Genomic DNA, 88,150 nt, shown 5'->3' with positions numbered 1-88,150 from the left:
CAAAATTTGTCGAGTTTTTGCCCTTTTCACCATCCCTAGGTCCAGGGTCTTACTGATTGGCCAGAAATGGAGGCAAGATTATTAAATTCGAATATGCGGATCACTATGATTCTTAAATTGATAGGAGGCTATGAGGGGTGGGGAAAGAGGTCAGACGACGGAGTAACGAGCATATGCTCCAAACTTTCCTTTGAGGATGAGAAAAAATGAAGGGAAATGAAATTGCAATTTGTCAATGAAGCAATTTCAAGCCATAAAAACATACAAAATTTGTGATTTCATCAGTGAAATCTTGAATTCTGCAGTTAAAAAGCGAAAAAACAGCCCGTCCCTTTTGCAAGAACAGGGAGAGAGGCTGTTTCTTTTTTTCTAAAAACCATAGCGAAATTTATCTTTTTTTCGTCGATGCTAACATTTTTTTAATGTCTCCCAATGTGTGGATCCGCTTCGAAAAATCCAGGTTGAATGTCGTTCCGACATTCTCCATTACCTCATCATAAAAGTCAAACAGGAAGTAGTTTTGTTTCAGCGGCGTACACTCGGTTTTCGCCAGACTTTCCAGTAGACGTCGAATACTGTACTGCCGATCCAACTTTCGTTCCAGTAACCGCGCCATGACCAGCGCCACAAAACACGTTAAAAAATGAGCCTCAATATGATCCTCCCGAGAAACATAAACCGGTCTTGCTTCCAGATCGCTTTTCGTAACCCGGAAAGATTCCTCAATACGCCATAGCCCACGGTACATATCAATAATCTGATCCGGCGACTCCTGATATTCACTGGTGACTAAAGCATAATACCCGTCCAGCATTTCCTCCGCTGCAACCTTTTCCATATTCAACTCCAACTGATGATCCCTTTCCAATACTTCCCCCGTCTTCTTATCAAATTGCAGGTGCTTCACATATCCAGCGGCGCCCTTTGACGTAGCCCGGGAATACCTGCCCGGGTGCTGAATCAGATCCATGGCCTTTGCAACAGCCTTTTCCCGTTCCCGCTTTGCCTTTTTCGCATACTTTTCACTGTAAAAAACCACTTGACGTTCATGCACTGTCGTCTGCACCTTTTTCCCCTGCGTGTTTGTGATCCAAATCTTACGCGGAGATAACCTGGATTTTCGTTTGTACTTATCCCCATACCATTCGTAGCCACTTTGATCTAAAACATACTTCTGAAAGGCCTCGTCCGCCCTGCGAATCGAAAAGCTAAACACATACCCATGCTTCCCGGACAAAGTATACATAATGTTATCCCCGGTGATAATCCCTTTATCTGCTACGACCACCACCTTCCCCAGGCCAAATTCCCGATGAACCCGGGACAGACAGGGACGATACGTTAAAGAATCATTCCAATTACCAGGGAACAATTCATAAGTGATGGGAATCCCCATGGAATCCATAAAAAGCCCCATCTGCACAATCGGATTGGGCCGACGCTCCTTCAAAAACCCCTTTTGTCGGAGCTCCTCCGACGGATCCGATTCAAAATAATAATTCGTCACATCATAATAAACCAACCGTGTATCTCGGCCATAATATTGCTGAATCCGCTCATGAATCCATAATTGTAGCGCCTTTCGATGCTGATGAAAAAAAGAAAGACTCCGGTACACATCATCCAAAGAATAATTCGTCTTTTCAAAAAACCAATGACGGTCCTCGAAAGCCCTCCGTTTAGATCCCGGTCGAAGCAAACGAGAAAACACCAGCAACTTCATCACATCATTCGTATTAAATCCCAGTTTGGTCGTCTTTTGTCGATTGATTAAAAACTGATCAATGCCCAATTCATGATAAAGTTGACTGAGCACCAAATACCCGACATTTTTACGTTGACCCTGACCCTTCTCCAGTACTTCTTCAGGAGAAAATTCCACCACCACAGGCCGTTTCTTTTCCGCCTTTTCCTTTTTTAACTGCGCCACCCGCTCCTCAAACACCGCAATAGGATCCTCATACACCTTTTCCAGTTCATCCAAATACCCGACCTTTTCAATGGTAACCGTACGGGGATGACCACGCTCCTTATCATAATAACCATCCACAATGGATAAATAAACACGACCACTTTTTTGACGTGATTTTTTTAAGTACATGAGCCAACCCCTTTCGACACCAGGATATAGCTCTATTATATCACAATACGCTACATTTCGCTATACAAATAATAATAAAAAACAAAATAAAAAAAGCCTGAAGCAAAGTAGTTATCTTTACTTCAGACCATGGGTTGGCTATGGTGACTGCAAAACTCCGGAGGCAAGATTATTAAATTCGAATATCCAAATCCACTATCGTTCTTAAATTGATAGGAGCAACGGTGAAAAATATGGTACAATATAATCGATGATAAAGATGGGGTATAGGATTATGTTGCGGAAAGAGGATGGTCGGTAAGAAAAGGGGCGACCAACATTACTGATGAAAAAACAAAGGAAATGCCAAAATAAGAACATTATGAAAACAAAAACATCATTATAAAGAAAGAAACAGGTGAGATAATAACGATGAATGAAGAAGTGGTAACGGAAAAGAAAACATCTCGTTGGATGAAAGAACTGATTGAATGGGTTAAAACCATTGCTTTTGCTATGATTCTAGCGTTTCTTATTACACGGGTAATTACTCCGGCTTTCGTGGTTGGTCCATCGATGGAGCCTACCTTTCATGATCGGGATATGGTCATAGCCTTTCGTTTAGCCTATTGGAAGGATTTGCCAAAGCAGGATGATATTATTCTTTTTCAGTCAAGTTTAGCGGATGATCGGATCCTTATTAAGAGGGTTATTGCTCGGGAAGGGGACGAACTCCTGATTAATGGAAGCCAGCTCTTTGTAAATGGAGAAGAAATTGATGAGTCTTACATTTTGGAAGAAGACTTTTATGGTAACACGAATATAACGATTCCAGATGGATCCGTTTTTGTTATGGGTGACAACCGTAATCGAAGTTTAGACAGTCGAAACGAAGAAATAGGTCTGATTGATCAGGAAGAAGTTATTGGAAGGGTTGTTTTTCGCATTTTTCCCTTTAATCAGATTGGAACGATATAACCTGTCTACCATAAGTTCTGGAAAAATGCCTGCGAGATGATAGCTGTCATATACGGAAACGATTAAGGAAGGGACCAATAGAAAGGATCCGATGCCATGTTAATCAAAACCTTGGTGGAAAACACTTGTGTCTCAGAAGATTTTCGGGGAGAACACGGACTTTCCTTATACATTGAATCGGGAAATCACCGTCTTTTATTTGATTTGGGAGATAGTGAACTTTATTCCGAAAATGCAGAAAAAATGGGAGTGGATATTAGCAAAATAGATACGGTGATTATTTCTCATGCTCATTATGATCATGGAGGCGGATTGAAGCATTTCTTAGGACAGAACCAGCAGGCAACGGTGTATATCAGCGCTTATGGCTTTGATAATTACTATGCCAGAAAGACGAAGGATGAAGCTGTTTTTATCGGATTGGATAAAAGTATCGAGGATCATCCTCAGGTTAGATTGACAAAAGAGCATGAAATACTTAGCGACCGGCTGGAAATATTTTCTGGCGTGACAGGGAGAAAGTTTTTTCCAAAGGGGAATTCTGTGTTATTGAGGGAAAGAAATGGATTTATGGTCCCGGATGAATTTTTGCACGAACAAAATCTGGTGATCAGAGAAAAAGGGAAACATGTTTTACTGGCTGGTTGTGCGCATAACGGCATTGTTAATATTGTTGATCAGTATCTAAGTCGCTATGGCAATTTTCCGGATATGGTGATAGGAGGATTGCACTTAAAAAATCATTCCACTGGAGAAGAAGAAAAACCGGAAACAGTGCGTCGCTTGGGAGAAGCTCTGCTAAGAACCAATGCCCTTTACTATACAGGTCATTGTACCGGAGTCGGTTCTTTCCAGATTCTAAAGGAAGTAATGGGTGATAAAATTCGTTACCTGGCAACAGGCTCAGTGATAGAAGGATAAAGTGTGTTCCTTTAACCAGTACAAGCATAAGATCCGTAGGGAAGCGGGTCTTTTTTTGTTTCACGTGAAACGAAAGAGAACATGGTAAAATATTCATATTCTCTGTTTTTTGTGGATTTTAATTCCAAGCTGGTGTAAAAAATGATAGAATAGACAAGAACGCTTAAGCGGCGGTTTTTATTTCAACAAGAAGGGGATATCCAAAGCTTAAGCCATAAGCGTTATACTCTTATCTGAAGAAAATGAACAAAGCGCACGGCGTTGTTGTTCCAATAGGGAGGCGTTGTAATGGGCATTTCCATAGCGATTTTTAATCAAAAAGGAGGCGTGGGGAAAACAACCACCAATGTAAATCTTAGCGCTACATTGGCTTCTAAAGGCAAAAAGATTTGCGTGGTCGATATTGATCCTCAGGGAAACTCCACCAGTGGCTTTGGTGTTGATAAAAAGAGCCTGGAATATACCGTTTACGACGTACTGATTAATGAAATGGACATTCGGGAAGTCATTATTCCCACGGAGTACGAAAACCTTGACTTACTGCCTTCCAGCACACAGTTGGCAGGAGCTGAGGTGGAACTGACGGGAATGAAAAGGCGTGAAGTAGTGCTAAGAAACGCCCTGCAGACAATCCAAGATGATTATGATTATATTTTTGTTGACTGTCCACCTTCTTTGGGTCTTTTGACGATTAATTCGCTGGCGGCCGTCGATAGAATTTTAATACCCATCCAATGTGAATACTATGCCTTGGAAGGCGTTAGTCAGCTGATGAACACCTACCAAATGGTAAAGAAAAACCTGAATCCCAACTTGTCGATTCAGGGTGTTGTTCTGATGATGTTTGATGGAAGAACGAATCTATCTATCCAGGTAGTAGAGGAAGTAAAAAAAGTATTTCGAGGAAAGGTCTACGTCACGATGATCCCTAGAAATATACGGCTGGCAGAAGCGCCCAGTCATGGTCAGCCAGTAATATACTATGATCCGAGATCTCGGGGAGCGGAAGCCTTTATGGAGCTGGCGGAGGAATTTATTGATTTAGAGGAGGGCGAATGGTAATGGCAGGACAGACAAAAAAAAGAGGTTTAGGGAAAGGGTTGGAAGCACTTATCCCACATTGGCAGGACGTTGAACAGGAGAGCACTTCTGTTGAAAAAGACCAGATCCGGATGATTCTTCGGGAAGCAGTGTTTCCTAACGAAAATCAGCCAAGAAAAGTCTTTGATCCGGAAGCACTTCAAGATTTAGCCCACTCCCTCCGACAGCATGGCATGATACAACCTATTCTGGTAGCGAAAAAACAAAAAGGCTATATGATTATTGTAGGGGAACGCCGATGGCGGGCCGCTCAGGAAATTGGAATGGAAAAAATTCCCTGCATTGTAAAGGAATACTCGGAAAGAGAATTATATGAAGTGGCATTGATTGAAAATTTGCAGCGGGAAAACCTATCCGTTATTGAAGAAGCTAACGCTTACCAATACCTAATGGAAGAATACAAGCTAAACCACACCAGCTTGGGAGAAGCCTTGGGGAAAAGCCGGTCTTATGTGGCCAACACCTTGAGATTATTACAATTACATCCTCCTGTCCGCCAGATGGTTAAGGACGGTCAGTTAAGTGGAAGCCAAGGAAGAGCATTACTAGGCATTTCAGATCCGGAACTTCAGGAAGAACTGGCTCATCGGATCAAGGATGGGAAATTAAATGTTCGTCAGGTGGAAGAATTGGTTCGACAGGAGAACAAAAAACAAAAAGCAAAGCCAAAAAGCAAAACAAAACAAAAGGACCCGGAAGTATTAGCCGTTGAATCACGATTAAGAGATTACTTCAGCACGAAAGTAAGCATTTCCAATAGTGGTAAAAAAGGGAAAATAGAAATAGAATATTACAATCAGGAAGACTTAAATCGAATCCTGGAAATGCTCAATGCCACCGAATAGTTCGTATCCCTTGCAGGATAAAACGCTCAAAGGATGAATTGTCAACGAGTCATCAAAATAGATCCAAGTATTGAAATAGGTAAAGAAAAGAGTGAGGTAAATGGTCTATTTAGACAACGCAGCTACCAGCTACCCTAAACCGAAAACAGTCATAGAAGCCGTCCTTCGGCAGATGGAAAGCGTCGGAGGAAATCCTGGACGCTCCGAGCATCAGGGAGGATTGGCGGCGAGTCGGGTCATGTATGAAACGCGGCATAAATTGGCCACGTTGTTGGGTGTAACAGATCCCTTAAGAATTATTTTTACCAGCAATGCAACGGATTCTCTTAATCTGGCCATTAAAGGAATATTAAAACCGGGTGATCATGTGATGACGACTTCAATGGAACATAATTCTGTCCTGAGGCCGCTAGAAGCATTGAAAGAGTCTGGCGTAGAAGTAAAGATTCTGGAGGCAGACGCAAAAGGCATGGTGCAGGCAAAAGACTTTGAAGAAGCACTACAACCTAACACCAAAATGCTGATCGTAACCCACTGCTCCAATGTAACGGGCACGATCCAGCCCGTAGAGTCCATTATTGCTTTGGCAAGGCATAAAGGAATTTTATCCTTGGTGGATGCATCTCAGTCCACGGGAAGTATTGATTACAGCATTCATCAGATGGACCCGGATTTATTGGCAGCGCCGGGGCATAAAGCCTTATTAGGTCCTCAGGGAACGGGTTTTTTATACCTTAAAGAAGGGGTTTTGCTGCAAGAAATGAAGCAAGGCGGTACCGGCAGTCAGTCAGAAAACCTTTATCAACCGATGACTGTTCCGGATCGTTATGAAAGTGGCACGCAAAATGCCCATGGATTGGCAGGACTTCAGGCTGGGGTGGATTTTTTATTGAGAGAAACAGTTTCGGCGGTTCAGGAGAAAGAGCGGAACCATATCCAGCGTTTAAAAGAAGGCCTTTCGGTCATCAAAGGAGTAAGGCTTTACGGACCGGAGGATGTCCGGCAACAAGGAGCGGTACAACTATTTACCCTCCGGGATCTGGATCAGACCCAATTAAATTATTTACTGGATCAGTTGTACGGCATTTCAGCAAGAGCCGGTCTACACTGCGCACCGTTGGCTCATAAGACCGTCGGAACTTATCCGGCAGGAGCCATTCGCTTTAGCCCGGGTTACTTTACAACGAAAGAAGAGATAGATCAAGCCCTGGCGGCAGTACAACAGCTAGCCTTGGATTTCTGAAATAAATTTGGACTTCTGAAATAAGTAAGGGGAAAATAAGGAAAGAGGCAAAGGAGAAAGGATCGATGATAAACTGGAATCAAATGATTGGCCATCAAGTAGAGATGTATCTGGGAGTAAGCCTTGTTGCTATTCTGATACTTTCGATGATAGTGATCCTACTATGGATTAATTTGATAGCCTTCAAAAAAAAGTTTAAGCAGTTAATGAAAGGGGCAGAAGGGCAAAACATTGAAACCATCATGTTGGACCAGCAAAAGGCAATGGAAGCTCATCACAAAACAGCAGAAGAAAATCAAGGCAGAATGGAAGCCATTGAAGAACAGTTGAAGGATTGTGTTCAACGAGTGGGTATTGTCCGCTTTAATGCCTTTGACGATATTGGCAGCAGCCTTAGTTATTCTATTGCAATTCTGGACGATCGCATGAACGGGGTAGTGTTAACTGGCATTCATGGTCGGTATGAATCCAGTAGTTACGCCAAGGAAGTAAAGCGTGGTGTTTCAGAACAGCACCTTTCGGTTGAAGAAGTGGAGGCGATCCGTATTGCCAGAGAAAAGCATCAACGGCAAGAGGCTCAGGCGTGAAAGCCTACCATGTCATTGTGAATCCCAATGCCGGTAATGGAAAAGGCCTTTCTGTACAAAAAAAGGTGCAGAAATACCTGGAAAGCCGAGGGATAGAAGCTCATTTCTATTTTACGGAAAAAGCCGGTGATGCCAGAGAGATGGCAAAAAGCCTGGCGCCAGAAACCGTTAAGGTGTTGGGTATGATCGGTGGAGATGGAACTTATAACGAAGTCTTAAACGGCATGACACCGGGAGCGTATCCACTGGCCGTAATACCGGCAGGTACCGGTAATGATTTTTGTCGGATGCTGACCATTGATAATTGGAAAAAAGCAACCGAAACCATGATCGAAGGCAAATGCAGCATGGTGGATTATGGGGAAGTGAACCAACACCGGTTTTTAAACATTTATAGCACCGGTTTAGATGCCGCCATCGCCAACCAGGCAAACCTTTGGAAAGGCCGATACCCTGGCGCTTTAGTTTATACGGCGGCTTTGATTCGGCAGGTACGAAGGATGAAGCGGTATTCCTATGAGGTAATCTGGGATCATGGAGAATACAAAGGAGAAGGCGTTTTGGTGGCCATAGGCAACGGTGCCTACTATGGTGGTGGCATGAAAATATGCCCCAGAGCCAGCCTGTACGACGGAAAACTGGATGTCTGTCTTCTGAAGCCCTTAAGCCCATGGAAATTATTGCTGTTGTTCCCTAGTGTATTTCTGGGAAAGCATGTATCCTTTCAGGAAATCATTTATGTACAGACAAAACAGGTAAGGCTAAAGGTGAAGGAAAAGGTTTGTGCCATGAACATGGATGGAGAAATTTATGAAGCCGTCCAGTTGGATGTTAACCTGGTAATGGGCAAACTAGCCTTCATGATACCGAAAGACTAAAAAAACCGGGAGGTTTTTTTTTGAAAGTAAAAAGAAAGTTTCGGAAAAGACTCTTTGGATTTATGTTGATTGTTTTTGTGATGCTGTTATTAAGCAGTCCCTGGACCATTCGATACTTACAGCGTCATATCTTGGCTGGCGATCAGGAAATGTTTTTATATCGGGAAGTGGCCATTCCTTACAGCGGAAATTGGGAAATCCTTTCTTTTTCTGAAGGGATTATGTTGTTAAGAAATGCAGAAATCCGCTACTTCCATGGAGAGAGCCAATACGACTGGACTCTGGGGACTGAAAACATGGATCATGTAGCGGCACAAAACAAAGAGCGGGTATCGATCCTGGAAAAATCACCCCGCTATCTGTTATCCATGAATGAAGAAGGACATATGCTTTATCAGCAGGCTGTGAATCGACCAATTCAGTGGATGATTAGTGATCAGGATCATCATCTTCTAGCACAACATCCAGAAGAAGATGGGCTGGTGGCTTTTTCTGTGTTCGATCCTCAGGGGCGGGTGATGGGAAGCATGATTTTGCCTGACGCCCATCTGCTGTCAAGCTCCCTGGACTCATCAAGAGACCGTGTGCTTCTAAGTTTTCTGGAAGTCGGGACAGATGGCTATGAATCCGTGCTGACCATGTACGACCTTCATGGGGTATTGGTTTCTTCTTGGTCCTTTCCCCGGCAACTTATTTTTGGGCTGGCGCAAGAAGGCCGCAATTTATCGATTTTGATGGATGACCAACTACAGGTAATGACAAAAGAAAGAGAAGTGGTGGCGGAACAACCGATCGACCCATTTTACCTAAAAAGCCATAATGGAGAAGCTTGGATTCTGGTTCATCGGCAAGAAGAAGAAATGCAGAGTCGGCTACGATACCTTTCCGCTGATGGAAAAGACAGTCGGGAAAAAGAAATAGCCATGAATATTTCAGGCATGGATGTCAACGCTTCATCGATTTTAGTATATAATGCAAGAGAGCTGAAGGTGTTTAATAATCGATTAGATCTCATCGCAGAACATCAGCTTTCCAGAGACATCGAAAAAGGCTTTGTTCTGGAAAATAACTTGATTGTGTTGCAAACCAGAGGAGAATTATTGTTCTATGAAATGAGGTAATGAAGATGAATTGGATAGATATCATGATGATCGCCATTTTGGGCTGGAATCTTTTTCGGGGATATGCTCGAGGATTAATCCTTACCATCGCCAGCTTAGTCAGTTATATGGTTGGGTATTGGAGTGCCAGTCAATATAGTCATCTGGTGACAGAGAGATGGATCAACTCTCCTTTTCTGATCGGCTCTATCCGGGAATGGGTTTATGGATACTTAAAAGCTCGTTGGGAAAGACCGGAAGTAAACCATTTGGCCGAAGAAAATATACAAGCATTATGGCAGCAATTACCGGTACCATCGGTGGTGCTGGACTGGATACCGGATTATACGGAATTCAATGGACTGGAAAGTGCGATGGAACTGGCGGATGATTGGGTGTTGGCCCAGGCAACAGAAGCCCTACTCCATTTTTTGATTTCCTGCTTCTCCTTTCTGCTGGTTTTTATCGTTGTCAAGCAGCTGGTTTATTTAGCCGGTCTGCTGATCAACGGATTTTTCAAACTCCCGGTGTTAAACATGGCAAATCGAATGGCTGGTTTGGCTGCCGGATTGATTCGAGGGCTGATCCTTATATGGGTCATTACGATTTTACTGACTCCCTTTGCAGCGGCTAATGCCCAGGGGGCTGTGGCCGAAGCCCTGCGACAATCAGCGCTGTTACCCTGGTTAAACAATTTAATGCCAAGCGTTTTCGGAAGTCCGGAAAGCTTTGCTCAGGTTCAAATCAATGAAGGTGGTGAAATACTGTGAGTTACAAAGCGCTTTACCGTAAGTGGAGACCAGAAGTTTTTGAAGAAGTGATGGGACAAGCCTATATTGTTCAAACACTAAAAAACCAGATTGCAGCCGATTCAATTTCGCATGCCTACCTTTTTTCTGGTATTCGAGGCACGGGTAAAACGTCAACGGCAAAGATCTTTGCCCGGGCCATTAATTGTTTGGATCCTTATGATGGAAACCCCTGTAACGTATGCGAAGTTTGCCGGGGCATTCTTTCAGACCAGGTGATGGACGTTCTGGAGATTGATGCCGCATCAAACAACGGAGTAGATCATATTCGTGAAATTCGTGAAAGTGTGAAATACCCGCCGGTAAAAGGCAAGTACAAAGTTTATATCATCGACGAGGTGCATATGCTGAGTTCCGGAGCTTTTAATGCATTACTGAAAACCCTAGAAGAACCGCCACCGCATGTGGTCTTTATTTTAGCCACAACGGAATTGCATAAAATTCCACCCACGGTGTTATCCCGATGCTTACGGTTTAATTTCAAACCACTTTCAATGGAAGAAATAAAAAAACGTTTGGAGATTATCTGTCGTTCTTTAGACATGGATTGTGATGACGGCGCGCTTACCACCGTAGCTATTAACGGTGAAGGAGCCCTGCGGGATGCCCTCAGTATTTTAGATCAATGCATTGCCTATCATCCGGGACAACTGAGTTATGAGCATGTGATTGAAGTGCTGGGAAGCATTAACGAAGATCTGCTTTTTCAGATGACGGACCATATTGCTCACCAGAAACCGCTAAAAGTAGCCGAACTACTCCAGCAACTATATCTGGAAGGAAAAGATATGAAACAACTGCTGACAGAGCTGATGAAACACTTTCGGTGGCTAATGATGGCTTCCCTTAACGCAAAAATAGAAGGGTGGGAAGCCATGCCGGAAACCAAAAGAGAAAAGCTGGTTCAGCAAGCTGCTGCCTTTGAAACCAGGGGTATTACAGAAATGATTCGAAAAATGGCCGACATAGAATTTTCAATGAAAAAGTCAGCTCAACCTTATATACTGCTGGAAAGCGGCATGATTGCCTTAGCCTCCCCGGCTCCTAAAGCAGCACCATCGGCACCCTCTGCCCAGGTTGCCCCCCCTCCTGAGACGGTTCAACCTGTTCAAAAGCCTAAAGGTGAAGCCAAGCCTTCTCCGAAAAAAAAGCCGGCCGCGGCACCATCGCTTGCACCAACGCAACAGCCTTCCCCTACCAAAGGGAGCTCCGAGGATCTATTGGAATTGGTACGGCAACAATGGCCGGAGGTGTTGGAACAGATTAGATTGGATAAAAAGGCATCCATCCAGGCGATGGCAAGAGAAGGGAAAATAATCGCCATTGAAGGAGAAGTTGCCGTTTTAGGCTTTGATCAGGAGCACAGCTTTCATTGTAATAAATTGGATCGGGAAGATATTAAATCCTATTTGTCCCGTTTATTAAAGGACAAAACAGGCAAATCCTTGCGGATCAAACTGCAGTTGCTAGAAGACAATAAACAATCAGCTCGGCAGCAACAGGAACAGACCATCGAAAAATTAAAGGAAGCAGTGCCGGAAAACATCCTGGAAATCGTGGAAGAAGAGTAAGAGGGATTACTAGATTTTGTCAATATGGTATAATGGAAAATACAAATAATGAAATCAATAAAAGGAGTGACCGATAGAAATGAGTAAACGAAAATTTGGCGGTGCAGGCGGCGGTATGCCGAACATGAACGCAATGATGAAACAGGCACAACAAATGCAAAAGAAAATGGCTGAACTGCAGGAAGAGTTGGAAACCCGTGAATTTGAGGCAACTGTTGGTGGCGGAGCCGTTAATGTGACGGTTACCGGTAAAAAGGAAGTAAAATCAATCAATATTAAACCGGAAGCCGTAGATGAAGACGATGTGGAAATGTTGGAAGATCTGATTATGGCCGCGGTGAACGAAGCCCTTCGTACTGCAGACGAAACGGTAAGCCGGGAAATGGGAAAACTGACCGGCGGCATGGGAATGCCACCAGGTTTGTAAAACAAAGCATCCTGGAAGTAAAAAAAGAGAAGCGGGGAGAAATAAATGCAGGAGTTTACAACGCCGATTGCTGGTTTAATAGAAGCCTTCAGCAAACTGCCGGGCATTGGTCGTAAAACGGCACAGCGCCTGGCTTTTCACGTCATCAGTATGGATGGCAAAGAGGTAACACAATTGGCAAAAGCGATTATAGAAGCAAAGAAGAACATTCGATACTGTGCCCATTGCGCTAATTTTACCGATACAGAAACCTGCTCTCTATGTAACAATCCCAAAAGAGATGCGACAACCATCTGTGTGGTGGAGGATCCCAGAGATGTGGTGGCGATGGAAAAAACCAGAGAATATAAAGGCTTGTATCACGTCCTACATGGAGCCATTTCACCTTTGGACGGAATAGGCCCGGAGGATATAAAAGTAAAAGAACTGGTGGAACGGGTGGGTGCTGAACCAGTGGAAGAAATTATTTTAGCCACCAACCCCACCATCGAAGGGGAAGCCACGGCAATGTACCTGGCTCGGCTTTTTAAGCCCATGGGAATTAAAGTAACACGCATTGGTTACGGAATTCCGGTGGGCGGCGATCTGGAATATGTGGATGAAGTGACGCTTTTAAAAGCCATGGAGGGTCGAAAAACGCTATGAAAATTGGATTACGAACGATTAAAACCAGTATTGCCGTTACGATTGGTCTTTTTGCTGTAGCGGTGCTAAATCTGGAAAGTCCCTTTTTTGTTACCATTGCCGCCCTGATAGGGATGCAAGCGACCATTTCTGATTCTTGGGTAGTCGGCCGGAACCGAATGCTGGGAACTGCCGTTGGAGCCCTTTTTGGAATGCTGCTGGCAATTTGGCTACCGCCGCATCCTATTTTAGCCGGGATCGCTATTTTGTTGCTGATCCGGTTGATGATTCTGATTAAAACGCCCGAAGCTGTTGTTATTAGTTGTATTGTTTTTGTAGCCGTTTTTATGGAAGCTGGAGATGGCGCAGTAGAATATGCCTTAAGCCGTCTTTTTGATACAGGGCTGGGGATTGGCATTGCATTGGTAGTCAATTACTTTTTTATGCCACCTACCTACGACCAGCAAGTACTGGCAGAAATTCGAAAAGAAGCTCCGGCCATCATCAAAAGCCAGAACCAGATGTTAGGGGTACTGATGCGCCGGAAAAGCATTTCGGTAGATGAATTACAAGAGGAATTAGATCGTATTGAAGAAGGGCAGGAAGAAATTAAAAAACTGGTTGAATTGCAGGAAAAAGAAGAAAAAATCAAGGTGCATGGAGAAATGAGCATGAAAGAAGTCATGCTGGTATACAAACTAATTTCTGAAATGCATCAGCATTTACAAAACCTGATGGGCATTGTGGAAAAAGGGGTTTCCCTTAGCATTATGCAACCAATGGAGAAAGAGCTGGTGTCGGTCTATGAAGAATTAACCGACGTAGAAAAAGACCTGGAAAAGGGAGACGATGCCCTTAGTCAGCGATTGGAAGAAATTGAAGCACGTGCCAATGCAATCAAAAGAAAGATAAAAAATCAGGAAACTGCTGTCCCTTTATCTGTGGAAGAAACCGTGAAATTACTGGTAGTTCTTTACAATGTAGAAGAAATTCTGTCCAAGAGCAGCATTATTTTTAGCTACTCTACGGAGAAAAGGCAATAAAAAGCAGTATCCTTCAATTAGGGAGCGAATTTTGTGGAACAAAGAGATCGACAGAAAGCCATGATAGAAGCCGCCATGATAGCTACGTTAACAACCATTTTTGTGTTGGGAACCGTCTATATTCCCGTCCTGTCTATCTTAATGGTACTGATTCCAGTACCATTTCTGGTATTGGCCGCCCGCCGGTCTACCCGATACGCTTTTTTTTCTTTATTGGTGACCGTCTTGCTTATTGGAGTATTGACAGGCATTCTTTACAGCCTACTTATTTTTGTTATCTTTGGACCTTTGGCCATTGTGATGGGAGCCTGGATTCGGAAAGAAAAGCATCCTCATGAAATTATTTTTGCCGGCGCTTTTGCGTCAGCAGCGGCTACCTTTCTGCTTATCTATCTGATAGGTTTAGCGACAGGCATCCAACTAACACTGGAACTGGGCCAAATGTTTGAAAACCTGTTTCAACAACAAATAGATTCTTTACAACAGTTAAGCATTGATCCGGCAACAGCGGAAGAAATGATTCAATATGTGTTGCTGATCATTCCAGGACTTATTATGGTGCAGGCTCTTTTTGGCGCTTTTATCAACTATTACCTGACGGTTGCCGTACTTCGGCGAAGCCATAGCTATCAGCAGGAATTGCCAGAATTCAGCCGGTTCAAACTTCCGGGTCATGTGGTGATGGGATCTTTTTTGGTATTGATGCTTTCCTGGCTTACCAGTTATGCAGACTGGCTCCATACAGAAGGCATGGTGGCCAATACCGTCTTGCTGATTGTGATGGTGTTTTTTATGCAAGGCTTATCCGTGATCAGCTTCTGGATCAAACGGACACGAGTGCCTAAATGGCTTCGAATTGTTGTCCTATTGTCCTTAGTCATTATTAGTCCGATCATCACAGTGATTGCCATGCTGGGCCTGTTAGAATCGATGATAAATTTTCGAAAAATCTCATCTTCTAAATAAGCTTCCTTAGGAAAACAGGTTAAAGAAACCAGCTTGCGGGTAAAAGTAAACAATGGCTATTCATGATCAATAGCAATTCAGCAGGGAGCGTCGCTTATGAAGAAAAAAAACCGATTACTTCAAATACTGACTCCAGATACCCGGATCTATATGATTATTATCACCGTCCTGATTCTGCTGATCGGATATTACAACCGATCAATAGGAGTGGTAGGTGTTTTTTTGCTGGCCTATCTCCTGTACTATAACCTTAAGATTAGCAATATGAAAAAAAAGGAATGGGCTGAATATATTGAACGGCTGTCTTCGGATATCGATTCGGCCACCAAACAGTCCATCTTAAACATGCCCATTCCACTGACCATGGTGGATATTGACGGAACCATTACCTGGTATAATCAAAAGTTTTCGGGGATTGTCCAATCCACGGATTTGTTGGAGCGAAACATTCATGATCTGGTAAAAAACTTTGATTTGCGGGCAATGATGCGAAAAGACACTCCGGAGTTTTGGCATGCCGCCGTTGATAAACGATCTTTTAAAGTCCTCTTTAATGTGGTGAAAGAAGAAAAAAGGCAGGGCGAAGATTACCGGATCCTGTTATACTGGATTGAATACACCCTTTATGAAAACTTAAAGCGAAGGTACAACCAGGAAAAACTGGTGGTAGCCCTGGCACAGGTAGATAATTATGATGAAGTAATGAAAAGTACGGATGATGCGAACCGCCCCAGAGTTTCAGCCGATATTGATCATCGGATGCAGGTATGGGCTTCTCAGCTAAAAGGATTGGCAAGAAAGTACGAACAGGATAAATACATTCTTATCTTTGAACATCAGTATCTGGAAAGCCAGGAAACCAAACGGTTTGAAATACTGGATGATGTCAGAGACATTCAACTGGGGAATTCCATTCCTCCTACCTTAAGCATTGGCGTGGGCACTATGGGAAAAGATTATCAGGAATGCATGGCCTATGCCAATACAGCAAAAGATTTATGCCTGGGTCGTGGTGGTGATCAGGTAGCGGTGAAAAAGAATGACGATATCAAATTTTATGGCGGCAAAAGCAAAGCTGTTGAAAAAAGGACAAAGGTAAAAGCCCGCGTGATTGCTTATGGCCTGCGTCAGCTAATGGATCAGGCAGAAGTTGTCCTGGTAATGGGGCATAAAAATTCGGATTTGGACGCTTTAGGAGCAGCGCTGGGCATTTATCGGGCGGCCAGAAACCGGAAAAAGACAGCACATATTGTGTTAAAAGAAAGCAATCCGTCCATCGAAGTGCTATACCAGCGAATGATGAAAATCCCCGAGTATCAAAAAGCTATGATTGACGGTCAGGAAGCACAAAAGATACAAGGAAGCAAAAACACCTTGGTAGTGGTGGTGGATACTCATCGCCCCATTTATACAGAATGTCCGGAGCTGTTAAAAGAAGGAAGCAAAATTGTGTTGATCGATCATCATCGGCGCAGCACAGATTTTATCGAAAACCCAATTCTGACCTACCATGAAACCTATGCTTCCTCTACCAGTGAAATGGTAACAGAAATCATTCATTATATGGAAGAAAAACTTCATTTAGAAAGCCTGGAAGCAGAAGCGCTGATGGCAGGAATTGCCCTGGACACCAAAAACTTTACCTTCAAAACCGGAGTCAGAACTTTTGAGGCGGCCTCCTACCTTAGACGGGCCGGTGCCGACACTACCTTAGTACGGCAAATGTTCCAGGACGATTTGCAATCGATTGTTTCTCGAGCAGAAGTAGTCAAAAAAGCAGAGATTATTTTAGATAAAATCGCCATTGCCATCAGTGAGGATGTGTCTGAAAGGGCGAATCTGGTGGCGGCACAGGCGGCAGATATTATGCTGAATATACGGGGAGCTAAGGCATCCTTTGTCTTAGGCAATGATCCCAACGGTCAAATCTTTATCAGCGGTCGCTCTTTGGGAGATGTGAATGTGCAGGTCATTTTAGAAAAACTGGGTGGCGGTGGTCATATGACCGTGGCCGGAGCTCAGCTGGAAAATATTGAGATTGAAGAAGCAAAAACAAAACTGGTTCAAGCCATTACAGAAGTTTTGGAAGAAGAAGAGGAGGAAGATGAAGGATGAAAGTAATTTTACAGCAGGATGTTAAAGGACTAGGCAAAAAAGGGGAAATTGTTAATGCGAGTGATGGGTATGCCCGTAACTTTTTAATTCCTAAAAAAATGGCTATTTATGCCAATGATGGCAATGTTCATACCGTAGAACAACAAAAAAAAGCCCAGGAAAAACGAAAAGCAGAAGAACGGCAAGCGGCAGAAGAGCTAAAAGAACGCATCGAAAAAGTAACGGTAACTATGAAGACCAAAGCCGGAGAAGGTGGTCGCTTGTTTGGATCGGTAACCAACAAAGAAATTGCAGAAGCCTTACAAAAACAGCATAAAATCAAAATAGATAAACGCAAAATTAACCTTTCAGATCCTATTAAAAATTTAGGGGATACGGTGGTGGAAGTAAAGGTATATCCTAATGTCAGTGCCAGTATGAACGTAAAGGTACAAGCTGAGTAAACGAAGACAGGAGAGGTGGCTTGATGGAAGATTTTAGGGAAATGATGCAGGTACCGCCTCATAGCGTAGAAGCAGAACAATCGGTACTGGGAGCCATGTTGCTGGATCGGGAAGCTGTTTTTGTCTCACTGGAAATGTTGTTGCCGGAGGATTTCTATAAAGAAGCCCATCGAGAGCTTTTTGAAGCTTCCGCGAATATCTTTCAGCGAGACGAACCGGTGGATATGCTGACCCTTACGGAAGAATTAAAAAAAAGAGAAACCTTAGCGGCGATTGGTGGTATTCCTTATATCACCAGCCTTACAACGTCAGTACCCTTAACCATCAATGTGGAATACTATGCCAAAATAGTAGAAGAAAAAGCGGTATTGAGAAGGCTTATCAGCTCTTCCAGAGAAATTGCGGAGCAGGGATACCGGCCAGACGTTAACGTACAGGAACTACTGGAGCAGGCGCAGAAAAATATTTATGATATTACACAAAAACAATATCGGCAAGGATTTACCAGCATTCAGGAAGTGGTCAGTGAAGCTTTTGACGAAATTGAAGCCCGCTATGAAAACAAGCAAGCTGTCACCGGACTTAGTACCGGATTTTTAGACATTGACAACAAACTTAACGGCCTTCATGCTTCCGACTTAATTCTGGTAGCGGCACGTCCGGCCATGGGTAAGTCAGCCTTTGCTCTGAACCTTGCTCAGAACGCTGCCTTAAAATCCGATGCGGCTGTGGCTATTTTTAGCTTGGAAATGTCGAAGGAACAATTGATTCTACGAATGTTGGCAGCTGAATCGATGGTAGATCTGGGAAAAATCCAGAGTGGTCAGCTCAACGACGAAGAATGGGGTCGCATTGCTCAGGCCATGGTTCCATTATCGGCAGCGAAGATCTTTTTTGATGATTCTGCCGGCATTTCGGTGACACAGATGCGTTCAAAGGCCCGGCGACTAAAAATGGAAAAGGGGCTGGATCTGGTTCTCATTGACTATTTGCAGCTAATGCAGGGAGATGGACGCACTGAAAACCGGCAGCAGGAAATATCGGCCATCTCCAGAAATCTTAAGATTATGGCAAAAGAACTGGATTGTCCGGTCATTGCTTTGTCCCAGCTTTCACGTGCTCCTGAGCAACGGGCGGATCATAAACCGATTCTTTCGGATTTAAGAGAATCCGGTGCGATCGAGCAGGATGCCGACGTGGTAATCTTCCTCTACCGGGAAGCCTATTACGATGAAGAAAGCGAACAACAAAACCTGGCCGAAATTATTATGGCAAAACATCGGCACGGAGAAACTGGAACCGTTGAAATGGTTTGGCTAGGACAGTTTCAAAAATTTGTGGACGCTTCAAAATATATGTAAGAAATCAGATGCTGGTTGTCAGTAAAAGCGTTCCATGGTACAATAATTCTGATAGATTTTGTATGGATTTAGGGCGACTTTTCGTCTAAGGAGGGATAGAATGTCAAAAGTAAATGAAAGCATGACAATTATGGATGTCTTAAACATGGATCCGGGAGTGGCGCCTATCTTTATGAAACATGGCCTTGCCTGCCTGGGATGCCCTGGTGCTACCATGGAAAGCATTGCTGATGCCGGTCAGGTTCATGGCATTGATGTATCCAAGCTAGTATCTGAACTGAACGAATATTTGGAAAAAGCTGAAGCGTAGATAGTGTTGGTCAAGCCCGTCGTAAGGCGGGCTTTGCTAATGGCGATAATGAAGACGCTTCCATTGACGCTTTTTCAGGCATGTGGTACGATAAACCTAGCCTTAACACCATAAAAGAGGTAAGAAGGAATAAGGAGTGAGTAAAGAAGATGTCATCTACAGCGATTATTGGCGCTCAATGGGGCGATGAGGGAAAAGGGAAGCTGATTGACTATCTGGCAGGTCATGCCGATGTGGTTGTAAGAGCTCAGGGAGGGAACAATGCGGGACATACCGTTGTCGTAGGTGATAAGAAATACACCTTTCACCTGATGCCTTCAGGAGTGCTTTATGAAGGAACTCTTAACATTATTGGCAACGGGGTAGCCTTTGATCCGGAAGGATTTTTACAGGAAGTAGAAACCCTTAAAAATCAGAATGTGGACATTAGCACCATTCGCATTGATGAACGAGCTCATATGATCTTTCCTTATCATAAAAAAATCGATGAACTGGAAGAAGAAGCTCGTAAAGATCAGGAAATTGGAACCACAAGACGAGGAATAGGTCCTTGCTACATGGATAAAATACAGCGATCCGGTATCCGGGTTGGCGATTTATTGAATATCGAAAGATTAGAAACCTTGATTTATCAACAGGTAGAAAAAAAGAATGAACTACTGAAAAAGATCTATCATTCAGAAGGTTTTGATCCTCATAAAGTATTTGAAACCTATTGTCAGTATAGTGCTCACTTAAAAGAATACATAACGGATACCACGGTATTGCTTTATGATGCACTGAAAAACAATAAAAAAGTCTTGTTTGAAGGGGCACAGGGAACATTGCTGGATGTGGATTTAGGCACCTACCCCTACGTTACTTCTTCTCATCCTACCTCTGCTGGTTTCTGCATCGGCTCAGGTATCGGCCCTAATGCCCTGGATGAAATTCTTGGCGTTGTCAAAGCCTATAGTACCCGAGTGGGAAAGGGACCCTTCCCGACAGAACAGGATAACGACATTGGCGAAGCCATTCGTGAAAAAGGCCATGAGTTTGGAAGCACCACCGGCAGACCGAGAAGGTGTGGCTGGCTGGACGGTGTCATCATGAAATACGCTGTTCGGGTGAATGGTTTGACAGGTATTACTTTGATGCTGATGGATGTTTTAGATCAGTTTGATGAAATTCAAATTTGTACAGCCTATGAAATAGAAGGCGAAGAAACCCAAGATTTTCCTGCCAATCTTGAAAAATTGGCACAGTGTCGTCCTGTCTACCGTAAGTTAAAAGGGTGGAAAACAGATATTACAGGGATCCAAGAGTACGAGGATCTGCCTCAGGAGGCAAAAGCCTATGTAGAGGCAGTGGAAGAAATAACCGGTGTTCCGGTAAAAATGATTTCTGTCGGTCCGGATCGTGACCAGACCATTGTAAGAGAAGTAATGATATAAGAAAAATCAAAGGATGAAACATAAAACCTTTCATAAGAGACCAACCTAAAAAAGGCCCATGGGCCTTTTTTTATTTCGGTTGCCAACGCAAATCGTTGCCAAAGAATTTAATAAAATCATAGTAGGCAAATAAACGGGAACAGATCCGATCGTCATATCGAAGCATTAATTCCTTCGGGGTTAAATTAGTAGAGATCAAGGTACGGGTACCTTCCAGATGACGGGTGTTAACCAGTTGGAAAAGCTGGCTATTGGTAAAACTATTGGTTAACTCCGTACCCAAGTCATCTAATATCAAAAGGTCACAGGTGGAAAGTAACCGTATGGTCTGAGGATCTTGTTTTTCCTGGAACTGATGCTTTTCCAGGAGGGAAATGAGCTGATAGGCAGTTTGATAAATCACGATTTTTCCCCGATCTAGTAAGCCTTTGGCAATACAGTTAGCCATAAAGGTTTTTCCCAGGCCTGTAGCTCCATAAAACAATAAATTGGGTTTATCAAGGTTCGTCGTTGCATCAAAGTTAAAAACAAAGCCTTCGCAACGTTGCAAAATATGCATCATATTTTCTCGGGGAGAACTTTTTTCCTCCGGAAAAGCTTTATCAGAAAACAGATCCAACCGGAAATTTCGAAAGTTTTCTTTTTCCAAAATACCGGACAAGTTGGACATGGCATAGGCACGGTTAATCAGTTCTTGTTGATAGCAATGGCAATGTTTTCCGCTTTCCAAAATGCCTCGGTCCTGACAGTCAGAGCAGTCATATTCCGGTTGTAAATCCTGCTCGCTTAACCCAAGCTCTTGGAGCAAGGTTTGCTTTCTTTCCTTTAATTGGTTCATCTCTGATTGCAAGCGTGATAAAACCTGTTGTTGAGACTTGCCAGCCAATAAAGCACGACTGACAGAAAGGCCCAGTCGGGTAATCTGTCCATTGATTTCTTCCAGCTCCGGTACAGAATCATAAATAGCGTTTCGTTTTTCTTCTTGTTTTCGATGAGCCCGAAGTCGTTTTTTTTCATAATTCATCTTAATGTCTCGGATCATGGTAGAGCGCTTCATTCAGAATCCTCCCTGGTTTTTTGATATCGTTTCCGTCCCAGAAGAATTTCTTCCAGATCTTCATTGGAATAGTCCTTTCCCCGGCTGTCTGACAAATGAAACTGGGTCTTTTTAGGTTCTTTTGGAGCCGTTTTACGGGAAGTAGCTTTAAGGGCTTCATGAGCTTCCAAAGACTTGATATCCTTAATACCCTCCTGATACCATCGACTTAAAATGCCATGAATGTATTTAATGCTGGGGCGGGATGTCTGGATGGTATAGCTACAAGCTTTTAAGATCATTTCCATATTGAAATGGTATTGATCCAGCCACTGATCCATTAGTTTGGCTTCTGCCTGAGTAGGCATCCGGTTAAAGAAACCTAGCTCACGAAATACCTGATCATACATTCGGTACCGGTCTCCCTGACGATCCAAATGCTGGGCTAAGGCTTTGGGATCTCTCAGTCCCTGATCCTGCCAGTTCCGAATAATACCACCCACATACCGGACACTACGGACTTCACGCTGTTCAACCGCATAGAGAAAAGCTTGGCGGACAACTTCTGGCTCGATATTATAATGCTGAATCCATTGAATAACTTCCATATGTTCATTTGGTACCAAAGGACGCTGCATAATTTTATTCAGCTCTGAAAACAGATCTCTTAAAGCCGGGTCACGGGTTGCGGCGATGACATCGGTGGGAGATGCAGCATAAACAGGTTCCGGTTCTTCTGGTGGATCGTAGGGAACTGCTGAAGATCCGGAAGGTTTTTTTTCTGCATAATGGAGTTCTTCCAGATGAAGTTGTTTTAAAGAAGTAAAAACAACATCAAAGGAAGAAGAAGCAGGTCCGGATTCTCGATCCGCTGAAACGCCGGAGCCTGGATGCCATTTCTTTTGAATGACATTCCTTTCTTCCCAATAGTCCCAGGCGGCTAAGACTTCTTTCACACTCATATTCAAATTATTGGCCAGATTTTGATGAGAAAACTTTTTAGCTTCTTCGCCTAATTGGGCATACCGGTATCCTAGCAGGTATACTTTTACATAATCACCGGGAGCTGTTGGCATATAAAGGTCCAGATAAATGTTTTCAACAGAGGTGTCCCCTAAATCAACAGGTAGATTTTCTATATAAAAAGCCATTTGCTTTCACCGTCCTTTGTTTCTTCTCTTTCCTTTGAAAACCTATCGGATCACAGAAAAAAATAGGTTTTTTCCTATAGTTCTATTATAACATAGTGGAAAAAGAGAAAAATGGGTGAGAGAACAAGATTTTTTGAAAAGGGGGGCAGAAATAGAAAGGTTGAAATTTCAACGTTAAAACGGTGCGAACATGCGTTCCGTATTGATTTATAGGTCTTTAGTGGGATATAATGTGAAACGGTAAGTTGACAAAAAGATAGGACCTCCATTGGCTGAAAGAGTGCCATAGATGATCAGCATTTGGTAGCATCCAGATTCACTGGGAGGGGATAAAACAATGAAAGATCAGCAGCCAGGTAAGATTGATACGGCTCAGTTATACCAAAAAGCAAAAACTTTTTTATATAAATATGGTCAGAAAACAGCATTACAGACAAAAGAAACAGCTGTCAATGTGAAAAGAAATGTGGGAGAAATAAAACAGGAAATAAAGCCATGGGCGGCAAAGCTTCAACAGAAAACCATGGCACTAAAAGAAAAGACACTTATCTATTGGCAGTCTCGAAATAAGGAACAAAAACAAAAAATAATGGCAATGGGTGCGGCAACCGTGGTGATGATAACTTCTGTAGTAGCTTATCATCAGTATCAGGAATCACTGAGAGCTTATGAGATATATATGGAAGGCGATTTGATCGGAACTGTCCGACAAGAGGAAGAGCTGAAAGAAGCCATTGATGCATTACAACAGGAAATGCGTCGGTTGTATGATATGAAAGCCTACATACCGGAAGATCAGGAATGGGTGGAAGTAAAAGCAAGAGATCGGGAGTTAAGCTCCCAAGAGGCTTTGGTCAGTGGGATTAAATCCCAGTTAGGACAACAGGTACAGGCGATTGAAATCCAAGTGGAGGGAGAAGCCTTGGTTACGTTGCGTACCAAAGAGGACGCCAACAAACTACTGGCAAAAATCCAGGAACCTTATCTGAAGGATGATATTGAATATTTGGAAGTGGATTTTTTAGAGGCCGTTGAGGTTGTGGAAAAACCGGCTCAACTATCGGAAATCCGCCGGTTGGAAGATGCATTACAGTTTATACGCACCGGAACGGATGAAGAAAAAGTCTACACGGTAGAACCGGGCGACAGCAGTTGGGTGATCGCTCAGCGTAACGAAATGACCGTTGATGAAATTGCCGAAGCAAATCCGGAGATTAACGTGGAATTACTGAGTATTGGTCAGGAAATCAACCTTATTGTTCCCAAACCATATCTGACAGTGACCAGTCGTTATTATGTGGAACAAACAGAAGAAATTCCATTTGAAACGGAAGATGTAGAAACCGATTCGATGTATGAAGGTGACCGCCGTATTACGGTACAGGGGCAAGAAGGTAAACGGGATATTCAAGCTTATATCACCGAAAAAAATGGCAAGGTTGCCGATCGGGAAATCATAGAAGAAAAGATTCATGCAGAACCGGTTACAAGGGTGGTAGCGGTCGGAACAAAAGAAAGACCGGCTACTATGGCGACAGGTACCTTTATTAACCCGACCACCGGTCGATTGACATCACCCTTCGGTATGCGTGGAGGAAGAAGGCATACAGGGATCGATATTGCGAACTCTACCGGAACACCGATTAAAGCGGCAGATGCGGGAAGAGTGTCTCATGCCGGATCTAGAGGCGCCTATGGGCGATTGGTTATTATTGACCATGAAAATGGGTATCAAACTTATTACGCTCATATGGACCGTATCTCTGTTTCCAGTGGCGAGCGGGTGCATAAAGATCAGTTGATTGGCACGGTAGGTAATACGGGTAGAAGCACAGGTCCACATCTTCATTTTGAAGTTCGCAAAAATGGAACCCCCGTTAACCCTATGGGATATGTTCGGTATTAAAAGATAAAAAGAGAGTTTCGGATGGTTTTCCGAAACTCTCTTTTTTCATGGCTGCTTTCCATACGCAGTGCTTTCTGGTATGATAAGAAAAAGATCGTCCATCAGATAAACCTTGTTAGGAAGTAAAGGCTGTTACTAAGTAGATTCTGTTACTAAGCAGATTTGTTTATCAAGTAGATTCTTTTATTGAAAGGAAGAGAAAAGATGAAAACCACCGTATTAATAGTGGAAGATGAAAAGAAAATATCCGATATTGTTAAGTTTAATCTGGAGAAAGACGGATACCATACAGAAGTTGCCTACGATGGCGAGGAAGCTCTGGAAAAAGTGGCACAGGCAAAACCGGATCTTATCTTACTGGATCTGATGTTGCCTAAACTCGATGGTTTTCAGGTATGTCGGAAATTGCGGGAACATCACACCATGCCCATTATTATGCTGACGGCTAAGGAAGAAGAAGTGGACAAAGTGCTGGGTCTGGAAATGGGAGCCGATGATTATATTACAAAACCCTTTGGGATGCGCGAACTGCTTGCCAGAGTAAAAGCCAATTTACGGCGAAGTGTCGGGACAGAAAGTGGTAGTGGTAGCAATCGGATTGAAGCCGGCCATCTAAGCATCGATTTATCCAAGTATGAAGTGAAAAAAGACAGCACGGTTCTGGAACTAACCATTCGTGAGTTTGAACTGCTGCGCTTTCTGGCCGTACAGCCAGATCAGGTATTTACCAGAGAACAACTCTTGAAAGAAGTGTGGGGATATGAATATTACGGAGATATTCGAACCGTAGATGTAACCGTTCGACGTCTTCGGGAGAAAGTGGAAGACGACGCTGGAAGTCCACAGTTTATTATGACCAAACGAGGCGTTGGATACTATTTCAGGAGGCCTTAGTATGTTCAAAAGCATTCGCATCAAGATGATAACCATCTACTTTTTACTCATTTTTATCGCCATGGTAATTGTGGGTGTTTTTATTATACAACAATTTGAAAGCTATCATCTGGGCGTGGAACGAAACAATATCATGCAGGTTTCCAATAGTGTCGCAGCTACCCTTCAAAACATGGACTGGGAAGAACAGCAGGATGAAGCCCAGGAAACCATTGGTTTGTATGAACGGGTAGGGATGGAAATCTACATTGTGGAAAAAGACAGCAATTTTAAGATTGTAGCCAGTACAAATCCGGCACATCGAAATAAAAACGCTACTCATATTCTGGAACCAGAGCTGATCCTGGGAGCCTTTAACGGAGAAGAAATGGAAAAAGATATGGTGAGTAGCGGGCAACAAAGCGTTCGTTCTAAGAATATGGCCTTTCCTCTTTATGATGAAGCCAGTCGTATTTCAGGTGTGATCTATGTCCGGCGGGATTTAGGCGATATTTATCAAACCCTTTATCAGTCACGTATTATTCTGGTTCAGTCTACCGTAGTGGCGTTGATGGTAACCATTGTTTTAGGCTATTTTATTGCCGCCAGTATTACCGGACCGATTCGGGATGTTACTTCCAAAGCATCCAAAATGGCCAGTGGTGATTTTAATCAGGTGGTGGAAGTAAAATCCAACGATGAAATCGGTCAGTTGGCCAGCATGTTTAATTACCTTACGGCAAGACTTAAAACATCTCTGCAGGAAATTTCTAACGAAAAACAAAAATTAGATGCCATTCTGACCTATATGGCGGATGGGGTAGTAGCCACCTCTATGGAAGGGAATTTGGTGCATATTAACCCCAGAGCTCTTTCTATGCTGTCGCTGGATCGGAAACAAAGCCAGCAGATGGTGTTTGACGAAATTTTTCATGCGTCCAGCCCAGCGCTCTGTCTCAAAGATTTTCAGGGAGATCCCAGCGGATGGAGTGGAAGCGAAATTTTGGCCATGAGAGACGGGAGAAAAATAAGAGCCAGCTATGCCCCTTATCGTAATGAAGAAGAAGAAATGGAAGGATTGATCTTCTTATTGCAGGATATAACAGAACATGAAAAACTGGAAACGATCCGTAAAGAGTTTGTTGCCAATGTTTCTCACGAACTGAAAACACCTCTTACTACCATTAAAAGCTATACAGAAACCATGCTGGAGGGCGGTGTGGATGATCCGGAAATGCAACAACAGTTTTTAAGCGTTATTGACAGCGAAGCCGACCGTATGGCCCGGCTAGTAAGGGATTTATTACAATTGTCTAATATGGACTTTCAACAAACTAAGTGGGAACAGCAACCAATTCATTTGTCTGAGTTGACCCAAAAAACTCTGACCACCATGGAGCATACCATAAAATCCAAGAATCAACAGTTGGTGTATCAGCCACCGGAAGAAATGATCCTGACCAATGGAGATGAAGACGCTATTGAACAGGTAATTTTGAATATCCTTAGTAATGCGATTAAATACACGCCGGAAGAAGGCGAAATCCGGGTATATTTACAAAAAGAAAATGAATCCGCTGCATTGACCATTCAGGACAACGGCATTGGTATTCCCAGTCAGGACTTACCCAGAGTCTTTGAACGGTTTTACCGGGTCGACAAAGCTCGATCGCGGGAGCAGGGAGGAACCGGTTTGGGACTCTCTATTGCCCAGCAGATTATGGAAGCTCATGGTGGAACCCTTCATTTATACAGCCGTGAAGACAAGGGAACACGAGTGATTATGCGGTTTCCTCTAAGAGGAAAGGACGTAGAAACAATCCTGGAAACAGGCCTAGAAACAGGCCTAGAAACAGATGGAAAAGGTGTCATCCTATCTTAACTGGGCTGTAATACTCCTGTAATATTTTTTTTGTATAATGGTTTTAAGAAATAATGTGGAGGAGTTCCTATGAAAAAATTATTAGTGACCGGTTTATTGGCACTGTTATTGATAAGTATACAAACAACTTCTGTTTTTGCTACGGAAGACGATCTTCTTCCAGAGAACCAACCTAATCTGGAGGAAGAAGCTGAGCTGGAAGAAGATATTATTGAAGTAGTTCAACCGCTTCGAGATGTCACCACCAGTCGGCGAAATCCAATGATTTCTTTTAAAGCGCCGGAAGGAAGTCTTGTGACACTGGAAGTTTATCATAACGCTAGTTTACTGGAAGAAGAAGAAAACTACCTACCCTTGTACGAGCCAATGGAGTTTGAAATTGGCGCATTACAACGGGGATGGGTTGATGGGGTTGAGCTGAAAAAAGGAAAAAACAAACTGATTTTTTCCGGAAGCCTGAAGGAAGAAGCTTTACCAACCGTAGAACGGATTATCACCGTAAAAGATCGAGAAGAAATGAAAGAAGAAGTAACACGGGATGTGCGTGAATCCAGTACAACGGATATTATGAAACGACTAATAAACATGGGGCGCTAACCCGGATGGAGTGACCCGTTATGAACAAAGAAAAACTGAAAAGCCTGTTGCTGGTATTTCTGATTATCACCAGCATCATGCTGACCCAGCGAGTCTGGTTCCGTTCGCCTCTGGAGTTATTACAAACAGAGGCTTCTTATTTTGAAGTAAGCGAAGAGCTTTTGGAAGAAACTCGAAGAGCTGTGTTGCAACCAGACCGTTTAGTGCTAGGTTTTGGCGGAGGCGTCAATAACTCACACCATACTCATATCGATCATCGGAATTTGCCCCCTTACTGGGAAGCCGGCAAAAAACTTTTGGCTCATTTTTTTACTCAGGAACTAGACGTTCAAGTGGTGCCTGAGGAAACTTATTTCCAGGCCTTTTCTGCCAGAAATCTGGAGTTCCATTTTGGTCAGGGAATGCCGGCTTCTTTACCAGCGGCTATGTTTGGATCCATGGATAATGACATTACCCAAAACCTTCATTCAATCCAAAAAATACTGATTCCTGCGAGAGAACAACAGACAATCTATCTGATGGATGCGGAAGGTACCTACTACCAGTTAACCTTGGAAGACATGCCGGAGGAAATCCCTTGGCCGGATTTTGTGACAATGCTGGAAGAAAAATCCTTCAGTTCCTATGTGAAATACTATCCTTTATTCACTTATGTGGAAAACGATGTGTTGCTACCCCTTAGCTATGAAAAAAATGTACCACGGATTTTTGTGGAAAGCACGATGGACACCGGCAATGAAAGTAGGCTTCATGAAAAAGTAAGAAGTTTTTTTGACGAAAACTTTGATTTTGTAAAAATGATCCGGGAAACTACCGGGAGCCATATCTATATGTACGGCTATGGACAGCAGGAGGTTCGAGTTTCAAAAACTGGCCGCTTGGAATATACGGCCGAGACAGGAAATGAATCCGGAACCAATTTGAACAGAGCTTTCAACATAGCCCTGGAATTTATCCTTCGAAATGAAGGCTTTCCAGAAGGCGCTTATTTACAGGAAGTTACTCCTATTGAAGAAAATGGTAACCGAGGGTTTCGGTTTGCTTTTGGCTATCACATCCAAGGATTTTCTGTGGAACAAAAACGACAAAACCTTTCAAGCCCCATCATCATAGAAGTCTTTGGAGATTCGGTGAGCCGGTACCGGGCGATGACACGGCAGGTGATGGGAATGCCGGAAGTAAGGCCGGAAGGTGGCATTATTTCACCGCATCGGCTGATCGAAGATCATTTTAATGCCCTGCTGGAAGATTTGGAAAACCGAATCGTCTTGGAAAAGGATGAAACTGGGGAAGAGGAAGAAAGAGGACAAGAAAATACTATCAGTGGCGATGAGCTGCTTCGTCGAATTGAAGACGTGGTATTGGTTTACTGGGACAGAAAAGACACGCACCGTCGGCAGATGCTAATTCCCGCATGGCGAATGACGATTGATGGAGAAAAATATTATTTTGACGCCCACGAAGGAATCTGGTTAAATCGGGAACCATAACAGGATGCTAACCTTCGCAGGCTAAAACCTTATATCTCCGGAGGGGATAGCATGGATTGGACAAAAGCAAAGAACATACTGATTGCGGCGTTCCTGATTACCAACATCTTTTTATTGAGCGTGCTTTACGGTGGAAACCAGCCAGAAGAATCCGCCGGCATCAGTGATCAATACGCCACACAAACCATCGAATTTCTACAGGAACAACAGATCGAATTAAGAACGGCACTGCCTATGTTTGCCCCTTCGCTAAACTCGGTTACAGTAGAGTATCGGTTTTTTCCTTTGCAGGAAACAGCCTATCAATTTCTGGGAGAAGATGCCTTGCGGGTAGATCTCCATACCTACGAAAATCACAAAGGCCGTGTTACGGTTTTAGAAGAAAAAATACTAATTTATGAAAATAAAGAAAAGGGACGGATGTTGACCAATTTTGACGAAGAAAAACTGATGGAGATGGGAGAAACATTTCTGCAAACCCACCATCTGGATCCAGAAGGATTACGGCTAGAACAAATTTATTTTGGCATGGAACCAGAGTATCAGGATGAACCCCTGCATAAACTAGTGTATCAACAAACCTATCAAAATCGATTTATTGGAGAAAGCTTTGTGCATATCTATATCGGTCAAAGAGGAATCGTAGCCGTGGAAGCCTTATTGCTGGAAAACATGCGAAGTATCGGAGACGGAACCACCCACACCATGATTTCAGCTCCGGAAGCACTGCTCAGAACCGTACACCAAATTCAGCAACACCACTCGGCAGATACGCCGGCTATTATTACAGACATTCTGCCGGGCTATTATTTCCCCTTACATCAAAAACCAATCGCCGAAGGGGATCCGGTAGAGTCTGGTACGGCCGTACCTGCATGGAAAATTGTATTAAAAGATGGAAAAACATTTTATCAGGAAGCATTCTAAGAAAATTTTCGAGAAACTTCGAGAGTGCTTCTGAAAAAAATTTGTTAAAAAGAAAAAAGGATGAAAAATCGGTCAAAAGACAGGGTATACCAGTAAACGCTAGAAAAGAGAAGCAAGTGAAAAAAAGCGCATCAAAAAACACGATCAAAAAGGTCGTGTTTTTTGTGTGGAAAAATCGTCAGAAAGATTGTAAAATATAAAGAAAACTTGACAAGTAAGGCAAAATAGCATAAAGTCAACATGATAGTTTTTAAAGGTGAAAGACGACTGAGAAACACTGTCATTAAACCTGTACATCCGTGGTTTTTTTATATTCGGAAGAAGCCAGGTGTGTTCAGGAAGAAGCCGTTTTTTGTAAAAACATCCAAATACAAGCAAGATTCTATTACTAAGGGTGGTGAATAACTGGCATTTATGTCAGGTACTATATGGAAAAGGAAAAACTAGTCATTCAAGGTGGCGTAAGATTAAAAGGTCAGGTAGATATCAGCGGATTTAAGAATGCAGCCGTAGCCATTATACCGGCAACAGTAGCCGCCGGTGGACCATGCGTTATTGATAATTTGCCAGGCATTAGCGATATCACTATTCTCACACAAATTCTGGAAGACATGGGAGCAAAAGTAGAGCGAAACGGACAAGATCCGGACAACGGCTCACATTCCGTTAACATTGACACCACCGGCATGACAGAATGCTATGCCGATCATGATATGGCAAAAAATTTAAGAGCATCTTATTACTTACTAGGAGCTGCCTTAGGACGTTTCAAAAGAGCCAAGGTAGCCTATCCAGGTGGCTGTGACATTGGTGTTCGGCCGATTGACCAACATATCAAAGGATTTGAAGCCTTAGGAGCAAAAGTGGCCATTGAACATGGCATTATTTCTGTAGAAGCAGAAAGGCTGATCGGAACAGAAATATACCTGGACGTTGTTAGTGTAGGTGCGACGATTAATATTATGTTGGCGGCTATTCGGGCTGAGGGAAGAACCGTTATCGAAAACGCTGCCAAAGAACCACATATTGTTGATGTTGCTAACTTCCTTAATGGCATGGGTGCTGATGTGCGAGGTGCAGGAACGGATGTTATTAAGATCAATGGGGTTCCGGAAGTGGGCGGATGCCATCACACGGTTATTCCGGATCAGATAGAAGCAGGAACCTATATGATTGCCGCCGCCGCTACTGGTGGAGATGTAGTAATCAATAAAGTAATTCCAAAACACCTGGAGTCTGTTATTGCCAAACTCCGGGAAATGGGCGTGCAAATAACCGAAGAAGATGAATCTCTATGTGTACGGGTAGACGCTTCCAAGGGTCTGAAAAATGTTAGCATTAAAACCCTGGTATATCCAGGATTTCCTACAGATTTACAACAGCCTATGAGTTCCCTGTTAACCGTTGCTAAAGGTATTGGCATTGTAACAGAAACCATTTTTGAAGGAAGGTTCAAACATGTGGAACAACTGAAAAAAATGGGCGCTAATATAAAAGTAGAAGGTCGAATGGCTGTTATTGAAGGTGTCGATCGATTAATGGGCGCCACGGTTACAGCAACAGATCTGCGAGCAGCGGCTTCCTTAGTGATTGCCGGACTAATGGCAGAAGGAGAAACAGAAGTAGAAAACATTTTCTATATTGATCGAGGTTATGATCTATTTGATGAAAAAATGACCCGACTTGGTGCAAAAGTGCATCGTGTGAAAGCATAAATTTTTTCCTGGAGGCGATATCATGCCAGCAACCTTCTGCACGTTGGCCAGTGGCAGCAGTGGAAACTGTCATGTCTTGTCCGACGGTAATCAGCAGCTGCTCATCGATGCAGGGCTAAGCGGAAAACAGATTCAAAGCCGACTTCAGAAAGCAGGAATGCAACCAGAGAACCTTTCTGGTATCCTGGTAAGTCATGAGCATTCAGATCATATTAAAGGCGCGGGCATTCTTTCGCGCCGTTTTCAGTTACCCATTTATGCCAATGAAAAGACCTGGATTGCCATGGAAGAAAAAATCGGACCTGTCAAGCCGGAGCACCGAAAAATCTTCGACAGCCAGAAAGCTTTTGCCATTGGAGATATTTCCGTAACACCCTACCGTTTATCCCATGACGCCGCCGATCCCGTCGGCTTTGCTTTGGAAGGTCATCAGTTCAAAATATGCCTGGCAACGGACTTAGGACATGTTCCAGAATCTCTTTATGAGGTAGCGTGCAATTCAGACCTTCTGGTAATGGAATCCAATCACGACGTGGACATGCTAAACGTAGGCAGTTACCCCTATTATCTGAAACGACGGGTCTTATCAGACCAGGGGCATTTATCTAACGAAAGTGCTGGACAGGCGGTGGTAGAAATGATTCGCCGCAATGTCAAATCAATTTTGTTAGCCCATTTAAGTCGGGAAAACAACTTTCCTGAGTTGGCCTATTCTACCGTAACCGGTATTATGGCAGAAAAAGGAATGAAAGCAGGGAAAGACGTAAACCTTAGCCTTTCAACCAGAGAAGAGATAAGTTGTTTGTATGCATACTAATAAACAAGTAAACTTCATCCCTGTAATGAGCTGGAGGTGAACTTATGGACGAATTCAAAAGAGAAGAAGAAAGAGAAACAGAAGAAACAGAAAAAATAGAAGAAATGAAAGAAGAAAGAGCAGAAGAAAGAACAGAAGAAAGTGACTCAGAGCAATATCAAACAGAGGAAATAGCAAGAGAGCCAGAAGCTTCGGAACCGTTGGAAAAACCAGCAGAAACAAAGCCGATAGAACAACCAAGAAAAAAAGCCTCTGGTCTTGGCAGGTTATTTCTCTTATTGATCCTAGCGGCCTTAGTAGGCAGCAGCATTACCTTTGCGCTGATATATCAATATCTGCCAGAAATCATGACCCATCGAGGCTTGTTAGAGAGCCCGGACACCAGACAATCCGTCGTAATCGAACCTTCTGATGATATTAGCGTCTATACAGCCGTAGCCCAGAAAGCCATGCCCTCCGTAGTTGGCATTACAACAGTTCAGGTGCAGCAAGACCGGTTTTTTGGAACCCGGCGTTCCGAAGGTTTGGGGACTGGCGTTATTGTAGATGAAAGAGGATATATTCTAACCAACTCCCATGTCATAGGAGATGGAAGAGCAGAACAATTAGCTGTTATTCTTCATGATGGAAGTCAAGAACCAGCCGAAGTTTTATGGTATGAGCAGTCCATGGATCTGGCTGTTATTAAGGTTGAAAGTGAGACAAACCTGCAACCGGCTGAACTGGGCGATAGCGATCAGCTAGAAGTAGGTGAGATAGCCGTTGCTATTGGAAATCCTCTGGGACTGAATTTTGAACGAACCCTGACCCAAGGAGTTATTAGCGGGCTAAATCGTAGCATACAGCTTGGGCAGGGCATTGCCATTGATAATTTGATCCAGACCGATGCTTCGATTAACCCGGGTAATAGCGGTGGACCACTTCTCAATGCACAGGGACAAGTGATCGGTATTAATACAGCAAAAGTGCAAACCGGTGAGGGACTTGGCTTTGCCATCCCGATCAATACTTCCAAGCCAATCGTAGATCAGTTTATAGAAAGAGGCGAATTTAGTCGTGTCTATCTGGGGATCCGAGGATATAACGTCAGCGATTTTGAAGGTGCTACCGGAATCACCCTAAGCGCCGAAAGTGGTGTATACATTGTAGAGGTAGTAGCCGGTTCCGTTGCTGAAAAAGCAGATCTCCGACCAGGTGACGTGATCGTAGCCATTGGAGAGGAAGAAATAGAAACCATGGGAGATTTGATTCGAGCCCTCTATAAATACCGACCCGGTTGTGAAACAACCGTAAAGTATATTCGAAACGAGCAAGAACAACGCACGGATATTATCTTCCTAGATTAAACCGTAACCAGTCACTTTTCAAGCCTCGCCTTATAGCGGGGCTTTTTTTCAAATCAAGAGTCCCACCATAGGAGAAATGAAAATGAACATAACACTGATAAGCGTAGGAAAAATAAAAGAAAAATACCTGACCCAAGCCATTCAGGAATATAGCAAACGTCTAAGCCGATACTGTAAATTAACCCATATGGAAGTAGCCGATGAAAAAGCACCAGAAAACCTGAGTGCAGCAGAAGAAGAACAAATCAAAGCCAAAGAAGGCCAGCGAATCCTGCAAAAGATATCAGAACAACATTACCTGATTGTTCTGGATCTGGGTGGCGATATGCTTTCTTCAGAAGGATTTGCTCAAAAAATAGATAAGCTGGCCCTTACGGGTAAGAGTCAGCTAGCTTTTGTGATTGGCGGATCTCTGGGGCTTTCCTCAGAAGTATTGACAAGAGCCGATGAAAAATTATCCTTCTCTAAAATGACCTTCCCCCATCAGCTAATGAAAGTTATTTTATTAGAGCAGATTTACAGAGGCTTTCGAATTAATCGAAATGAACCCTACCACAAATAGTGGGGTCAGGCTTGAATAATTCACTTATTGCGGATAGCGTTATGTCGGCAAAACAGATGGCTTAAAAATTCATTGTCATTCAGAATAACATTGAAACCACGAATCTATTATCCTGCTAGCACTCCCGGAAATAGCCGTGATAGTGTAAAAAGAAAAAAGAACCCAAGGATGGCAGAAACATTCATGAGAGCATAGAAAAATTTTGTGAAAATGAAAAAGTTGCAATAAAAGATAGAAACAGCAGAAGAAATAGCACCAGCAGAAAGGACAGACGCCAGATGGCTACTAAAGAACATTCATGGAAACATAGAATCAGACAAATTATCTATCAAACCGATACACCGGCAGGATATCTTTTTGATGTATTACTGATCCTGTCGATTCTTATTAATAGCTTGCTGATTATCCTCGAAAGTGTTGAAGGTATCCGAATGGTTCATGGTCAAAAAATGATAAACCTGCAGTATATTTTTGTTGCCATTTTTACAATAGAATATGGCTTGCGAGTGTATACAGTAGAAAACCGACGTGCTTATGTCATGAGTTTTTTTGGTATCATCGATTTTTTGGCAATTCTTCCCTTTTATCTTGCCTTTGTGATGCCTGTAGCTCGATTGTTTCCTGTGCTGAGAACTCTACGGTTGTTAAGGCTGTTTAGTGTGTTCAAAATGGTTCGTTATGTTGACGAAGCAGGTGTGTTGTTAAAGGCCTTGAGGGCTAGTCGGCCGAAAATCATCATTTTCCTGTCTACGATCTTACTGATCATAGTGATCATGGGAGCGTTAATGTATACCATTGAAGGGCCGGAAAATGGTTTTGTAGATATTCCTGAATCAATGTATTGGGCGGTTGTTACCGTTTCGACAGTGGGATATGGAGATATATCTCCTCAGACAGAGTTGGGGAAATTGCTTGCAAGCGTTTTGATGATTACAGGCTATGGCATCATTGCCGTTCCTACTGGCATTATTACCAGCGAAATGAGTCGAGTTTCCCGAGAAGCAGAAAAACAAGAGAATCTTCCGCTGGCCAGATGTCCTCAGTGTGGTCAAGGAAAACATATGAAAGAAGCAATGTATTGCTATGCTTGTGGAGTAAACTTTCATAAAAAGAATTTTTAGCGTGGGGCCTTTGTAATGAAAATGATGAAGGTGAAAAAACAGGAAACTTCATTAAAGTCACCATAAGGAGCGAGAATATGAATAAAAAAGATGTGATTGACCATATCACCGACGAAAGAACCGATCTAGATACGATGGTAAACCTAATCATTGAGCATGAAAGCTGTAAAGAGGAAGTAATCCATCAGTTACTAAATAACAAGGAAATACAAGTGTACTATACCTGCTATGAAATCGTAACAAAAGCAAGCGAAGAACGACCAGACCTGTTTTATCCTTACTGGGATGAGTTCGCATCACTTTTGAATCACAGCAACTCTTATCACCGGAATATCGGGTTAACCATGATTGCCAACATGACAAAGATAGATGAAAAGGATTTATTTGCAACCATCTATGATCGCTATATGGAACATTTTAACGATCCTAAATTCATGACCGCTCAGTGCTTTGTTCAAAACCTTAAAAAAATCATTCGATTCAAAAAGCAGGATACGGAACGAATCGTGAAAGCATTGATAAACATAGATCAAGCATGTGATTATCCAGAAAAACAAAAGGAATTACTCAAAAGCGATGTGATTGAAGTACTGAAAGAGGCTTATGAAGTATCGGAAGATGAAGAAAAACAAATAATAGCATCCTTTATCGCAGCTCAGATTAACAGTCCCAGCCCGAAAACAGCAAAGATAGCAAAGCAGTATTGTGCTATTGATCAGGTGGCATTTTTTATAGTAGAAGCCATCGTAGAAGCTATTATAGATAACGTAGGACCTTGATTCAGAACAGAAAAAAAGTCAATGGCAGATGCACTTTACAAGAAGAAGGTGGCGTGTAGGATGAAAAGCGTAAAAATCATTCCGGTTATAGAAGAGAAAGAGGTGGTAGAAGCATGAAAAAACTGACATTAGACCGCCTGAAATTATATATCTGGTTTCATGCTCAGTACAAAAAGGTTAGAAGCCTACTTTATGTTATGGCTGTGATTACCATCGCCATTCCCGTATTCATGATTTTAATCGATGAAGGAGTAACCTTTAGCCCTTTAATGGGAAATATAATCATCAACGTTTCTAGTGGCTGCTTTATCTTAGGAAAACTGATTACCCTATACGATAAGTGGTACGAAGAGCAGCCTGTTTCCTTTCATGTAGCTTTTATATTAGGTACGCTTCTTGTTGTATTGAAAAGAGGATAATCCCTTTATGAACAAATAGAAGGAGCGTTTATCAGAAGTAAATCAATAAGCATAATCAATAAAACTAATCAATAAAATTAATTAATCGCTTGCTGTCGAAGATACTCCTGCTTATGCAAAAGGTCCTTTTGAAGCATATGCTCATAATTGTTGCATCGGCAGGCCAGGAGTTCATGAATAACAGGCACTTCTGGTTGGGCATGTTTCAAGTATTTTATCTGCTCCTTAAGATCAAGCTCACTGGACCAAAGCGGTAAATGGTCCTTTTTTGTATCCTCAAAATTCCCAAACCCATGAAGATGGCCAATCAGCACTTTATCAAGAAAGAAACGGTCCGGTAACAGAGAAGTCTCTCCATTGCGGGCATCATGTACCATATCCCAACAAATACCAAAACGAGGAGTATCGAAGTCATAGACCAGAGAGACCAAATCCTTTCGTTTACTTCCCCATTGTTCCGAAGATCGATGAAGCGTTTCTATTGCTAAAGCAAAGGGCATACGAAATTGTTCAAAAAGGTTCAAGGCAAAGTCGCAAAAATATCGGGTAGCCTCCCGGGCATGAAATGCGTGATCAGAGCGATGGGCTGCTCCGTGGAAGGTAATAATAGGATGATAGTCTACCGAACTGCTTTCATGCAACTGAAGAAGTTGATAAAAAAAAGCTTCGTAATGCTTCTTGATGGCATCATCTTCAAACCATCGTTCAATAGCGAATTCATTTCCAGGGATAAAATTGGGTACATGGTAATGAAAAACCATACGGTGAGCCGAAAAAGATTTCAAAAAATCCTGATATAATGCAAAAGGCAGTAGGGTTTTATGGACAGAAACTTCAAAACCGTGGATATCAGAAGTAATCATCCATTCCTTAAAAGCTTCGTGAGAAAGAGTTTGGAAGATTTTTTCCTCAAGGGTAATAAAATCAAACATAGGAGCAGGACCGCCTTTCAAAAGTTTTTTAGGTGGGACTAACCATCGGACAAAAGATAGAAACATTGATAAGTTGACGCTAAGCAATGTCAAAAGGTATAATCGTGGCATTGAGCCGGTGGAAATAATCCAAAATGGCTAGGAATCAGATCCTATTCAATGATACAATAATGAATGCAAAGATGCTACTCTGAAAACAACAAGAACCAAACAACAAGCAACAGAAAAACAAAAAAAGCAATAGAAACAATAAGGAACAGAAAGATAATAAAGGCTAGAAATACAATAAGGATTAGAAATACAATAAAAAAGAGAAATGAAATAATAGGAATAGAAATAGGAAGAAACAGGCAAAGCAGAAATAGACAAGAAGAAACACATGACAAGAAGCGGGGAGGAGATCATTTGATTTTAATGATAGACAATTACGATTCCTTCGTATACAACCTGGTGCAATATTTAATGCAACTGGGAAAGGAAGTTCGTGTTGTTCGAAATGATGACATTACGATTGAAGAAATAAAAGGGATGAACCCAGAAGTTATTGTCATTTCACCAGGTCCTTGCACTCCCGACGAGGCAGGAATCAGCAAAGCCATTGTGGAAGAGTTAAAAGGCAAATACCTGATTTTGGGAATTTGTCTGGGGCATCAGACCATCGGACAGGTTTTTGGTGGCAAGGTGATTCAGGCTTTAGAGCCGATCCATGGCAAAGTGTATCCTGTAACCCATGACGGAAAAGGTGTGTTTAAGGGGTTGAAAAACCCTCTTAATGTCACACGATACCATTCGTTGATTGTAGAAAAAGAAAGCCTGCCCGAAGACCTGGTGGTTACCGCCAGTACGGAAGATGGCCAAATTATGGGGTTAAGGCACAAAAAATATCGACTGGAAAGCGTTCAGTTTCATCCAGAAGCAATCCTTACGGAACAGGGATTGGAATTACTAGATAATTTTATCCGATGACAACGTCAAGAACAGGTAGGTGAAAAAATGATAGTAAGAGAAATCGAAACCACGTTGGATAGCTTCCAGCTCTTCGCCGCCTTTAAGGAAGAAGCCTATCCATACTTCTTAGACAGCGGAATGAACAAAGGCGGATTAGGGAAATACTCTTTTATTGGAAGTAACCCCTTTAGAATTTTTAAGGCTAAAAACGAAACATTAATGTGGATTGAAAAAGACCAATGCAAAGAAGGCTTGGGAAACCCCTTTGAAGCATTAAAAGAACTGTACCACCAATATCATCAACCCTATAAAAGTTTTTTACCCTTTATCGGAGGCATGGTAGGGTTTTTTGGATATGATTTATGCCACCATATTGAAAAATTCCATCGTACTACGCTGGACGATGTGAAGATACCGGATCTTTACTTAGGCTTTTATGATGGCGGTCTGGTCATCGATCATGAAGAAAACAAAGTATATATAACTGATGCCGGCGTTCGTGAAGGAGGGGAAGAAAGGGTTGAATGGCTGCAGGAAACTATTCATGCCTTTGAAAAAAAACCTAAACCAATAGAAACAAGCTATCATCCGGAGCCAGCAACCTTTGAACAAAACCTTACAAAAGAGCAGTATCAAAAAGCCATTCAGGATGTCAAAGCCTATATCCGAGCAGGTGATATTTACCAAGCTAATATGACCCGCCGGTTTCAGACTAAGCTCCGAGATCACCCGATAGAACTGTATAAAAAACTACGGGACATTAATCCGGCTCCTTTTGCCAGTTATATCGATTTTGGAGAAGGTCATATTCTTTCTTCCTCGCCGGAACGCTTTATCAGCCTGCGGGACGGAATCATCGAAACTAGGCCCATCAAAGGAACCTGCCCGAGAGGAAAAACCGAAGAGGAAGATCAAGCCAACTACGAAGCCTTATCCCGGTCTGAAAAAGATCGTTCCGAACTACTTATGATTGTTGATTTGGAAAGGAATGATCTCAGTAAAATTGCGAAGGTAGGGACGGTAAAAGTACCAGAGCTTTTTGTCATCGAAAAATACGCCACCGTATTTCATCTGGTAGCTACCGTTAGAGCCGAACTGGAAGAAAGAACCGATCCTATCGACTGTCTAAAGGCAACGTTTCCCGGCGGTTCCATTACCGGAGCACCCAAAATCAGAGCCATGGAAATCATTGATGAATTAGAACCGACACAACGCAACCTGTACACAGGCTCTATTGGCTATATCGGGTTTAACGGAGACATGGATCTAAACATTGTGATTCGAACCATTGTATGCAAAGACAACAAGGCCTATTTCCAAGTTGGTGGCGGTATTGTGTGGGATTCAGATCCAGAAGGGGAATACCAGGAATCTATGGACAAGGCCAAAGCCTTAATGGAAGCCTTACGCCACTAGAAAGCCAGGAGGCCCATAGGCGATAACTACAACCTATAACCTACAGGCTGAAACCCATCACCTGGAGCTTACAGATGCTCAACCAAAGAGACAGATCGATCATGGAAGGAATATACCAATACGACCTATCTCTAAATAGCCATAAACCGTCAAACTCCTATATACCGTAGAGAAAGGAATTTTTATGTTTGTCTATAACTCTAAACTATTGCTGGAAGAAACCCTGACCTTATCGCCTCATTCTTCTTCTTTAGGCTACGGTCTATCTCTCTTTGAAACCATTAAACTTAACAAGGGAAAACCCGAGTTTTTATCGGCTCATTTAGAGCGGATTAACCATTCCCTAACCGTTTTTGGTTCAGAGAAAAAACTAACGATCACCACGGTGCAAAAAGATATTCAAAAGCTCCTAAACGCGGCAAAAGTAGAAGAGGGTGCTATTAAGCTGATGGTAATAGATTTAGGCGAAGGAGACCATGTACTACTGACCTATCGTCCACAAAAATACAAGTCGGCCCTCTACCATCAAGGATTTTCTCTGGGCTTTTCAGAAGCCGTGAACGACGAAAAAAATCAATTCACCTACCACAAAACGGCTAATTACGGCAGTAAAATGATAGAATTTCGGGGTGGAAAAGAGAAAGGTTATGATGACGTCTTATTCCTCAACACCAAAGGATGGATCACCGAAGGTGCTGTTACCAATATTTTTTTCCTCAAAGACGACAGCGTTTATACGCCTTCGCTGGAATCTGGATTGCTCCCAGGAATTATGAGACAGATGGTAAAAGAAGTGTTGCTAAACATGGGAAAAAAAGTAGTAGAGACTCCCATTGAAAAAAATTTTTACCGTCATTGTCAATCCGCATGGGTGACAAACTCTTTAATGGGTGCTATGCCGGTAAGGCGGATTGAAGAAATGGATTATACGGTAACAGAAAACCATCTTACCACAGCGATTAATGCACAACTGACGGACTTAATTCAAAGCAGGGTATAAGCAGGATTTTGCGGTATCCGTCACTGGGTAAAGGTGATCCTCATTGGATAAATATGGAAAGGTAGGTTTGAGAATGCATACCGTCGTGAAAGAAGTAGTCGAAAACCTTATTCGCTTACATCCTGAGAGTCTGGTGGGAGCCATCGGAAAAAAATCCTATGAAGCTTTTGAAAAAAATAGCCACCCTTTAGGAGATGTGGATCTGCTGGTCATAGATGAACACTACCAGATTTTCGAAAGAGAAGTGGTTCAGTATGAAAATCTGGAACTGGACATTTCCTATATCTCGGAAGACCTGCTTCATCAAGAGGTTGCGGCCGGTTCTGTGATCTGGACAGACGTTGTGAAACGGTTTGAAAAAATATATGAAGGAAAGGACAATACTTTTCTTCGAATCCTTGCATTACAGCAGGCAGGAAGGGAAAATAAACCGGAATTAACAGCGGAAGAAATTAATTTTATTCGCTTTGATCTAAAGCACAACCTCCAATATTTATCTCAGCAAAAACATGACCAGCCACAAAGCTATTACCTAAAAAACAGCTATTTAGCCGCATTGATCGAAGCCTACTTTCAATTAACAGAACCAGTAATTCCCAAACGAAAAAAACAATTAAGCATATTAAAAGAGAAAGAACCAGCACTCTACAAAATGATAGAAGATTTTTATGAAAAAGATTCAAAACAGTCATACGAAATACTTGAGAAAATGACAGACCATGTACTTCGTCATGTGGGAGGTCCATTGCTAACCTTTGAAAAAGGTGTGTATCCCATTGATCGGTAAAGAAATACAGGGAAAAATGGTGAGGATAAGCAAGAGAAAAGGTGAATATACGAAGGTAGGATCTATAAAGTATAAAAACATAGGATCAATAAACCATAAAACATAAACAGCATCGGTTAAGAGTAAGAGGGCAAGATGAATCCGTGGAAGGGGATATAAGGATGGATAAAAAACGAATCGAAAATGCGGTAAGAGAAATTCTACATGCTATTGGCGAAGATCCAGATCGAGAAGGGCTATTAGGAACACCGGATCGAATTGCACGAATGTACGAAGAAATATTTTCAGGAATGAATGAAGACCCCCAAAAACATTTGGAGGTGTTTTTTCAAGAAGAAAAACATGAAGAACTGGTCATTGTAAAAGACATTGCATTCTACTCCGTTTGCGAACATCACTTAGTACCCTTTTTTGGAGTGGCTCACGTAGGCTACATTCCTAAAAACGGAAAACTGACCGGCTTAAGCAAACTGGCAAGAGTAGTAGATACCATCGCCAAAAGACCACAATTACAAGAACGGTTAACCTCAACCATTGCGGATACGATTCAGGAAAAATTGGAACCTTACGGAGTGATTGTCGTCGTAGAAGCGGAACATATGTGCATGACCATGCGAGGAATTAAAAAGCCAGGCTCTAAAACCGTTTCCTCCGCCGTAAGAGGGATCTTCAAACATGACGCAAAATCTAGAGCAGAAGCAATTACATTGATTGAATTTGGCCGATAAACAGAGGGGAAAAAGGAGGTTGTGAGAGACGGTATGACAAAGAGGACAACAAAGCAAGAGAAAACAGAAACAATCCATAAGTCAAAGCCACAGAAACCCCTCGATCCACTGGAACTGAGAGGGTATTCGCTGCCTCTTGGGAAGCGGACATTGATTATGGGAATCTTAAATGTCACACCCGATTCCTTTTCTGATGGCGGACAGTTTACAGAAGTGGAAAAAGCCTTGTTCCATGGAAAAAAAATGGTAGAAGAAGGTGCGGATATCATTGATATAGGGGGAGAGTCTACCAGACCAGGTGCCATAAAAGTGGAAGAGGAAGAAGAACTTAAACGGGTCATGCCCATGGTAAAAGCGTTGGTAGAAGCCTTAGAAGTTCCCATCTCTGTCGATACCTACAAGGCACCAGTGGCAAAGGCAGCCTTAGAAGCCGGCGTTCATATGATCAATGATGTATGGGGCCTTCAGCGGGATAAGGAAATGGCATCGGTGGTAGCTTCCTTTGGCGTTCCGGTATGCATCATGCACAATCAGGAAGGCACGGAATATAAAGAAGACATTCTTTCCAGTATTAAAAAGTTTTTTGAAAAGTCCCTTACCATGGCTCGAGAAGCAGGTATCGACGACAAAAACATTCTGCTGGATCCGGGCATAGGCTTTGGAAAAACACCAGAACAAAACATTTATGTCATGGGTAGGTTGCAGGAACTTCAGGAATTTGGTTATCCAGTGCTGTTGGGAACGTCCAGAAAATCCATGATAGGAAAAATACTGGACCTGGCACCGGAGCAAAGAATGGAAGGTACGCTAGCTACCAATGTGATTGGCGTTTATCAAGGAGTAGAAATCATTAGAGTTCATGATATTAAAGAAAACCTGAGAGGAATAAAGGTGGCGGATGCCATCCTAAGAGGAGTCGAACATGGATAAAATCATTATGCACCATCTATCATTTTATGGATATCATGGCGTCCTGGAAGAGGAAAAAAGGCTGGGACAAAAATTTATCCTAGACATAGAACTATGGGCAGACCTTGCACTGGCCGGCACTACAGATCATGTAGACAATACCGTTAGTTATGCAGATGTTTATGAGGATGTAAAAGAACTGGCAGAAAATCAACGGTTTCATTTGATTGAAGCCCTGGCAGAACATATCAGTCACCGTATTTTGGAGAAATATGGAAAGATCAAAAAAGTCATGGTGCGGGTAAAAAAACCAGAAGCACCCGTAAAAGGCATTTTTGACTATTTTGGTGTGGAGATTGAGAGAAGCCGAGATGAATAGAACCTATCTAAGTTTAGGGAGTAATATAGGAGATCGGAGAGGACATCTAAGAGATGCTTGTCAGATGATTCAACAACATCCCCAAACAATTGCCTGCCAGAAATCATCCCTTTACGAAACCGATCCAGTAGGCTATCTGGATCAGGATACATTTCTTAACATGGCCGTGGAGCTGGACACCACCTTAGAAGCCTATGGATTGCTGGCTTTCTGCCATGAAATCGAAGCAACACTTAAAAGAAAGCGAGTGATTCGGTGGGGCCCACGAAGCATCGATGTGGATATCTTGTTATTTAATGATCAGAAAAGTAGTGAAAAGGAGTTAATACTTCCCCATCCTCGCATGAAAGAACGGGGATTCGTCATCCTTCCTCTGTACGAACTAAATCCATTACTTATGATTGATGGAGAACCTATCGAAACCCTGTATCATCATTTAAAGACAGAAGGCATTCGAAAACTGGATCAGGGAATAGACTAAGCCCCCTCCTTTTTGAAAGAGGAACATGCAAAAAAGAGGAAAAAAACAAAGAAAATCAAATAGCATCATAGCAGGGGAGCCGAAAGGCTGAGAAATGAAAATATTCGTTGACCCTCGCACCTGACGTGGATAATCCCACCGTAGGAAGCTATGTAATGATAACGAAAGTATCCATCGATGATATTGATCGTTTTTTCAACACAAGCTTCCTCCGTTATGGGGAAGTTTTTTTTATTGAAAAAATGAATACCAAGAGAACAGTAAAAACAACAGCAACAATGAAAAACAATATAAGAGGAGTGAAAAAAATGAATTACAGTACACAAATGGACGCAGCGAAAAAAGGTATTGTGACAAAAGAAATGGAAGTGGTGGCTAAAAAAGAGGGGATTCATGTGGAAGAATTGAAAAAAAGAGTCGCCGAAGGGACGGTAGTGATTCCGGCTAACAAACATCACCACAGCTTGGATCCAGAAGGCATTGGCTTAGGCATGCGAACAAAAATAAATGTCAATCTGGGGATTTCAAAAGATTGCTATGACATAGAAGCAGAAATGGTCAAAGTAAAAAAAGCTCTTGAAATGAAAACAGAAGCCATTATGGATTTGAGCTCTTTTGGAAAAACAGAAGCATTTCGACAAAGATTGGTAGAAATCTCCCCCGCCCTGGTAGGCACCGTGCCCATTTATGATGCTGTAGGGTTTTATGACAAAGAACTGCAAGCTATTACGGCAGACGAATTTCTTCGTGTGGTTGAAAAACATGGGGAAGACGGTGCGGATTTTGTAACAGTTCACGCGGGTATCAACAGAGAAGCTGTTGACGTGTTTAAGCGCAATAAAAGACTGACGAATATTGTTTCGCGGGGTGGTTCTCTACTGTACGGATGGATGGAATTAACCGGCAACGAAAATCCTTTTTATGAGCATTATGATCGACTGCTGGATATTTGCGAAAAACATGACATAACCTTAAGCCTAGGAGATGCCTGCAGACCGGGAAGTATCCATGATGCTACGGATGCATCGCAAGTCAAAGAACTGATGGTACTGGGAGAGTTAACACTTCGAGCCTGGGAACGAAATGTTCAAGTCATTATTGAAGGACCAGGCCATATGGCAATGAACGAAATAGAAGCAAATGTTTTATTAGAGAAAAAGCTATGCCATGGAGCTCCTTTTTATGTACTGGGTCCCATCGTTACCGATATAGCGCCAGGATACGACCATATCACCAGCGCTATTGGCGGTGCTATGGCAGCTGGCAGCGGTGCGGATTTCTTATGCTATGTGACACCGGCAGAACATTTAAGGCTTCCCAGTCTGGATGATATGAAAGAAGGGATCATTGCCGCTAAAATTGCCGCCCATGCAGGTGATATTGCGAAACAGATTCCTGGCTCCAGCGAAATCGATCATAAAATGAGCAAAGCAAGGCAAGAGCTGGATTGGAAAAAAATGTTTGAGTTAGCTATTGAACCAGAAAAACCAAAAGAATATCGTGAAACATCGATGCCAGCCCATGAAGATAGCTGTACCATGTGTGGCAAAATGTGCTCTATGCGCAATATGAACAAGATAATGGAAGGGAAAAACATCAACATTCTTCGGGAAGATGAGTAAGAAAACAAAAAGAAAATTAAATGATAATGATTATCGTTATGAGAGGTGGGTATATAATGAATAAGCTTAATTAGAGACGAAAGAAGGAGGTAACAACAATGAAACACACTTTACCAAATCTGCAATACCCATATGATGCTTTGGAGCCCCATATCGATAAAGAAACCATGGAAATTCATCACACGAAGCATCATCAAGCCTATGTGACTAAATTGAACCAAGCTCTTGAAAATCAAGATGCTTTTGAGGAAAAAGAATTGGAAGCATTAATGACATCACTGGAAGAATTGCCCCAAGAAGTATACTGGGCGGTAAGAAACAATGGCGGCGGTCATTACAACCATCGTTTATTCTGGAAAATCCTGTCACCTCAAGGTGGAGGAAAACCAACAGGAAAATTATTAGAAGCCATTGAGAAAACCTTTGGTAGCTTTGAAGCTTTTCAGGAAAGCTTTAATAACGCAGCAACCACTCGTTTTGGTAGCGGTTGGGCTTGGTTGATTCTTAACAAAAACCAAGAACTGGAGGTAACCTCTACCCCCAACCAAGATAACCCCTTAATGGACGGGAATAAAATACTGTTAGGTCTTGATGTGTGGGAACATGCCTATTACCTTAAATATCAAAACAAAAGACCAGACTATATTCATGCATGGTGGAATGTGGTGAATTGGGATTATGTTAGCCAGCGGTATGAGAGCTTTCAGTAACAAGAAGCTTGTAGAAGAACCTATCCAAAGCGGGTAGGTTCTTTTTATAGATTTGCCGATGCAAAGCGTCTTTATTTATGGCGTTGAATCACATACCAGGAAGACCGTGAGTTGACGGTCTTTTTTTATTGGATCGAATTTGTGCCATGAAAAACGGAGAAATCGCTACCTTTGGAACCGTGGAAGAGGTAATGAAGCCAACCCTGCTGACTGATATTTTTGAAACAAAAATCGATATTATGAAGGGACCATGTGGTCCAGTGGCCGTTTACTAGACTACCTCTTTCGGGTAGGTCGATCGGAAGTGAATTTACTTCAGCTATACCATAAGAAATGCTGGTTTCCAATCAAGGAAACCAGCATTTTTTATGGTATAGGAAATAGCATGAGTGCCCTTTAGGGTGTTTGAACTTAATTCTTCATTCTCAATTCTCAATGACAGTAGGCGCCAAACATTTTAGTCTAACTGGATAATATATGATTAGCTTATGATGGAGTTGAAATGTTACTAAAAGCTAAAGATTCAGTTGGAAAGTTACAATAGAATCTGATTGAAAACCTTCTAAATACTTATATCGAGATGGATGCACTCTAGAATGATCACAGAATCATCACAAAATACAAGAAAAAGTATTGAATTAACAGATAATATCATATATAATGAAAAAATGAAACCGAGGTTCACTATATGAAACAAAAGAGAGGTGGTGATAGGTGTGATCCCTAAAGTAGATACCTTATCCCGAATCTGTGAAGTAGGAATAGTGGCAGTGGTACGAGCAAAAAACAGTCAATCAGCGGAAAAAATTGCCCGTGCATGCATAGATGGTGGCATTTCAGCTATTGAAATCACTTTTACAGTGCCGGGAGCCGAGAAAGCTATCAATGAGTTGAAGCAGAAATTCAGCCCCAAAGAGTTAATCATTGGTGCAGGAACTGTCCTTGACAGTGAAACAGCACGGATTGCCATTCTTGCCGGAGCTGAGTATGTCGTAAGTCCTGGTTTTGATCTGGCAACAGCAAAACTATGCAATCGTTATCAAATTCCGTATATGCCCGGTTGTATGACATTGACAGAGATGATCCAAGCGGTGGAGGCTGGTGCAGATGTCATAAAAGTTTTTCCTGGAAGTGCTTTTGGCCCGGACTATATTAAGGCAATTAAAGGGCCTTTGCCTCAAGTGCCTCTGATGCCAACAGGTGGCGTTAGCCTGGAAAATGTGGATGAATGGATTCGTAATGGATGTGTAGCTGTGGGTGTTGGCAGTGAGTTAACAGGTGGTGCCAAATCCGGTGACTATGAAAAAATAACTCAGACAGCCCTTCGGTTTACAGAAAAAATTAAAGAAGCAAGAAATGAAAAAGTGGATGGAGGAGAGTAAGGATGAAAAAAGTAGTGACATTAGGTGAAATCATGCTTCGTCTTTCAACACATGGATTTCAGAGATTTGTTCAGTCTGAAAACGTTGATGTTTGTTATGGCGGCGGCGAGGCAAACGTTTGCGTATCCTTAGCCAATTACGGATTAGAAGCTCGTTTCGTAACAAAGGTACCTAAACATGAAATTGGTCAAAGTGCTGTTAATGCATTGCGTCGTTTTGGTGTCGATACTAATTTTATTGCTCGTGGTGGTGAGCGACTAGGCATCTATTTTCTAGAGAGTGGCGCTTCTCAACGTGCTTCCAAAGTAATCTATGACCGTGCTCACTCGGCTATTGCAGAAGCCGATCCATCCGATTTTGATTGGCAACAGATTTTTAAAGGAGTAGATTGGTTTCACTTTACTGGCATTACGCCAGCTCTTGGAAGCAAAGCTACGGATATTACCATGGAAGCTTGTCAAAAAGCCAAGGAAATGGGCGTGACCGTATCTGTGGACTTGAACTATCGCAAAAAACTCTGGACACCTGAAGAAGCGGAGAATGTGATGTCCCAGTTAATGAAATATGTGGATGTATGCATTGGCAATGAAGAGGATGCCGAGAAGGTTTTTGGTATCAAAGCCGGCGGAACAGATGTGGAGTCGGGTCAGATTGATCACGCAGCATATGAAAAAGTTGCCAACCAGTTGATCGAAAGATTTGGTTTCAAATATGTGGCTTCTACATTGAGAGAAAGCTACTCCGCATCAGATAACGGCTGGTCTGCAATGCTATGTGATGGAAACAAATCATACCTGTCACGCAAATATGATGTACGGATTGTAGACCGGGTCGGCGGAGGAGACTCTTTTGCTGGCGGATTGATCTACGGATTGCTGACGGAGAAACCATTACAAGAGGCGTTAGAGTTTGCTGTGGCCGCTTCCGCAATGAAGCATACAGTGCCTGGAGATTTTAATCTGGTGAATCTTGACGAAGTGGAAACACTAGTAAAAGGTGACGGTTCAGGAAGAGTACAACGTTAAAAGCTTTGAATATGCCAGGTAATGTTTTATACTTTAAATGATGCTTAAGCATTTGCGAATGAAACCGTCGATTTTATATGAAAATTGCCAAGGGCATACAGAGTTTACTCGAACGATAAAGAATATAAAGCAAATGGAAGCTTGAAATAAAGAGGGAAGGAGGATGAAGAATGATTACAAATATACTTTTAGGCGTAGCAGGGGTAGTTTTTTCGATGATAGCATATACGCAATTAGAGAGTTTACCTGCACAGTCAGCTATGTTTCCAAGAATGACTATTATAGGAATGGGCGCTGCGGGATTATTATTAATAATAGATACTTTGTGGAAATATCGAAAAGGGAGCTTTAAGAGTGAAACTACCCTTACAAAAGAAACGCTAATTTTTCAAATTCTAATTCCGGCAGCAATGCTCTTTGTGACATATTTCATGCTTAGAGCAGTAGGATTTTATATATCATCCTTCTTTTTAGTAGTTGTAGTGTTTCTTTATCAAACGTACCGGGCTGGTGGTGTCTATCCTCGAAGAAGACAAATAGTAAAAAGTCTGGGGGTGGGTGGTCTTATTACAGGTACAATGTACGTGATTTTTACGTTGTTACTAAGGCTTCCTGTACCAAATGGAAGTTTGTTTTGATATACCTTAGTATGAAAAAATAAAAAATGTAAGGAGGAAATGCAGATGAAAAAGAAAGTAGTTTTACTGATGGTGATAGCCCTTGTAGTATCTTTATTTACGATAGGGTGTAATGAAAATGGAGGAGATGAAGGTGCTTATCCGAGTGGCAACATAGAGATCATTGTTCCTTATAGCGCTGGTGGTGGAGGCGATACGGTTGCAAGGATTTTAGCTGATGCTTTAGGCAGTGAGCTGGATATTCAAGTGAATGTTATTAACCGTGAAGGTGCAGGAGGAGAACTGGGAATTGCTGAAATTGCAGCAAGTGATGCAGATGGATATACCTTGGGTGTGTTTGGGTACCCTGACAACTTTGTGTTAGAGAACACAAGAGACACGGATTTTAGTTTTGATGATTTAGAATACCTGGCAGCCTTTGATGATATGCCTATGGGGATTTTTGCAGGTCCAGGTAGTGAGTTTAATACCATTGAAGATGTGATTGCCTATGGGGAAGATAATCCAGGGACTATTACTATTGGTGAATCAGGGGCATTGGGGCTTCTGCATGTATTGGCCTTCTCGGAGCACCTGGGAATCGAAACCACTCCTGTTAATTTTGAGGGTGGAGGAGAATTAATGAATGCAATTCTTGGAGCTCATGTTGACCTGGCATCTACTTCCTCTATGAGTCATGATCCCATTAAGGATGGTGGTGGACACCCCATTGGTTTTGCAGCAGCAGAGAGAATGGACATGTTTCCAGATGTACCAACCTTTAAGGAGTTAGGTTATAATCTTGAAATGGGAGTATCTAGAGTGCTAGTAGTTCCGACAGGGGTTCCGGAAGAGGTGAAGCTAGTATTAACAGAAGCTTTGGATACCATCGGAAATGATCCTGAATTAAAAGAACGATTTGAAAACGCAGCACTTCCTTACAGATATTTAGATTATGATTCCGTGAACGAAGTACTTCAACGATCGAATCAAACCTTATTACCTGTTATTGAGAGCAATCAGCAACGTTTTGAATAAAAGATCAAACCATTGAACTGAATTTAATGGAAGGTAGTGTGTGGGGAGAGAGATCTTCTTTCCCCTTTTTTTCTTAAAGGAGTAAGGCGTCGGTACTTTATTTTATGGAGGAGGCTTTATATGGATTCGCTACAGATTTTACTAGGAATCCTATCACCCAGCGTTTTATTGGTGATTTTTGTAGGTGTACTCATTGGCATTATAGTGGGTGCAATACCAGGTCTAAATGGTGCAATTGGAATATCTTTGCTCCTTCCAATTACATTTACCTTAGAGCCGCAAATTGGTCTTTTGCTCCTGGGAGGAATCTACATGGGCGGAATGTATGGTGGGTCGATTACGGCCATACTTCTCAATGTTCCTGGAGATGTGGTTGCTGCACCGGCAGCGATGGAAGGGTACCCCTTAACAAAACAGGGCCGCTCGAAGGAAGCCCTTTATTACTCCATTTTTTCAAGTATGTTCGGGGGGGTTATAGGAGTTTTGATTTTAATCTTCTTTACACCACCTCTTGCACGGTTTGCACTGCAATTTGGCCCCGCTGAAATGTTTTTTATTGCGCTGAGCGGACTAGTTGTTATAGGTGCTCTTGGCGGGAATATTTATAAATCTCTTTTCGCCGTTTTTTTTGGGTTGTTTATCAGTACCATTGGTGTTGATGCCATTACAGCATCTCAGCGGTTCACCATGGGTAATATAAATTTGCGCTCCGGAATTTCCGTTGTTCCTGTGGTATTAGGGTTATTTTGTCTAGCTGAGATGTTTTTAAATATAGGGAAAAAATCCAATGAAGTGGTTACCTATAAAGAGCAGGATATAAAGAGAATAACGGTCATTAAAGATATAGTAAGGCATAAAATGCTTGTCATCAAAGGATCTTTGATCGGAACCTTCGTTGGTCTTTTACCTGGTGTTGGAACGACTTTGGCGGTTTTTTTATCTTATGGAGAAGCAAAACGGGTATCCCAAAAACCTGAAGAATTTGAAAATGGAAACGTAGAGGGGATTATTGCTGCAGAATCCGCGAACAATGCTACCGTGGGAAGTACAATGGTACCCTTGTTGGCTCTGGGTGTTCCCGGAAGTCCTACGACAGCCATTATAGCAGGAGCACTTATTATTCACGGAATCATCCTAGGACCAAGTTTGTTTGTCCAGCGTCCAGATGTGGCATATACATTTATTTTCGGTATGATGATGACAGTGGTTGCGATGACGATTATTGGCGCTTTTGGAATCAAATATTTTGCCTATATACTAAAAATTAAAATGGAATACATTGTACCAACGGTCTTAGTGTTCACTCTTTTCGGTGCATATAGCCTTCGAAATAATGTGTTTGATGTTTTAATCGCACTCGTTCTTGGGGTGATAGGAGCAATTTTCAAAAAAACAGGGGTTCCTTTGGCTCCGATTATTATTGGAGTGGTTCTTGGAGGATTGATTGAGACAAATCTGGTGCGATCCATGACGATTGCTGAAGCGAGGCAAATCTCATTAATTCAGTACATGTTGACTAACCCATTAGCAATTGGTTTGTTGGCATTGGTTTGTGTGATTTTTTATGTTGTTATTAAAATGCGAGTTAAAACGAAATCAGTATCATAAGGAGAAGAGGCTAATGCTAAAGAGTCAGGAAATGAGAGAAAAAGCACCAGAAATGGATTCTCTCCGAATGGGTATGGGTTGGTCGAAAGAAGAATTGGAAAAACCGCAGATTATCATTGAGAGCACTTACGGTCAAAGTCATCCAGGAAGTGTTCATTTAGATCAACTGGTTGAGGAAGCTTACCAAGGCATCTGTGAAAAGGGTGGAAAACCAGCCAGGTATTTTGCTACGGATATTTGTGACGGCCAAGCCCAAGGACATGATGGAATGAATTATTCGCTGGCATCGAGAGAGTATATTACTAATTTGATCGAAATTCATATGGGAGCAACTCCTTTTGATGCGGGTGTCTTTATTGCAAGCTGTGATAAAGGGATGCCTGCTCACCTTCAGGCTATTGCACGAATGAAAATTCCTTCTATTGTCTTAACTGGTGGAGTAATGGAAGCAGGTCCCGGAATGCTAACTCTGGAGCAGATTGGAACCTATAGTGCAAAATATCAACGCAAGGAAATTACCCAAGAAGAATTTACTCACTTTAAGCATAATGCTTGCCCCTCCTGTGGAGCCTGTTCTTTTATGGGAACGGCAGGAACGATGCAGGTAATGGCAGAAGCATTGGGCATGGCACTGCCAGGGACGGCGTTTATGCCAGCTACATCGAAGGATTTGAAAAAACATGCTCGGACAGTGGGGAAACAAACCCTTGCCCTTATTGATGCTAACCTTACAGCGGATAAAATTTTGACAGAAAAAGCTTTTGAAAATGCAATCATGGTTCATGCTGCAGTAGCGGGATCATCCAATACGTTACTCCATCTTCCAGCTATCGCCCGAGAACTAGATTTGAGCCTTAAACCGGAAACATTCGATGAGATTCATCGTAAAATCCCGTATATCCTTAATGTGCGTCCTAGTGGAGAGTTTCCTGGTGAATATTTCTGGTATGCAGGAGGCGTTCCTGGTGTTATGGAAGAAATTAAAGAATTTCTTCATTTAGATGTGATAACGGTTACGGGAAAATCTCTTGGCGAAAACTTAGAAGAACTGAAAAATGGTCACTATTATGAAGGATGTTATCAACTACTGGAAGAAAAAGGCTTTGAGAAAGAAGATATTATTAAAACTAAGATCAATCCTATTAGAAAAGAAGGAGCCATCGGTATTCTAAAAGGAAATCTGGCGCCAGAAGGAGCTGTGGTTAAGCATTCTGCGATTCCAGAGGAAATGATGGAAGCAACCTTAGTGGCACGTCCTTTTGACAGCGAGGAAGAAGCTATTGAAGCTGTTTTATCAAAGAAAATAAAGCCAGGAGACGGAGTTTGTATACGTTATGAAGGACCAAAAGGTTCTGGAATGCCTGAAATGTTCTACACGACGGAGGCCATAGCTTCCGATCCTGAATTAGCGGCTACAACCGCATTGATAACAGACGGAAGATTTTCTGGTGCCACAAGAGGACCGGCTATAGGCCATGTTTCTCCGGAAGCTTGTGAAGGAGGCCCCATAGCTCTTGTAGAAGAAGGGGATCTTATTGAGGTGAATATTCCCAAAAGACAATTGAATATTATTGGAATTAAAGAAAGGCTTTTAGAGAAAGAAGAAATAGAGAAAATTATTCAGGAACGAAAAACACGTTGGATTAAACCAAGGCCCAAATACACGAAAGGTGCGTTGGGTGTCTATACAAAATTAGCTGTTTCCCCTATGAAAGGTGGATATATGGAATAAAGATATGTCGTTTCAGTACCTACCTTCTAAAATGTGCCCTCTTTTTTTTTTTTTAACATAAAACCCCTTGTCTCTTGTTTAGGATAAGGGGCTTTACATTAGTATTTTGTTGCATCATATCTCTCTGGAAAAGGTACTATGCTAAACCGTATTGATCTTGATAAAGGATACTAATGCCTGGAACGAATGATTGAGATTGACAAAAAGTGCTAAACTGCCGTAAAATTCAAGTATAAGGGTTTCTTTACACATACTTAACGCATATACTACAAATGTCTTATTCAATGGAGGAGTGCTCAATATGAAAGACTCAATCAATACGGTTCAATCGGTAGATAGAACCATCGCAATCATGGAACTACTGTCGACTCATCAGGATGGTTTGGGATTAACCGAAGTCAGTCAGTTGATCGGTCTTCATAAAAGCACCGTTCATCGCTTACTATTGACGCTGATCCATCATGGATACGTCAGTCAAAGTCAGCATAATCAGCGTTATCATTTAAGCATTAAAATGTTTGAAATTGGAAGCCGTATCATCGATCGTATGGAACTATTAAAAGTGGCAAGACCTTATATTGAAGCGATTCGAGATGTTACTAACGAAGTAGTTCATTTGGTCATTCCAGACGGTACGGACATGGTTTATATTGACAAGGTGGAGTCGAACAATAATATCCGCATGCATTCACGCATTGGCGCACGCAGCCCGCTGTACAGTACTTCAGCAGGAAAGGCAATGATGGCGTACTGGCCGGAGCCAAAAGTGCGGGAAATATGGGAGGCCAGTGAGATTATTCAACGCACCCCTAATACCGTAGTCGTTTATGATGAATTGTTAAAGGTGCTGGAGAAGGTTCGGGAAGCTGGATATGCTTTAGATGAAGAAGAAAATGAGTTCGGAATTCGATGTATCGGGGCTCCCGTTTTTAACTATCGTAATGATGTGATCGGAGCCGTTAGTATATCCGGTCCTACTATTCGTGTCACCTGCGAAGTGATCGATGCCTTTAAAGAACATTTATTGAAATATACCCGTTTGATTTCAAATGAAATGGGATATCGAAATTGAAGAATCTTTCTAATGAAAATCCCCGCCAATAACCTTTGATGCGGGGATTTAACGATGAAACACAAAGAGGGTGAAAACATGTTGGAAAAATACGGTTTTATGAAACAGTTTGTCGATATGATGTCGGAAGGATTTATCTTTATTGATGACCAAGGAATCATTCAATTCTACAATAAAAAAGCCAAAGAGATTTTTGGGTTAACAGAAGATGATGGTATTGGGCATCCGGCAGGTCAGCTCGAAAAGGGAGATATTGTTATCCTGGGAATTACCGGCGTTCGAAAAGACGACGGCGGCATGGAGCGGGAAGATTTCGAAAAAATTGGGATAAAGAATGACCAGATTGACCCAAAAGTTGCTCTCCTAGGAATGGGAAGCTATGATGATACTTCGGAAGGAATATGCAAAATTCAAAAGGGGAACTATGATCATTTAGAATTGAAACAGAAGTTTCTTGGCCATTGGATCGAAATCAAAATCGACCAGGTGAAAAAAGTCGTCTGGATCCGAGTGGATGAAAAAAGCTTTCCATTACCGTTTAAAAAAGACATTGCCCACATGGTATGCCTTTGCAAAAAAACAGGAAAAGTGAAATTTTATCAAACCAGAGGCTATACAGCAAAGGGAGAAAGCGTGAAAGAACTACTGATGAAAACTCCCTACAGAGCCAAACGAGTAGGAAGCGGTTTTGATGTTGTTGGAAAGAGCATTTTTGATATCCATCAGGATGATAATCAGATGATAAAAAGCTTTGTCCACGTAGCAAAAGGTGGCAGTGAGCGTTATATTGATCAACTGACGGAAATCAACGGATACACCACCCTATGCACCATAAACCCCTTAAATGATCAGACTGGAAGAGTAGGAGCCGTGCTGAAAGTGGAAGACGTTTCAGAAGTAAAGCAAATCATGGGGGAACGGGATGAAGCCTTATCAAAATTAACCCAGGCACAGAAACAATTACAACAAGAACAGGGAATAGAAGGATTCAAAAATATACATGGAAGCAGTGATGCCATCACCCATGTGAAAAAATTGGCATATAAAGCTTCCCAGTCTGCTTCGACGGTTTTAATGACAGGAGAAAGCGGCACAGGTAAAACCATTCTGGCAAAAGAAATTCATGATGCCGGGATCTATGCAGCGGAACCTTTTGTACAGGTGAATTGCGGCGGTATTCCCGAATCATTAATAGAAAGTGAATTGTTTGGATATGAGGAAGGAGCCTTTACCGGTGCTAAGAAACAAGGAAAACAGGGAATGTTTACTTTGGCAAAAGCTGGAACTGTATTTTTAGATGAGATTGGCGAACTTCCACTGATGTTACAGTCAAAGCTACTGGAAGTCCTGCAAAGCAAAAGCTTTTATCCTGTTGGCGGCAACAAGAAAATCCATTTTTCTGGAAGGGTGATCGTGGCAACCAATCGAAACCTGGAAAATGAAATCAGCAAGGGAAAGTTCAGAGAAGATCTTTTTTACCGTATTAACGTATTTCCCATCGATATTCCGCCTCTAAGAGAAAGAAAAGAAGATATTTATGCCATTGTAAACCATCTTTTACCTAAATTAAGAAAAAGAGTGGGATGCGAGGCTGAAACCATATCGCCGGAAGCAATGAGGAAAATGATAGCCTATGACTGGCCGGGGAATGTAAGAGAACTAGAGAATACGCTGGAACATTCCTTGCATTTTATGGATGGAAAAACCCTATTTTCCAAACACTTAATGATGGAGACCAAAAGAACCTCAAATACCAGAATTTTTGATCCGACAAAATCGAATGCTATCGATTTCAACTTGAAAAAAGCTGTCCAGGAGGCGGAAAAAACAGCCATTCAACAGGCTTTGAAAATAACGAATAACCAACATAAAGAAGCCTGGGAGTTATTAGGAATCAAAAAAACCGCTTTTTACGATAAATTGAAAAAATATAACCTCTAACAAAAGCGCTACTAAAACGCTAAAAAAATGCTACTAAATAGCTGACAAGACCGTTAAGAAACACTTCCATCCATTTGTCTATAGAACTTCCGATTTTTCATAGAACCTCAAAGATACCACCTATATTTTGAAGAAAATCATTTAGGAGTTCGCATAAACGGAATTAAGTTCGAAAAAACGAACCATAGACGAAGCTTTTACAATAAAAGCTCACAGTGAAAACAGCCTTTGGTGCGTTCGTGAAAACGAACGAAACGAGGGCTGTTTATATTCTTAAGGATTTGATGAACCTTCGGAGCCTTCTGAACCTCCTGCAAAAAGCCAAAGCAAATAAAAAACCGGCAACCGATGCTAATTGGCATGGTTATTGCTTTTCAAAGAGGTACTAATTGAAGCTAGAAGGAGGAACAAAAGAATATGGGAACAAATTATTGCTTTGCTGGTTATGATACAGTTGAACTGGCGAAAACCTATGGAACACCGCTTTATGTACTTTCAGAAAAAATGATTCGGGAAAAGTGCCGAAACATTCAAGAAAACTTTTTAATGAAATATGATAAATCCTTTGCCGCTTACGCCAGTAAAGCCTTTCTCACCCAAGCCATCTGTAAAATCATAGAAGAAGAAGGATTAGGCCTGGACGTGGTTTCTGGTGGAGAACTCTATACAGCAATTGCAGCTAAATTTCCGATGGAAAGAGTGATTTTTCACGGAAGCAATAAATCTCGAGAAGAGCTGGAAATGGCCGTAAAACATGATGTTGGACGAATTATTGTAGATAATGAGTACGAACTAGAGATGTTGGCGGCTATCGCTGAAAGCATGGATTCTCATGCCAATATTTTGTTTCGCCTATCTCCTGGAATTGAAGGAGACACCCATAAATACATTCAAACAGGTCAAAAGGATTCGAAATTTGGTCTGCCCCTCAACAAGAAAGAGTTGCATAGGATCGTAAAAAAAACCATGGCAAATAGGCGGCTGACATTACTCGGCTTTCATTTTCATTTGGGTTCACAGCTCTTTGAAAACAATATTTACCTGGCAGCCGTTCAAATAGTCATCAATCTTATAAAAGTATTGAAAATCGAACTGGGATATAGCACAGAAGAATTAAATGTAGGCGGTGGATTTGGAATTAAGTATACCGCTGAGGAAGAACAGACCCATGAAATAGGTTTTTACACAGATGAAATTATGAAAGAAGTAAGCCGTCAATTTGAAAAAGAATCATGGAGCCAGCCAAGCATTATCATTGAGCCGGGAAGATGGATCATCGGAGAAGCTGGAATCACTTTATATACCATTGGATCGATCAAAGAGATTGAAGGCATTCGAAAATACGCCAGTGTGGATGGTGGGATGCCTGATAATCCAAGACCAGCACTTTATCAAGCCAGGTATGATGGGGTTATTGCGAATAAATGGCAGGAAAAAACAGATCAAGTCACCACCATTGCAGGAAAATGTTGTGAAAGTGGGGATATCTTAATATGGGATTTACCTACGCCAGAATTGGAAAGTGGCGACGTCCTTGTGATGAAAAATACGGGAGCCTATAATTATTCGATGGCCAGTCATTATAATAAAACCCCAAAAGCAGCGGTGGTGCTTTTGAGTGATGAAGGAAGTTATGTTATTGTAGAGAGGGAAACCTATCAAGATTTAATTCGCATGGAACGCCTTCCCGACTATTTAATAAAGAAGGATGTGTAGCTTCCAGCGGAATTTTCGATAGAGTTTCCGACCAAAGCCATGAAATCAGACCTTGTTTCCCGAAGTTCCATCGGATCATCCTGCAATGGGGGCTATTATTATGAACATGGCAGCCAATAGGCTAGGCCTTGGGAATGCGGCGACTCCTTTAGGATTAAAAGCAATGCAGGAACTACAGACCTTAAACCCTAAAAAAGATACAGCAATCAATGCAATGTGTACCTTTTAGCCGTTTATTTCGATTCTGTATCCATCTTAAGGGAATCCTTTTACATAACTGTTTAAGACAGTCCGCAAGGACGTATGGTTTTGGACAGAATACGATAGCATTCACATAGCTGAACAGTAAGAGAAGAAAAACAGAATTTGAAAATATTGTGAATAAAATCACTGGATAAAAGAGGAGAAAGTCATCAGACGGCGAAGCAATTAGAATAGTGTTTATTAGTTAAGACGTTTGTGAAAATGAAACAGATCAAGGGAATGGTGGTTGACCGTTGCGATCTGCCAAAGAGCTATGCCGTTAATGAATACAAGTTTTTTTAGGGAAACCCACAAGGGTACTGAAAGACCATGATATCCTAGATATAGGTGGTCGTTGTATTAGCGTTCAACATGCACCTAGTCATTCACCGGGACATATGAGTTTCTGAGAAAAGGATTCAGATTATCTTTTCACTGGAGATTTAATTTATAAAGACACGTTATTTGCTTATGATACATCAACCGATCCAGAAGCGTATCTTGTCTCACTTGAACGGATATCGGCACTACCGGTACAACGTGTATTTCCAGCACATCATTTCCTGGATATTCATTATGATCGGTCATTGTCAAGAAAGAAGCCAAGCAAGATCTCTACTGGTATATCGACCAATTTTATAACCGGAAACGACGGCATCAAGCCCTTGGAAACCTTGGAATTTCAGACTTTATTGCAAGTAAACAGCCTATGGTTGCATAAAAAACAAAGCAATTCTTAGAAAATCGTAGAAAAACTAACTTATTTGTGTCCCATTTATCGAAAAAAGGTCAGTGCTCACTATACTTTAGTTGGAAGGCTATGACAACTATCCTAACACAGGGGGAAGTGGAATAAGCCTTCTTTTCCTTCTCTTTACAACATTTGGGTCTGGTTCATAAAGAGAAGGAAGGTAGCGCCAAGGGAATCGGCGGCTTTTCGGCACATCATCATTCGTCCAAGAAATATTTCAAAGTACTCAATTTTAGGTGCAATAGCGGTGTCGATGGTAAGGTATAAGGTGACGGTTTTCTTCGTGGCATCTACGATCAGTTCTGATTTTTCCACCGCATAGTTAACCCGGTCGTGAATATCAAAAGTGATAGGATCCTGATTTCGAACGCGGCTACGGCGCACATCACTTTTATCAGCAATAGCCAAAGCGGCAGACAAGGGACTGATGATCTGACCATTCCCTTCATCATGATTCCCGATGGAGGAGATGATCTGGCTGATTTCTTTCGGATCCATTCCTAAGCGGGTCAGGAGGGTGAAAGCTATGATAGCGCTGGATTGAGCATGCCCTTCCCGATTAACCACATTGCCGATATCGTGAAGGTAAGCCGCTATTTTAACCAGTTCTGCTTCCCGGTCACTATAGCCAAAAGCCGATATGATTTCACTGGCCCAGTTAGCAACAATACGGCCATGGACAAAAGCATGCTCCGTGTACCCCATAGCTTCCAGCACCTGATCGCCAGCGGTCATGTAAGCGGTCACTTCTTCATTTTGCTTGATAGTATCAAAGCTAATAGTTGTATGATTCATTAGTTACCTCCCTATTTCATGTTGGATTTTCTTTTTTCATCAATGGATACGCAAAACGTTCATGTTGCATACAACAATATAAAAACACAAAGAAGAGACGACTCAGTTTAGATAGAAGTAGAGGCTTCTCGAAGCTTAGCAAAATGTTTGGATAAGTAAAGACTGCTTACTTTCATCCAAAACCAGGATAAGGCCAATGCTCCTATGGCAAGAAAAGAACTTATTCCAAAATGCCAATGCAGCTTGTATCCCCCAAAAATAAAGATTCCAAAATGAAGGATTCCAGGTAGGAATACAATGACTATCCGAAACACTCCAATAAATCGAAAACCAAGAAGATACCCTAAAAGTCCAAGGACGGTAGCTAGCAGATTAAGTGGTAAAAGCATCAAAAGAAAAGAAGGTAATACATAGACGACGGCATCAAGGCTCTCAATTCCTTTGAAAAAGACAATCGTAAAAATCACTGCCGTTAAGGCGACTAAATGGTAAATCATTCCTTCCAACGCTGATAATATGCTTACGCCGAAAAGTTTCTGAAACCAAGACCCGGGAAGCTGGCAGACAAGGGAGTGAAAGACGCTGATGGATGGTTTGCTAGCACCCAGACCATTGAGAAGCGCCGGAAGCAAAAAAATGGTTACGGGTATCGTGAGAAAAACATACAAGAGACCACCGATGATTCCTAAAACAAAAGCAGAAATCCCCCCAAGCTTAAGCTCCGAAGACTTTAATCGTTCTAAGGTAACTAATTCTTTCCAAATCAAAGCGGTTACAATACCGGGAGTCCATGAACGATTTGCGATCCAGCTCTTTTTGGGGGCTCCGAAAAACTGAAGCATCACTTCATCGGGATCTTTTATTTTGCTGGATTGATCCATCATTTGCTTTGCTTTATATATTTCGCTGGTGATTTCTTCCCTCGTATATTCCAGTCTCCAAAAGGCTAAAGCGAAGGTCAGGAATGTCAAACATCCTGTAGCAAACAAAACAGGCCATAAAGAAGATTCTGCTGGCTGAAATACATCAACAATCAATAGATAAAAACCTTTTAGAGGCCACCAGTTCTGAGGATGTATCAAATTCAAGAAAATCGGAAAATTGGCTCCGCTCTCGATAAAGCCAATAATCAACAGCATTAAAAGAAATCCCCATAGATAAACTTTATCGAGAGAAAAGCGGCGCATCATACGATGCAATAGGAGAGAGACAGCCGCCACCCAAATCCCTAACAGCAAATAACCTATCCATGCAAAGAAATAGCCAGAAGGAAGAAATGATCTTCCTAAGCTGGATACCATAAAATACACCAAATATAGTTTCACGACAGCCTGGATAAAAAATTGCTTCACTAAATAATAAAGAATTAGTCCTCGAGTAGATATCGGAAGGCTTAAGAGCAAAGAGGGACTATAGCCTGGAAGCTTTACAGGAAATTTGGTGCTGGCCATCAAAAGATGTATGATGAAGGTTCCCAGGATCATGCCGCCGATGATGTGTTCGCTGTATCCTATTGAAGTTTCTGAAAATTCAGGGGTTTCACCACCTGGAATACTAAAAAACATCAACCCGAATAAAACAAATCCTAATAAGATCAAACCACTTTGGAATTTATACTTTCGATAGTGTCTAATCTTATTAGTAAGGGTTTTCCACTCCAGAAAAAGGAAAGCGTTAAGAGTTCCCAAACCTTGTCACCTCCAGAAAAAAATCCTCTAGGGTTTCAAAACCCTTTTGCCTGGTTTCATTAAGAATAGCGCTCATCTTCTGATCTCTCAATAAAACGCCATGCTTCATGATCAAAACTCTATCACAAATTGATTGAATGGTGTTTAGGTTGTGACTTGATACCAGAACAATTCGGTTCGGACTCTTTAACCTCTGAATGCGATGCTGTAGTTCTCGGCTGGATAAAGGATCTAGACCAGAAAACGGCTCATCCATTAGTAAAACAGAGGGTTTTCGCAGTAAAGAAATAGCGATCATCACCTTTTGTTTCATACCCTTTGAAAGTTCTCCCGCTAAGGAATTCTTTTTATCCGTCAGTTGAAAAGCCTCCAGATATTCCTGTGCTTCCTGCTCCCAGTGATTGATCTTATAGGCTAAGGAAATAAACTTAAAATGCTCCCATACACTTAACACGGGGAATAAATCAGGAAACTCTGGCACGTAGGCAACAGCACCTAAAGAAACATTCTCTCCGTTAAGTCGTATGTTCCCCTGATGCGGTTCAAGAAACCCTGCTACTATCTTGAACAAAGTAGACTTCCCGGCACCATTGGGCCCTACTAAGCCAATGATCTCATGGTCTTCCCATCGGCTGGTAAAATGATCAATAGCTAATAGATCTCCATATTCTTTTGACAGTTTTTCAATCTCCAGATACATTGCTTCACCTCTCTTGTGTTTATATGTTTTGAGGGATCAATAGATTTTTTTCTTCGGCTTTTGTCCAGTACAGCCTACCATTGGTACTTTTAAACAAGGAATTTATCAATAGGATTTTGGCGAATGGCGAAAGAAGCAACTAATAATTTTCTATTTTATCACTACATCCACCTTCTTGCCCAATAAAAATCCCATATAAGCCTAATCTATAAGTCCTATTTATCTTCCCTTGTTGCAAGGAATATTTTTTATGAAGTATACTTAAAAGGGACATATTATTAAATTTGTTTCCGGGAAGGGTGTTGTTGAGATCCATGACATCTTAAGGTATGCTTCAATAAAGAGATTTGACAGGGAGGAAAAGCGATGTGGGTAAGAAGCCAAGATAAAAAGAAAATAGGGAACTATGCTGGGTTTTCAGTAACGAGTAATTGGGGAAGCAAAAAAAAGGGCGCTATTGTGGGTACTATTCCTAATAGTAGTTTTTGGGGCAATGAGACCGAGGAGCTGGGATTATACGATACAAAGGAAGTAGCGTTAGAAGAGTTGGAGAAAATTCAATCAGCGATAATGAATGGTGAAAAAGTATATGAAATGAACTAGTGAACCAGTAAAAAAGCTTCCTAATCCGACTTGCGTTAGATTAGGAAGCTTTTACAAGGTAGTGTTATTATTTGTCTAAATCGCTAGATTCATAGCTTTCGAGACTCTTGATAACGATAGCGCTTAATCCAAGTAAAGCAATTAGATTTGGAATAACCATTAATCCATTAAACAGGTCGGCAAGTTCCCAAACATCCTCTACCTCAACCAAAGTACCAAGAACAATACATATTAAAACGATTACCTGATACGCACGAATTGCTTTTTGTCCAAAAAGGTATTTGATATTTCCTTCTCCAAAATAGTACCAGGCAATAATGGTGGACAAGGCAAAGAAAAAGAGAGAAATAGCAATAAAGTATTCACCATACCCGACCAAACCGATAGCGAAACTTTGTTGAGTTAACTGAATTCCTACCAGGCCAGTTTCATACGTTCCAGTAATAATTATGATTAAGGCGGTAAAAGTACAAACCACCAACGTATCAATAATAACACCCATAATAGCGACAAAACCCTGCTGAGAAGGGTGAGCTACCTTAGCGATGGCGTGGGAATGAGGTGTGGAACCCATTCCAGCTTCATTTGAAAAAAGGCCTCGCGCAATACCATACCTCATAGCTTCTTTGACAGTTACACCAACTACTCCGCCAGTGGCAGCCATCGGATTAAAAGCACTTTGAATAATTAACTGAAAAGCAGGAATAACTTCACCAAGATTTCTAAAAATAATGACTAAGCATCCAAGAATATAAATTCCGGCCATGATTGGTACAATGGTAACGGCGAAAGAGGCGATTCGTGAAATTCCACCCATTACAATGGCGCCAACCACAATAGCCGTTATGATTCCCAGTACAATATGAGGAATACCAAAAGCCGCATTCATGGAATCTGATACGGAATTAGACTGAACCATATTTCCAATAAAGCCTAAGGCAATGATAATAGAAACTGCAAAAAAACCAGCTAAAGCCGGACTACCAAGACCATGTTTTATATAATAAGCAGGTCCTCCTACCTTTTGACCATCTACTCGCTGATTATAAGTTTGACCAAGGATTGCTTCAGCAAAAATAGTTCCAGCGCCAAAAAAACCACTCAACCACATCCAGAAAACAGCTCCGGGGCCGCCGGCGGCAATGGCTGTTCCAACGCCGGCCAGGTTCCCTGTACCAACCTGAGCCGCAATGGCGGTTGCTAAAGCTTGAAAAGAAGACATTCCATGCTCATCTGCCTTTTCACTCTTTTTAAACACATCTCCAAATGTCTTCTTGAAAACCAACTTAATTTTACGAACCTGAACAAAACGCAAGCGAAATGTAAACCAAATGCCAGTACCAAGCAAAAGTGCCAACATGGGAGGACCCCACAACAAGCTATTGAGATACTCGACTACTTCAAAAAGACCTTTCATCTGCAAAAACCTCCTTGTGAATTGAATAAATGAATGCAATGATAAAAAAGTATAGATAATATCTATAAGAAGAATCATACTACCTTGTTAAGCAATTAACAAGACACAAGTGGAAAGTAGGCAATTATTTTGCAAGAATACCTGCAAAAGGCAAAAAAGTTGAGTTGCAAGACAAGATGATCTTTTCAGAAAAGTAGAAATAAAGCTGAGGGGTCATCAGATAAAAAAAGACAACGATAGATGGATATGGCAATTATCAATAAAAGGATCTTAAATCATACTAAATGAAGGCAGGCGATGGATCAATGCGAAGATGGGAGATACCACTTCATGTTTGTAATGATGGATGCATAGGAGGATGTGTATGGAATGAAATTGAGGAAAAAGTGAAGGGAATCTTGCGATATTGAGAGCCTGGGATAGGTATTCTCTAAGGTATTATAAGAAATCGTATAGAAAGATGTATATACTGTTCAGAAGGTGGTTTTACAAGAGAAAACTACGACGGCTAAAAGAAGGACTGGGATCTGTTAATTGGGATCTGTTAGTATGGAAAGAGGATATCAGTAGAAAAATGTTTTTAGGAAGGAGAGATTTCTGTGAAAGATGAGTGGTTGGATAGCTACTGCCTGTCTAAAAAAGGGGCCGAAAAAGACTTTAAAGTAGAATGGGATGCAACAAGATACCTTATAGGAGGGAAAATGTTTGCTATGCAAGGTGGTGATAAAGAGAAAAAGCCGATAATTACATTAAAATGTGAACCAGCCTTTGGGCAACAGTTACGAAGGGAATATCACCATATTGTTGCAGGGTATTATATGAATAAGGAGCACTGGAATTCAGTGTATTTAGAAGGTGATGTACCGAAAGATATCTTAAAACAAATGATCGATATGTCCTATGAATTGGTCTTAAACTCTTTAAGCAAAAAGAAGCAGAAAGAACTTGAATAATGGGATACTCCTTTCATCATCGAAGAAGATAAAAGTAACAAGTAACTATTGATCAAAAAAATGATTGAAATGATTGAAAAGGAAAGCGAAAGAGCTGTTAGAATTATTAAAAACCGTTGTATGGGAAACTGGTTCCTTGCAATGGTTTTTTGAGTAGGATGTTTATTGGTAATGCATGAACCTTATTGATAAAGAAAGGAAGAAAAAGATGAAAGGTGCTATTTTTGATTTAGATGGAACCTTACTAGATTCCATGCCTATATGGGAGAAAGCTGGCGAACTGTTTTTAGCTGGTATTGGAAAAAAAGCAGAACCTAATCTGTCAACAATGCTATTTTCTATGAGCATGAAGGAAGGCGCTGTCTTCTTAAAGGAAAGATATGACCTAATAATGGATGCAGATGAAATAATAGCAGGTGTGAACCATACCATCGAAGAACAGTACCGACGGCAGATTTTGTTAAAAGACGGTGCGGCTTCTTTCCTGAAAAAAATGCATCAGGCAGGAATCGCAATGGTAGTGGCGACAGCCTGTGATCGGTGTGTGTTAGAAGAAGCATTGGTAAGGCTTCAGATCATGCAATACTTCGAAACCATTTTCACCTGCACAGAGGTGGGTGCCAGCAAGAAAAGCCCTCATATTTACTTGAAAGCCGCTGAATATCTGGGTGCTTTACCGAAAGACATATGGGTGTTTGAAGATGCCTTGTATGCCATTGAAACGGCTAAAAAGGCTGGTTTCAAAACTATTGGCGTAGGTGACTCCTCTAATAAAAAAGACAAAGAAAAGATTCTTCACATCAGCGATTTTTATATAGAATCATTTTTCGAGGTTCTGACATTACCGGCAATTATAAAAGCAAAAAATGGGTAAGCTATATAATGTGGATTAAAAAACATCTCTTAAATGTTACAATTGCTAAATGTTACAATTGCGAAGCAACTATGAAGAAAAACGTGAAAGAGATGAGGAGTAAAGATATTCAAAGGACAGCGATAGGATGAATCGATGAGAAGGAGGAAAAACATGTCAACCAGAACTTTTGACTATGAAATTCTGAAAGAAGTTAAGGACCGGTGGTCGCCCAGAGCTTTTGATCCAGAAAGGTATGTATCCGAGGAAGATCTAATGGGTGTTATGGAAGCTGCACGGTACGCACCCTCCTGCTTTAATGAACAACCCTGGCGTTATATCGTAGCCATGAAGGGGGAGAAAGCCTACTCCCAAATACTAGATGCTCTTGTGGGAGCCAACCAGGAATGGGCATCTCAAGCACCGGTGCTAATGATCATCACCTCGAAGAAACAGTTTGTTAAAAATGATAAAGATAACCGATGGCACCTTTTTGACGCTGGTACTTCCTGGGGATTTCTTAGCCTGGAAGCAAACCGAAGAGGGTTGCAGACCCATGCCATGGCTGGCTTTAGTGTGGATCAAATTAGGGAAGCCTTTGAGCTTGATGAAGGGATATCCATTATTGCGGCTGTAGCCATGGGGTACTATGGGAACAAAGAAAATCTGAATCTGGATCTTCAAAAGAAAGAAGCCCCCGGGTTGCGTAAATCGATCAAAGAAATAATGGACCGTCCTTAAGGAAAGAGAAAAGAGCAAAAATCATAAGAAGCGAGAAAAATTACGGTAAGGTGATGGAAAGTAAGCATCGAATGAAAAAGAGCAAAGGAGAGATCGTAAACATGACAGCATTAAGACCGATTGAAGAAAAGTTTGTCATAGAAAAAGAACATTGGGTAGGAAATGGATTTTTGGTTAGAAACTATTTTCCAGGAGGCAGAAACCTGTTGCAACGATTCTCGCCTTTTGCACTGATGGATTACAACATACCAAGAAACTTCCCGCCTTCAGAAACCTCCCGAGGGATTGGGCCCCATCCTCATCGGGGGATCGAAACCGTTACCTTTGCTTTTGAAGGGGCGGTAGAGCATCATGATAATGCCGGAAATCATGGCATCATCTACCCTGGCGATGTTCAGTGGATGACGGCTGGCGGCGGCATTATGCATAAGGAATACCATGAAAAAGCATTTTTGAACCGGGGCGGTATTTTTCATATGATACAACTATGGGTAAACTTACCTAAAAAAGATAAATACGTACCAGGCAGGTATCAGGATTTACCCAACGCAAAACTAGGAAAAGCGGAACTGGCGGATGGCGCAGGAAATGTCACTGTTGTATCAGGCGAGTTCGGCGGAGTGAAAGGCCCAGCTATGACTTATTCACCCATGAATATTTACTGGATGGACCTAATTAGTGGAAGTGAGGTTCTCTTTGAAGAGCCGGGAGACTATAACACAGGCATGATTATAACCGGAGGCAAGGCTGAAATAAACGGTGCCGACAGCGAACACAAGGATTTTATTCTTTTTGAAAACCAGGAAGGAAAAATTCGAATTAAAGCTGGGAAGTCCGGTGTGAAGCTGATGGTTCTTAGCGGAGAACCACTAAAAGAGCCGGCTGTAGCAGGCGGCCCTTTTGTCATGAATACCCAGGAAGAACTGGATCAAGCTTTTCAGGATTATCGGGAAGGAAACTTTGGCACAGAAAATTTCTAAGAGATAGTTTCTATTTCAGTCACACACTGAGTTTTAATTTTCTCCACAAGAAACTGGAGACCATGGACCACGTTCGGCCGGATGTCACCGCCAATGAGGATATACATAATATCGTCACCTACTTCGAGTTCTCCTTCATTGAGCCATACACGAAGATAGAAGATTCCTTCTAATTCTCTTGCTTCAGCGATGGCATGGTCAACCTTTTCAGCATCATAGGAAAAGGTCATGCCCTTTACAGAAGTACCATCATGAATCCCTTGACGCACCTGGGCTTTTGGTGTTTCTCTGACGACACCATTATGAGTTAGGAACATACCTACCTGGGTGGCGCTGGAATCTCTCTTGGCTTCTTTGAGCCATTGGTCTATGGATGGGGAAGGTTTCTTTTTTAAGCTCATGGTCAACACTCCTTATTCAAATGGTTAGGCTTGCCATTCTTCCAGCCTATGGTGAATTTTCAAGAGACAGGGGTGAAGGTTTTGAAAATCTTCTTTTTTCGTCATCCCTTCTCCTTCAGCAGCCCATTGAGAAATACTGGTCATTCTTAAGTTTCCGGCTAAGCCTTTGATCGCATGAAGCTGTTCTTTCACCTTCGGCAGATCCCTTGACTGGAAAGTTTCAAGGGCAGTAGCACTGAGTTCGAAACAAGACTGAATCCCTTCTTCCAGCAAAGAACTTGCCGTAGTCCGGTCAAATCCAGTATCTTTTATCAATTGCTCCAGAATGCTCTCTCGGGTTTCTTCAGATCCTGCGGAAGTTTCGTTGGTTATAGCCTTCTGGCTGTTTGCAACTCCTTGATTCGGTGGCAAAGGGGATAACAGATCGGAATCCAATGCTTCTTCGTCATCTATTTCTACGGGAAAAGTCACTCTAAAAGTACTGCCCTCCCCAAGCTTACTATGAACATCAATGGTTCCATTCATCCGTTTAATAAGGTCTCTGGTAATGGCAAGACCCAATCCAGTACCTCCGTACTTCCGAGTATTCGAAGAATCGGCTTGGGAAAAGGCGTCAAAAAGGGTTGGCTGTGCTTCCTCTGAAATACCAATCCCTGTGTCTTGGACGCTGATTTCGACGGTAGCCGTACCTTCCTCTTGTTCTTTCACTCTACCATGGACAGTGACTTGTCCTTGTTCAGTAAACTTAATCGCATTACTTACCAAATTATTCACGATTTGAAATAGGCGCATCGGATCACCGTTAACTTGCTGGGGAAATCCGGGGTGAAAATGAAGTGACAATTCCACCTCTTTGCTCTGAGCCCAATGACGATGAACCTCTACGGTTTCTTGAATGGTAGACGGAAGATGGTAAGAAATATGTTCCAGTTCAACCTTGCCGGCTTCCATTTTGCTTAGGTCCAAAATATCATTGATCAGCTTTAATAAGGTTTTGCTGGAAGTCTTGATATCATCAATATACTCTTGTTGTTGTTGGTTGGTGTCGGTTTCTTCTAATAAGGTTAAAAAACCAATAATACCGTTCATGGGGGTGCGGATTTCATGACTCATATTAGCCAAAAACTGACTTTTCACCTGGCTTGCCTGCTCCGCTTCTTCCTTGGCTTGCTGAAGATTCACTTGGGCAGCTTCCAACTGAGTCATCAGAGCTTCCAACTCCCGGTTCTTTTTCTCTGCCATCATTCCACCGTGAAGTTTCATACCATTATAGACAAAGAGTGTTAACCCCAGCACCAATGCCACTAAGATCACATCCCGATACTGAGTCCATATATCAATAGCTCTGACTGGTTGAGCCGCATCAAAGGGTGGCACCCGAAGTGCTCGCATCATTTCCTCCACGTTAAGATAGCTGGAAGGTATTCCAAAACCGTAGATACCAACCTCCTGAGCCGTTATGCTGTCTGGCTCCATGGAAAAGAGAGCCGCCGCTACTTGCTTGGAAACCATAGGATCTACATGAGGCAAAGCAACAAAAGGCCATTCCGGGTAAAGCTCTGTTGAAAGAAATAGAGTGGGCTCCTTATGCTGTGGATTAAGAATCTGCAGATCTTCGGCTTGGACAAGGCCCTGAGCAATCATACTTTCAATCACACCAGTACGAACAAACCCTACCTCGGCATTTCCCTCCAGCACCTCTTTCACTGCAAGGCGATGAGGCATACCGGTAAAAATCATTTCTACATCCCGTGAAGGGTCCAGCCCTTCTTTCACAAGCTCATAAGCAGCGGCTTGATAACCTCCCAGAGAATTTTGACTGACCGCACTAATTCGCTTTCCTCGAAGGCTTTGAAGGGTTTGTGGAGCTTCTGGATCTGCTTTTGTAAAAATAACACCACCAAAAGCAGACTGAGGTTCATGATGATAGAGTTCAATCAAAGTTGCCATAGGACCGGGCAATTGGTTGTCCTTGCTTAAAGCAATATAATGTGCCGGGTTTGTAAAAACAAAATCAATTTGATTTGTCGCCACCGCTTCATCCATTTCTTCATAGTAAAGGGGTTTTACCTGGAAATTAGTTTCACCTATTTCTTCTGTTAGGTAAGTTTCTAGCGCTCCCCATTTTTCAAAGGTTTCTTCTTTTGTTGTAAAGGATAAAATTCCAATGGTGTATGGAGGGTCAGTGGAATCAAAAGTTGCTGAAACATCAATGTTTTTTCCTAAGAGGATCAGGCATAAAAAGAGGGATAAGAAGAAAAACCGAAGGTAATTGATTTTTTTCTTTCTCTTTGAAAAAATGGCATCACAAAAGCCATGTCTCAGAATCTCTTTCTTCATTGGAATCTTCACTCCCTCCATGATAGAACACTGTCTGGAATTTCTTTCTTGATTGTATCACGCTGAGTACCTATGTCAACCAAGGAGCGTCAATAGGAGCATCAATAGGAGCATCCATAGCCTTCGGTTGACAAAAACAGATGCAGGCGATACAGTGAAATAAGAAAGTCATAAAAAATAATGATTTACAGGAGGTAGATAAAATGTATCGAAACAAAGGATTACTGATAACATTGGCTTTATTGCTCCTCTTTGCACAAACATCCATGGTGCTAGCAGAGGAAATAGACCAGAGTGAACCGAAAGTAAGGGTAGACGGCCAGTTATTAAGGCCAGAGGTTTCTCCCATTATTGAAAGTGGCAGAACCTTGGTCGAAATGCGATCTATCTTTGAAGCATTGGGAGCCGAACTGGAGTGGGATGGGGAAACTCGGAAAGTGACCGCCCATCATGGAGACAAGGTAATGATGTTAACCATTGATCGGATGACCGCTATCCTGCAAGGACAAGCGTATGAATTAGAAGTGCCGCCCCGTATTGTGGAAGGCAGAACCGTGGTGCCTCTTCGTTTTGTTTCAGAAGCCTTAGGTGCTGACGTGAAATGGGAGGAAGAAACAAGAAGCGTGATGATTACCACGGATCATGAAGCGTTGTCGGTTGTTCAGGAAGTGGAACAAGAAGAGCTGCCGGAAGAGATAGCGTCATGGATTGAGTATTCCCAAAACACTTGGCTGGCACAGGAAAAAGTGGTTGAGGACATAATGTACCTGCTGGTTACTTACGGTGAAAAGCCTACAGGTGGCTATTCTGTAGATATTCAACAGGTTATGGAATCTGAAGAAGAAATCATTGTAAAAGTTTCTTTTACACAGCCTGGAGAAGAGGATATCGTTACTCAGGCCATCACCCATCCTTACGACCTGTTTGCCATGAAACCTACAGAGAAACCAGTGGTTTACGAAGTTATAGGAGATGAAAGCTATGTTCCAACACTGGTAGGGCTGGAAACCTTATCGCCAATACTGGCAGAATCTCGAGGCATTAAAATCTTCCGTCCGGCACCGGAGGAAAAGGTAGCTACTTCCTTCACCTTTGAAGGAATCGCCAATGTGTTTGAAGGGAATGTCTTGTACCGTCTTTCTAACGAAGAAGGAGAGGAACTGGTTTTTGACTTCACCACCGGAGCCATGGGTGACTGGGGCGCCATTGAAGAAACCATTGAAATCCCAGAAACCGTAGAAGCTGGAGAAACCTTACTTCTGGAATTTTTTACAGAGAGTGCAAAAGATGGAAGCATTCAAGATTTAATCGAAATCCCCTTACACGTTGAAAAACCATTATAAACCATAGCGAGCGAATCCAACGCCCTAAGCACTGTCTTGCAACAAGCTGTTTAGGGCTTTTTTGTGGATACGCAGGCATGTGGGGTCAGGCTTGAATAATTCACTTACGTGCATATTGAATCAGTGAGTCGGGCTCAAGCTTGAATAATTCACTTATGGATATTAAAACGACTACAACAATAATGATAATAACGATAATAACGATAATCATCATATTCATGACGAGAAAACTAAAATTCATTGTGAGGATTATTTTCTAATGTGTTTTGTAGTGTTGTTCATAGGATGATTGATGGAATGGAAAGTAGATGGTTAGTACAATCATTCGATATCCTATGGAAAAGCTTATGAAAACCGAGTATATGCGATGGAAACAAAAATACTATCTGTTTGTTTGCTATGATGAAGGAATAGGAAACTTTGGGACGATATTCAACCTGTATGCTTGTAATAAACAGTATCAAAGCCCATAGGTACTGTCTAAAAACAAGCTGTTTAAGGGTTTTATTATCGATGAAAGGGGCATAAATCATGATAACGATATCCAATACCATCCCCGAAAAGGAGGTCTGTCATAATGGGAGAGATCCTATATAACAAACTAATCAGAGATGAAATACCTACCATCATTGAAGAAAGTCATAAAAAATGTGTAACGAAAAGAGTAACAGGCGAAGAACTGATGCAACTATTAAACAAAAAATTAGCAGAGGAAGTAGAAGAATATCTTGAAAGCAATAGCATCGAAGAGCTTGCTGACATTTTGGAAGTGATTCATGGAATTGTGCATCATCGAAACATAGATTTCGATGAGCTGGAAAAGATGAGAGCTAAAAAAAGGGACGAAAGGGGTGGCTTCTTAAAAGGAATTAAGCTGATAAAAGTGTATTAATAGATTAAGGGCATGACTACGATGTTTTTTTGTCAGCCAGGCACTCTAATAAATAGATCATACACTTAAGTGTATGATCTTGCAGGACTCAAAGGCTTATAGGTTGCCTTTATTAACCTAAATACATTATACAAGGAGCCTAAGAATGAAAATAGGAATGCGCACACCTAGCTTGAAGAAACGAGTAAAGGCAAGAACCACAGGAAAGCTAAAGCGAAAAGCAAAAGGAGCGGTTAATCCTCTGTATGGTATGAAAGGTATGGGATACGCAAAGAATCCCAAAAGAGCAATTAAGAATAAAGTGTATAAAAAAACTACCTTTGATCTATTCAGTGTCATAAAGAAACTATTCAAGTAAAAAGGGGGAACGGATCCATGCAAATGAATGATTTTAAACTGGAATGTTATTTTGGGAAGTATGAGTTTACCGCACCCTATCTCCTTACCCAGTCTGACTGCGAAGCTATGTCAACAGGCGAGCTGCTGGCACTTGAACCAGAGGCCCAGGAAGAATTTATGAACCAGTGGCTTGGCTATACAGAAACCTGGGGAGATCCGGAGTTGAGAAAACTCATTGCCAAGCTGTACCAAAACATGACCGATGAAGATGTGCTGGCTTTTCATGGAGCTCAGGAAGCTATTTTCGGATATATGAATGTGATGCTAGGGGAAGGGGATCATATGATTGCCATGTACCCTAATTATCAGTCTGCTTATGAAGTGGCCAACTCCATTCCAAATTGTGAGTGTTCCAAATGGTATATTCGGGATAAGGGAACTCATTGGGAAATGGATTTTGATGAATTGGAAGCTTTGATCAAGCCCAACACAAAACTCATTGCCATCACTTCACCCAATAACCCTACCGGATACACCTTTACCAATGATGAAATAAAGCGATTGTGTGCTATCTGCAAAAAACATGACCTCTACCTGTTTTCCGATGAAGTTTATAAGGGTTTGGAACTGGAGGGAGAAAAGCGGGATTGGATGGCGGATCATTATGACAAATGCGCCTCCCTGGGAGTAATGTCCAAAGCCTACGGCCTGGCTGGTCTTCGGGTGGGATGGCTGGTGTCAAAGGACCATGAAACACTTGAAAAAGTAGTAAAGTTTAAGCATTACATGAGCATCTGCAATTCCGCTCCTTCAGAATTTTTGGCAAAAGTGGCGCTGAAACATGGGGAAAAATTGCTGGAGCGGAATCGTCAGATTATCCGGGAAAACATCAAACAGGTGGACAAATTTTTTGACAGGTATCCTCAAATCTTTGAGAAAAAAGCGATCACCTGCGGGCCTGTTGCCTATCATAAGCTCCTCCTGGACATGCCGGTGAAAGACTTTTGCCAGATGGCTGTTGAGAAGAAGGGAGTGCTACTATTGCCTTCTGAGATCTATGACATGGAAGACCAATATTTTAGAATGGGTTATGGTCGGAAAAATGTACCAGAAAGCTTGGCGAAATTTGAAGAATTTCTGATAGAAGAAAAATTTGTATAGAGAAACGAATGGGGTCAGGCTTGAATAATTTACTTATGCAGGATAGAACAACATTCAACTAGACTCTTCGAAGTAGATCTGAAGGTTGAAACAAGAAAAAATAAAACACAACACAACACAACACAACACAACAAGACGGAGAGAAACGTCCCCGCGTCCCATCCTTGCGAGTTCTGTGCACTTTGGTATAAGCTGTCTGCGGGGAAAAAGAAATCGAAAAGCGGGGATTGACAAAGTCGGAAAGAGACGATAAGATGTTATTGTTAAATATGTAACAAAACGGCGAAAAACCTTTGGGAGCTAGGGCCTCAATAGGATTCTAACCTTCCGGTGGAGTTTTAATTTCATCGGGAGGTTAGAATTTGTTATCCATTAGTAGGCGATTCAATCTGATCATTTGGCGACAGCCATCGGATAAAGACTTTAGAAAGAATTTGATGAGAGTTGATTGCATCAAAGATTGTAAGGTCTGCGGCTGAATACGGCTGAATGAGGTTGAAAGATGCTCAAGATAGTTAAAAAAATAACAATCATGAGATTTGCCTGATAACTACCATCCCTAAGACTCCCCCTTCTTCAAGAGGGAGATAAGCGGTGCTACGTCCCTGGATAACGCATTCTTATCCTCTTTTACCTAGGGATTAGAAGATCGCCCGTAGGCATTCTGGAGAATTGATTAAATCGCTAAAGGAAGTGGCAACAGGACCAAAGTACGGCATTACTAAACCATGCGGGTCCCGCATGAACACAAGGAGGAGATTGTAATGGAACAAGTACAAAAAGAAACGCTTGACAGGATTCTGGAATCCTCAGATTCCGGAAACGCTGCGCTCATTCCCATCATGCAGGAAATTCAAAGCGAATATCGCTACCTTCCCCGCTACGCTCTGGAGTACATCGCTGAAAAAATGGATATCAGTATTGCCAAAATTTACAGTGTAGCCAGCTTTTATGAAAACTTTTCTCTGGAGCCAAAAGGTAAATACATTATCCGGGTATGTGACGGTACTGCCTGTCATGTGCGTAAATCCATTCCTATTTTGAATGCACTAAGGGCCAATCTGTCCTTAACCGATGAAAAGCACACCACTGATGATATGCTCTTCACCGTGGAAGCAGTGTCCTGCCTTGGGGCATGTGGTTTGGCGCCAGTGATAGCCGTGAACGAAGAGATGCATGCAGCTATGACGCCGGAAAAAGTACAGACTCTGTTAGCAGATCTCAGAAAGGAAGGTGACGCAGATGAATCTAATTGCTGATAGGCAGTCTCTGGTTGACGTCAGAAAAAGCTTTAGGGAGCACTTATCCCTTGAAACAAAAAAAATACTTGTCTGTGCCGGAACGGGCTGTGTGGCTGGAGGTGCTAATGTGGTTTTTGATACCTTCAAAAGGCTATGTGAAGACCATGGAATTAACTGTTCCATTGAGCTTGGTCATGAACTGGAGCATGAAAGCATCGGTCTGAAAAAAAGTGGTTGCCATGGCTACTGTGAAGTGGGACCTTTGGTACGTATTGACCCTGCCGGCTGGTTTTTCATGAGAGTCAAGCCAGAGGATTGTGCAGAAATCATTGAAACCAGTATTATAGGGAATCAGCCGGTTGAAAGGCTGTTGTATAACGAGAATGGTATGACTTGCGATACCCAGGAAGAAATTCCTTTCTATAAAAAACAGACACGGCTTGTCCTTTCAAATTGTGGACATATAGACGCTGAATCCATTGAGGCGTATATTGCTAATGACGGTTATAAAGCACTGGAGCTGGCTCTCTTCGAAATGACGCCAGAAGAGATTTGTCAGGAAATGAACCAAGCGGAACTCAGAGGCCGGGGTGGTGGTGGATTCCCTGCTGGTACCAAATGGCAACAGGTGAACCGTCAGAAAGAAAAAGTGAAATATGTGGTGTGCAACGGAGATGAAGGAGATCCAGGTGCCTTTATGGACAGAAGTCTTATGGAAGGTGATCCCCATAGAATCCTTGAAGGCATGATGATTGCAGGTATTGCCACAGGAGCAGAGGTAGGATATATCTATGTGAGAGCTGAATATCCTTTAGCCGTTAACCGATTAAAAAATGCCATTAATCAGGCGGAAAAATACAATCTTTTAGGCAAAGGGATTCTAGGAACAGAGTTTCATTTTAAGATTCATATCAGCCAGGGTGCTGGCGCTTTTGTATGCGGAGAAGGTAGTGCCTTGACAGCTTCTATTGAAGGAAACCGAGGGATGCCTCGGGTAAAACCTCCTCGTACCGTTGAAAAGGGACTCTTTGGAAAGCCTACGGTGTTAAATAATGTGGAGACTTTTGCCAATGTACCGGTTATTCTTACTATGACGTCTCAAGCCTATAAAGAGATAGGCATCGAAAAAAATTACGGTACCAAAGCCTTTGCCTTAACTGGTAATGTGAACAATACGGGTCTGATTGAAGTGCCTATGGGTACCACCATCAGGGAAGTGGTATTTGATATTGGTGGCGGGGTGAGAGATGGTCGTGAGTTTAAGGCTGTACAGATTGGTGGACCATCAGGAGGATGTCTCACGGCTCAGCACCTGGATTTGTCTTTAGATTTTGATACTCTGGTGAAAGCAGGTGCCATGATTGGTTCAGGTGGTTTGGTGGTCATGGATGACAATACCTGCATGGTAGAAGTAGCTCGTTTCTTCATGAATTTTACCCAGAATGAATCCTGCGGTAAATGTGTTCCCTGTCGGGAAGGTACCAAGGCTATGCTCCATATATTGGACAGAATTGTGGCAGGAGAAGGGGAAGAGGAAGACATCGATACCCTCCTGAGCCTTGAAGAAACCATTTCAGAAACGGCTTTGTGCGGTTTGGGAAAAACAGCTGGTTCTCCCGTAGTCAGTACCATTACACATTTTAAGGACGAATACCTGGCTCATATTCTGGATAAAAAATGTCCAACCAAAAATTGTGAGGCTTTGGGTCGTTATTATATTGATGAGTCCTTGTGTCGTGGGTGTACCAAATGTGTTCGTGGCTGTCCAGTGGACGCCATCAGTGGTGAAGTGAAGAAACCGTTTCATTTGGACGAAACAAAGTGCATCAAATGTGGTGCTTGTGTGCCGTTATGTCCATTTAAAGCGATCTTGGAGGGATGACAAAATGAACAACAAAAATCATGATAAGAAATGTATGTGGGTAGATGGCCGTCGAGTGGATTACACCGATGAAAAAAATGTGTTGCAGGTAGTACGCAAAGCGGGTGTTGAGCTGCCTACCTTTTGCTATTATACCGAACTATCCGTATTTGGTGCTTGCCGGATGTGCGTCGTGGAAAATGAATGGGGAGGCGTAGAGGCTTCCTGTTATACTCCGCCTCGGGAGGGTATGAAAATTAAGACCAACACCCCTAAGTTGCAAAAGCACAGAAAGATGATTCTGGAGCTGTTGTTGTCTTCGCATTGTCGTGATTGCACCACCTGTTCCAAGAATGGGAAATGCCGCTTGCAAGAGCTAGCGTTGCGGTACAATGTAAGCAGAGTTCGGTTTGACGGCGGAAATGGCTTCAGGCATGATCATCCTGTTGATCGCTCCAGCCGTGCAATTACAAGGGATCCAAACAGATGTATTCTTTGTGGGGACTGTGTTAGGATGTGCGATGAAGTACAAAACGTAGCGGTCATCGATTTTAAGGGAAGGGGATCAAAGATGACCGTTAGTACGGCTTTTGAGGAGCCCATCGCCAACACCCCCTGTGTGAGCTGTGGTCAGTGTGCGGCTGTTTGTCCAACTGGTGCCATCGCCGTCAAGGATGACAGAGCTGCTGTGTGGGAGGCTATTTACAATGAGGACAAGCGGGTTGCCGTCCAGGTGGCTCCTGCTGTGCGAGTGGCTCTGGGGGAAGAGTTTGGCCTTCCGTCCGGAGAAAATGTCATGGGTGAAATGGTGGCGGGTTTGCGAAAGTTGGGCTTTGATGAAATATATGACACCTCTGTTTGTGCGGATTTAACAGTGATGGAAGAGGCTGCAGAATTAAGAAAAAGACTGAGTAGCGACGAAAAACTACCTATGTTTACTTCTTGCTGTCCTGCTTGGATTAATTACGTGGAAACAAAATACCCAGAATACAAGCACCACGTATCTTCCTGTAAATCTCCCATGCAAATGTTTGGGGCTATCTTGAAAGAACACGCTGGAAGCATGAAAAAGGTAGATAGTCGAGAAATAGTCAGTGTAGCAATTATGCCTTGTACGGCCAAAAAACAGGAAGCCGCTCGGGAAGAATTTAAGCGTAACGGCGTTTCAGATGTTGATTATGTTATCACCACTCAGGAATTGGTCCTTATGCTTAAGGAAGCCGGGATTGTTTTCAGTCAGTTGGAACCAGAAGCTACGGATGTTCCTTTTGGCATCTGCAGTGGAGCTGGCATCATTTTTGGTGTGACAGGCGGTGTGTCAGAAGCGGTGATTCGCCGGTTAATGGAAGACAAAAGCAGGGAAGCAATGATGGACATATCCTATACAGGTATCAGAGGTGTAGAGGGTGCCAAAGAAGCAGAAATTACATTGGGAGAAAAAACCATCCGAATAGCCGTCGTCCACGGGTTGAAGAATGTAGATGACGTTATTAAAAAAATAAAGGCAGGCACTGTTCAATACGATTTTATCGAAGCCATGGCCTGTCCTGGTGGCTGTATCGGTGGTGCTGGTCAGCCCTATGCTCTGCAAAGAAACACTCGGGAACGTTCTGGAGGCCTATACAAAGCCGATAAATTATCACAAATCAGGCGATCTGAAGAAAATCCCATTATCATGCCATTATATAGTGGATTATTGAAAAATAAGGTTCATGAACTGCTCCATGTAGAATACAGTCAGCCCAGCAACGGTATAGAGGAGGGGTAAGAATGACCATTATTCATGTGTGTGTAGGAAGTGCATGTCATCTGAAGGGTTCTTATAATGTTATCAGTGCCATGCAGGAAATGATTATTCGGCACGGAGTGGGTGATCAGGTGGAAGCTAAAGCCTTGTTTTGCATGGATCAATGTGGCCAGTCTGTTTCGGTGAGAATTGGTAACGAAGAGACTGTGTACTCTCTTACGGAAAATGAAGTAGAAAGGTTCTTTACGGAACAGATTGTGACACGGTTTAAGGAGTAAAATAATTCTCTGACGGGTCCTAAAACAAGCAAAAATCATTTGCGGAAAAAAGCCCCACTCCAACATTGGTGTGGGGCTTTTTCTTAAGGTGCTGAAGTGCTGGAAGTGCTGGGGTCAGGCTTGAATAATTTACTTATGTACTTACGGATTCGGATCGAAGACAATCATCTCTTTAGTCGTTATTGTCATTACCATAGTTGTTGGAAGTGAGTAAGGGCATCTCCTAAGGGGTTCTCGAAAAAGAGTTATGATCCGGATCCGTACTTCTCTACAGCCTTAGTCTTATCATAAGCTGAAAAAGGACAGGAAGAAACATCTGCGTGTCAACCTGGCATATCCATCTGACTGGTATTAAAATAGTTCCGTCGATCTTGGAAGAATGCCGTTTAGGTATGCGAGGATCACACCGTAATTGGTGATTGGCACACTCTTCTCCAGGCACATATTCACCCTGCTCTGCATCACTTTTCGGTTCAGCATACAGGAGCCACAGTGAATAATCAGGTCATACTGACCATAATCCTCCGGAAAGTCCTGGCCCATCCTAAAATCATACTTCAGTTCCTTACCTACATGCCGGTTCAGCAACGCTGGAATTTTGACTCTGCCGATATCTTCGTGGGAATGATTGTGGGTGCAACTTTCACTGATGAGTATGTTGGAGGTCTCGTTAAGCTGGGGGATTGCCTCCACCCCCCTAAGAAACGCATTTAAATCTCCTTTGTGGCGGGCAAAAAGGATGGAAAAACTCGTAAGCGGGATCTCCGGAGGCACCCGTTGGCTTACTTTTTTGAACGCTTGTGAATCCGTTACTACAAGATCAATTCCTTTCAGATCCTCAAGGGCATCCTCAAGTTCTGTGTCGCGTACCACATAGCTTTTGATGCCGTGATCTAGGCAATCTCGTATCAGCTGCACCTGGGGCAGAATGATGCGACCTTTTGGCGCTTCCGAATCTATGGGTACTACCATGACGATGGTACTGCCATAAGGTAGCAGGTCACCAAGGATAGGTGGATCGGATTCTTCCTGTTGCAGCCGTTGGATCAGCTGGTCCTTGAGTTGCAGGAGGTTTTCGCCTGTGGAGGCAGACACAACCATCGCGTTTGGGTGGAGGGATTCGGCTCTTTTCAGTTCTTCGGCGTCAACAGCGTCCATTTTATTTAGTACCGTTATATAGGGAATACGATATCTTTTAAAGCGACTGACGGTATCGTGATAAGCGGATAAATCATAATCGGTAACGTCCAGGACATAGATGGCAAAGTCCGTTCGCTGAAGGACCTGGATGCTTTTTTTCATGCGCAACCCACCCAGCTCCGTTTCATCACCCATACCGGCGGTATCAATGAACAGGACAGGTCCGAAGGGAAGAAGCTCCATGGATTTTGTGACGGGATCTGTGGTTGTTCCTCCGATGGCTGATACAATCGATACGTTCTGACCAAGGATGGCATTAAGCAGTGAAGATTTGCCAGAGTTAGTCTTGCCGTAAAGAGCAATATGTTTTCTGTTGGATTGTGGTGTCTGGTTCATAGCAGCCTCCTAAAAGTATAAATCTCTTTCTCCGTTTTTAAGGTTTTCCAGGTTTTTAAGCGTGAGGTTCCGTAGGTCTTCCTCTTCGATTTTCATAGTCTCCTCACGGATGACAGCCTCAACCATGGTCAGCAGTTCTTTGTCTCCATAGTCCAGTGCAAATTCCATTAGGGTCATCAGAGCGTTGGGGCCACATATGTTCTGAATCTGACCAGATTTTGCCAATTGCATAAACCGGTCACCGGTTCTATTTTGGCGATAACAGGCGGTGCAGTAACTGGGAATGTTACCGTCAGAAATAAGTTCTTTTAATACTTCTAGAGGACTACGATGGTCTGTCAGTTCAAACTGGTTCACCTTTTTTCCTGAATCAGATTCTTTATAACCGCCAACACCGGTACAGGAGCCGGCACTGATCTGGGTGACACCATAACGGAGAACTTCCCGCCGAACTTCTGGAGTTTCCCGGGTGGATAAAATGAGGCCGGTATAGGGAACCGCCAGCCTAATAATGGCTACTATTTTTTTGAACATGTCGTCGGATACAAGGTGAGAGAAACTGTCCAGTTCCATGCCTTCGGCTTTTTTGAGCCTGGGTACGGAGATCGTATGAAAGCCTACCCCGTATTTTTGCTCCAGATATTCATTATGAAGCATCAGAGCCATTACTTCAAACGTATAATCAGCCAGTCCGAAGAGCACACCTGCACCAAAGTCATCGATCCCTGCCTCCATGGCACGGTCAAAGGCCGTTAAATGATATTCGTAATTTCCCTTGAGGGATTTTGGATGCATAGCCTCGTAGGTGGGGTGGTGATAGGTTTCCTGGAACAGGATATAAGTGCCAATGCCTGCCTCCTTCAGCTTCCTATAGTTTTCAGTGCTGGTGGCGGCGATGTTGACATTGATCCGCCTTATTTCGCCCCTATCTGTGTGGGTTGAATAGATGGCATTCATGGCGTCCAAAACATAATCTATGTCACAGTTGACTGGATCTTCACCCACCTCCAGAGCCAGACGTTTATGGCCCATTTGCTCAAGTAGTCGGACTTCGTGTTGTATTTCTTCCCAGGACAGACGACGTCTAGGGAAATCATTGTCTCTTCTATATCCACAGTATAAACAGTTGTTGACACAATAATCACTGACGTAAAGGGGAGCAAATACCACTATTCTGTTGCCATAGATAGACTTTTTAATATCACCGGCAATCTTGAAGATTTCCTTGAGCTGATCTTTGTGCTGCACCTGTAACAGTATAGCAATATCCCTGTGGTTCAGTCCTTCCTTCCTTTGTGCCTTATCCAGGACTTCTTGGATCCTTTCTTTGGAAGTGTTTTTAGCTTCATCCAAAAGGTTTTCAATATATTGATGATCGATCATGATAATCCTCTCCAATCTATGTGGTCTCCACGAGACATGTCCACTGTGAAGCCAGCGTTCCTAATCTTGTCTTCAATACAGATCCTGCATTCGGCAGCTTCATCTCCCGTAGAAATTTTACCATCATAAAGGGCGTACTTGGCTCGTGCGGTGGTTGGTGAAAGATTGGGCATAACAACGTTAGCACCTGCCTTGAGTCCTTTTTCACGTCCTATAGGATCAATACTACCAAGAGCTGTGGTAGCGGGCAGCAGCACATCGGGAAGCAACAGTCGGATGATGGCGAGTAGCGTTATCACATCCGTCAGGGAACCGCCTTGTTCATGGCTCATCGGGGTGTGCTGATGGGGAATAAAAGGACCGATGCCAACCATATGGGGTTTTAATTCCTGTAAAAAGATTAAGTCTTCGACATAATCCTCCAAGGTTTGTCCAGGAAGTCCTACGAGGAATCCTGTGCCCACTTGGAATCCAATCTCTTTAAGATTCTGAAGGCATTTTATTCGGTTATCCAGAGTCATGTCAGGATGCATTCTTTCGTAGAGGTGTCTTGAAGCGGTTTCATGGCGCAAAAGATAGCGGTCGGCACCTGCATTGTAAAACTTCTGGTAAGATTCCCTGGACTTTTCGCCAATGGAAAGTGTAATAGCCGACTCAGGATATTGCTCTTTGATGCGTTCCAGTATTTCGACGATCCGTTCGTCGTTGTAGTAAAGGTCTTCGCCACCTTGAAGCACAAAAGTTCGGAAACCAAGTTCGCTACCAATTCGGCAAGAATCTAGAATTTCATCGAGGGATAGACGGTATCTTTCCGCTCGTGGATTTCCGCTTCGTATGCCGCAGTATTGGCAGTTCTGGTGGCAGTAATTGGTAAACTCAATGAGTCCCCGCATATAAACCAGGTCTCCATACCGATGCATCCTGGTAGCGTGGGCCTTCTTAATCAGATGGTTACGAGTAGGTGCTTCAATGTCCCTAAGGAGTTGGATCAGTTCATGTTTCCGGAGGGTGTTGTTGGTATAAAGTTTCTCAACCAGATCAATCATGTTGCAACCTCTTTCTTTGAGAATGACGTTTTAAGAGCACATAATGCATAAGGATTTCCATGAAACAGTAAACTTGTTAATATTTTATCAATACACCAACAACAAGTCAATGTCAATAGTCGGTGGGGTCAGGCTTGAATAATTTACTTACGGATGATAGACTGAATATGGTGATGCAAATGGCGAGAAAACCAAGAATTCATTACCCTGGAGCCCTATATCACGTAATGGCCAAAGGGAACAATGGAGAAGACGTATTACGAGAAGAAATGCATAAAAAGAAGTATTTGGAAATCATCGAAAGATACAAGGAAAAACAGGGCTTTATCCTGTACGCCTACTGTATTATGGATAATCATGTTCATTTATTAATCCAAGTGGAGGATATACCACTTTCTCAAATTATGCAGCGAATCCAGCAAGTGTATACACAGTGGTTTAATAAAAAGCAAAATCGCACTGGCCATGTATTTCAGCAAAGGTATAAGGCTCTGCTATGCGATAAAGATAATTATTTACTTCAATTAATAAAATACATCCACCTCAATCCCGTTAAAGGAAACCTTGCCGGAGGAATTTTATATCAGTGGAGTAGCCATCGTTTTTATCTTGGAAAGAAAGGGAACTTAGTCAATACCGATTACGTCCTAAGCCTTTTTTCTCAAAGGAAAAGGGAAGCTGTAGAGCGATACCAACAATTTTTGAATCAAAAAGATATAGCAGAAGAAAAAATAGAATACTTGAATGCTGATGAGTTCCTTTCGACCCAACCACCATCAAAAAATGTCAAAAAAGACCCCGTAGAAACAATCAGTATTGATCGGATGATAGAAGAAATAGCTGAAAATGAAAAACTTCTTATCAGTGATGTTAGTAAGAAGACACGACAGCAAAAGATATCAGATATTCGTAAAGCCATTGTTCTTTTAAGCGACAAATACAGCAATGACAGCAATAAACAACTGTCTGAGAAATTGAACGTATCAACTTCGATGATATCAAAAATAAAGTCACAGGATAGTCAAAAAACGGCCTGCGTTGAAAAAATAATGGAGAGATGGGAAAAGGAGAATAAGTAAATTATTCAAGCCTGACCCCAATTACAACAATTACAATTAAATTAAAAATTAGGAGGAATATAGGAATGAAAACAAAGGATAAAATGCTGACACTTCTTTTTTGTTGTGTCATCCTTCTAGCAGGCTGTGGTAATTCCCTGGAAAAAGGGATGCAAGAGGCTGAAGAATGGCTGGAATCGGGGCAATATGAAAAAGCAATGGAACGGTATGAAGCATTGATAGAATCCCACCCCGAAGAAACAGCATTATATGTAGGCATGGCAAATGCGCTGATTGGTCTTGGAGAACAGCAGGAAGCTGTAAAAATATTGGAAAAAGGAAAAGAATTATCTGAAAATCCTGCAGAACTAAGGGAAGGTCTGGCAGTCCTTTATGTGCAATTGGAATACTATGAAAAGGCAGAGTCGCTGTACCAAGAAATATTGAAAGAAGAAGCTTCAGAAGCTATTTATCTTTCTCTTTTAGAGTTGAAACAAAAGCAGTATAAATATGAGGAGCTAACGAATCTTTTTGAAAAGCATAAGGCAATCTTTTCCAACGATACCGTACTCATTTATGCGGCGGATGCCTACGCAAGGCAAGGAAAAAGGGAACTGGCCCAGGAAATAGTAGGCTTGGTAGAACTCCAAAACCTGGATGAGCCGGAAACCGTGGAGTTGTTGCTAGGCTACTATCTTGATATAGGAATGATGGAAGAAGCTGTCAGCACGGCGATGAAAGGTCTTGAAATTGATGGAAGCAACCATCAGTTTTTAAGCATCATCCATGTGCAGGAAGATTGGCCCGGTTATTATATTATTGATAGAAAAAAAGCGGATTACACTGGCGACAGAAAAGAAGAGCAGGCTGTGCTGTTAAGCGATTCACCAAGTGGCTCCCACGCATCTGAGCTTCTGCTGCTGGTGATAGACCTGAAAACCGGGAAAGCAATGGATATGTTTGATGGTGCTATCGGTGGCTATCCATGGAACCTAGAAGTAGAAGATTTTACCGGGAATCAGGCAGCAGAGATCTTAATGGCGGCACACAGTGGCGGTAGCGGTGGAGGTGTCTTTTATAACCTGCTAAGCTTTGAAAATGCCACTATGAATGAGTTGGAGCTGCCGGCACCGCAATTGAAACATCGGTTTGTGGACGATTACATGGCGGTTATATCCTATCCGGAGCTTCAGCGTAGTTTTACCTTTCAACTAGGAAACCAAGAGGCGTATGAAGAATTTGGACTATATCACAATTCAATGGTACTGGATCCGGTGATGAACGGGTTTGCCCGTTCCTTCAGATTGGAGCCGTACTACTCAGAAAGCGAAGAACGATACGGCCTGGAATACATAGCGCCATTGGTTTCTGGACCAGCTCTTGCAGCAGAAGTAGCCGATGTCAGTCTTCCTTATTTATGGATAGAAAACCGTTGGCAGGCGGTGGATATGAGGGTCGATGCTTATGATGATAATGCGAGAGAAATAGCCTACGATCCCCTTGATCCATCAGATTTTTCCGACAACCTGATTCATCTGTTAGGGATGAACCTGAGACAGGTAAGAGAAATCATGGGAGAACCTAATGATATCGGTTGGTATGGAGGCGATGCTTATAGCTATGATGACTTCACCGTTGTAGTAGATGATAGAAACAATGTAGGGATGGTTCTTGCCAGTGAATGGATGGGTGCTGCCAGAGGTGATCACCTCGACACCGTAAAAAATGTATTGGGAGAACCAACAATAGATGAAATAGATAGGCATGGGTTCTATGGCCATTACATGACCTACGAACTGGGAGATCGATATAGCGTAACCTTTGATGCGGCTATCAGCAACAAAGAAGTTCATACCATATTGCTGATGTTAAAATAAAAGGACCGGAGGAGCAGCTGAGATAGAGACTGTCTAACACGGATTAAAAAAAGGGACGAGGCGACTCGTCCTGTTTTTGTGAATAAGAAATACTTGCTAATGAAGATCCATTAAGTTAGAGGAATTTTGCAAAACTTTTGAGGATTAAGCCTCTAAAAGGGGTAATTTTAGAAAAGGATCAAATCAGTAGGCGAGACTTAAGAGAGTCGGGACAGAAAAATCTTAATCATTGATTGCCACGCATTGAAGAATACGTATTGAAAAATAGTGGATGGAGGGCAAAGGAAGAATAACTGAAGAATAAGTGAATTATTCAAGCCTGACCCCACTCTACTGACCCCACTCTACACTCTTACCCCACTTATTAAGGAGATAGCAATATGAGAACACGCATGACAAGATTGTTTATTATTTTCGTGATGAT

82 protein-coding genes and 1 riboswitch (1 of these 83 running past the window's edge) are annotated in these 88,150 nt (G+C 42.2%); of the genes, 69 read left to right on the top strand and 13 right to left on the bottom strand.

Translation table 11 applies throughout. The annotated features are described in order from the left end of the window. Window positions 1-388 precede the first annotated feature (388 nt). On the bottom strand, window positions 389-2,101 hold the full coding sequence (locus BLV55_RS12580) for an IS1634 family transposase (protein WP_093314987.1): 1,713 nt from the start codon (window positions 2,099-2,101) through the stop codon (window positions 389-391). A gap of 411 nt (window positions 2,102-2,512) precedes the next feature. On the opposite strand from BLV55_RS12580, the gene lepB reads away from it, so the two are divergent. From lepB to BLV55_RS12485, 19 genes are all read left to right on the top strand, one after another. Continuing rightward, window positions 2,513-3,058: a signal peptidase I gene (gene lepB / locus BLV55_RS12575; protein ID WP_093314985.1), complete on the top strand. Its 546-nt coding sequence runs from the start codon at window positions 2,513-2,515 to the stop codon at window positions 3,056-3,058. Between the two features lie 96 nt (window positions 3,059-3,154). Further along, window positions 3,155-3,979 carry an MBL fold metallo-hydrolase gene (locus tag BLV55_RS12570; protein WP_093314983.1) on the top strand — a complete coding sequence of 275 codons (825 nt, stop codon included), beginning with the start codon at window positions 3,155-3,157 and terminating at the stop codon, window positions 3,977-3,979. A gap of 288 nt (window positions 3,980-4,267) precedes the next feature. Beyond that, a complete protein-coding gene (locus BLV55_RS12565; protein WP_093314981.1) occupies window positions 4,268-5,041 on the top strand; it encodes a ParA family protein in 774 nt (257 codons plus the stop codon). Then, window positions 5,041-5,925: a ParB/RepB/Spo0J family partition protein gene (locus BLV55_RS12560; RefSeq protein ID WP_093314979.1), complete on the top strand. Its 885-nt coding sequence runs from the start codon at window positions 5,041-5,043 to the stop codon at window positions 5,923-5,925. Before BLV55_RS12565 ends, BLV55_RS12560 begins: the two co-directional genes overlap by 1 nt. 100 nt (window positions 5,926-6,025) lie before the next feature. Then, window positions 6,026-7,168 (top strand): aminotransferase class V-fold PLP-dependent enzyme, encoded by a 1,143-nt coding sequence (locus tag BLV55_RS12555; protein WP_093314977.1) that lies wholly within the window; start codon window positions 6,026-6,028, stop codon window positions 7,166-7,168. 65 nt (window positions 7,169-7,233) lie between these two features. Beyond that, complete coding sequence (locus BLV55_RS12550; RefSeq protein WP_093314975.1) at window positions 7,234-7,755, top strand: DUF4446 family protein; 522 nt, start codon at window positions 7,234-7,236, stop codon at window positions 7,753-7,755. Next, window positions 7,752-8,633 carry a diacylglycerol/lipid kinase family protein gene (locus tag BLV55_RS12545; RefSeq protein WP_093314973.1) on the top strand — a complete coding sequence of 294 codons (882 nt, stop codon included), beginning with the start codon at window positions 7,752-7,754 and terminating at the stop codon, window positions 8,631-8,633. Before BLV55_RS12550 ends, BLV55_RS12545 begins: the two co-directional genes overlap by 4 nt. Window positions 8,634-8,653: 20 nt before the next feature. Continuing rightward, complete coding sequence (locus BLV55_RS12540) at window positions 8,654-9,754, top strand: DUF5711 family protein (RefSeq protein ID WP_093314971.1); 1,101 nt, start codon at window positions 8,654-8,656, stop codon at window positions 9,752-9,754. Between the two features lie 5 nt (window positions 9,755-9,759). Further along, window positions 9,760-10,503, top strand: a complete 744-nt coding sequence (locus BLV55_RS12535) for a CvpA family protein (protein WP_176968408.1) — start codon at window positions 9,760-9,762, stop codon at window positions 10,501-10,503. Continuing rightward, on the top strand, window positions 10,500-12,113 hold the full coding sequence (dnaX, locus tag BLV55_RS12530; protein ID WP_093314967.1) for a DNA polymerase III subunit gamma/tau: 1,614 nt from the start codon (window positions 10,500-10,502) through the stop codon (window positions 12,111-12,113). Before BLV55_RS12535 ends, dnaX begins: the two co-directional genes overlap by 4 nt. 79 nt (window positions 12,114-12,192) lie before the next feature. Further along, on the top strand, window positions 12,193-12,540 hold the full coding sequence (locus BLV55_RS12525; RefSeq protein WP_093314965.1) for a YbaB/EbfC family nucleoid-associated protein: 348 nt from the start codon (window positions 12,193-12,195) through the stop codon (window positions 12,538-12,540). 45 nt (window positions 12,541-12,585) lie between these two features. Then, the gene (gene recR / locus BLV55_RS12520) at window positions 12,586-13,185 is read left to right on the top strand and encodes a recombination mediator RecR (protein WP_093314963.1); all 600 of its coding nucleotides are present in this window, start codon (window positions 12,586-12,588) and stop codon (window positions 13,183-13,185) included. Continuing rightward, window positions 13,182-14,207 carry an aromatic acid exporter family protein gene (locus BLV55_RS12515; RefSeq protein ID WP_093314961.1) on the top strand — a complete coding sequence of 342 codons (1,026 nt, stop codon included), beginning with the start codon at window positions 13,182-13,184 and terminating at the stop codon, window positions 14,205-14,207. The genes recR and BLV55_RS12515 overlap by 4 nt, the downstream gene beginning before the upstream one ends. A 33-nt stretch (window positions 14,208-14,240) precedes the next feature. Next, window positions 14,241-15,173: a YybS family protein gene (locus tag BLV55_RS12510; RefSeq protein ID WP_093314959.1), complete on the top strand. Its 933-nt coding sequence runs from the start codon at window positions 14,241-14,243 to the stop codon at window positions 15,171-15,173. A gap of 96 nt (window positions 15,174-15,269) precedes the next feature. Next, entirely contained in the window at window positions 15,270-17,288 is a 2,019-nt protein-coding gene (locus BLV55_RS12505) for a DHH family phosphoesterase (protein ID WP_093314957.1), read from the top strand. Continuing rightward, window positions 17,285-17,731, top strand: coding sequence for a 50S ribosomal protein L9 (gene rplI / locus BLV55_RS12500; protein ID WP_093314955.1), 447 nt, complete (start codon window positions 17,285-17,287; stop codon window positions 17,729-17,731). Before BLV55_RS12505 ends, rplI begins: the two co-directional genes overlap by 4 nt. Before the next feature lie 23 nt (window positions 17,732-17,754). After that, window positions 17,755-19,092: a replicative DNA helicase gene (gene dnaB / locus BLV55_RS12495; protein WP_093314953.1), complete on the top strand. Its 1,338-nt coding sequence runs from the start codon at window positions 17,755-17,757 to the stop codon at window positions 19,090-19,092. Between the two features lie 100 nt (window positions 19,093-19,192). After that, complete coding sequence (locus BLV55_RS12490) at window positions 19,193-19,402, top strand: DUF1858 domain-containing protein (RefSeq protein WP_093314951.1); 210 nt, start codon at window positions 19,193-19,195, stop codon at window positions 19,400-19,402. Window positions 19,403-19,551: 149 nt separating this feature from the next. After that, entirely contained in the window at window positions 19,552-20,835 is a 1,284-nt protein-coding gene (locus BLV55_RS12485) for an adenylosuccinate synthase (protein WP_093314949.1), read from the top strand. A gap of 70 nt (window positions 20,836-20,905) precedes the next feature. On the opposite strand, the gene BLV55_RS12480 is transcribed toward BLV55_RS12485, so the two are convergent. After that, window positions 20,906-21,892: an ATP-binding protein gene (locus BLV55_RS12480; protein WP_093314947.1), complete on the bottom strand. Its 987-nt coding sequence runs from the start codon at window positions 21,890-21,892 to the stop codon at window positions 20,906-20,908. Beyond that, complete coding sequence (locus tag BLV55_RS12475; protein ID WP_093314945.1) at window positions 21,889-23,022, bottom strand: DnaD domain-containing protein; 1,134 nt, start codon at window positions 23,020-23,022, stop codon at window positions 21,889-21,891. The genes BLV55_RS12480 and BLV55_RS12475 overlap by 4 nt, the downstream gene beginning before the upstream one ends. A gap of 337 nt (window positions 23,023-23,359) precedes the next feature. Here BLV55_RS12475 and BLV55_RS12470 point away from each other — a divergent pair, with 337 nt between their 5' ends. The 13 genes from BLV55_RS12470 (at window position 23,360) to BLV55_RS12405 (ending at window position 37,456) form a co-directional block, all read left to right on the top strand. Then, window positions 23,360-24,928 carry a LysM peptidoglycan-binding domain-containing M23 family metallopeptidase gene (locus BLV55_RS12470; protein WP_093314943.1) on the top strand — a complete coding sequence of 523 codons (1,569 nt, stop codon included), beginning with the start codon at window positions 23,360-23,362 and terminating at the stop codon, window positions 24,926-24,928. Between the two features lie 204 nt (window positions 24,929-25,132). After that, window positions 25,133-25,822: a response regulator gene (locus BLV55_RS12465; protein WP_093314941.1), complete on the top strand. Its 690-nt coding sequence runs from the start codon at window positions 25,133-25,135 to the stop codon at window positions 25,820-25,822. 1 nt (window position 25,823) lies between these two features. Next, a complete protein-coding gene (locus tag BLV55_RS12460) occupies window positions 25,824-27,683 on the top strand; it encodes a HAMP domain-containing sensor histidine kinase (RefSeq protein WP_093314939.1) in 1,860 nt (619 codons plus the stop codon). Between the two features lie 69 nt (window positions 27,684-27,752). After that, window positions 27,753-28,280, top strand: a complete 528-nt coding sequence (locus tag BLV55_RS12455) for a hypothetical protein (RefSeq protein WP_093314937.1) — start codon at window positions 27,753-27,755, stop codon at window positions 28,278-28,280. Window positions 28,281-28,300: 20 nt separating this feature from the next. Continuing rightward, window positions 28,301-29,770 carry a two-component system activity regulator YycH gene (gene yycH / locus BLV55_RS12450; RefSeq protein ID WP_093314935.1) on the top strand — a complete coding sequence of 490 codons (1,470 nt, stop codon included), beginning with the start codon at window positions 28,301-28,303 and terminating at the stop codon, window positions 29,768-29,770. Window positions 29,771-29,821: 51 nt separating this feature from the next. Further along, on the top strand, window positions 29,822-30,697 hold the full coding sequence (gene yycI / locus BLV55_RS12445; protein WP_093314933.1) for a two-component system regulatory protein YycI: 876 nt from the start codon (window positions 29,822-29,824) through the stop codon (window positions 30,695-30,697). A gap of 428 nt (window positions 30,698-31,125) precedes the next feature. After that, window positions 31,126-32,412 carry a UDP-N-acetylglucosamine 1-carboxyvinyltransferase gene (locus BLV55_RS12435; RefSeq protein ID WP_093314929.1) on the top strand — a complete coding sequence of 429 codons (1,287 nt, stop codon included), beginning with the start codon at window positions 31,126-31,128 and terminating at the stop codon, window positions 32,410-32,412. 22 nt (window positions 32,413-32,434) lie between these two features. Beyond that, complete coding sequence (locus BLV55_RS12430; protein WP_093314927.1) at window positions 32,435-33,229, top strand: MBL fold metallo-hydrolase; 795 nt, start codon at window positions 32,435-32,437, stop codon at window positions 33,227-33,229. A 44-nt stretch (window positions 33,230-33,273) separates the two neighbouring features. Next, window positions 33,274-34,575: a serine protease HtrA gene (gene htrA / locus BLV55_RS12425; protein ID WP_093314925.1), complete on the top strand. Its 1,302-nt coding sequence runs from the start codon at window positions 33,274-33,276 to the stop codon at window positions 34,573-34,575. Between the two features lie 82 nt (window positions 34,576-34,657). Next, window positions 34,658-35,137 carry a 23S rRNA (pseudouridine(1915)-N(3))-methyltransferase RlmH gene (rlmH, locus tag BLV55_RS12420; RefSeq protein ID WP_093314923.1) on the top strand — a complete coding sequence of 160 codons (480 nt, stop codon included), beginning with the start codon at window positions 34,658-34,660 and terminating at the stop codon, window positions 35,135-35,137. A 278-nt stretch (window positions 35,138-35,415) separates the two neighbouring features. After that, window positions 35,416-36,258 carry an ion transporter gene (locus BLV55_RS12415; protein WP_093314921.1) on the top strand — a complete coding sequence of 281 codons (843 nt, stop codon included), beginning with the start codon at window positions 35,416-35,418 and terminating at the stop codon, window positions 36,256-36,258. Between the two features lie 77 nt (window positions 36,259-36,335). Beyond that, the gene (locus tag BLV55_RS12410) at window positions 36,336-37,037 is read left to right on the top strand and encodes a hypothetical protein (protein WP_093314919.1); all 702 of its coding nucleotides are present in this window, start codon (window positions 36,336-36,338) and stop codon (window positions 37,035-37,037) included. A 113-nt stretch (window positions 37,038-37,150) separates the two neighbouring features. After that, on the top strand, window positions 37,151-37,456 hold the full coding sequence (locus BLV55_RS12405) for a hypothetical protein (RefSeq protein WP_093314917.1): 306 nt from the start codon (window positions 37,151-37,153) through the stop codon (window positions 37,454-37,456). A 77-nt stretch (window positions 37,457-37,533) separates the two neighbouring features. Here the strand turns inward: BLV55_RS12405 and BLV55_RS12400 are convergent, their stop codons facing one another. Next, the gene (locus tag BLV55_RS12400; RefSeq protein WP_093314915.1) at window positions 37,534-38,388 is read right to left on the bottom strand and encodes an apurinic/apyrimidinic endonuclease family protein; all 855 of its coding nucleotides are present in this window, start codon (window positions 38,386-38,388) and stop codon (window positions 37,534-37,536) included. 405 nt (window positions 38,389-38,793) lie between these two features. Here BLV55_RS12400 and BLV55_RS12395 point away from each other — a divergent pair, with 405 nt between their 5' ends. From BLV55_RS12395 to BLV55_RS12295, 21 genes are all read left to right on the top strand, one after another. Continuing rightward, window positions 38,794-39,354 (top strand): anthranilate synthase component II, encoded by a 561-nt coding sequence (locus BLV55_RS12395; protein WP_093315005.1) that lies wholly within the window; start codon window positions 38,794-38,796, stop codon window positions 39,352-39,354. A gap of 27 nt (window positions 39,355-39,381) precedes the next feature. Continuing rightward, on the top strand, window positions 39,382-40,752 hold the full coding sequence (gene pabB, locus BLV55_RS12390) for an aminodeoxychorismate synthase component I (protein WP_093314913.1): 1,371 nt from the start codon (window positions 39,382-39,384) through the stop codon (window positions 40,750-40,752). Between the two features lie 184 nt (window positions 40,753-40,936). Next, window positions 40,937-41,752 (top strand): aminotransferase class IV, encoded by an 816-nt coding sequence (locus tag BLV55_RS12385; protein ID WP_093314911.1) that lies wholly within the window; start codon window positions 40,937-40,939, stop codon window positions 41,750-41,752. A gap of 43 nt (window positions 41,753-41,795) precedes the next feature. Further along, the gene (locus tag BLV55_RS12380) at window positions 41,796-42,539 is read left to right on the top strand and encodes a hypothetical protein (protein ID WP_093314909.1); all 744 of its coding nucleotides are present in this window, start codon (window positions 41,796-41,798) and stop codon (window positions 42,537-42,539) included. A gap of 161 nt (window positions 42,540-42,700) precedes the next feature. Continuing rightward, window positions 42,701-43,267 (top strand): GTP cyclohydrolase I FolE, encoded by a 567-nt coding sequence (folE, locus tag BLV55_RS12375; protein WP_093314907.1) that lies wholly within the window; start codon window positions 42,701-42,703, stop codon window positions 43,265-43,267. Between the two features lie 156 nt (window positions 43,268-43,423). Then, window positions 43,424-44,197 (top strand): dihydropteroate synthase, encoded by a 774-nt coding sequence (gene folP / locus BLV55_RS12370; protein ID WP_242870126.1) that lies wholly within the window; start codon window positions 43,424-43,426, stop codon window positions 44,195-44,197. Further along, the gene (gene folB, locus BLV55_RS12365) at window positions 44,190-44,555 is read left to right on the top strand and encodes a dihydroneopterin aldolase (RefSeq protein WP_093314903.1); all 366 of its coding nucleotides are present in this window, start codon (window positions 44,190-44,192) and stop codon (window positions 44,553-44,555) included. Before folP ends, folB begins: the two co-directional genes overlap by 8 nt. Beyond that, window positions 44,548-45,036: a 2-amino-4-hydroxy-6-hydroxymethyldihydropteridine diphosphokinase gene (folK, locus tag BLV55_RS12360; RefSeq protein WP_093314901.1), complete on the top strand. Its 489-nt coding sequence runs from the start codon at window positions 44,548-44,550 to the stop codon at window positions 45,034-45,036. Before folB ends, folK begins: the two co-directional genes overlap by 8 nt. A gap of 62 nt (window positions 45,037-45,098) precedes the next feature. Next, window positions 45,099-45,200: riboswitch (TPP riboswitch) on the top strand. Window positions 45,201-45,344: 144 nt separating this feature from the next. After that, a complete protein-coding gene (thiC, locus tag BLV55_RS12355; protein ID WP_093315003.1) occupies window positions 45,345-46,658 on the top strand; it encodes a phosphomethylpyrimidine synthase ThiC in 1,314 nt (437 codons plus the stop codon). A 98-nt stretch (window positions 46,659-46,756) separates the two neighbouring features. Continuing rightward, complete coding sequence (locus BLV55_RS12350) at window positions 46,757-47,368, top strand: superoxide dismutase (RefSeq protein WP_093314899.1); 612 nt, start codon at window positions 46,757-46,759, stop codon at window positions 47,366-47,368. 146 nt (window positions 47,369-47,514) lie between these two features. After that, window positions 47,515-47,643, top strand: a complete 129-nt coding sequence (locus BLV55_RS14880) for a hypothetical protein (protein ID WP_278280044.1) — start codon at window positions 47,515-47,517, stop codon at window positions 47,641-47,643. Window positions 47,644-48,084: 441 nt separating this feature from the next. Beyond that, the gene (locus tag BLV55_RS12340) at window positions 48,085-48,750 is read left to right on the top strand and encodes a bifunctional 2-keto-4-hydroxyglutarate aldolase/2-keto-3-deoxy-6-phosphogluconate aldolase (RefSeq protein WP_093314897.1); all 666 of its coding nucleotides are present in this window, start codon (window positions 48,085-48,087) and stop codon (window positions 48,748-48,750) included. 2 nt (window positions 48,751-48,752) lie between these two features. Further along, on the top strand, window positions 48,753-49,775 hold the full coding sequence (locus tag BLV55_RS12335; RefSeq protein WP_093314895.1) for a sugar kinase: 1,023 nt from the start codon (window positions 48,753-48,755) through the stop codon (window positions 49,773-49,775). A 170-nt stretch (window positions 49,776-49,945) separates the two neighbouring features. After that, window positions 49,946-50,413 carry a tripartite tricarboxylate transporter TctB family protein gene (locus BLV55_RS12330; RefSeq protein WP_093314893.1) on the top strand — a complete coding sequence of 156 codons (468 nt, stop codon included), beginning with the start codon at window positions 49,946-49,948 and terminating at the stop codon, window positions 50,411-50,413. A gap of 45 nt (window positions 50,414-50,458) precedes the next feature. After that, window positions 50,459-51,430, top strand: a complete 972-nt coding sequence (locus BLV55_RS12325; RefSeq protein ID WP_093314891.1) for a tripartite tricarboxylate transporter substrate binding protein — start codon at window positions 50,459-50,461, stop codon at window positions 51,428-51,430. Window positions 51,431-51,550: 120 nt separating this feature from the next. After that, window positions 51,551-53,038 carry a tripartite tricarboxylate transporter permease gene (locus BLV55_RS12320; RefSeq protein ID WP_093314889.1) on the top strand — a complete coding sequence of 496 codons (1,488 nt, stop codon included), beginning with the start codon at window positions 51,551-51,553 and terminating at the stop codon, window positions 53,036-53,038. A 13-nt stretch (window positions 53,039-53,051) separates the two neighbouring features. Continuing rightward, window positions 53,052-54,770 (top strand): dihydroxy-acid dehydratase, encoded by a 1,719-nt coding sequence (gene ilvD / locus BLV55_RS12315; RefSeq protein WP_093314888.1) that lies wholly within the window; start codon window positions 53,052-53,054, stop codon window positions 54,768-54,770. 301 nt (window positions 54,771-55,071) lie between these two features. After that, complete coding sequence (locus BLV55_RS12310) at window positions 55,072-55,842, top strand: IclR family transcriptional regulator (protein WP_093314886.1); 771 nt, start codon at window positions 55,072-55,074, stop codon at window positions 55,840-55,842. Window positions 55,843-55,896: 54 nt separating this feature from the next. Beyond that, window positions 55,897-57,783, top strand: coding sequence for a sigma 54-interacting transcriptional regulator (locus BLV55_RS12305; RefSeq protein ID WP_207646078.1), 1,887 nt, complete (start codon window positions 55,897-55,899; stop codon window positions 57,781-57,783). A 417-nt stretch (window positions 57,784-58,200) separates the two neighbouring features. Next, complete coding sequence (gene lysA / locus BLV55_RS12300) at window positions 58,201-59,499, top strand: diaminopimelate decarboxylase (protein WP_093314882.1); 1,299 nt, start codon at window positions 58,201-58,203, stop codon at window positions 59,497-59,499. Window positions 59,500-59,599: 100 nt separating this feature from the next. Further along, a complete protein-coding gene (locus tag BLV55_RS12295) occupies window positions 59,600-59,728 on the top strand; it encodes a hypothetical protein (RefSeq protein ID WP_330386622.1) in 129 nt (42 codons plus the stop codon). Between the two features lie 888 nt (window positions 59,729-60,616). On the opposite strand, the gene BLV55_RS12285 is transcribed toward BLV55_RS12295, so the two are convergent. The 3 genes from BLV55_RS12285 to BLV55_RS12275 all read right to left on the bottom strand — a co-directional run bounded on the left by BLV55_RS12285 (window position 60,617) and on the right by BLV55_RS12275 (window position 63,676). Then, a complete protein-coding gene (locus BLV55_RS12285) occupies window positions 60,617-61,288 on the bottom strand; it encodes an HD domain-containing protein (RefSeq protein ID WP_093314880.1) in 672 nt (223 codons plus the stop codon). A 107-nt stretch (window positions 61,289-61,395) separates the two neighbouring features. Then, window positions 61,396-62,976, bottom strand: coding sequence for a hypothetical protein (locus tag BLV55_RS12280; protein WP_093314878.1), 1,581 nt, complete (start codon window positions 62,974-62,976; stop codon window positions 61,396-61,398). Further along, window positions 62,963-63,676 (bottom strand): ABC transporter ATP-binding protein, encoded by a 714-nt coding sequence (locus BLV55_RS12275; RefSeq protein WP_093314876.1) that lies wholly within the window; start codon window positions 63,674-63,676, stop codon window positions 62,963-62,965. The genes BLV55_RS12280 and BLV55_RS12275 overlap by 14 nt, the downstream gene beginning before the upstream one ends. A 366-nt stretch (window positions 63,677-64,042) precedes the next feature. Between BLV55_RS12275 and BLV55_RS12270 the strand changes: the two genes are divergently transcribed. Then, window positions 64,043-64,279 carry a S8/S53 family peptidase gene (locus BLV55_RS12270; RefSeq protein WP_093314874.1) on the top strand — a complete coding sequence of 79 codons (237 nt, stop codon included), beginning with the start codon at window positions 64,043-64,045 and terminating at the stop codon, window positions 64,277-64,279. 67 nt (window positions 64,280-64,346) lie between these two features. Here the strand turns inward: BLV55_RS12270 and BLV55_RS12265 are convergent, their stop codons facing one another. Then, window positions 64,347-65,696: an alanine/glycine:cation symporter family protein gene (locus BLV55_RS12265; protein ID WP_093314872.1), complete on the bottom strand. Its 1,350-nt coding sequence runs from the start codon at window positions 65,694-65,696 to the stop codon at window positions 64,347-64,349. A gap of 599 nt (window positions 65,697-66,295) precedes the next feature. On the opposite strand from BLV55_RS12265, the gene BLV55_RS12260 reads away from it, so the two are divergent. The 4 genes from BLV55_RS12260 to BLV55_RS12245 all read left to right on the top strand — a co-directional run bounded on the left by BLV55_RS12260 (window position 66,296) and on the right by BLV55_RS12245 (window position 69,223). Next, complete coding sequence (locus BLV55_RS12260) at window positions 66,296-66,649, top strand: MmcQ/YjbR family DNA-binding protein (RefSeq protein WP_093314870.1); 354 nt, start codon at window positions 66,296-66,298, stop codon at window positions 66,647-66,649. Between the two features lie 208 nt (window positions 66,650-66,857). Continuing rightward, window positions 66,858-67,523, top strand: coding sequence for an HAD family hydrolase (locus BLV55_RS12255; RefSeq protein WP_242870124.1), 666 nt, complete (start codon window positions 66,858-66,860; stop codon window positions 67,521-67,523). Between the two features lie 153 nt (window positions 67,524-67,676). Then, the gene (locus BLV55_RS12250) at window positions 67,677-68,243 is read left to right on the top strand and encodes a nitroreductase family protein (protein WP_093314866.1); all 567 of its coding nucleotides are present in this window, start codon (window positions 67,677-67,679) and stop codon (window positions 68,241-68,243) included. Window positions 68,244-68,344: 101 nt separating this feature from the next. Continuing rightward, a complete protein-coding gene (locus tag BLV55_RS12245; RefSeq protein ID WP_093314864.1) occupies window positions 68,345-69,223 on the top strand; it encodes a pirin family protein in 879 nt (292 codons plus the stop codon). Here the strand turns inward: BLV55_RS12245 and BLV55_RS12240 are convergent. Continuing rightward, a complete protein-coding gene (locus BLV55_RS12240) occupies window positions 69,220-69,624 on the bottom strand; it encodes a molybdenum cofactor biosynthesis protein MoaE (RefSeq protein WP_093314862.1) in 405 nt (134 codons plus the stop codon). The two genes, BLV55_RS12245 and BLV55_RS12240, sit on opposite strands and share 4 nt — an antisense overlap. A gap of 24 nt (window positions 69,625-69,648) precedes the next feature. Then, window positions 69,649-71,964, bottom strand: a complete 2,316-nt coding sequence (locus tag BLV55_RS12235) for a PhnD/SsuA/transferrin family substrate-binding protein (protein WP_176968407.1) — start codon at window positions 71,962-71,964, stop codon at window positions 69,649-69,651. 203 nt (window positions 71,965-72,167) lie between these two features. Between BLV55_RS12235 and BLV55_RS12230 the strand changes: the two genes are divergently transcribed. From BLV55_RS12230 to BLV55_RS12195, 8 genes are all read left to right on the top strand, one after another. Further along, entirely contained in the window at window positions 72,168-73,307 is a 1,140-nt protein-coding gene (locus BLV55_RS12230) for a stalk domain-containing protein (RefSeq protein WP_093314858.1), read from the top strand. A gap of 577 nt (window positions 73,308-73,884) precedes the next feature. Next, on the top strand, window positions 73,885-74,199 hold the full coding sequence (locus tag BLV55_RS12225) for a nucleoside triphosphate pyrophosphohydrolase (protein WP_093314856.1): 315 nt from the start codon (window positions 73,885-73,887) through the stop codon (window positions 74,197-74,199). Between the two features lie 145 nt (window positions 74,200-74,344). Beyond that, window positions 74,345-74,557: a hypothetical protein gene (locus BLV55_RS12220; protein ID WP_093314854.1), complete on the top strand. Its 213-nt coding sequence runs from the start codon at window positions 74,345-74,347 to the stop codon at window positions 74,555-74,557. Window positions 74,558-74,574: 17 nt separating this feature from the next. Then, a complete protein-coding gene (locus tag BLV55_RS12215) occupies window positions 74,575-75,699 on the top strand; it encodes an aminotransferase class I/II-fold pyridoxal phosphate-dependent enzyme (protein ID WP_093314852.1) in 1,125 nt (374 codons plus the stop codon). 764 nt (window positions 75,700-76,463) lie between these two features. Continuing rightward, the gene (locus BLV55_RS12210; RefSeq protein WP_093314850.1) at window positions 76,464-76,958 is read left to right on the top strand and encodes an NADH-quinone oxidoreductase subunit NuoE family protein; all 495 of its coding nucleotides are present in this window, start codon (window positions 76,464-76,466) and stop codon (window positions 76,956-76,958) included. Further along, window positions 76,942-78,822, top strand: a complete 1,881-nt coding sequence (locus tag BLV55_RS12205; RefSeq protein WP_093314848.1) for an NADH-quinone oxidoreductase subunit NuoF — start codon at window positions 76,942-76,944, stop codon at window positions 78,820-78,822. The genes BLV55_RS12210 and BLV55_RS12205 overlap by 17 nt, the downstream gene beginning before the upstream one ends. Window positions 78,823-78,826: 4 nt before the next feature. Then, entirely contained in the window at window positions 78,827-80,569 is a 1,743-nt protein-coding gene (locus BLV55_RS12200; protein WP_093314846.1) for a [FeFe] hydrogenase, group A, read from the top strand. A 2-nt stretch (window positions 80,570-80,571) separates the two neighbouring features. Next, window positions 80,572-80,826: a (2Fe-2S) ferredoxin domain-containing protein gene (locus BLV55_RS12195; protein ID WP_093314844.1), complete on the top strand. Its 255-nt coding sequence runs from the start codon at window positions 80,572-80,574 to the stop codon at window positions 80,824-80,826. 351 nt (window positions 80,827-81,177) lie between these two features. Here the strand turns inward: BLV55_RS12195 and hydF are convergent, their stop codons facing one another. Genes hydF through hydE form a run of 3 tightly spaced genes read right to left on the bottom strand, consistent with a single transcriptional unit; the run spans window position 81,178 to window position 84,791 of the window. After that, the gene (gene hydF / locus BLV55_RS12190) at window positions 81,178-82,362 is read right to left on the bottom strand and encodes a [FeFe] hydrogenase H-cluster maturation GTPase HydF (protein WP_093314842.1); all 1,185 of its coding nucleotides are present in this window, start codon (window positions 82,360-82,362) and stop codon (window positions 81,178-81,180) included. 9 nt (window positions 82,363-82,371) lie between these two features. Beyond that, a complete protein-coding gene (gene hydG / locus BLV55_RS12185) occupies window positions 82,372-83,745 on the bottom strand; it encodes a [FeFe] hydrogenase H-cluster radical SAM maturase HydG (protein ID WP_330386621.1) in 1,374 nt (457 codons plus the stop codon). Continuing rightward, complete coding sequence (hydE, locus tag BLV55_RS12180) at window positions 83,742-84,791, bottom strand: [FeFe] hydrogenase H-cluster radical SAM maturase HydE (protein WP_093314840.1); 1,050 nt, start codon at window positions 84,789-84,791, stop codon at window positions 83,742-83,744. The genes hydG and hydE overlap by 4 nt, the downstream gene beginning before the upstream one ends. Window positions 84,792-84,925: 134 nt before the next feature. Here hydE and BLV55_RS12175 point away from each other — a divergent pair, with 134 nt between their 5' ends. The 3 genes from BLV55_RS12175 to BLV55_RS12165 all read left to right on the top strand — a co-directional run. Next, the gene (locus tag BLV55_RS12175) at window positions 84,926-85,870 is read left to right on the top strand and encodes a transposase (protein ID WP_093314838.1); all 945 of its coding nucleotides are present in this window, start codon (window positions 84,926-84,928) and stop codon (window positions 85,868-85,870) included. Between the two features lie 65 nt (window positions 85,871-85,935). Then, window positions 85,936-87,726: a tetratricopeptide repeat protein gene (locus BLV55_RS12170; protein ID WP_093314836.1), complete on the top strand. Its 1,791-nt coding sequence runs from the start codon at window positions 85,936-85,938 to the stop codon at window positions 87,724-87,726. Between the two features lie 380 nt (window positions 87,727-88,106). Beyond that, window positions 88,107-88,150, top strand: the 5' portion of a protein-coding gene (locus BLV55_RS12165) for an ABC transporter substrate-binding protein (protein WP_093314834.1). The gene runs 1,126 nt beyond the window's last position; only the first 44 of its 1,170 coding nucleotides appear in the window; the start codon lies at window positions 88,107-88,109; its stop codon lies off the right edge, out of view.

The organism is Tindallia californiensis (assembly GCF_900107405.1).
Classification (GTDB): Bacteria; Bacillota; Clostridia; order Peptostreptococcales; family Tindalliaceae; genus Tindallia; species Tindallia californiensis.
The sequence above is the reverse complement of the archived record's forward strand: the minus strand, read 5'-3'. Positions and strand labels throughout refer to the sequence as shown.

Bases quoted from the DNA above. Each gene is read 5' to 3' on its own strand.
- BLV55_RS12330 (WP_093314893.1), top strand. From the start codon at position 49,946: ATGATTACAAATATACTTTTAGGCGTAGCAGGGGTAGTTTTTTCGATG.
- BLV55_RS12250 (WP_093314866.1), top strand. From the start codon at position 67,677: ATGTCAACCAGAACTTTTGACTATGAAATTCTGAAAGAAGTTAAGGAC.
- recR (WP_093314963.1), top strand. From the start codon at position 12,586: ATGCAGGAGTTTACAACGCCGATTGCTGGTTTAATAGAAGCCTTCAGC.
- BLV55_RS12295 (WP_330386622.1), top strand. From the start codon at position 59,600: ATGAACATGGCAGCCAATAGGCTAGGCCTTGGGAATGCGGCGACTCCT.
- BLV55_RS12550 (WP_093314975.1), top strand. From the start codon at position 7,234: ATGATAAACTGGAATCAAATGATTGGCCATCAAGTAGAGATGTATCTG.
- pabB (WP_093314913.1), top strand. From the start codon at position 39,382: ATGATAGTAAGAGAAATCGAAACCACGTTGGATAGCTTCCAGCTCTTC.
- BLV55_RS12400 (WP_093314915.1), bottom strand. From the start codon at position 38,388: ATGTTTGATTTTATTACCCTTGAGGAAAAAATCTTCCAAACTCTTTCT.
- BLV55_RS12555 (WP_093314977.1), top strand. From the start codon at position 6,026: ATGGTCTATTTAGACAACGCAGCTACCAGCTACCCTAAACCGAAAACA.
- thiC (WP_093315003.1), top strand. From the start codon at position 45,345: ATGAATTACAGTACACAAATGGACGCAGCGAAAAAAGGTATTGTGACA.
- BLV55_RS12205 (WP_093314848.1), top strand. From the start codon at position 76,942: ATGAATCTAATTGCTGATAGGCAGTCTCTGGTTGACGTCAGAAAAAGC.
- BLV55_RS12225 (WP_093314856.1), top strand. From the start codon at position 73,885: ATGGGAGAGATCCTATATAACAAACTAATCAGAGATGAAATACCTACC.
- BLV55_RS12215 (WP_093314852.1), top strand. From the start codon at position 74,575: ATGCAAATGAATGATTTTAAACTGGAATGTTATTTTGGGAAGTATGAG.
- BLV55_RS12455 (WP_093314937.1), top strand. From the start codon at position 27,753: ATGAAAAAATTATTAGTGACCGGTTTATTGGCACTGTTATTGATAAGT.
- BLV55_RS12265 (WP_093314872.1), bottom strand. From the start codon at position 65,696: ATGAAAGGTCTTTTTGAAGTAGTCGAGTATCTCAATAGCTTGTTGTGG.
- BLV55_RS12285 (WP_093314880.1), bottom strand. From the start codon at position 61,288: ATGAATCATACAACTATTAGCTTTGATACTATCAAGCAAAATGAAGAA.
- BLV55_RS12200 (WP_093314846.1), top strand. From the start codon at position 78,827: ATGAACAACAAAAATCATGATAAGAAATGTATGTGGGTAGATGGCCGT.
- BLV55_RS12475 (WP_093314945.1), bottom strand. From the start codon at position 23,022: ATGGCTTTTTATATAGAAAATCTACCTGTTGATTTAGGGGACACCTCT.
- BLV55_RS12430 (WP_093314927.1), top strand. From the start codon at position 32,435: ATGCCAGCAACCTTCTGCACGTTGGCCAGTGGCAGCAGTGGAAACTGT.
- BLV55_RS12170 (WP_093314836.1), top strand. From the start codon at position 85,936: ATGAAAACAAAGGATAAAATGCTGACACTTCTTTTTTGTTGTGTCATC.
- hydE (WP_093314840.1), bottom strand. From the start codon at position 84,791: ATGATTGATCTGGTTGAGAAACTTTATACCAACAACACCCTCCGGAAA.
- BLV55_RS12310 (WP_093314886.1), top strand. From the start codon at position 55,072: ATGAAAGACTCAATCAATACGGTTCAATCGGTAGATAGAACCATCGCA.
- folE (WP_093314907.1), top strand. From the start codon at position 42,701: ATGGATAAAAAACGAATCGAAAATGCGGTAAGAGAAATTCTACATGCT.
- folK (WP_093314901.1), top strand. From the start codon at position 44,548: ATGAATAGAACCTATCTAAGTTTAGGGAGTAATATAGGAGATCGGAGA.
- hydG (WP_330386621.1), bottom strand. From the start codon at position 83,745: ATGATCGATCATCAATATATTGAAAACCTTTTGGATGAAGCTAAAAAC.
- BLV55_RS12255 (WP_242870124.1), top strand. From the start codon at position 66,858: ATGAAAGGTGCTATTTTTGATTTAGATGGAACCTTACTAGATTCCATG.
- BLV55_RS12210 (WP_093314850.1), top strand. From the start codon at position 76,464: ATGGAACAAGTACAAAAAGAAACGCTTGACAGGATTCTGGAATCCTCA.
- BLV55_RS12490 (WP_093314951.1), top strand. From the start codon at position 19,193: ATGTCAAAAGTAAATGAAAGCATGACAATTATGGATGTCTTAAACATG.
- folB (WP_093314903.1), top strand. From the start codon at position 44,190: ATGGATAAAATCATTATGCACCATCTATCATTTTATGGATATCATGGC.
- BLV55_RS12460 (WP_093314939.1), top strand. From the start codon at position 25,824: ATGTTCAAAAGCATTCGCATCAAGATGATAACCATCTACTTTTTACTC.
- BLV55_RS12320 (WP_093314889.1), top strand. From the start codon at position 51,551: ATGGATTCGCTACAGATTTTACTAGGAATCCTATCACCCAGCGTTTTA.
- dnaB (WP_093314953.1), top strand. From the start codon at position 17,755: ATGGAAGATTTTAGGGAAATGATGCAGGTACCGCCTCATAGCGTAGAA.
- BLV55_RS12230 (WP_093314858.1), top strand. From the start codon at position 72,168: ATGTATCGAAACAAAGGATTACTGATAACATTGGCTTTATTGCTCCTC.
- BLV55_RS12405 (WP_093314917.1), top strand. From the start codon at position 37,151: ATGAAAAAACTGACATTAGACCGCCTGAAATTATATATCTGGTTTCAT.
- rlmH (WP_093314923.1), top strand. From the start codon at position 34,658: ATGAACATAACACTGATAAGCGTAGGAAAAATAAAAGAAAAATACCTG.
- BLV55_RS12270 (WP_093314874.1), top strand. From the start codon at position 64,043: ATGTGGGTAAGAAGCCAAGATAAAAAGAAAATAGGGAACTATGCTGGG.
- ilvD (WP_093314888.1), top strand. From the start codon at position 53,052: ATGCTAAAGAGTCAGGAAATGAGAGAAAAAGCACCAGAAATGGATTCT.
- BLV55_RS12410 (WP_093314919.1), top strand. From the start codon at position 36,336: ATGAATAAAAAAGATGTGATTGACCATATCACCGACGAAAGAACCGAT.
- BLV55_RS12515 (WP_093314961.1), top strand. From the start codon at position 13,182: ATGAAAATTGGATTACGAACGATTAAAACCAGTATTGCCGTTACGATT.
- BLV55_RS12485 (WP_093314949.1), top strand. From the start codon at position 19,552: ATGTCATCTACAGCGATTATTGGCGCTCAATGGGGCGATGAGGGAAAA.
- BLV55_RS12570 (WP_093314983.1), top strand. From the start codon at position 3,155: ATGTTAATCAAAACCTTGGTGGAAAACACTTGTGTCTCAGAAGATTTT.
- BLV55_RS12465 (WP_093314941.1), top strand. From the start codon at position 25,133: ATGAAAACCACCGTATTAATAGTGGAAGATGAAAAGAAAATATCCGAT.
- BLV55_RS12245 (WP_093314864.1), top strand. From the start codon at position 68,345: ATGACAGCATTAAGACCGATTGAAGAAAAGTTTGTCATAGAAAAAGAA.
- BLV55_RS14880 (WP_278280044.1), top strand. From the start codon at position 47,515: ATGAAAAACGGAGAAATCGCTACCTTTGGAACCGTGGAAGAGGTAATG.
- rplI (WP_093314955.1), top strand. From the start codon at position 17,285: ATGAAAGTAATTTTACAGCAGGATGTTAAAGGACTAGGCAAAAAAGGG.
- BLV55_RS12565 (WP_093314981.1), top strand. From the start codon at position 4,268: ATGGGCATTTCCATAGCGATTTTTAATCAAAAAGGAGGCGTGGGGAAA.
- BLV55_RS12325 (WP_093314891.1), top strand. From the start codon at position 50,459: ATGAAAAAGAAAGTAGTTTTACTGATGGTGATAGCCCTTGTAGTATCT.
- BLV55_RS12305 (WP_207646078.1), top strand. From the start codon at position 55,897: ATGAAACACAAAGAGGGTGAAAACATGTTGGAAAAATACGGTTTTATG.
- BLV55_RS12335 (WP_093314895.1), top strand. From the start codon at position 48,753: ATGAAAAAAGTAGTGACATTAGGTGAAATCATGCTTCGTCTTTCAACA.
- htrA (WP_093314925.1), top strand. From the start codon at position 33,274: ATGGACGAATTCAAAAGAGAAGAAGAAAGAGAAACAGAAGAAACAGAA.
- BLV55_RS12580 (WP_093314987.1), bottom strand. From the start codon at position 2,101: ATGTACTTAAAAAAATCACGTCAAAAAAGTGGTCGTGTTTATTTATCC.
- yycI (WP_093314933.1), top strand. From the start codon at position 29,822: ATGGATTGGACAAAAGCAAAGAACATACTGATTGCGGCGTTCCTGATT.
- BLV55_RS12275 (WP_093314876.1), bottom strand. From the start codon at position 63,676: ATGTATCTGGAGATTGAAAAACTGTCAAAAGAATATGGAGATCTATTA.
- BLV55_RS12470 (WP_093314943.1), top strand. From the start codon at position 23,360: ATGAAAGATCAGCAGCCAGGTAAGATTGATACGGCTCAGTTATACCAA.
- BLV55_RS12385 (WP_093314911.1), top strand. From the start codon at position 40,937: ATGTTTGTCTATAACTCTAAACTATTGCTGGAAGAAACCCTGACCTTA.
- BLV55_RS12505 (WP_093314957.1), top strand. From the start codon at position 15,270: ATGAAGAAAAAAAACCGATTACTTCAAATACTGACTCCAGATACCCGG.
- BLV55_RS12195 (WP_093314844.1), top strand. From the start codon at position 80,572: ATGACCATTATTCATGTGTGTGTAGGAAGTGCATGTCATCTGAAGGGT.
- BLV55_RS12525 (WP_093314965.1), top strand. From the start codon at position 12,193: ATGAGTAAACGAAAATTTGGCGGTGCAGGCGGCGGTATGCCGAACATG.
- BLV55_RS12560 (WP_093314979.1), top strand. From the start codon at position 5,041: ATGGCAGGACAGACAAAAAAAAGAGGTTTAGGGAAAGGGTTGGAAGCA.
- yycH (WP_093314935.1), top strand. From the start codon at position 28,301: ATGAACAAAGAAAAACTGAAAAGCCTGTTGCTGGTATTTCTGATTATC.
- lepB (WP_093314985.1), top strand. From the start codon at position 2,513: ATGAATGAAGAAGTGGTAACGGAAAAGAAAACATCTCGTTGGATGAAA.
- BLV55_RS12350 (WP_093314899.1), top strand. From the start codon at position 46,757: ATGAAACACACTTTACCAAATCTGCAATACCCATATGATGCTTTGGAG.
- BLV55_RS12235 (WP_176968407.1), bottom strand. From the start codon at position 71,964: ATGAAGAAAGAGATTCTGAGACATGGCTTTTGTGATGCCATTTTTTCA.
- BLV55_RS12220 (WP_093314854.1), top strand. From the start codon at position 74,345: ATGAAAATAGGAATGCGCACACCTAGCTTGAAGAAACGAGTAAAGGCA.
- hydF (WP_093314842.1), bottom strand. From the start codon at position 82,362: ATGAACCAGACACCACAATCCAACAGAAAACATATTGCTCTTTACGGC.
- lysA (WP_093314882.1), top strand. From the start codon at position 58,201: ATGGGAACAAATTATTGCTTTGCTGGTTATGATACAGTTGAACTGGCG.
- BLV55_RS12435 (WP_093314929.1), top strand. From the start codon at position 31,126: ATGGAAAAGGAAAAACTAGTCATTCAAGGTGGCGTAAGATTAAAAGGT.
- BLV55_RS12480 (WP_093314947.1), bottom strand. From the start codon at position 21,892: ATGAAGCGCTCTACCATGATCCGAGACATTAAGATGAATTATGAAAAA.
- BLV55_RS12240 (WP_093314862.1), bottom strand. From the start codon at position 69,624: ATGAGCTTAAAAAAGAAACCTTCCCCATCCATAGACCAATGGCTCAAA.
- BLV55_RS12415 (WP_093314921.1), top strand. From the start codon at position 35,416: ATGGCTACTAAAGAACATTCATGGAAACATAGAATCAGACAAATTATC.
- folP (WP_242870126.1), top strand. From the start codon at position 43,424: ATGGGAATCTTAAATGTCACACCCGATTCCTTTTCTGATGGCGGACAG.
- BLV55_RS12535 (WP_176968408.1), top strand. From the start codon at position 9,760: ATGAATTGGATAGATATCATGATGATCGCCATTTTGGGCTGGAATCTT.